Here is a 111,574-nt window from a genome sequence, read left to right on the forward strand (position 1 = left end):
ACGACAACAGTTCCTTCTTGCATCCTTTCCCCCTGTTTTCCGTTGTCAATTACTTCAGTGATTCCATGAGCACAGCATGCTCTTCATCGGATGCCCGACTGATGAGGTGGTACGTTCAAGCGGGCTTACGCATCGCCTCTACCACGCAGTACGCCCACTTCGCACCATAGTCCACCGACCCGACGGCATAGCGTTCTCCGCTGACAACGTCATCCATCGTTGGAACGCGCAGCCCGAGTCTTTGCGCTTGAAGCGCCGCTTCGCGAAATACGGCGTCGCGCTCCGCTGCTAGCCACTCGTCGACGCTGCGTCCTTTGCGTTTGGTCGCCTCGGCTTGGAATGCGTGGTAGATGCTGCGCGCTGGTTCGCGGCGGGGTTCAAAGATGTCTTGCATTATGTGTTGCCCCTATCGATGTACGTGGCTGGACGGCGGAATAAGACATTCGGCCATATTACACGGCGTCGTCGCATGTCAAGTCTCGTGATCCGCTGCACGGGTGGCGTCGTTAGCCGATCGCTTACGTGCGACAACGAGGACAGCGACGATCAAGCTTCATGACGTTTTCCGTGGTCAGTCGAGACCGCGCTCGACGGGCTTGTCGTCATCACAAACACGCCCCTTCGCACGAAGCACGGAGAGTACCGTCTCACGGTCATCGTAAAAGTCATGCAGCAGCCTTGCCGCGTAGTCCTTGGCCGTTTGCACTTCTTCCGGTGATACCTTGCGCCATTCATCGTGCAAAACATCATTTCCGAGCGTACGAATTTCGTCATTGGCACGCTTACGTCGTGACGCTGTTATCACGCCATCGTCAGCAGCCAAGTCAATTTGTTGCTCAAGGGGCGTTCCCTTTTTAAGTTTGTACCCGTTAGCCCGCAGCGTCTTGTCGAGGACAGATCGAAACAATGCAGCGGCAGCCCGATAGCAGCCGGCCTCAGCACACTCTTCACCTTCTCGAAACTCGTTGACGATCCCGTCCGGAACGCCCGCAGGCAAAGTTTGGCGCTCTTCCGCTTCGGGGTAAAAATCCTCGAGCGTCGTGTGCCGTCCGTCATTCAACAGCGTGATCAATGCGCCTGCTCCACAGCCAGAACAGCACGCCAATCTGTAGATCTCAACGCCTCCGCCTTCCAGCTGCCGGAAAACTTGCCCGTATTGCCCACGCTGAGGATCGCCGATCTGGAACGAGGTTAGCGCACCGCTGCATGTCGGGCAGTGCGCCTGCACATGTCCATTTTGATTTATCGTCGCCATTCAAATTTCCGAGATGTTGTCAGCCAGGAGCAAGGCGCACATATGGGCCACTGTCGGCGAGATTTCCCCTAAATATCTGCTTAATATGTCCGGATGCGATTTTATTATTGCACCTTTTTATCGCTTCCCTAGAATCGAATGACGGATGACGCCGCACACGTGGCGTCGCCCGAATCTGGAAAACAGCGACCAGAAGCCATTGGCGGCGTATCAAGAACGGGCCGGTAGGGTCCCATGGAATAGAGATGCCTTCACCACATGCTCGCGCATCGCGAACGATACGCGTCGCGCTCTGTGGCCTTATAGCCACGTTTCCGCTCGCGGGATGCGGACTCTCCTTCCACGATGACAATGTCGAGCAGCAAACGTCCAAAGCGCTCAGTACCTTCCAGTCGGGCGGCCTGCCGTCGATCGGCGCGAACACGCTGAGCGACGAGGCGAAGCTCGACACCGCCGAGGTCAACGCCAGCATCGCCCTCAACCAGTCGATGCGACGCTACGACCTGGCGCGCCTGCTTGGGGATTCAAACTATATCGCCAGGAAGTGCGAGACCTTGAAGGGCCGCGGCTCCGCGTGTCCGCTTCTCGTATTTCGCGATGAAGTCAAGCAGAGGCGTTGCGATCTGGCGTGTGGCGCATCCGTCGCCTCTGGGGATTGGCAACTACTTCTCTTTACCGACCCAACGGGGAGCTCGATAACCGATCAAATTCCGAACGATCCCAGCACGGATAAAATCATCGAAACCTACAACACGGCGGTCAGTGCCTACAAGGCGACCGGTCGAACGGATTTCACGTCCTGCAAGACTTTCAAGGATCCTCATGAACCGGACAGTACCGCAGCCGAGAAAATGTTCGCCATGTGTACGGCATACCTCAGCGCCATGAGCAACCCACGACCGGGCGACCAGGTGCTGGCGGGACTGACAGCCGCAGGTGTGACAGGACGGATTCCCAATGTGAAGACAGCGCTTGCGGACCGAGTGGCGGACCTGAAGGCGCTGAACAATAACGAGACGAATACCGCGGCTAGCCTCAAGGATGCGCAAGCGAAATTGACGAGCGCAAAAGCGTCGGGGAACGACGCGAGCGAGGTCGGCAAGCGTGTCCAGGACATACTGAATATTCTCGACGCAGCAGATAAGGGCGCTGCAACCCTCGGTTACCCCGGCGATGAACCGGGAGCTAAGCTTGCCGCGATCAAATTCCGGAACACCAATCTCAATGCGGCGCTACACGCGACGGTGCCGGCGAGCGGCGCAAGTGCTGCAGCGGCCGCGCGAGGCGCGAGCGGCAAAAGCGGGCCGTCGGATCTCGCCATCGCAAGCGTCATCTCAGGCGTGACCACCCTTGCCGCGGATGGGCAAGTTGGCGAAGAGGCGGCGTCCGCGGTGCTAGACCTGCAGGTTAGGACGGAAGCCGGTATGCAGGCCGCGGTCCAGGCCCAGATAGATGCGGTGAAGAATCAGGTCATCGAACTCGAAAACCAGCAACAGGCATATGTCATCGAATTCGTTTTGCTCAATGCGACTAGCAAAGCGCTGGATGACGCGCAACGCGCGATCGCGCATTCAAATTGCAAGGCGACGAACCTGGGTGTCATGCTTGAATCGCCCAGGTGCGCGGCCGCTGCCGTGCCACTGAGCGAGGCCCTGACGCTTTACGACCGTGCATGGATCGAAGGCAGGGTGTCGGGTAACGCAAGCGAGATTCGGCAAGCACAACTCATCCGCGTCGAGATGCAGTCGTCGGACGCAGCGAAGCTCGATGCGCGCGTTGCGGTTGACACCGAAGCGCTCACGGCGCTTGCGTCCGCAGGCAAAGCGGGCATCACGCCGGCGACCATCGCCTCGTTCATCCAGGCCCTGGCCACCGTCGTCATTGCCGCGAGAGTCCACTGACATGCACCCGATTCGCATCAAGCTCGCGTGGATCGTGGTGGCAGCTGCAGTGGCCGGTTGCGCGTCTGACCGCGTTGCGCCGCCCGCGACCACGATCGACACGGAAATCAAGGCGCTGACAGGCGAAGTCAGCCGTTTCTCGGATCAGGCGAAGGACGGACGAGCGACAGTGACCGCGGATATTGTGACGTTTGACCAGTGGCGCGGCTCGTTTGACGCGGCGACAGCCATGTTGCAGGCGCAGTGGACGATCGCTGCCCACAACGGGAGCACCCGAACGCTTGCCCAGTTAGATTCGCTTGCGGGCGCGCCGATGACGACTGCCCCTGACACACAGTTGCTCGCGACCGCAGCCAGTCACGCTAGCGGTGCCGCGAGTGGGTCGGCGAAACCGGCCGATCCAGTCGCCAGCCTCTCCCAGATCGATCTGATACTGCAGGGCCTGTCGAAGCCCGGTAGCGAGAAGGCCGCTTTCGAATCCGGTGCGTCGTTTGTCGTCGCAACAGGGCAAGCATGGCAGGCGGACAAGGCTAAAGCCGCGAGCGGCGCCGGTGCCGCGCCTGCGCCGGCAGCCTCGGGAGCGGCTGCGGCCGCGAATGCCAAGCACTGACTAGCCGCTCGCGCAGTGGCGGGGCCATTAATTTTTAAGGAGATCGATCATGGTTAGCTATGCAGAAACCGCGAGACAGCTCGCTGCGCTGTCGGCCACCTATAAGTATCTACTGAATCAGCAGCCGAGCGACCCTGTTGCAATGGCCCAGGTGAACCAGGACATTGTCGCTATGTGTGACCGGCTAAATGGGATTGGCTTCGGGTCGACCGCGACCGATTCGCAACTGGCGATCGACAACCTGAATCAGGCGATTGGTGTGCTGAATAACCTGATAATCTGCAGCGCCTCTGCGACGTCAATTGTGAACGGCGTGGCTGCGGTCATGGCACTCTGACGCACCCATCGTGCGATAGCATTTTTTCCCTCGCTCCTGCAGATCCACAACGCTGATATCGAACTCTTTCATCAGCGCCTTGATCTGCTCGATCGCCGCGTCGCGTTCAACTTCGCGTAGCACCTTGATCTGTGCGTCCAGTGCTTCTAGTTGTGCAACAAGGGCGACGTAGCCCGTCGTTTTGGAAGTCATGCTTTTACTTTTCCCCTTTGCAGCGTCGTTCAAATGTCGGCCCTTTTGTTCAGCGGTCCTGCCGCGTATCCCACACCCGAAGGATTGCGATGCTCGTCGGATTCGGCTCGTAGGCCGGGATGATCTCGTAGTGGATCTCATAGTCCCCATGGAGGCACACGTCCTTGTGAATCTCTCGGGCCGGTGGACCCTCCCAACCGTCCAGTTCCTCCCCGATGCGGTGGCGCAGTTGGACACCCAGGGATTTGGCCTCGCCATTCAGCGCCTTCACAGTCTCGCGAGCCTTGGTCGCTCCGTTGAGCATCTTTTCAAACTCGTAGATGGTCAGCAGGTCCGACGCGGCCTTGCTGGTGAACACGACCGGAACGGCCATCACTCACCAACCTTCGGCAAGGGAAGCTCATGATCGGTGCCCAGGCTGTCGGCCCAGCGCTCCATCGCGTCCATGGAGAGCAGCCTGCCCGCAGTCACGTCGTCCAAGCCTTCTTGAATCATCTGGCGCTCACGCTCCGCTCGGGCGAGATAAGCCACCACCGCCTTGCGCACGATCCATTGCTTCGAGCGATCCAGCTTCGTCGCCAAGTCATCCATGCGGGCCACAAGATTCACCGGCAGTTGAGCCGTCACCGTCTTCAACGCTTCCGCCATTGCACACCTCGCTATTGCGTTTCAATAATCGCTATTGTAGCGCAATGATGCGTCGCGCGGGCTTCATGGTGCGGCCAATTTGCTGCACGGCAGCATTTTCTACGCCACGACTGAGACCCAAGGATTGGCAAGGTTTTACGGCTGATCGAGCAGCAGCTGGGCGGTCGTCGCGGCGAAGCATATTTGCTGCAATTGCACATTGCCTGCGTCCTTCAAATTACCCCCGCGACAATCGCTCCTAGTCGAACCGGATCGGCGTCGATCAATCGCTTCGTTGCCGTCAGTGTTTCGTGTCCAAGCAGCTCGTTTATGTGGCGAAGATCGAATCCGAGTCGATGCAAACGCACAGCAAAAGTTCGGCGTCCTGACATTGCGCTTGCTCCCTCTATGCCAGCTTGAGAGTGCAGCTTGCGGAACAGTTGACTCATGGAGTCACACGAGTAACTGACAGCCCCGGTGGAAGTCTTTCGCGTCATCAAGCGGTACGGTTTGCCGATCAGTCAGGAATGTTGGGCTCGTCACCCCAAATAGCCGAACCGGCGCGATGCGCCTTCGCGCTTCCGGCACGATATGCGACCGAGAACGGTGATCCAAGCGCTGCGCTCTGCGTCGAGCGATAAACCAGCCTGTCTCCGACGATCGAGCCAACGTAGCGGCCATTGGGTCCAAACACCTTTTCGCCGCGAATGCGGCCGACCGGAACGCCGGATCGGCTGTAAACGAAGTCGTTCGCGACTTGAAGCGGCTTACCGTTTTTCGTGTAGAGGTCCATAGTTTTCCGTGGTCAGTCATTCAACCAGTTTTCGAGCTTGACACCCGGATAGCTGGTGAAGTCTTTGGTGTTGTTCGTGACAAGCACAACGTCGAGCGCAAATGCATGTGCGGCGATCAACTTGTCTAGGTGGTCCTTCTTGCGCTCCCGCGTAGCGGCGCACATTGGACGCAAGAATCCAGGCCCCGACGTACGCGCTCACGCAGCCGTCGAAGAGGTGTTCACGACGGATGCCGTAGCGAGAGAGCGTAGGAAGCCAGGAGGTGTTGATCTGCATGAGCCCAATGTCCTCGCTGCCATTCGAATTTCGATTCACGGCGCTCGCGCGCATGCCTGATTCGTGTTGCGCAATCAGGCTCGGCCGCGGTAATTGGACTCGTTCAATGCGATCCCGGCGAGAATCTTGGGATCCACGCTGGTGTGCAGCAGTTGGAACGGCACGACGGCACGTGAGCATGCCCACCCGCCACGCCGCTCGGCCACCGCGGCCTGCGCGGCGTCATCCAGCACGAGAGGCTGTAGCCATCCACGCTGCGCAAACAGATCTTCGATCGCTACTTCGCGTCCGTCGATCGAGACCGTGATTCCAGCTTGGGGTGTACTGCGCACCGACTGACCGATGAGCGGCGTCGCCCACTTGAGGAATGCGTCGAGGCCGCAGTAGTAGACCGGCTCGCCCGACAGCATCGCTACCTGGCGGGTCGACCCGTCTTGAATGACGACGCTTACCGGGCTGATCACCTCAGCGATGACGGCCGCGTGTGCAAAAGCGGCCGCCGCTACCAAGGCGACGCCAAAGACTAGACGCCGGATCATCTCGGGTCCCGATACTTTTCGAGGACCAGGTCACGATTGATCTTCATCATGAAGTGTCGTTCGCCCGGAGCAGACGTGACCGTCGGCGGGATGTTCTGATACCGGCTCAACACCGACTGCGTCGTCTGTGCCGCAATCTGCCCCGCCGTGCTACCTACTTGGGTGACACCGAGCGGGCCGGAGGTGGTCGTCTGATCGCCGTTGCTGAACGATCGGACGAGGATCGCAGTCAGGAATGAGGTCGAGTAAATCTTCCAGAAGTGGCTGTTCACGTGGCCGCTAAACCCCGCTGCGCCGTCGCCATCCGCGCCTTGAGCTCCGTACAACGGGACGTGCTTCCCGTTCGGGAGGCGCATCTCAGCGCCGGCGACCAGGATCGATTCCTGACCCGGTTGAATGTCCGAGCTGTACGGTGCGACGATGGTGGTCCCCCACGGAATCAACAAACACCGCCCGTCGCCGTTGTTCGCGTAGACGTCAGTCTCAACGATCAACGAGGCTGTGCCGGGGCGATCGGAGTTGAGCGCCTCGTTCGACAGCACTGGAATCTTGGCCGGCGGTGACAACGTGCAGCCGCGCGATTGGCCGACGAAGCTCGCCCGCGCGAAATCCCTGTCGCCGTCATTCATTTGCGCAACGTCGTGCATAAACGCGTTGTCGCGTTGCTGGGTCGTTGTGGATCCGGCCGCCTGGCCTCCCCTGGCGACCAATGCCGCTTGAGCAGCTGCATCTTTCATCGCAGCGTCTTGTGCAGCAGCTTGTTGAAGCATCATCTGCTGCGGCGAGATCACGCCGGGCGGGGGTTGCTGTGGCTGCGTCGGCCCATCCTTGAGCTTGAGACCTGCCCTGAAAACCGGCGAAACGTAGATGTTGTCTTGTTCGGTCGACGCCTGGACCTCAGTGGTCTTTTCGCTGGGCAGCATCGCATCTGCCGACAGGGCCGGCTTCTTTGCGTCCCTCGCGGCCGCTGCGCTTGCGCTTGCCGCGGCTTCAGCGGCGCGCCGGCGGGCCTCGGCCTGCTGCTCCGCGATAATCTTGTCGACGTCGGCCTTGTCGGCAGGGCCTTGCCCAACCGATTCGGCGGCCCGCTCGCGCTTGCCCTTGAGAGCTTCGGCCTCCGCCTTGTCGGTTTGGACCGTCTGGGTGTAGAAGCCGAGTCCGCCGATCGCCACGGCTGCGACAGCGCCGACGGCAACGATGACGTTGCGAGGTACCTTGCCCTTGAGCAAGGCCTTCTCCTGAGGGTTGCTCGGATCTTTCTGCTGTTGCATTCCTACCTCAGAATCCGAACAGACCGCGGCGGCCGCGGGCGATGGTCACCTGCTCGCCAGGGCGGGTGAGCTTGACCTCGTCCGCCAGTCGCTGAATGACGATGTACGGACCCCGCCGGATGAAGTTCGGACTGATGATGTCGCCGCCGTCCTTGATTGTCGGAACAGCAAACGGCGTATGCTGAGGCAACCGGATCCAGATGAAGGTGCCGTCATCGAAGACCGTCTCCGGCTTGAGCGACCCGGTGCCCGACACGCTGTAGTCGAAGTTCAGCTTGTCCGGCGATACGCCAATCGGTCCCGAGTCGGATTGAGCTGCGTAGTCCGCTTCCCGGTCCTCGGCGCCTGCGCCGGCACGCGCGCGCACCTTCGCCATGATCGAGTTCGGGTAGTTGAAGCGAACGTTTTGATAGAACAGACCACCCAACGGTGACGAAACCAAGGTGAACTCGTACTCCCGCTTGTTCGTACTCAGGTGAAGCGTGTTGACTAGGCCCGGCTTTGTGGGCTTGATGTAGACGTGGTTGGCACCGTCTGTATCGATGATCCACTGGATCGAATCGCCCATTGCGGGATCGCTGACGAGGTTCTCGCCACGCTCGAGCTCGATCGTCGTGTTCTTGAGCGGCGCTGTCATCACGCGGTAGATCTGGTCGCGGCTGTAGGAGAACACGGCGACGCGCGCGTCGCCGGGCATCGTGATCGGATCAGCGCCGGAGTTGTACGGATTCACCGGACTCATTACGTCACCGAGGATGCTGCCGACGTCGAAATTGGGAATCGGTGAGATCGCGCCAGCCGTACTTTTCGCGGCAAAGGTGTTGGTCGACGCCGCAATCAGCGCGAGCGCGCCCCAGGTGAAGACGGAACGTGTGCGGGTCATGCGCCAGTTTTCTGCAAGGTGAAGAACGCGTAGTAGAGGCCGTACGGGTTCGTGCTGAGAACAACGTCATCTGCCGACGGGGGAATGATTTGATAGCGGAGCGTCAAGGCGTAGCGCACCTCCACCGGCTTGTCCGCAGGGGATTGCCTCGTCGCCGTTGTCAGCTCGACAACGACGGTCGAGTCGTCAAGCAACGACACGTTCGTCACCAGCGGCTCACGAACCAGTTTGGGATTCGTCGTGATTTGCTCGAATGGGCGGTCCTCGCTCAACCACGCGGCGAACTGGTTCCGGGCATTGCCGACCATCTTTCCTTTCACGGAATTGATGTTCTTGGCGAGACGAGACGTGCGAATGTCGTCGGTCAAGACCGGCTCGACGGTGAACCAGTGCTCCACGTCCTCTTTGATCGCAGTGCGCTTGGCCTGGTCATCCGGCTTGTACGCGGCTAGCTGCTTGACGAGAGGATTGCCGCCAGCGTCCGAGGAGATACCATAGGCTTTCACCACAGAGGGCGGCGGTTGGCGAGTGTAGACGGCGCCCGCTGCAATGATCGCGAGGACAAAGCAGAAGGTCTTCCAGTGATTGGCTTCGACGCGCAGGCGCGTCCCCTGATCGAAGATCACCTGCTCGGGGTCGTCGTTAGAGAAATGGCCGGGCGCTGGCGACAGCGCGACCTGCTTCTTGCTACGGCGAAGGATTTTCGGGAAACGCATCAGGGAGTTCCAATTGGTCCGGGTCAATTGAAACAGCCGGGGCGGCAACCTCGCGCCGGAAAAGAGCCGCGATTTCAGGGACCTTTTCGCGTCGGCAGTACTCGGCACACACCAAGTCCCCCGCGCTCAACCGGTTGCGGGGGATTTATCGAAATGCCCTCTGTTTTTCACTAGCTTTTAGGGCCTGCGCAGGACTATACGGCGATAGGACCGACAAGTCGTGGACACATTCGGCGACCCAGAGAAAAGTGACTTTTTCCGACCTAGGTGTGAAGCTTCAATAGGTTGTATCGATGGTTCATCCGGACTGAGTCTGGGAGACTGGAAGTCGCCAAACACCCAACCTTCCAGGAACCCAGCCGGATGAACACCCATAAGAATGCCCGACTCACTTTCGCGCGTCGACTTGAGATGGTTCAGGAGATCACCGAATCCGGTTCGAGCGTGCCGCAAGCCGCAGTCGATCATGGCGTGACAGCACCGACGGTACACAAATGGCTTGGGCGCTATCTGGTCGGCGGCGCACTCGCGCTGGCAGACGCCTCATCGAGACCGGCTCGCTCTCCACGCTCCATTGACCCGGCGACTGCCTTGTTGATCGTGGAGTTGCGCCAGCAGCGCTTGCTGCAACGTCAGATCGCTCGACAGGTGGGCGTGTCGGCCTCGACCGTCAGTCGGGTGCTGGCGCGTGCCGGACTGTCCCGGTTGAGCGACCTGCAACCAAGAGAGCCGGTTCAGCGTTACGAACACGAGGCACCGGGCGACTTGCTGCACATCGACATCAAGAAGCTCGGCCGTATCGCGCGTCCTGGCCATCGTGTGACCGGCAATCGGCGCGATACGGTCGATGGTGTTGGCTGGGAGTATCTGTTCGTCGCCGTGGACGACCATGCCCGGATTGCCTACACAGCAATGCATCCAGACGAGACGAAAGGGAGTGCCGTGAAATTCCTGCGCGATGCCGTGGCTTGGTACGCTGGACTTGGCGTGCGTGTGCGCCGATTGCTAACCGACAACGGTTCGGCGTTCCGTTCACATGAGTTTGCTCGGACCTGTCAGGAACTGGGGATCCGGCACAAATTTACACGGGCGTACCGTCCTCAGACCAACGGCAAGGCCGAACGCTTCATCCAGTCAGCGTTACGTGAGTGGGCCTACGCATGGACGTACCAAAGCTCAGCCCATCGCGTCGAAGCCCTGGCGAGTTGGCAGCATCACTACAACTGGCATCGTACTCATAGCGCCATCGGCGGCGTTGCGCCGATGGCCAGACTTCCCGTATCGAGAAACAACCTCTTGACGCTTCACACCTAGGTCCCCATTCGTTGCGGCGGTGACATATTCCGACCCGATGGATAGACTGCTGCCGCGGGCTCTCTGAGCCCGTACCAAGTTTGGATCGGCCCGAACAATGACAAATTCCGACCTCGCAAAAATCCGAAAGGTGACGTGACCCGGGCGAGGAGCCGCAAAGGTGACTTTTCCCGACCTAGACCCTACTTGATCGCCACTTTTTGAGACCGAAGTTTGGAAGCCAAAAGGTGACATTTTCCGGGCTCCGCTGCGCCATCGGAAAGGGTGACGTTTTCCGACCCATAGCTTGAACGTTCAAAGGTGACGTTTTCCGACCTGGGGCGGGGCTGCAGTTGAGATATGACGTAATCCGACCCAAGAACCACCTACCCGGCCTGGGTGACTTATTCCGACCTGCCAGGAAGACGCACGAAAAGGTGACTTATTCCGACCCAGACGGATCCGCTACCTAAATACAAAGTGGTTTGCCAACGAAAGTGAGTAAGTGCTCAGCCTGCTTTCGCTTGGCCGGGTCGGAAAGCGTCACCTTTTAAACTCTCTATCAGGGCTCGCGCCGCCTTTCCCAAGGGGAAAGCGCGGTTCGGGTCGGATTACGTCACCGTTGTGTTGTGATCGAGCGGCCATACGTGGGCCAGCCGGGCGGTTTTGTTGTGACGAGACAACATCTCTAAGATTCTGCATTTGTAAAACAGATTGTAGAACCGTTTGTAAACACCTTTGTAAACGTCGGGCCGCTCGGCTGAGACCCTTATCGGGCGAGGGTTTCAGGGAAGTCACAGTCTTCAAGATGTGACATGATCCGACCCCGGAGTGACGTATTCCGACCTTGAGTGGACGTATCCCGGGCTGGGAGTGACGTTTCCCGACCGTTATCCACAACGGTGACTTGCACCCTGTGAATGTCACCTTATAATTATGACACTTCCCCTTGAAGGTCACCTTCGTGAGAAAAGCGGCAAAGAAGCAGCCGGAACCGGCGCAGGTTGAGATTGTCGAGATTGAACCTCTCCTGATCGCGCCGTCCGAGGAGCCGCCTCTGGACGGGGACGGCCGTGTCAAAGGCACGGTTGCGATGAGCCGCGCGCTGGTGAACGCGCAGCAAGGCCTGACTCTCAACGAAAAGAGAGTGATGATGGCCGCTCTCCGATGCATAGATAGCAAGAAGTCCCCATATCTCCATAGCAAGGGTAGCGGCTATGTGAGCGTTCGAGTGCGTGCGGATGAATTCGCTGCTCTTGCGGCGCTCGCTCCACGGTCGGGTGAAAAACAGGCGACAGCGGCGTATGAAGGATTGAAGGAAGGGTGCGCAAGCCTCCAGAAGAGACAACTCACATACATGGACGGCCCGAAGAAGGTAGTCTTGAACTGGGTTTGGAAGGCGGTATACCACGAGCGGGAAGGATGGGCAGAGGTCTCGTTTTCGCCAGATTTGACGCCGCATATTTTCATGCTGCAAAGGCGGTTTGTGTCGTACCAACTTGAGTTTGCGCGCGGCCTGCAGTCGCTCTATTCGTGGCGGCTACTCGAGTTGCTCATGCGGGAGCGAGATCGAGGCCGTCTGCTGATCACATTGGAGGATTTCCGACACGTCCTGGAAATCCCGCCGACATACCGCTTTGCCGACATCAAGCGGCGTGTGATTGAGACCGCGGTAAATGAGCTCAACGCAAAAGCGGATCTTGTTATCTCCTGGACGCCGGTGAAACTCGGCCGCGCTGTAAATTCACTAGATTTCCAGTTTGTCCAGAATCCGCAAAGCCGCCTCGATCTGGGCGAAGCGGCTGCCGCTGCGTAGCTGGGGACCATTACGCGCGAAGCGCGGCGCGGGCGGTGCCCGTTGGCGCTTTGGTCCGTAGGACTGCGGAGTGTGTACGCAGGACAGCGTATGAACTATCCGTCCTGCGGGTCCCGATTTAGCTGCCGTGCGGTCCGAGATCGAGCGAGTCGGGCTCTTTCATTTCTTCGGCAAGGATCGCAACGATGTTTCGTTGAATGCGATCGCGAAGGTCCCGGGGTAGTCCCTGAAGTTCGAGGCGCAGTCTGTCGTCTCCGTAAAGTCGGAGGTCACCAACCTTCACGCCGCCATGCATATTGATGTCGACTCGCTCCGAGTACCGCTGCCTGTTCGGTGCCGATGCCGAGTTAGCCTCAGACGCCCGTTTGACGAGATCGTTGACTTTCCGCACCCCAAGCCCTTCGTCGAGAATTCTGCGGACTAGTTGCGTTGTCGCCTTCTCGCCCGTTGCTCGGAAGTACTTAACAACGGCATAGGCCATGTTCATTCCGAACGACTTGGGTTGCTCAAGCATTTGCTCAATCAAGGCGTCGGGGAGTTCTGCGACCGATAGTGTTGCGGTAACGGTTGATTTGTCGACCCCGAGTTGCTCACTCAGCGCAGATTGACTTGCGAAAAGGCCCTCGGTCAACATGCGCTTCCAAACGACGGCGTCATCGAACACCGTTTGTGTTTCGTGCTGCGTGTTGAGGTCGTAGCCGAGCTTATAGCTTTCGATGCCTTGAGGAACGTCCACCACTATTGCCTTGACGTGGTCTTCTTTCGATTCTCGTAGCGCACGCGTGCGCCGGCCGCCGTCAACAATGAAGAAGCCGTTGCCTTTCGCGTAGTCAGGGGTGACATGTATCGGCTGTTGTTGGCCCTGGGTCGCGATGTTGAGCGCAAGTGAAGTAATGGACTGCGCCCGGTAGAAGTGACGAGGATTGAAAGGACTCGCCTTTACTTCGTTGAGTGGCAATTCAATTGGGGTGCCAGGCTTGTAGTTGTTCGCGGAACACCACTTGCGATAGGCCTCGGAACCAGCAACGAGATTGAGAGCGACCTCTTCAGGGGGAAGCACGCTGATTTCGGTATGCATTGGTGGAGGCTGCTTGTCTCCAACGATTGCGTCAACTGCGGCAAAGCGATCAATTGCGGTGTGCTTCGAGGGCACCGCAACGTTGAAACCCGCGTCGAGACTGCGTCGGCTCTTCATGCTCATACTGCGCCCTCCTTCACGCGCGAGACGCCCAGGATTGTGAGGATCTCATCGGTTATTTCTCGAATTTCGTCTCGTGCCGCACGAGCCCCCCGGTCGGAAAGCGCCGATACAGCGACGCCATATGCTGCTGCTTGCTTGAACGACTCTCTGTCGCTGAGATTTTTTTTCAGCACTGGTATTCCGGTATCGGCGATTGCCTTCGTGAGCGCTTTCGTCAAGAGTCGCTTTGGCTTCGCCTTGTTCAGCAGCCATACGGCTTCCAATGCGTCGTTAGTTACCCGGGCTTGCTCAACTAGCTGGATGAACCCACGACTCGACCAGAAGTCGGTGGGAGACGACGAAGTTGGCATGACAACCAGGTCGGCGATCATCAAAACTACCGCGGGTCTTGCGTCCTCTACCGAAGGAGGGCAGTCAATGACGATGAAATCGTAAGCATCGATGTACTTCTTGATTTCGCGGTGAATCATCTTGCCGGCTGCCGCGAGATTTGCCACGGGAAATGGCAGCCCCTCCTCTCCTTCACCGGCCGCTGCGCTCCACTGAAGAAGCGTGTTTTGTGGATCGGCATCGACCCCCAGGACACTGAAGCCACGATTCGCGATTTCGCTCGCAACGTTGACGGCCACAGTGGATTTCCCAACACCGCCCTTTTGGTTGGCGATTGCAATCATTTTTGCTGTCATAGACCCGTTCCTCACGATTTTCATCAATCATAAGGTGCGGATAATAAATTTCAAGGATTTTTTGGCTACCAAACGGATTGCACTCATTTTCATGCGCCGGTACATAGAGTCTCCAACGTCGTCTGGGGCTCCCCGCGATGGTTGATACGTATCAACGTCCAACTGAGCCTTGAGCTTTGCCTCCAGTTCTAGCCATCCATTGCGTTGATACGTATCAACGGTCCTCCGAAGGGAGCGAGCGTGAGCGGCCGAGCGTTTTGTGTAGGCCTTACGCATTGGAGTGGATTAGGAACCGCCAGCTATCCACGGTGTGGGTCCCGGCACCTGGCCTGCAGCGGGCCTGTGTTCTGACGCTGATGCGATGAATCATCTGCCACTCTCTGGACGTTGCCTCCGACGAGCTTTCCTGCAATCGAGCGTTGATACGTATCAACGAGGCAGCCTCAAAGGCCCGGTCGCTTGTAACTTGGTCGGTGCCGGATACCGTGGCGTTGATACGTATCAACGGTCCTCTGAAGGGAGCGAGCGTGAGCGGCCGAGCGTTTTGTGTAGGCCTTACGCATTGGAGTGGATTAGGAACCGCCAGCTATCCACGGTGTGGGTCCCGGCACCTGGCCTGCAGCGGGCCTGTGTTCTGACGCTGATGCGATGAATCATCTGCCACTCTCTGGACGTTGCCTCCGACGAGCTTTCCTGCAATCGAGCGTTGATACGTATCAACGAGGCAGCCTCAAAGGCCCGGTCGCTTGTAACTTGGTCGGTGCCGGATACCGTGGCGTTGATACGTATCAACGGTCCTCTGAAGGGAGCGAGCGTGAGCGGCCGAGCGTTTTGTGTAGGCCTTACGCATTGGAGTGGATTAGGAACCGCCAGCTATCCACGGTGTGGGTCCCGGCACCTGGCCTGCAGCGGGCCTGTGTTCTGACGCTGATGCGATGAATCATCTGCCACTCTCTGGACGTTGCCTCCGACGAGCTTTCCTGCAATCGAGCGTTGATACGTATCAACGAGGCAGCCTCAAAGGCCCGGTCGCTTGTAACTTGGTCGGTGCCGGATACCGTGGCGTTGATACGTATCAACGCCACGGTGACGTCGGTAAGACTGCGTGGCGGATCAACCCAACGGTAGCTCGTGGCGAGTCGATGGAATCGCAGTTTTCGCCTTATATACTGGATTGGAGTAGGTTGCGCGGAAATGTGTGGAGACCTCGCCCACTTAAAGTCCCAGCAGATCTCCAACATCGTCTTTAGCGCGAAGAGGAAGTCCCAGAATTTCTGGGACAGGATTGGACCTGTCTGGCAAAAGTCCGATCGTATCTGGGAGATAAGTCGATGAGCGATGCGCCCGAGCCGGTAGCTTGCGTCTGAGCCTCTATGCCTTGGCTAGACTTGGTTCTGAGTACGGGTTTGCGAGATGCGAGAGGATCAACTTGAGTATCCCACCCCGGACAGCGGTGGGGTGGGCTGAAGTTGACCCAGCCATCTGGATGGCCACGATAGGCCTTAGTCACACAGCCGACGGCGGTGTTCGGCGGCAGATGTCGTGCCATCGCGGGTCAAAGGCTGCAGCTGCGCAATTGAGCTAGCAGTAGCCACAGCATCAGGGCGGACACCTCCCACCCACGCCAATCATTCGGCATGTTGCACCTCGGGTTGCAGTGCCCTCCATGCCGCGACTGGGCCGGTCTTGGGGCAGGTGGGGCTCGACAATGCTGGCTTGTCGTCCGCGCTCAAGTTGGTGAACCGTACCCGTTCAGAGACCATATCGGACAAGGCCTCGGATTGCGTCCCCGTCGCTCCATACGTCCTTTCCTTCGGGCGCGCGGAGAAGCAGATTGCCCAGGATCGCGAAACGAAATAACAGCATCATTTCGATCCGCAACCACATCATGTCTGCCGGGATCAGGAACCATCCTGCCGGCAGTGCAACGGCGCGTGGCGCCGACTCCGCTGGCATACATTACGATCCGGGCGCGACGCGAAAGCGGCAGCATTCGGAAATCCACGTGCCCGATGCCGGGGTAGGGACCAGCCTTGACGGTGGTGCGCTGACTCTTCCAGAGCGTCACGACTGGCCCACCGCCAACGCGGATCTCGGTTATAGGAACGCCGTAGACAAATCCGGCCACGACATGCCCCACCTCGTGAACCAAGGTTTCGACGTAGGCCAGGGGATAGAGCATCACGGCAAACTCGAGCAGCATTAGCATCGGGTGGAGCGGGTTCACGTGAAAGGCCGCCCAAAAGATCAGGTAGGGCGCCACGCCATAGGTGACGAGGAAGGTATCGATCTTTTTCACGGGGTCAGTGCTCTTGGATGGACAGCGGGAGGGACCGCTCGCGTTTTCAGATTCAATCCAGGGTTTAAGCGCGGAAACCCGCGCGCTCCAGTTGCTTCAAAATCTTCTCGCCCTCGGGCACCATGCCGTGCGCCTCGTCAGCGTCTTGGGCGTGCGCTCATAGTCCACTAGGCGGACGAGTCGAAGGTGCCGCGCGTAAGTTAATGCTTCGGCGTAGCCGAGCTGAACCGTGAGAGCTTGAGCCGCCTTCGAAACGCTGTCCATGTCGTTTTCCGTCCCGTTAGTCGGACGTGAGCTTCGATGTCATCACGACACTAGCACTCGCGATGGCAAGGCCTATCGCCGTGAGGACGAGCGGCCAAATGGGGTGTGTGTGGTTCGCGATTGCAAAACCGGTAACCAGCCCGAAGCAGACCAATGAGAATGCGAACCCGGACAGATGAAAGAGCGATACCGTAATTTTGTATTTCATTTTTTCCTTCTGCCGGCCCGGCCGGCGTTTTCCTATCCGTCATTCACTGGGCGGCAGCAGCACGCTCATCGCAAGGCCCGCCGTCGCGAGTGCTACGCCGATCCATGACCAGAACAGAGTCCACGACGACACTTCCCACTGCGCCAAATACGCGCTGACCAAGATGCCTAAACAGGGCAAACCACATACCGTACATACGATCAAGGTTACTATCTTATTCATTGGATCGTCTCACTTATCCGTTAGCTCAGTTATCGAATTTCGCGCCGATCTCGATTACAGCCGCGATCGCGAGGTGTGTGATCAAGGTCGTTGAAAGCGTCAACTGCCGCAGCGATATCATGCCCGCGATAAAGCGCGTAATCCCCATGCGCTACCATTATGTCGCCGCACAGGAGCGTGTCGAGAGACAGCCGCGTGCCATCCCGTTGACCAGCGCACGGGCCAAGTTCCCCTCTGCAACGTCGTCGCGCACCAAGACGCGCTTACCGTCCGCCTCGGTCGCCCAAATTTCGAACATGTCGTTTTCCCTTGCGCCGGCGAAACCGGCGCTTCCTGTCGGAGATATTCCGCTAACCGAACAGCGCCCCCCTCAACCACGCGGAGCACTGTGTATTCGCCATGATCGCCAGCGCCGCAAGCGCGAGGAACATACCGGTCACGAAAATCTTGTCGAACTTGCTCACCATTTCAAGGCTCCTTATACGAGTGGTTGCCGAGTGAGCAGTAGAACAGACCGTCCAATTGAGAACCACACGGAAACGAGCTTCATCCAAGGGTTCTTTCGAGTGCTTTCCTATTCGTGAGCGCGGTAGCCAGCCGAATTGCTCTTCCCACTCACGCCGCTAGCACGGGCAGCGGCCTTAATCTTTGCTGGTCCTGCGTCATCGACCTCGACGATGGCCGCAGCGCGGGCGGCATCGGGGTGCGGTCCTGCAACGCGAGGCATCTTTCGACCCGTCTCAACGTCCGGGACGTTCCACAGCGGCCACAAGCTCTTGCTGCCAATCTCCTGGTGGATAGCCCACAGGCGCCCAGCACGCTCGAACGGAATGCCAAGCGTCGTCCACGTGCCCCAGGGGCCTTTCGCCTCGGACAAGACGCCTTCGACTGGCTTGTGTTCGGACTTCGCAAGCTCCATGTCCATTTTCCTATTTCTCGAAGATCACGGCCTGAAAGGCTTGATATCCTTGTAGACCGAAGTTGCGGGACGAGCGACCGCAGACGACGCTAATACCGCCGACCGGCACCGCACCCTCCTGGATTGCCTCGTTGACCTTTTGCTCCAATGCGACCACCGCTTCGGACGCTTTATTCATGTGCTCGCCAGCAACCACAACATATCGCATGCTCTTTTCCGCTATTCGATTCGGTATGGGATACCCGCTGAGTCGAGAACGCTCAAAAACTCCAAGGGCACTTGAGAGAAGACAATCTCAGTCCCGAAACCTCCGCTCTCCGGTGGCTCCGAAACAATGGTCGCGCCTTGCGATCGGCGCCACTCGAAGAAGGCGTCCCTCACCCTTGAGCGCAGCCCACGATCGATGACGACCCTATGCCGGCTCACCATGAGCGTAGGTCGGATCGATCAGCGTGCCGTCGGGATTGCGCACGACCGAATGTGCGATCAGGCGCAGCGAGGCATCCTCCAGCTCGATGGCAAGCCACCCGCGCACGGGGCTGGGTGCCTGGGTGGGTGACTGTCCAAGCGTCGACGGCATCGTGACAGTTCGGCTTTGGATCGGTTGCTGGGCGTACGTGCTTAATGTGCCGTGTGCGTCGCGCAGCGCCAAGACCGTCAGTAATCGCAGCTGCGAGCGACTCGTACCCGGCCGGGTGCGTCCGAACTTGTGCCATTGCGCGGTTCCCCTATACCTGATCACTTGCGGTCGCGGGCCTGCGCGATCGCATCGGCCGCGAGAGTCTGGGGCGTCTCTAATGCAACACCGCCATCCCGTTCAAGCTTGACCTGGTCGTCGGCCGCCCGCGCCTCGACACAGACGCGCTGGATCTCCTTCGTCGCGTTCACGCCGATTAGGATACTAGGAAGCACTATGCAAACTGCAAGTTTGCCGATGTTTCGGACGGCGTGTGGATGCGGATCCATGCGTGGGCTACCAGGTCCAGCGTGAGCCCTCAACGTCCGCCCAAGCCTCGCTTTCCGATACGCAGCGCTGCTGCTCCGCGATCAGCGCAATGGTGACCATCAGGTCGTCGACGGTCCGGTCGAGCGCGTCGGTGCCGTGGCGTGCTCGCGCGTCGGCGTGCGGGCGAAGTCGGCCAGCACTTCTCGCTCAACGCGCTCCAACGCGCGGACCTGACCGCGGCCGCCCGGTCGCTTCGGCGCGATGCGCAGCGTCACGTGCACCGTTGCCGGCGGCGTCGATCCGCCGGCGGCGGCAGCTGGCACCGGGTCGCCGCGCTCAGCAGGCGTTGGGCCGCCGGCCGCGCGCGGCGTGCTGGCCGGCACGCCCGGGCGCAGCGCGAGCAGGCGGGCGGTCGCGAAGTCGTGGCGCTTGCGCGCGGCGCCCACGAACGCCCCCACGAGCCAGTCGCGCGTTGCGGCCGCCTTGTCTGCCCGGCGGCCGAATTCGAGGTACTCGTGGAGAGAAGTAAAGGTAGAGGCGCGTTCCTTGGGCCGCATATTGATCCAGTACGACCTGGCGCGACTGCGGCGTTGCTTTCGCTTCGGGTTGGCCGGAAGCGAATGTCAAAGATCTCGTAGGTCCGAAAGGAATCGCTGAAACCTTGCGGTAAGCGTGCGAGCTGCGCCTCGCCGTCGTGAAACAATCGGTGTGCAATCGAGAATCTTGCGGAACCGCCGTACAGTATGGCGTAGGGCGGGTTTAGGAGGCGATTTTCCGGGGATGTTTCACGGCGGGACGCTTTTTGAAAGGCCAAAACAAGCTCAAATCGTCGCGGCGTCCGCGCGCCACAGCGCAGATCAAAAAATGTATCAAACACTACGTAATTTGTAGTGATTGTCGACATCGTCCAAATGCTCACCTCGTAGGCCTATTCGGGTCTGTATTCGGTTCGCTTTTGTACTACAACTGGAACATTGACCGGAGTGGCCATGATCCCACCACGTTTCAGAAGGGCGGTCAATGCCGGTCGTCCGTTTGGGACTCATCGGTTCGATGTCTTTGGCCCGAAGGTGGCCCGTCCGCTGACGCTCTACGGCTGGAACGCCCTTCATCTCTGGCTGCGCCTGGAGGCAGACCCGCGCGTGATTACATATTGCGAGCGGCCGATGCATATTCCCGACGCACGTCCGATGCGCCTGGTGGACTTCTGGGTGCGAGCGCAAGCGGCGGAGCGCCTATTGGTGGTGCCGCGCCCAGCGGAAGCGGCGGCAGACGCTCAAGGGGCTCGGCTCTTCCCCGCCTTTGACACGTGGAGCCGGGTACAGTCGATGGCGTTGCGAACGCTGCGCCCAAGCGAACTCGACGATCCCGAGTTACTGCGCCGAAATCGGCTTACCATGCTTCGCCATGTCGCCGCGGCCATGCCGGTTGGGGGTGACGTCTTCGCGCCCGACGTCTTGGAGGCTTGTCGAAACAGTGTGACGCTTGCCGAGCTCGAGCAACGCTTCGCGCCGCTCGCCCCGTCAGTCCTGCGTGCGGCCGCATTCAGGCTCGTGCTCGGCGGCGCCTTGCAATGCCCGACGCTTGCGACACTGCCTCTGGGGCTCAACAGTACCTTGGTGGCGACATGAGGTCGATCGCATTCGGTGCGCTGCATTTCGACCGTCGCTCCATTCCGGCGGACTTGAGCGATATCGCCGGTTGGCCGTATGCCGACGAGAATGCCCTGTCGGTGCAGACCCGGGAGCAGTTGGAGAGGCGTCTGCGTGCGATGACGCTGTTCGTCGACGGACAGATGCCTTTGCGTGAGATCACGCGGCAGACCGGTGTTGGCTTCAACGATCTATATCGTTTGCTCGAGCGCTGCGTTGCGCCGCACGACGATGGCCGCATATTCGGGTGCCGCGCGTTGATCCCGTATAAGCACACCCGTGCATACAAGCGGTGTGGGCCCGTAACGTTGAGCCCCGACGCGGACGCCGCCGGCGGCGCACGTGGCGCGTTCGAGCAATTGCTCAGGCGCTACCCGGATATCGCGCGCTGGATAGAGCGCCGAGTCGCTGATCGTAGCCGCAGGCAGGCAACGCTGACGGAGGTGCCGCGGCAGTTGTGGCGTCTGCATGGTGGTTTTCTCACGCAGTGCCGGCAAGCTGGTATACAGGCCCACGAGTACCCGTTCAATCGAAAGCACCTCGCAGAGCGCTCGCTTGCGACTCACGTGCGAAAGCTTGCGCAACGGCATTTTGAGGCCGCGTCTCGTGCGGCTGGGGCACAGCAGATTCGTCATCCGTGGGGCGATGATTCAAGCATGGTCCGCAAGCCAGCGACGTTTCCCTATGACGTGGTCGAGTTCGACGGCCACAAAATCGACGTGCGCCTGACGCTGCGCATCGACGACCCGTTCGGCTTCGAAACGCTGCTGGTGCTGCATCGGATCTGGATCCTCGTGCTGCTCGATACTGCGAGCCGGGCAGTAATCGGTTACTACCTGGCGCTCGGGCGCGAGTACAACAAGGACGACGTGGCCGCCGCGCGTCAGGCCACGCTCACCCCACACCGCCCGCGAGAATCCAAAATTCCAGCCTTGCAAACCAGGCCCGGTGGTGGCTTTCCATCGGCCGTCATCCCGCAGACGGCCTGGGCGTGCTGGAACACGCTGCGCTTCGATGCCGCCAAATCGCACTTTGCGAAGGCGACGCTCGAGCGGCTCACGACAGTCGTCGGATGCACGACCGCCAACGGACCCCTGGGCCAGAAAAACGAGCGAGCGCTCGTTGAGCGCTTTTTTGACCAACTGGCATCACACTTCGCGCACCGGCTACCGGCGACGACCGGAACCGATCCGCAAGCGGTCGAGCGTTTGCTCAATGACGTGGGTAAGGAAACGTCATTGATGATGACACTCGACGAGCTCGAAGACGTCATCGACATCGTGCTCGCCAACTATAACGGCGAGCCGCACGCGGGGCTGAGCGGCCGCACACCCCTGGAGGCGATGCAATTCCAACTTGCGAGAGGAGAGGATCTGCTACACACGCTTCCCGTGGTCCGGCGCGGCACGCTTTGCCTGCTTCAAGAAGCGCGCGTCGTTACCATTCGCGGTAACGTGAGCCGGGGCGAGCGGCCGCACATCAATTTCGAGTACCTGCGCTACGACAGCCGACTCTTGTCGAGCATGGCCGGGCTTCTCGGTCAGCAGCTGCGCATTTACTTCAACGTTAAGGACATCCGGCACCTGCACGCGTTCTTCATGGACGGCTCCGAACTTGGAGTGCTGACCGCAGCGCGTCCATGGTGCGTTTCGCCGCATTCGTTGCGCGTTCGCCAGGAGATATTTTCTCTGATTCGGCAGCGCAAGCTGGCCTGCCGGGAGGGGAGCGATCCGGTTGCCGCTTGGTTCGCGTACAAGAAGGAACAGGCGCGGCGGCATACGCGGGACGCCAACGATCTCGCGCGCATGCTCACTGAGCGTGCGAAAGCACACGAGGCTGTCGCGGCACCGATCGTTCCCGACGAACGCTCGCCGGCGACCGCCTCGGCACGGTCAGGCGCGGAGCAGCGTACGCTGCCCACGCCGTGGCTGACGACAATATTCACGTATTGATGCCATGCCGGACTCTCTGCCAAGGCCCGTTGACCCGGCAGCACATCCCCTGCTGAACCAGACGTACATCGTACCGACGCCGGCAATTGCGGAAATGTACGCCCGCGTCCGTCAGTGTTTGCGACGAGGGATCGCCGGAGCCGTTATCTATGGTCACACCCGCTGGGGCAAGACGTACGCGATCCGTTACTGCGCAAGGCTATTGCACCACGACTTGAGACGCATCGTCGTGCTCTCGCTAGGCATGCCGCAAAATCCGTCGCGCTCGGAAGCGCTCTTCTTCGGTATGTTGCTGGAAGCGACACGCCACGAACGGGCCGACAACGGATCTGCATTCCAGCGTCGCCTGCGGCTTTACCACCGACTGGCCGAGATGGTTGAGCGCGCCGGCGGCAATACTCTGGTTGTGTTTGTCGACGAAGCCCAGCGCCTCGAGCTCGAGCATTACGAATGGCTGCGTGACGTGCAGGATGAGCTATCACGCCGCGGCATCCGAATGTTCACGTTTCTGGTCGGTCAGCCCGGCATTCTGAACCGCAAGAGCGCCTTCAAGCAAAACGTCGACACCTCGCAGATCGTGGCGCGCTTCATGGTCGAGGAAATGCGTTTCGCAGGCCTACGCGGTGCCGGGGATCTCAAGATGCCGCTCGGTGCGTACGACAGTTCCATGTTTCCAGAAGGAAGCCGATGGAACTACACGCGCTTCTTCTTGCAGCGTGCGTTCGATCAGGGTTTCCGGCTAGGCGAGCAGTACGAATTGCTGTGGCAGGTATTCGATGCCGCTCACCGCGGCGCGCGATTCGACTTTTCGATGGAAATCCCGATGGAGTATCTGGCGCGTGCCATTGAGGTCGCACTGACCGACAACATGGAGCACGATGCGCCGGGTTTCGCACTCAGTGCTGCCTGTTGGAGACAAGCCGTGGACGAGTCAAACTTTGTCGCCGCGCTGGAGGAGTTGCGAATCGTGTTCGTGGACGAGGCTTGCGCGCGATGACACGCCGTTTCGATATCCTCTTGCCGGACGATCAGCCCATAGAGCACGCCCCTTGGTGCTGGCGAGACGACTGGCACGCCCGAGGCGAATCCTCGCTGGCCTTGCTTGCCAAGTTTCAGCGGCTGAATGCTCTGTCGTGTGCGGTGCTGATTGATACGTTTGTGTGTCGCGATGTCCGCCGGAACGTGCCGCGGGATCACGATTTACGCGACGCACGGCGCTTCGACGTGCCGCGCATGATGGCCATACTGCGTTTGTCGGTCACGGATGTTGCGGCCGCTTTCGTCATGCCCTCGCATCGACTCGAGCGGATTGCATTCGCGACGCTGCGTTGGTGCCCAAAGTGTTCGCAGGAAGGCGTACATCTTTGCGCATTCCAATATCGCGCGACAGAACAATGCCCAGTTCATCGCGGTCCGCTCGCGCAGCACTGCGAGCAGTGCGGGGCAGCGATTCCCTACCGTTTGCGGCCTGATTTGCTTCGCGCACCGTTCCATTGCCTGGAATGCTCCCATCCGTGGTTCACGCCGGCGCGGGGCCCGGATAACTTTCGCGTGGGGCAGGCATACCGGAGTCTGCTGCGCGAGCGTGCGGCCGACCGCCTGCCGGCCATTGGAACTGAAGGCGCTTTGTTGCGCTCCCGGCGTGCAACCCGCCGACATCCGTTGTCGGTTGAGCAAGAGCGCGAGGCCCTGCATGTTCGTCTGCCGCGAGAACCCGTCTGGACGATGTTTGGACGCAGCGACGCGATCAAGGATGACCCGGCGCAAGACGACACGGAGCAGGAGGGCGGCACGGACGATGGCGACATCGATGCCTACGGCTGTTATAGGGCGGTGCGGCGATGGATCATGCGTGAGTACTGCGTCCGGCATCGAGCCTGTATAGCAACCGCCGCGTGGCATTTATCGTGGTCGTTGACGGGAGGCACAACGGCACCATTTTGTCCGATCGCGCAGGCGTTCCTGCGTTGGCGTTGTAAGTGGGAAGGCTTCGGCACGCCCAGCGCGTTGCTGCAGCCCCCGCTGCATGGGCCGCTCGGGCTCTCGGTGTGGCTGTCGCTCTACGCGCCGGTTGCGCAGCGAAGTTGGAGCCATGCCGCCAGCCGCTGGGTGGTGATGCACCTGCTAGGCCGAGCATGTATCGATAGTTTTCTCACCTTCCTGTCCGAGGCGGATCAATTGCGCATGCACCGGCGGATACTTTGGTTGCCGTTTCCCGTGCACGATTTCCCGCGGCGCCACGTCGTAGCACGAGGCGGTTATCGGCGCGGCGAGCCAATCAGCTTCTGCGTCTCACCACTTCGCGAAGGCGATATCGCTTGCGAGTCGACTTGGTCTCTCGACGGCGATGGCCATCGCCGCGAGCACTTGGACGGGCTGCGCCGTAACGTTGCCCCCGCTAATCTGGCGGCCTTCCTCGGCCCGACCACCGGAGCCCTTGGAGTTCCCTGCGGCGCTGCTTGACGATACGCGTTCTCTACTTATCGAGGGCTCGCGGGACTTGCGTGTCGAGTTCGATTTGGCGTATTCATCGGCGGTGCCGTAGACACTGCATGATTCGGACAGCGCTGCGAAGCCATCCATGTGATGGCGTCGACGAACGAAAATGAAGGCGACCGAGGCGTGAACTCATTTCGGATGTGCTCGAATGGGCGCAGAGGAATGCCTCGGCGCTCTACTACAACACTAAAACCAAAAAGGACAGGCTGCAGGTCACTCCGAACATCGTTGGCTTCCAGTCGGTGATGCATGGCATCGCCATGCGCATCAAGAAGCACGGAAGAAGGGAGTCGCAGATAACCGTCGACCAGCAATCTCAGTTCAACAAGGCGCAGAAGACGTTGTCTGAGCTCTACGCTTCGATGCGCGGAGTTCCGTGGCTCACCGGTCCCGGGCTGCCGGAGACGGATTTTAGAGGCATGCCCGTAACCCCGCTCACGTTTTCCTTGAGCGCGGATAGCGCAGGACTGGAGCTGGTCGATATTTATCTGTGGGTCTTCAAGCGCGTCAATGAGCGGAAGGAGGTGGCGCCAGAACTCTATGCGCTTGTGCGGCCGCAGCTACGCCGCGGCCGCACGGACGAAATTTCACTGAACGCGCTCGGTGCTCGATGGGGCCGTTGGTTCGACGCGTTGCCGGAGCCGGCTGAAGAGCAAATGGCAAAAGCGCGAGAACGACTGGCCATTGACGAAGGCAGGCGTCTTCGCGCAATGAATAGCGATAGCCGCCAACTCTCGGAGGGCGATGACGGCGTCCCGCGCGTGACGCTCTGAATTGTCTCACTCCCGCATCGACGGCGTGCGATGCAAACACCGTTTATTGAAGGCTGCAATCCTGCGAACGCTTGTACACGGGGAATAAAAATGAAGACACACTCGACTCGAGCTTATCTCTGGTGGGTGCTACTTCCCGCGCTTACGGGGTGCCAGCTCATGGACCGGCAATACGTCCGGGCGGTGGGGGCGGCCGAGCTCGAAAGCAAGTATACGATCAAAGGGACAGCCTATTCGGCCGGGGACATTATCGCCACGCCCGGTGTATCTAACGAAGTGATGTCTGCATGGCTTGGCGTCGCCGGCAACGACCTGAGAAAGAAGTGCAACGAGTTTATCGCGCGTCTCTCGGTACAGGAAGCGGGCTGGGATACGGGACTCGATATCGTCGCGCTCGCCACTGGGGGAGCAGCGGCGGTTGCCGTGCTGCCCGTAACCACCACTGCGGCACTCGCGGCCGGCAGCACCTTTGCTACTGGCACACGAGCGCTGATTGATTCCGACGTCTACGGTAAGGTCGGGGCGAACCTGATCGCTTCGCAAATTGGGCTGGATTTCGATCCGGTATTGAGCGCCTACATGAAGAATCTCAACGTCTCTAATACGGCTGATTTTGAGAGCAAGCTCGATACGTTGATGCAAGCCCAGGGCAAATGCACGCTGCACAATGCCCTTCAGAATTTGCAGCTGAAAGGGGCAGGGGCGAGTTCCCGGCCTCCCGTAATTGCTGCAACCAGCCTCCAAGACAAGCAGGTTTATTCGCTGCTCGGGGGCGTTGAAGTCACTTTGACAATCGACGCCTCGGATCAGGTTACGCTCAAGGGCTACACCGGTGACCCGAGCGTCAGTCGTACGACCGCAACAGCGATCCTCAACGGGGCGCAGGCCGTTCTGGAAACCAAGTAACGGGGCGGCATGAAGTGGAGCATTCAAGCGGAAAACAGGCTGACCCCTCGCATCGAAGGATCGATTGACGCCCAAGGCGTGCCGGCGTGCACGCGCGGATCCACATTGGCGAAACGCCTCACCCAGGTGACGGGATCCGCGTCGTTGTGGGTGAAGCGCACGTTTGCTAGGGCCGAGTCAAAGCATCGGCCGATCACGTCGCTGACCTGCCGCTGATCCGCCACGGCGACCTACGGATTGCCGGCCAGATAGCGGACCTTGACGAGTCAGTCGAAGGCCGCGCGCAGCGTGCGCACCACAGCACGAAGCGCTCGATCTCGCGCCAGTACGCGCGCTGGGTGGCCGCCTGGGCAGTAGACTGCTCCTTGGTAGTGGGCACCACCACTCGGCCATTGCGGTGCTCGATTGGTCCGCCCGCTTCTTGCGTCAAGAAACGTCGTCCTGGCTTGAGCCGCCGCCGGCCCACCAGCCGGGCGTGGACCGACCGCGAACCGCGGCTATCCCGGATCGACGTTGTGTGGTCGTTTAGCCTGCCGCCGCGTTCTGCGCCCGGGTCCCTGCCGAAGCGGCCGTTGCTTTGTTTGTCCGCCCCGCGGCACCCCGAAGCTGCCTAAACGCCCGCCTTGCATAAACCGGTTGGTCAGCCTATGATATTAAAAGGTAATACCTCGGGATACCTCGGGATACCTCGGGATACCTCGGGATACCTCGGGATACCTCGGGATACCTCGGGATACCTCGGGATAACTTGGAATATGGCAACCTCTATCAAACTTGACACGGGCATGCAGGATCGCGTCCGGCATCTGGCCGAACAGCGCCGGCGCACGCCGCACTGGATCATGCGCGAAGCCATCGCGCAGTACGTCGAGCGCGAAGAAAAGCGCGAGTCGATCCGGCAAGAGGCCGTTGAAGCCTGGCACGATTATCAGACCACCGGGCTGCACGTGCCGCATGCGGACATGGACCGTTACATGGCGGAGTTGGAAGCCGGACGCGACGCGGAGCTGCCTGGGTGCCGCAAGTAATCTGGACACGCAATGCCGCACGCGCTGTACAGCGAATGCACCAGTTTCTCGCCATGAAGGATCCGACGGCCGCGCAGCGCGCGGTTAAGGCGATCCGGGCCGGCGTCGACGTTCTGATCGACCAACCGCGTCTGGGCCGCCCCGTCGATGATCTCGACGTCGAATTCCGCGAGTGGTTGATCGATTTCGGCGATAGCGGCTACGTGGTGCTGTACCGTGTCGATGAAGCTGGGGTGGTTATTCTGACGGTTCGCCATCAGCGCGAAGCAGGGTATTGACGGGCGGCTACCGAGCCACCGCAACTAGCGAGGAGAGCAGGGTCGTGATTTTGAGGAGCCTGAAGCTTGTAACGGCTGCGGCCACGTTGGCCTGTATCGGACCCGCGTTCTTCCCGGACACTTTCTATGCCGCGGCGGATGCAGCCATGCGCTTGCCTTCGTCGGTTTTCGTGGCGTTCGTCGGGATGGTGGCCATGATCGGAGTCGTGCTCGGCTTCCTCAAGCGCTGAGCGGCATGGCATCCGTTCCGGTGAACGGGCGAAATATGGAGCAGCAGATGGATTGGGCAAGAAGGTGGTTCACGGCAGACGGGCGGCTCCGGGCGGCGGTTCCGACAGCGGCTGTGATTGTGCTATCGGTGGTCAACCGCGCGCTGGCGGCACGCTGGCCGTCGAGCTATGGGCAGCTGCAACCCCTGGGCGTGCTGGCCGTAGTGGCTTGCCCGATGGTGATTGCATACCTGGCTCTGCACGACTGAGCGCGGGCAGGGCGCACCCGGCCGCGGCCGGGTTTTTTGCGAGCATCGTCAAGTCCGCTAAGTCGTATTAGCGGACTTGCGTTTAATGCCCTAAACTCCCCTAGGGCCGGATTACGCGGCTCTTGACACGTCTTTAAGACGTGCTACGCTCATGGCATACGTCTTTAAGACGGGTTGCCCCCAGGAGCCTGCATGTCCGTGCTTTACCTCTACCGCTGCGCCGCCTGCGGCCACCGCGGCGAGCTGCATCTCGAGGGCGACCGCGCCGACGGCGCGGCCGCCACCTGCGCGCAGTGCCACGCGGCCGTCACCCTCGAATGGGACGCCGCCGTGACGCTGGAGATCGTGCCGCACGCCGGCGTGCCGACCCCGACCGAGATCAAGCACCTGCGCGTGATCAACGGCCGCACCCAGACCGAGCTCGCGGATCGCCTCGGCGTGCTGCCGCGCCAGGTGCAACGTTGGGAGGCGGGCGAGGCGCCGATGCCGATCGCCGCCTGGCAGCTGCTGCGTCGCGTGTGGGGCTTCCGCGGCGCGATGGACCTGCAGCGCGCGCCGCACCCGACGCGCGGCTGGGACACGCAGCGCGACGCGCCCCGCGACACGATCGAGCGCGGCGATGTGGTCGAGCTGCAGCCGAAAGCCGGGCCGCGCCTGCTCGCGACGGTCACCTACGCGGCGCCGCGTGACGACCTGTATGAGGCGCTGGTCACGGAATTCCCGGGCGCTGGCGACGTCGGGGAAGAACTCGACGGCTACTGCCTCGGCGAGCGCGTGCAGTTCCGGGCCGCCAACGTGCTGCACCTCGAGCAGCGCGCCCCGCGCGGCTGAGTGGATCCTTTCGATAGGAGCATGACCATGAACGTTGCAACCGACTCCATCGCTCACGCGGACGTCCCGTTGAACCGCGCCGACCGCCCGATGCACCTCGATCTGCTCGACGCGCTGCGCTGCGCGCTCGACGCCGTGAAGACGGGCGTGCCGGAAACGGTGGGCTATGGCGAGGTGGGGCAGCCCGCCTTCGCCCACGGCTGGCGCGCGGCGATGGACCACGTCTACGGCCAGCTGGCGGCGGCCCGGGAATGCCTGAGCCAGGTCGAGGGGTTGGCCGACGCGTCGCGACCCAGCCACCCCTGATCGGCGCGATGCACGATGGCCGCGCGCGCGCCGCGCGGCCCACCCGACCCCGTTCTCCCGGAGCCTGACGATGAAAACCGCCTACGAACTGCTGCTCGATGCGCCCGATGAACAGGTCACACGCTGCCAGCTCGCGTGGCGATCGATGGTGGCGGGGGAGTGGCAAGACGCGGCGCATTGCCTGCGCAACGCGGCCGCGGAAGCGGGCGCGACCCGCTGGGCGGCGGACGCCCGCGCCGTCGCCGAGGCCTGCGCCGCGAAAGCCGCCGCCTAACCGCGCGGACGCCGACCCGATCAACGCTGTGACGCGACCCACCTTCACCGACCGATGACCGCCATCCTCTACCAACTCACGGCGAGCGCCGCCCAGATGTGCCTGCCGGTCCCTGTGCCCGCCGCGGCGCCGGACAACCTGCTCGACCTGCTTGATCACTGGCAGACCCTGATCGGTGCCACGACCGGCGGCCTGCTCGGCGTGGCCGGCGCCTGGATCGTCGCCATTTCGGTCCGCAGCCGCGAGCGGCGCATGGCGGCCGGCATGGTCCGGCCCGACCTGCGAGAACTGGTCGCGCGCGGCGCAGATCTTGAGAAGTCCGGCGACCAGATTGGATGGCCACTAAGCTTCGATGACGCGCAAGTGGCTGACGCCCGTGCCGGCCATGTCCTCACGCAACTTATCAACACGCGCCCGAACCTGTTCGCGCTGCAGACGCCGACGATTGGTCAACTGTCGGACATCGACACGCGGGTGTCCAGTCACCTGTTTCAGTGCCAGATGCTTCACCGCGCGCTGGAGGATGGTATAAGCACGCGCCAAGCGCTTCAAGATGCCATGTCTCGAGCCCGCATCGACGAGCCGGTACGGTTCTATCGAATGACGACGCCCGATTCGCAACTCTATGCAAAGTGGCGGATGTGCGTCGAGCACGCGACGCTGGCGGGGTACTTCCTAGATCGGCTGGTGTTCTCGCCGTGGCCGAGATGGATGCATCGTTGTCGGATGCGACTTTGGCGGAATGATCTCGACCGGCGCTCCGCCGCGCTCCTGAAAACCGGTCGATTGCCCGCCGACGTCCCCGTCGCGGACCCGGACTCGGCGCCGGCGGGACGGATATGAACTACGACGCGATCCGCCATGCGCGCCTGCTCATCAGCAGTCAGAGCCGGATGATCCCGCTGGACCAGCATGACCAGGATTGGATCGCGTGGTTCATCATGGGCCTGGACACCGAACTCGATGCCGTCCAGAAGGGCCTGGCCACGGTACGCGACGCCGACGGCCACACGCCGCACGATCGCATTAACGGGCGGTTCTTCGGCGCCTATCTGTCGTTGCACGACGCCGAACTGCACGAGCTGGTGCATACCCAGTGGCTGCTGCTGCGCGATAAGGGCGCCCTGCCATGAGCGCTCGTCAAACCTGGCTGGCCGCGCTTCAGGTCGCGCTGCGCGAGGCCGTCGCGCGCGACTTCGCCGGCGCGCTTCTCATCGACGACTACGCGGATCGCCTGCCGAACTGGGCGCCGCGCCCGGGACAATGTCACGCGCAAGTCGCGCGCTGGATCGCGGCGCATCCGGACGACCACGCGGTGCGCGGCTGGCTGGCCGACGGCGAGGGGAGCGGCCTGCAGCGCTTCGTCGCGCACTCGCTGGTTCGCACCGCGCGCGGCGCGCTGCTTGACGTGGCGTTTCCCACCCCGGCGTACCCCCAGATCTTCATTCCGCACCCGGCGGCCGCCGGCGACTTCCTTGCGCTGGTGCACGGCGAGCCGCCCCTGCCCTGGATCGACATCCCGTTACCTGAGAGAAGCTGAGCCAAATGACCCGCAACCCAAAGCAACCCGTCGTGCCGCCGGCGCCGCGCTGCGCCGACGGCATCGTGTTCCACATCGCGCAGCGCCAAGGCCATTCACTGTTGTGGACCGAGACCATCGGCATCGCGTTCGAGCACCGCGGCCGCACCTGGGCCGTGCATCGCAGTATGGCCTCGGATCCCAACACGCCGGCGCTCTTCTCGGTGTCCGACATCGAGACCGGACGCAGCTTGCTCGACATTCAAGAATTCAGCATCGACACGGCGCGCGCGGCCGCGATTCAGATGATCGATGCGGTCGCGCCGGCGCAGTGGGATGAGTTTTTTCCCGCTCCGCAATCGGCCAAGCCCCGCCGGCGGGCGCCCGTGTCGGTGACCTGACCGATGGCGAACCGCCTCCAGCAGCTCGAGCTGCCGCCGCCGCGCACGTACACCCGCACCGAGTTCACGGCGCTGCGCGCGCGCGTGAAAGGCCTGCCGATCGCGACGATCGCCCGGCTCTATTTCGACCCCGACGAGCACGACGTCCTCGAGGTCGGGAACCTGCTGCGCACGATGCGCGACGACCTGGTGTCGATCGCGCTGCGCGTGGGCTCGTCGGTCCTTGTCGGCCACCTGCAGGCGTCGATCCAAAAGTATGGCGAGCCGCGCTTGACCCCGGTGTCGCTGCAGCTGATCGAGCAGGTGGCGGGCAGCTGGGCCCGGGCGGCGCCGGCGCCCGACGATGCGATCGCGCGCTGGTTCCGGCCGCTCGTCGCTCAGCAGCTGATCGAGGTCGAGGTGCGCACCGTGGGGCAGCTGGTCGCGTACTGCAACCGCCGCGGCGGCGCATGGTGGCGATCGGTGCCGCGCATCGGCGTTGGCCGGGCCCGCACCGTGGTCGCGTGGCTGCGCCGGCATGCCGAGACGATCGGCGACACCGTCGCGCTCGACGTCGAGCGCGTCGATCGGCTCGTCGCGGCGCCCGAGGGGCGCGTGCCGCTGCGGCGCGATCAGCTGGTGCCGATGCATCGCCTCGCGATGCCGACCGATCTGGACGGCTCGGCCGGCTCGAATCGCGCACCGGCGTTCCCCTACATCGCGGCGGCGCACGACCTCGACGCCGTGTTCGCCTATCTGCACCGCTACGACGGCCAGGCCGCGACCCAGCGCGCGTACTGGCGCGAGCTTGAGCGTTTCGTGCTGTGGTGTGTGCTCGAGCGCGGCCGGCCGATGTCTTCCGTCCTGGTCGACGACTGTGAGGCCTACAAGGCGTTCCTGGCCGCGCCGTCGGATGCGTTCCGCGGGCCGCAGGCCTCGCGCGCGTCCGGGCGCTGGCGGCCGTTTTCGTTGAAACCCCTGTCGCTCGACAGCCAGCTGTACGCGGTGCGCACGCTGCGCGCGGCTTTCGACTGGCTCGTCAAGGTCCGGTACCTGGCTGGCAACCCGTGGGTGGCCGTCGCGGATCCTAAGCCGCTGAAGCGCGCGACCAAGCTGCAGGTGCAGCGGGCCCTGCCGATCGACGTGTGGGCAACGGTGCGCGCGCGGCTCGCCGACCGCGCCGAAGGCGTCGGGCCGCAGGGCCCGGACTGGCGCGTCGCACGGGTGCTGGTGCTGCTGATGGGCGACGCCGGGCTGCGCATTGAGGAGGCGGTGACAGTCAGCCGCAGCGGCCTGCAGTGGTGGCCGGCCGAGGACGAGACGCCGGCGACCTGGATCCTGCGCGTGATCGGCAAGGGCAACAAGGAGCGCTTCGTGCCGGTGACCGAGGACGTCATCGAAGCCTTGCGCGAGCACTGGCGGGATCGCGGGCTGGACTTCGATGCCGGCGACGCCGACCTGCCGCTCGTCGCGCCAACGGTCGTGCCGCCGACGCCGGCGGGACGCGACAAGTTCGGCGTCGAAGAGGGAGTGGTCACGCGCCAGGCGGGTTACACGGCGCGCGGCGCGCGGCGTGTCGTGATCCGCGCGCTGAGTCGGCTGATCGAGCAGCTGCCGGATCTGGCCGAGTCGTCGCGGCGCCAGCTCGCGCAGACCTCGCCACACGCATTCCGCCACACGTTCGGCACGCAAGCCGCGGCGGCCGGGATGGCGCTTGAGGTCCTGCAGCAGGCGCTGGGCCACGCGTCCCTGCAGACCACCACGATCTACGTGAACGCGGAACAGCAACGCATGCGGCAGGAGGCGGCGAAGTACCACGCGCGACTGGCGGACCGTCGCGGCGAGTAGGGGGCGGTAGATTCGGCATTGGGGACCAACCTATCGGAGGCATTATGGCGTTCGACGTGGACAACATGCCGGCGGCCGCATCGGCGCTGTACAACTGATGGTGATCAGAACAGAGAGCGGCTCTGGAGGTTGCACGCCTCGCGCCAGAGTTTCTCGGCGAGATCGTGTCGTGCGAGCAGACACAGCCAGTACATGGTTGACTCTTTGCTGTTGCGCACGGGGTACATCGTGTCGCACACACGCAAACCTGTTTTGCTCACGAGCATCTTCCAGTGGTCGACAAACGCTTCTCTCATTTCATGCTTCGACGCCTGTCGGCGAACAATCTGCCGCCAACCTGGCGCGAGGTCGTCGAGCGAGGAACGTTCTGACTCGAGGCCTGAGGCAATATTTCGTTGGATGTCACCCGTGCTCAAATGCACAACGATGTCAATTGATGGCATGGATGCCAGCTTTTCGATAATCGAGAAATGGAGATGACCCGCGTTGAAGGGGTCGAGCAATGCGAGATGAAGTCCTCGCTGATCCAGTTGCGGGATCAGCCAGTCGATGGTTTGATCCGCACGACCCACTACCGATTGAACCGGGGCTCCCAGCTTACGCAATCGCTCGTCACAAGCGGCCAGATATTCAGGGTTCGCATCCGCGATGAAGAAGTGCGAAAACGTTCCACGTCTCTGCTGGGACATCGTCCAGGCGGCAAGCGGGCCGCCGTCGGAAAAGATCGACGTGTGTTTGACCTGCACCCGGCCGGTACCCGCAAAGAGATCAATGTAAGTTCGCTGCGTGGTGAACTTTTGACGTGCTCCCCAGGACGCGTCGATATACCGCTTGATAATCCGGTGCTTTTCTTCGGTCACCCAGCGTCCTACCACCATCGCAGGCAAACCGTCGTTGATGTCCGGTACGACCGTCTTCTTATCCGCCACAATGTCCCCTCTCAACTCATTGTTGTACAGCCCTCGTCTTGCAACGAACGATCTGCTTCCTCCGATTTGGGAACCGCGCGGACGACAACTGGTTGTCACTCAATCGATCCGCATGATCGTTGCCGTCGTTCTCCGAGTGCGGCCCTTCTAAAGTGGTCACGCGCGTACAATATCGTACCGCCCAACATAAGCAGATCGCCATGGGAAAAGATTCGCGCATTGAATGGACGCACCACACTTTCAATCCCTGGTGGGGTTGCGTCAAGGTATCTGCCGCTTGCGACCATTGCTACGCAGAAACCTGGGCAAAAAGGTTGGGCGAAAACGTCTGGGGGCCGGAATCGCCCCGCCGGTTCTTTAGTGACGCGCATTGGAAAGAGCCGCTGAAGTGGAATCGGGAGGCCGCGATAGACAGGACCCGGCGCCGAGTCTTCTGCGCATCAATGGCCGATGTGTTCGAGAACAGACCGGACCTCGTTGGCGAGCGCTTAAGACTTCTCGAACTGATTGCGCAAACACCGAACCTGGACTGGCTGTTGCTCACGAAGCGCATTCATCTCGTCCGCAAACAGTTACCAAAGGGCTACGAATTTCCCAGCAACGTCTGGCTGGGAGCGACGGTTGAAAATCAGGCAAGCGCGCGTAAGCGCATCAAGTACCTTCTCGAGTTCACTTCCCCCGCAGTCCGGTTCCTCTCCTGCGAGCCGCTACTGGGGCCACTCGATCTCTCCGAGTATCTCGTGCGCGGCGCGAACGATACGCGCGTTGACTGGGTCATTGCAGGCGGTGAGTCGGGGCCCGGATCTCGCCCCATGGATCCCGTGTGGCCAGCGCAGCTGCAAAAGCAATGCGCAAAGGCCAGAGTGCCGTTTCACTTCAAGCAGTGGGGACATTGGGCACCAGTAGACCAGGTCACTGACGTCATGACCAAGAACACCCCGGTGAAGGTGCTCCGCCAGGATGGCTCGGAAGTCTCGGTCGCGGCGATCGGGAAGAGCAAGGCTGGGCGCACCCTAGCGGGCAAGCATTGGGACCAGTTTCCCGCATCTGCGTCGTAGCCGTTTAAACCTCATTCAGAGGACACGCCTTGGCAAAACGTCATTACGATTGGAGCGACGGACCGGCCGTCCTTGACGAGCACAGCCTGACAAAACATCAGGTGCTCGTTGACTATCTGGTGCGCTATTTTCAGCAACGCATGCTCAATGCGCCAGGACGCGAGCGTTTTAAGATCACGCTGGTGGACGGTTTTTGCGGCGGCGGATTGTATGAGCTTCGGGGTTCAGGGCAACTGGTAGAAGGCTCTCCGCTGCGTATGCTCGAAGCAGTCGAGGTCGCCTTCGCGCTTGTCAATGCGAACAGAACCAAGCTGATTACATTCGACGTGCAGTTTGTGTTCGTTGATAAAGACCGGGGCGCGCTGGAACACCTGCGAAAGGTTCTTCAGGACCGCGGCCACGAACATGCAATCGGCATCTCGATCCACCTGCTGCACGCAGAATTTGGAGTCGCCGTGGAAGAGATCCTGGCGCGCATCCAACAGCACACGCCTCGCTCCGGGACCGCGCTATTTTTTTTGGATCAGTACGGATATACGGAGGTGCCAGCAACGCTGATTCGACGCATTTTTCAGAGCAGCCACAACGCGGAGGTTGTACTGACGTTTCACGTATCTTCATTTGCGACCTATACGAATGACGAGTTCGCACAGCGCATTTCCACCACGTTACAGATCGACATTTTCAAGCGGTTGGGTACGCGTTCGATCGAACAGATCAAAGCGAACGACACCGACTGGCGACGCTTCATTCAGGCTGCACTTTACGAGGCATTGGTCGAGCGATGCGGTGCCGCGTTTTTCACACCGTTCTTCATCCGCGGGACGGGCGCCGGCCATGGGGAGTACTGGCTTGTTCACCTATCTCAACACCACCGTGCACAGGATGTGATGAAGCAGGTTCACTGGCAACACAGCAACCACTTTGTCCACTATGGCGGTGCCGGGTTGAACATGCTGGCCCCCCATACGATGGGGTTCCTGCAGGAGTTCAATGGCGGATTCCGATTTGACGACGTGGCACGCAGCAGGTCCGATACGGAGCTGATTGAGCAGCTCGCGGTGTGGATTTTCGACCAGCCTCACGCTGTCGCATTTTCAACCGTTTTTACCGACACCTGCAATGGATCACCCGCCACTGCGGCGATGTATAAAGACGCCCTGGCTACGCTTGTCGCGAGCGGGGACGTCGCGATCAGATCGAACGATGGAAGGCCCCGCTACCGAAGTCGCTATATCCGGGATTCGGATCAGGTTGAGCGAGCCCGACAATTTAAGTTGTTCTTGCCTCCAGCTCGTTAGCGCGCAGCGCCAAGTGTTTAATTACCCGAAGAAGGCGCGCTCGAAAGCAAATTAAATCACACCATCTCGGAAATGTGAAAGCATGACTTCCAAAACGACGGGCTACGTTGCCCTAGTTGCGCAACTAGAAGCACTGGATGCGCAAATCAAAGCCCTTCGAGACGTCGAACGCGACGCGGCGATCGGGCAGATCAAAGCGCTGATGCAGGAGTTCGATATCAGCATTGTGGATTTGCAAGAGCGGGTGCAAAAGCGCAACGCGAAGCGCGTGTCGACGGCTCCGAAGTACCGCGACCCGGCGACAGGTAGAACTTGGTCTGGTCGGGGTCGGCAGCCGGCTTGGCTCGGTGACGATCCTGCTGCCTTCCTAGTTCAGCCCGATCTGCTCGCCATCTGAAACGACGCGGTCCAGCGAGTCCGTACTTGATCCACACGGGATTTCGGCGGACCGGCCTGGATATTGCAAAACAACGGAGTGAAAAGCCATGGTAACGAGAAAGCGGACGTTGTCGGACGTGAAGGCCCAGATTGAAGCGCTGGAAGCTGAGGCTGAGGCGTTGCGAGCTGCGGAAATCAAGGAGGTGATTGCTGACGTGCGAGCCAAGGTAGCCGCTTATGGGCTGACCGAGAGGGATGTGTTCGGGCGCCAGCGCGCCGGCGGCACACAGGAGGGGCGGAAGGCCACTACGCCGAGCGCGCCTAAGTACCGCGATCCGAAATCGGGCGCCACGTGGTCCGGGAAGGGGCGCGCGCCGGGATGGATTGCAGCAGCGAAGAACCGGACTCGCTTCCTGATCAACGAGTGAGTCCGTGATCAGCTGTCGAAGAACGAAATAACTGCAAGTATGAACGAATAAACTGCGAGCGTGGCGCTAGGCTCCAGATTTTATGCGGCAACATGGGCCAGACTCCATTGTTCCTTCACAGTTGCGGCGCACTGGAGGTTTCGTTGCTTCAATTTCTTGATGCACGCGACGCGGCCACGGCGGAGCTTAGCGATAACGTCCCATCCTGGCCTGAACGCGGAATTGGCATGTGAGGGGCTGCAGATCTATCTGGAACGACTCGGTGCGTGGATTCTCGCGCCGCTTGACGAGTAGGAAGACCAGGCGCGTGAGCGCCCCGTGCGCTGGCCGGACGCCAGCGGAAAACACGGCAAGGAGGTGACGTATGGCCGACAATGCTGAACAGGCACTTCGTGCGGTTGCAACCTATGTGAGGGCGCACTCGCATGTCTTCGTCGTAGCCGGTGCAAAGAGCCTCACCCGCGAGGAAGCGGCCGAACGGCAATCGCTCATTGAGCAGGTCGCGGACCGGCTTGATGAGTTAGCGAACACCGCGGTTCGACTTCAAGTCAGCTACCGGCAGTTCGAGACCTTGCTCGTTGAACTACGTCAGTTGGGCAGCGCCTCGCCAAGTGAGCTAGTTTCGAACGTCGCACGAGCTCTGCACGCCCAGACTACGTGACCAAGGAAAACTATGAAAGCGATTTTGAGCGAGGCGGAGCGGGCGTCGATCCGTACCGTTGCCTCGGGAGACAAGACGCAATTGCCAGTGGCGCGCGCGATTCGATCGCGCTGCACCCAAGCACGGCGTTGGCGCCTGCGTCGAGCTCCAGTTCATGGCCGAAATTCTCGCGCCGGTTCCGGATCTGTTGCTGCGCTCGCAGTACCGCGCAGCCGTGTTGAAGCAAACGCGCTGAGTGGGAAAATGGCTAAACAGCAGACACCTCTTCGCAATCAACTCTTGATTGTTGAACAACGTCTAGCAGAGACGTTGCAAGTGTTCGCCGCGTACGCGACGATAAACGAGCTTGCGAACAGAGATTCGAATCCCGCATTGAACGCTATCGTCAATAGACGTGGTGGGTTCTGGCACGCAACCGCAGTGAGCTTTCAAACACACCTGTTCACGGGGGTCTATGCGCTGGTGGAGCTCGGGCGTCAGGTCGTGACGCTTGCGACGATAGCGCATCAGCTCAGTAAAGGTGGCAAAGTCAGTGTGCATGACGAACTTGTCAATGCGCTCAGCGATGTGCGGAAACGATACGAGCAATTTCGTCACGTCCTGTTCGGCCACAACGGCAAGGACCGGGAAGCATTCGCCGACCGGTTTGACGAATACGGCTTCACCTGGGACATGATTAGAGGCGATCTGGCTACTTTGGAGCACATATTCAAATGCCTGTGGGTCCTCGCTGACGGCAAACCCGCTCCATCGCTAGACGAGTCGAAGCGAATGCGTTTCCCATATGCCGCGACGATTGAAAGTACGGCAACGGATACGTCTAGCCTTTTGAATGATTTGGCGCGGCATCAGCCATAGGAAAACCCAAGCAAAAGGCCCCACTCATGACCGACCCCATGCCTCCCGATGCCGAGCTGCTCGCGCAGCCGACCAACCAGCTGCTCGATGCGTTCGGCGCGGGTCAAGCATCTCCCGGCTCGGGCAGCGCCGCGGCGCTCATGGGACTGCTGGCAGTCAAACTCATCCGCACGGTGTGCCTGAAGAGCTTGCAGAAGAATCCCGAGCGCAATACCGAGGTCACGCTGCGCCACCTGCTCGATGAACTCGGCGCGATCGAACCCTTGCTGCGCGCCCTGTTCGAGAAGGATGCGCGTGAGTTTGACGAAATCGTCCGCCTCCGGATGGCGCGCGATGCGGCCACCGACCCGGACGTGAAAAGTACCGCCTCGCGCCGCGCCAACGACCTGCTCGAGGTGGCCACCGACAACACGTTCCAGATCATCGACCTCTGCATGCCCCTGATTGACCATGGTGTGACCGTGTTCGAGCACGGCTGGCAGTCCGTGAGGGGTGACTCCGGCGCCGCCATCAGTGCGGCGATTGCCGCGGTCACCTCGGGATTGTTCATCGCTAATCTGAACGTCAAAAGACTAAAAGAGCGCAACTACGCGAGGGATAACATCGACCGGTGCGCGGTCGTATTCGCGCTTCTGCAGCAGAAGCAGGAGACCGCGTTGGGTTGCGTCACGTCGCTGAACGTCGAGGCGCTTGACTCGGTCGCCATTGAGGGCTTGCTGCAACTGCCGCTCGAGTTTGCTGCAGGCCGGCGCTCCCGTTCCGCGGATGAGTAGACGCTATGATTCCGAGCGAGAAGTTCACCGATGTCACCGAAGCCAGCATTCGGCGCCCGATCGAACACGGCTTGCCCGAGGGCCGCACGGTCGATTGCGAGGAGGCGGCCGTAATCGGCAAGGAAAACAGGGAAAGAGCAATATGCGTTCGATATTGAAATGGGTGAAACGACTTGTCGGGGGGGCGGAGCCGCGTGGCGTATTTAACCTCAGCTATGGCTTTCCGAAAGCGTCATCACGTAACGGGAGATCGCCCTTAAGCGATTCAATTCTCAGGACGCTCGCTTCTGTTGGAGCACGGCCCGGTGACATTGTCGAAGTCAACGAGTTTGGCGTCGCTCGAGTGGTCGGCGGTCGTCCTTACTTAGCGAATGAGCAGCCCGACGTGTCGGAGCAGGCGATTCGAGCCGCACTCAACAGGATTTACGGCGACGATGCTGCGAGTCTCGCTAACGTGACAGCGGTGTCGAACGTGGTCGTGTTCCGTAAGCCCAAACACACGTAGGAAAACGACCGTGACAGTGATCGATGATGCGCGTCACTACCGCGAGCAGGAAGCGCTGGTTGGCAAGGGTGGTGTCGTGGTGTTTTTTCAAGGCGAGGTCCAGGGCTGGGTGAACCAACTGCGTAACCCCGAGCATTGGCAACCTGGCTGCGTCGCGGTCGATGAGCAAGGGCGCATGTGGACGACTATCGCGGGCAGCGAGCGCGACGGCGCGCTCATGTGGCTCGCGAATCACGAACTGTAGGAAAACACATGGACGCTTGCATCCAGATCGGGCCTAACGCACTCTTTGCGGCTGTCGTCCTAAGTCCCGCCTGGGGCAGCCAATATCGGCAAGCGGACAGTCCCGAAAGCCGGCAGCGAAGCGCAAGCATGGGGTTGCCCGACGATGCGGGAGGTGAGCATCCAAGGACCGCTGTTGGCGAGCAAGGCGGCGAACAGATGGCGTTGCTGTAGCGACACCAGCCGTGGAGTTTGATCAATGGATCGTCCTACTAAAGCCGTTATCGGCATGATCGTGGCGCTTTGCGTGATTTGCATCGGCGCAGGCATTTACTACTTCCACTGGCAGGGCATCGACACATCCATTGCCAACGACCGCGACTACCCTAAGCCAGCCGTGCGCTGAAGTCGCTTGCGTCGTCTCGCATCGCCGTCGTCGTCGATCAGAAACATCAGCTGCAGCGTGCGCTCGCGCACACCGAATCCAACCTGCGCGCGGCGAGCGCGCGACGCGTGCGTTCCAACGTCGCATCCTGAACACGAGGAACGAGATATGGCAGTTATGGATGGCGCGATGGTCGCCGCGCAAGCCCCGGGCGTGAATCGGTTGACGCTGGTGTTCTCAAGCGCGGTCATTGGCGCGCTCGTCAACGGCGGCATCGGCGTCCTGACGCGGCGCGCGGACCGGAAACGCGAGGCGGCGAAGGCGGCCGAGCGACGCGCCTATCTGCAGCTCGACGTGGTGCTGAAGCTGGAGGCCTTCGCGCAGCGCGCGCACGCCTACCTCTATGAAATCACAATGGCATCGGGAGCGAAATGGGATACATCGAGGAAGCTGCCCCTCTGGTTGCGGCGTGTTGATGTTCCGGTTGCCGGACAAGTCGCGGCCGAGCAGAAGACAGAATTTAATTGGTCCCTCGTCTTCATACCTTTATATACATTCGCCGGCGCAGCAATTGTCACGCTGTTCGTCATCATGCTGGCCGGTTTGCTGGGGTTCGCCGTGTCGATGGTGAAGACGTTCACCCTCGTAGCGACGATCGCTCTACTTGTCCTGCTATTCAAGCGCAGCTAACAGGACGGAAAACAGCGGCACGATTTTCGCGTCCGCGAAACGGGAGGTAGTAGATGGGCCAAGCAAAGCAGCGCGGTGCGAAAGAACAACGGATTGCGCAAGCACAGGCGAAGATCGAAGCGCTGCGGCCAGAGAAACTGGTGTGTGGCGCGTGCAACGCGACATTCACCGAACGGTATAAGAATCTGTTTGACGTGCCGCGGATCAAGTTCCCGGAGCCGCTCGCATTTCTCACAAGCCTAAGCAACAGCCTGCAACACATCCGGTCCTTTGACGCAATCAAGGTCGACACCGCCAAAACGGCTGACGAGATTGTGGCCATGAGCCGCGAGGGCTGGTATGTCGACGGCAAGATGGGCGTGACACGACCGCGTATCTTCAAAACACACATGGATGACGGGAAGCCCGCAGAGGCTGAGGCCCTGATGGTCGAGCATTTCACGCGACGTTGCGCTGGCATCCATGCTGAGATGGTCGCGGCCTATCCGGCGCGCAGGGCTATCCTAGACCAAGCGTTTGCGGCGCACGCCAACGGCCAGTATTTGCTATCGATACCGACTCTCCTGACTCAGGTAGATGGCATCTGTGCTGACGCGCTGCAAGCCTCGTTTTTTCTCCGCGGGGATCGTCAAAAGGCAATCAGGGAAATGAAGGTGCGGGCGGGATCGGGGCTGGCGCTGGCGTACCTTGCGCCGCTTGATACGGACATGTCCATCGCGATGTCCGAATCGTCGCGGCCGGCGGACTTTTCCGCCCTGAACCGGCACATGGTCCTGCACGGTGAGTCGACTGATCACGGGACGCTCGCGAACAGCCTGAGAACCATATCCTTGCTGAATTTTATCGCGCAGGCAATCGAACGGGACCCGCCGCAAATCGCTTCAATATAATGCGCGGGTCACTCAGAGAGACGATCCGCAACAGCTAGGAGACATGTGACGAGGTACATGAACCTACTTTGGCTGCTGATGTTTGCGCTCTGCGCGTTCATGCTTTTCGCAATGTGCGCCGCCGATGGTGAGAAGAGGATCTTGTGGGGCCTCAGGTTGGTTTTCTTTGGGATCGTAACGTGGAAGTGTGGCGTCGCGTGGGCCATTTAAGCGACGCTGCAAAGGGGAAAAGCTAGAGTGACCTTTCCCCTCTGAAGTATCCCACTGTAAAGTTAGTGGCAAGGCGGCAGGAGAACCCTTGTCATGAAGAAGTCGCGGTTCAGCGAAGAGCAGATTATCGGGGTGCTGAAGGAAGCCGACGCAGGCATGAAGGTCGCAGACCTGTGCCGCAAACACGGCATATCGGATGCGACGTTCTATAACTGGCGTAGCCGTTACGGCGGCATGGACATATCGGAAGCGCGACGATTGCGGCAACTAGAGGAAGAAAATCAGCGGCTCAAGCGGCTGGTGGCCGACCAGGCGCTGGACATCCAGGTTCTGAAGGACGTTCTCGGAAAAAGTGAGTTCGCCCGCGCAGCGTCGAGAAGTTGTGCAGCAGGTGATTGAACAGCACGACTATTCGGAGCGCCGGGCGTGCATGCTCATTGGCCTGAATCGCCGAACGTTCAGGCGGCCGGCGCCACCTGACGCCGACCCCGAAGTGCGGCAACGGCTGCGCGAGCTGGCGCAGGAGCGGCCACGGTTTGGCTCGCCCCGCCTGCATGTCTTGCTACGCCGAGAGGGCCTGGTCCAGAACCACAAGCGCACTGAGCGGCTGTACCGCGCAGAAGGCCTATCGCTTCGCCTGAAACGTCGCAAGAAACGCCCGAGTCATCTACGCGTAGTCATGCCGACGCCCAACGGTGCAGACGAAAGCTGGGCGATGGACTTTGTTGCTGACGCGCTGGTGCATGGCCGACGCATACGCATGTTGACGATCATCGACGCGTGGAACCGCGAGTGCCCGCACATCGAGGTCGACTTCTCGCTAACGGGGGTACGCGTGGTGCTCGAGCAGTTGCGGCAACGAGGACGATGTCCCAACCTGATTCAGGTGGACAACGGGCCGGAGTTCGTCAGCAAGGCACTCGATGCCTGGGCGCACGAACATGGCGTCAAGTTGCAGTTCATCCGTCCAGGCAAGCCGGTGGAAAACGCGCACATCGAACGCTTCAACGGCCGACTGCGTGAAGAATGTTTGAACCAGCATGCGTCCGTCAGTCTCGACGATGCACGCATGCGAATCGAAGCCTGGCGCACTGACTACAATTCAGTGCGCCCGCATAGCGCCTTAGGGCAACTGGCGCCGGACCAATTCCGGCAACTGCATCAACCGAAAACCGGCGAGCCCACTAAATTACGAATGGTGTACTCGGCGGGGTAAGGTCACTTCAGAGGGGAAAGGTCAACCGGGTTCGCGACGCTATATATCGACTATGCATGCAAATGTAGAAAGAATGCGCATGATCGGAAAGCTGCCATGACGGACAACGAAGGAATGAAGCCAACTGAGCAGCAGAGTCCCTACGTAGGGGTATTCGTTGATGAGCGTTCCACCGTCGGCCGTGTGCCATGGGATCAGGTCAGCGAGGTTCGCGGTGCTGAGGAAATGAACATGGTGGCACTCACTGATTTGATCCTTGCTGAGACGGCGCAGGAATACGATGAGCTGCAACGCCAGTTTCGATCTGAGCAAGCGGCAAAACCGAGCGACGCAGAGGTGTTGACGACCTTCATGCGCGACTGTACGGACGCAGCCGGTGCTCCGCTGCTGCAAGCCGACAAATACGCCGTCTTCAACGGCGGTAGGATCATCCGCAAGAACCTCGACTAACAACTCGGAAAGGGAGCCTCCCATGTCGGCCTGTAACTCCTGCTCGAAGGAGCAGACGACGAAACAACTCCAGCCGATCGGCCGCCAGGTCACTATTGCAACATCGGTTGGTCGTGGCCATGATCAGACCGACTTCGCCTTCGCACAATGCGAGAAGTGTGGCTCCGTTTGGGTGAAATATGTCGACAGCGGAGCCGGCGGACACGGGACGTTCTGGAAGCGGCTGACTGCTGGTCTGTTTTGAAATGGGAAAAGCAGAGGCGACAGTGGAAGCCGAATCATCGAACGTCGACGTTAGGACAAGGCATGCAACACATTCGGTTCTCCGGGAGAGAATCGTCGAGCACGTCTTCATAGGTGACGCGATGCGGCGTCTTTGGCAGCTCGGCGTGACGGACGTGGAAGTCCTGCGTGCGGAGTTCGACGCAAACGGCTATGACCTAGTGATGTGCTGCGGCGAGGTGATGCGACACGTCCAGTTCAAAGCATCATTGATCGATGGCTCACGTGGGAATATCTCCGTCAACCAGCGGCTTGCGACAGTCCCAAGCGGGTGCGTGCTTTGGCTCGCTGTCACGGACGATCTGGAGATAAAGGAGTACCGCTGGTTTGGCGGGGAGCCTGGCCGGCGACTGCCGGACCTTACCAATCTCAGGCTTGCGCGTCATACCCGCGGAAACGCACAAGGTGAAAAGACCGAGAGGCCGAATCAGCGGATACTCACGAAAGGCGCCTTCGAGATTCTTGGCAGTCTGGACGAGGTGCTCGAACGCCTGTTCGCAATCGAGCGAACGGCATAGGAAACCAGCAATGGTCATTGGCGCCTCGAAACAAAAACATGTCGATGGTTTCCGTTCGAGGGGCCAGGCGGGAAGTTTGTGTCGCGGGTTCGAGTCCCGCCGTCGCCCCACTCAATGCTCGGAAAACGCCAAAGGAACCGGCAATGACAAGCACAATCGCTTCTTCGCCCGCACTCAAATACGGCTGGGCCAGCCTCTGGCGGGCACACACTTCGTTGCCGCGCGAGATGGCGTCAGATGAGTTCACTGTCTTTGTTCGAGCGGTCGGCCGCGAGGAAGCTCACGCAGCGATGGGGCGCGTGATCCTGGCAATGTATCCGAACGCCGATCTGGAAAGTGCCTACTACAACCTGACGTCAGCGCGCGAACTGGTTGAGCAAGGTGTTTCCCCGCTGGAAAACGACCGTCTCTTTGAAACGGGTTGGCAGGGCAAATATGTGGAATGCTGGGTGGAAAAGCCGGTTTTCGCGGTGCCGGACGCTGCGGAATTGTTTTTGGCGTGGACGAGCGCCCGGCAAACCGGCTCGTGACGGAAAACGCCCGCGCTCGATGCGCGGGCCACACGGGGAAATATCTGATATGGCATTCACGCACCGCGAACTCTGCGACCTAGCCGTTAAGTGGCTTAAGTTGCCGCATTCGCGCAAGGGTCCGGGCTGCACGGTTGCCATGTCCGAGACCAAGGGAGACTTCAACGGCGAGAACCCGGATGCAATCGGATTTCGGGCCGGGGTGTATCGAGAATGCTCCGTCTTGATCGAGTGCAAGACTAGCCGAGCCGATTACCTTGCCGACGCCAAGAAGCTGCACCGAATCAACCCGAGTACAGGCATGGGCATGTATCGCTACTACATGGCACCCGAGGGCCTTCTGAGGCCCGATGAACTGCCGACCGCTTGGGGGTTGATCGAGATTACGGCTAGATGCCTGATACGGCCGCGTACAGGCCACGTTCTCATGCACTGGATGGACGACCCTGCGCCGTGGCATCACCAGCGCAACCACGGGGCGGAATGGACGCTTCTAGCCCGCATGTTGAACCGGGTAGGCGACGTGGAAGTTTTGCAGAACCGGCTGAAAGAGGCCACGAACACGAAGGCGCGGTTAGCGAAGTCGAACGACCTGATGCGCGAACAACTGGACGATATGGGGCGATCTCTGTTTCTGGCTCGCTCCCGACTCGAAGAAGCCGGGCTCGATACCGGGTTCGCAGCACCTAACAAGCGCGCACGACCAAAGTTGCCGAGAGTGGTGGCCGACGAATCGTGCGAAAGGAACGACCTGGCGTGAAGCCGGAAACATCACGGAAAACGTTGGGAGGTTGCCATGCTCGACTCTGATAGTTGGAAAGCGAAGGTCGTTGAAGAATCTATGACCTCCTGCCCGGCATGCGGCTCAACCAATGTGACAATGGGTGCTTGCGCGATTGGCAGCGTGACAGTGCATCAGGAATACACGTGCGAAGACTGCCAGTACGAGTTCACTGCGTTCTTTACGTTGGTGGGCTACTACACGGGCCATCCCGAAATTTGACGGAAAACTCATGTCGAATGAAATCAAGAACGTATTCCCCTGTGCCGAGTGGTTTTTTGTTTTCGGCCCTGCTACTCATCCCGAGGTGAAGCGGATCGCCGCTTGGGGACAACACCAAGATGGTCGTCTGATAGCTCTCCTTCCCGGTGACGCTGCAGAGCGTCCCGCGCTTGAAATCCCCCCGATTTTCGTGAAGGGTAAGTACAAGCATTGGGACGATCTGAGTGAAGCAGAGCGAGTGCACGCGAAACGCCTGAACGGTGTCTAGGAAAATTGAATGGCGACGATAAATCAAAATGGACATGTGCAGGCGCACTGCCCGACATGCAGCGGTGCGCTAACCTCGTTCCAGATCGGCGATCCTCAGCGTGGGCAATACGGGGAAGTTTTCCGGCAGCTGGAAGGCGGAGGCGTTGAGATCTACAGATTGGCGTGCTGTTCTGGCTGTGGAGCAGGCGCATTGATCACGCTGTTGAATGACGGACGGCACACGACGCTCGAGGATTTTTACCCCGAAGCGGAAGAGCGCCAAACTTTGCCTGCGGGCGTTCCGGACGGGATTGTCAATGAGTTTCGAGAAGGTGAAGAGTGTGCTGAGGCCGGCTGCTATCGGGCTGCCGCTGCATTGTTTCGATCTGTCCTCGACAAGACGCTGCGGGCTAACGGGTACAAACTTAAAAAGGGAACGCCCCTTGAGCAACAAATTGACTTGGCTGCTGACGATGGCGTGATAACAGCGTCACGACGTAAGCGTGCCCATGACGAAATCCGTACGCTCGGAAATGATGTTTTGCACGATGAATGGCGCAAGGTATCACCGGAAGAAGTGCAAACGGCCAAGAACTACGCGGCAAGGCTGCTGCATGACTTTTACGATGACCGCGAGACGGTACTCTCCGTGCTTCGTGCGAAGGGGCGTGTTTGTGATGACGACAAGCCCGTCGAGCGCGGTCTCGACTGACCACGGAAAACAGGAGCAGCAACGATGACGGTAGATGAATTGCGCAACGCGCTGGCGCAGCTCGACGGCAACATGAAGGTGTGTGTGGCCTACCCCGACACAGCCACCGGCCTCAATGAGTTCGAACACGAGACGTTTGACGTGCGCGCGAAAGGGGTGACGACATCGCTCGCTGGACAAGACGAACCGGTGTTCCGGCTTGAGGCGTGGGGCATCAGCACCTGAGCAGCAAGGAAAATACGTAATGGCAACGCAACAAATTTCTCTTTGGATGCAAATCGGTTCCGCTGTCTTCGGCCTCATAGCAGTAGCACTCTGGTTTTGGGCAGCGAAACCTAAAGCTCCCCCAGCGAACCTCGACGGCGGGGTGACAATGCAGAAATTTCTCGGTGAAGCTGGTAGCCGCAATATGTGGGCGGCAGGCACCACTGCAATCTCGGTTCTGTTCTCTGCCGCAAGCACCCTGCTCTCTATTATGAGCACCCACTGACCAAAGTTGATCCGCTTGGGTTTCCCGGACCAGATCTAGAGCGAGTTTTCCGGCGTTTCGGGTCTGGTTGAACCCGGCAAAGGCATCAGCTGACGGGCGAATTCAGCTGGTGCCAACTCTTTGAGAGCAGAGTGAGGACGGCTCTCGTTGTAATCCCGGCGCCAGGCCTCGACGATCGCTTTGGCTTCGCCCAACGTCTCGAACCAATGTAGGTTCAAGCACTCATCGCGGAATGATCCGTTAAACGTCTCGATGTGGCAATTGTCCGTCGGCTTGCCCGGTCGGCTGAAGTCGATTTTTGCTTGGTAGTGGTACGCCCACATATCGAGCAGGCGCCCGGAAAACTCGCTGCCGTTGTCGACAAACAGATGCCGCGGAGCGCCGCGCCGAGCGGCGATTCGGTTCAATGCGGATACCACGTGTTCGCCTTTCAAGCGTTGCCCCACTTCGATCGCCAACGCCTCCTTCGTGAACACATCCACGATCGTCAAAGTGCGAAATTTCGAGCCATCAGCAAGCTGGTCAGCCACAAAATCCATACTCCAAGCGTCGTTTGGCCTGACCGGAACGATCTTCGCCACGCGCGTCACCACCATCTTTCGTCGCTTCGGCAATTTCGAGCGCAACTGCAACTGCTCTTCGCAATACAACCGGTACGCCTGATTCCGACCCAACTGCCAGCCTTCCCGGCGCAGCAGTACATGGACGCGTCGATACCCGTAGCGCACACGCGTATAGGCGATCTCGCGCATACGTGAACGCAGTTCTGGGCGAGGGTCCTTGATGCTTTTGTAGTACTGAACGCTGCGCGGTTGCTTCACGAGCCGACAGGCCCGCCTCATCGTCAATCCGTAGTGGCTCACCACGTAATCCACCACGTCTCGTCTCAGCGCGGGCCGGGCCACTTTTTTGCAGCTACGTCTTGCAAGATGGCCTTGTCCAAGCTCAATTCGGCGACCAGCTTCTTCAGCCGCGCATTCTCGTCCTGCAACTGCTTGAGTTCGCGTACCTGATCAGACTGCATCCCGGCGTATTGCTTCTTCCACCGATAGAACGTCTGTTCCGAAATACCGACCTGCCGGATCACATCGGCCACCGGCATCCCCAGTTCGGCTTGCTTCAGCACTGCCACAATCTGTTCGATCGAAAAGCGTTTCCGTTTCATGACAAACGACCTCCTGGTTCAGGGTCAAGTTTGCCGCAAAACTCGCACTCGGATTGGTCCAGAATTCCTAAAGCGGATCAATCCGCTGCCTTCATACGCATCGCATCCACTTCGCGTGACGTGGGGCTGAGCCAGAATTCGCGCCCAGCTCTCGAGTTTTTCCATACCGACGGCATGCTCGAGCGCGCCGTGCAGTTGCCCCTCAATGTCGCGTACGGCCTGGACGACAAAGGGCTGCATGCGCCCGGATGCCGGCGTAAGCTGATCGGCACCCGCATCAGTCTTCCTTGCTTGTCCGGCCACCGAACAACCTGACAGTACCCGCCTAGTTGATGATCGCCGCGGGGAATCGAGGGCCGTGGTAGAGCGCTTTCGGTTTCATCGCATCATCTTACGCGACCACTCCCGCCAACGTGACAGTGCCGGAAGAATCTTCCGTCCGTCTATCCGTTTGCTGTAGCGATCAGGTGTGTCCTCCGGAATCAGCCCGGAACGCCCGGACAACCTCGAGAAAAGCCAATAGGATAGGAGTCGTATCTCCTACGCGGTAAAGGCAGCTCAGGTCGATGTAGCGCAGCCGATCGGAGTCTAGTGGTCGGTAGGTGAGACCTGGTAGCCTGAGGTTTGCTGCGGATGCGGTGGTGATGCAGATTCCAAAACGACTTGCGGCAAGACCGACGGCAGTTACTACGTCCTCAACTTCTTGCTCCGCAACGAGCGTCACGTTCTCGTCGGCAAATGCATCAGTGACGGCCTGTGCAAGTCCATAAAGCGACGCGTTCGGATAGAGAATCATCGGTTCACCTTCCAGGTCGCGGAGCCGCACAACATCGTTGTGCGCTAGCGGGTGATCTTCGTGTAGTGCGACGATGAACCGTTCTCGCAGAACCGTCTCCACTACGATGTCGTCTTCTGGCGGCACGTAACGATTAAAGCCAATCGTGATGCGGCGCTCACGGAGTGCTTCGATTTGATCTGCTTTCGACAAGTTGTGTAGACCAATTGTTACACCTGGTCTCGTCGTATGGAAGGTCGCGAGCAATTGCGGGATGACGTGCAGAATTCCAGACGTAAAAATCCCCACGTCTAGACGTCCTAATAGTCCTCGACCAGCGAGCTGGGTCTGCTCGGTCGCGAGTCGCGTGAGCGTGAGAATGTTCGGAACCTCAGCCAGGAGGGTGCGGCCCGCGTCGGTCAACTCGGCGCCTTTTGACGTTCGAACGAATAGTGCAGTGCCCAATTCATCTTCCAGTGCTCGAATGTGGCGCGTTAGCGGCGGCTGCGCCATATGCAGGCGTTGGGCCGCTCGTCCGAAATTTTGCTCTTCGGCAACTGCGAGGAAGTAGCGCATCTGCTTCAGGTCCATCGACGTCTCCCTCTTGATACTGAATCAGTATCGTAACTCAAAAAATGAGTATTGGACGGCCACCGATCGAGTTCGGCAACATGATGCCCACCAAGGTGCGAATCGAATCGTGAACACCTTCCAACCGAAACAGGATCGCTCATGCCTATCGTTCATATCTCCATCATCAAAGGCCGCAGTGAAGAGGCCGTCAACGCCTGTGTCAAGGCTGTCGCCCGCACTGTTCATGAAACACTTGGCGCGCCTCTTAACAGCATTCGTGTCTACGCCACGCAAGTGCCGGCTGCGCATTGGGCTGTCGGTGACCATACCAAGGACGAGCTCGACGCGTCGGCTGCGGTACGCGCAAGCGAGGAGCGTTGAGATGACTCCGACTGAAGTCAGCGAGGCTGCGCGCGCGCTGCGCGCGGCCGCAGCAACACATGAGTTCGTCGCGCCGCTGCGTGAGACTTACCTTGGGATGACCATCGACGACGCCTATGCTGTTCAACGCGAGAACACTGAGGCGCGGATCGCCGATGGGCGTCGCGCGATGGGCTGCAAGATCGGTCTGACATCGGTCGCAGTACAGCGCCAGCTTGGCGTCGATCAGCCGGATTTTGGCGTGCTTTTTGACGACATGGGGTACGGCGACGGGGAGCCGGTGCCGGCAAGTGTGCTCGCACAGGCCAAGGTCGAAGCTGAGATTGCCTTCGTGCTCGGCCGAGACATCGACGTGGAACACGCAGGAATCGTGGACGTCATTGCCGCCATCGACTATGCGCTTCCGGCGCTCGAAATTGTCGGTAGCCGCATTTCGAACTGGAACATCGGAATCGTTGACACCATCGCCGACAACGCATCATCGTCCGCTTTCGTACTTGGTAGTCGGCCCGTAAAACTTGACGCGTTTGACGTGCGCCTGTGCGGCATGGTGATCGAGCGACGAGGTGAGCCGGTTTCGGTTGGTGCGGGCGCAGCCTGCCTGGGACACCCGCTTAATGCCGTGATCTGGCTCGCGAGAACCATGGCACAACGGGGTACTCCGTTGCGCGCGGGGAGCGTGGTGTTGTCCGGGGCCCTCGGACCGATGGTGACCGCCACGCCAGGTGACGTATTCGATGCGCGAATCAACGGCCTTGGGTCTGTGCGCGGGGTGTTTGAACCCAATTCCGACGAGGTTTCACGATGAGCCAGATCGAATTCATCGCCGCGCATCTCGATGACGCGGCGCGCCATGCGCGGGAAGTCGAGCAGTTTGATCCGCGCGGAGAATGCCCGCTCGATGAGGCATACGAGATTCAGCGGGCGTCGATCGCGCGGCGTGTTGCGCGCGGCGACAAGCGCGTTGGCGTGAAGATGGGCTTTACGAGCCGGGCGAAGATGGTGCAGATGGGCCTGTCCGATGTGATCTGGGGCCGTCTTACCTCCGCCATGCAAGTCGAGGAAAACATGTCGATCGATATCGACTGCTACGTCCACCCTCGTGTCGAGCCCGAAATCGCTTTCATCCTCAAGCGCGAGCTCAACGGCGATGAAACGGGGCCTGCTGCCCTCGCGGCAGTGGAGGCGATCGCACCCGCGCTCGAGATCATCGATTCGCGGTATCAGAACTTCCGTTTCAGCTTGCCGGAAGTGATTGCCGACAACGCGTCGTCGAGCGGTTTTGTGATTGGCGGCTGGAGCAATCCGCAGACCGATTTTTCGAATCTCGGCCTGGCACTCAGTATCGACGGCCGTGCCGTGCAAGTGGGCTCGACGGCAGCGCTGCTTGGGAATCCGCTACGCTCGCTCGTGGCTGCCGCGCGGCTCTCGGCAGCTGCCGGCGAGCCACTTCAGGCTGGCGCGATCGTCATGGCGGGGGGCGCCACGTCGGCTGAGTGGCTGAAGCCGGGTCAACATGTGAGCGTGGAAATGGAGCGCCTCGGGCGAGCCGGCTTCTACGTAAACGGATAAGCGAAATCGATTGAGTTAGCGGGACGTGTTGGAGGAGCTAATGAGCGAAAAGGTAAAAGCAGCCATCATCGGGCCGGGGAACATCGGTACGGACTTGATGATCAAAATCATGCGCAATAGTCGTCACTTGGAAATGGGAGCCATGGTTGGCGTCGATCCCAAATCGGACGGCCTTGCTCGTGCCGCACGCCTGGGCGTGGCAACCACCGCAGAAGGTATCGAAGGCCTGCTTGCGCTCGATGTGTTCAAAGAGATTGACGTCGTGTTTGATGCCACTTCGGCGAGCGCGCATGCGCGTCACAACGAAATTCTGCAGCAACACGGAGTGCAGGTGATCGACCTGACGCCGGCGGCGGTCGGTCCGTACGTGATTCCGGCGATCAATCTCGAAGCAGAAAACGCCGCGAATATGAACATGGTGACGTGTGGAGGGCAGGCGACCATCCCCATTGTCGCGGCGGTCTCACGCGTAGCTAAGGTTCATTATGCGGAAATCGTCGCATCGATAAGCAGCAAGTCTGCCGGACCTGGTACGCGTGCAAATATTGACGAGTTCACGGAAACGACTCGCGCGGCTATCGAAAAGCTCGGTGGTGCAACTCGCGGTAAGGCCATCATCATTCTCAATCCGGCTGAGCCACCGCTGATCATGCGTGACACGGTGTTTGTCCTTTCGGATCTCGTCGATACGGCCGAAGTCGAGGCCAGCATCGAGCGCATGGTTGAAGCCGTCCAGCGCTATGTTCCGGGCTATCGATTGAAGCAGCAGGTGCAATTCGAGGTCGTTCCGGAGGACGCGCCGCTGAACGTTCAAGGCGTCGGACGTATCGCGGGACTCAAAACTTCCGTATTCCTCGAAGTGGAGGGCGCCGCGCACTATCTGCCAGTCTATGCCGGTAATCTCGACATCATGACTTCCGCCGCCCTCGCTTGCGGTGATCTCATGGCGCGGCGCCGCATGGAGACAGGCATTGCTCGAGGTTATGGCACACAGGCAACGGAGACTACAGCGTGAACGGCAAGCAACTCTATATCTCGGACGTGACGCTGCGCGACGGCAGTCACGCGATCCGGCATCAATACTCCATCGAAAATGTGCGGGCAATTGCCTCTGCACTTGATCGGGCAGGCGTACGCAGCATCGAGGTTGCACACGGCGACGGAATTGAAGGGTCAAGCTTCAACTACGGCTTTGGCGCACATTCTGACGTCGAATGGATCGCCGCCGCAGCGCAAAGTGTCGAGCGTGCGGAAATCGCGACGCTGCTTATCCCGGGGATCGGTACGATCCATGACCTACGTAACGCGTACGATGCAGGCGCGCGAATTGTGCGCGTTGCCACACACTGCACGGAGGCCGATGTCTCGCGACAGCATCTGGATTTTGCGCGCAACCTGGGGATGGACGCTGTTGGCTTTCTGATGATGAGCCATATGACCACGCCGCAAAAGCTCGCCGAACAGGCGCTTCTCATGGAGCGCTACGGTGCGACGTGTGTGTATGTCGTCGATTCGGGGGGCGCGCTCGGCATGAATGACGTTCGAGAACGTTTTCGGGCGTTCAAGGACGTGCTCAAGCCCGAAACACAAACGGGTATCCATGCGCATCATAATCTTTCGCTCGGCGTGGCAAATTCGATCGTCGCCGTGGAAGAGGGATGTGATCGCATCGACGCCAGTCTTGCGGGCATGGGTGCTGGCGCCGGCAACGCGCCCCTTGAAGTGTTTATCGCTGCCGCGGAGCGACTCGGCTGGAAGCACGGTTGCCATCTGTATGGCCTGATGGACGCCGCTGACGACCTGGTACGTCCGCTGCAGGATCGGCCGGTGCGCGTGGATCGCGAAACCCTTGCGCTTGGCTATGCTGGGGTCTATTCGAGCTTTCTTCGTCATGCGGAGCGTGCGGCGGAAAAGTACGGCCTGAAGACTGTCGACATTCTCGTCGAGCTGGGGCGCCGCAAGTTGGTGGGCGGCCAGGAGGACATGATTGTCGACGTCGCGCTCGATTTGCAGAGTGCGGACTAGAAGATAGATCACTTGTGAAGGTCGCTGCTCCTGAGGACTCACCTTCAGGAGCAGTGCTCTTATCGGTTTCAAGCCCTAAGGAAACACTGATTAATCCGGCTCGGTGGTCATCGCTGACGCAGCCGAGGGCGTTGTTGAAGATAGTTCACGGAACGAGCCCACGACGATGAAACGGCAAATGAGCTTTGCGGAAACGGAAAGCGTAGGCAAGAAGCGGGTGAAGTGGCGCGTGGCGGCTAAGTGAGGAAAGAGCAAGGCGATGCAGGACGGTGCGCTGAGGGATCTGATGATCGCGCTCGAGCGAACCAAGGCACAAATCCGCGCGCGGGTCGAACATCCGTTTCATGTCGTCAAGAACCTGTTCCGTCATCACAAGGTGCGCTACAAGGGGCTACTCAAGAACACGGCGCAACTGTTCAGTCTGTTTGCCTTAGCGAATCTCGTGATCGCGCGAAACCGGCTGCGGTCGATTCATGGGGGAAGTCCATCATACGTGTGAGAAATGCGAGAAATGAGGCGCGTCCTCGGGGCAAACCTCTCCGAATCGGCGAAACTTCGCTTCGGTGTCCGGCCATTCCGCACTGGCGTCGCCGACAACCTCGCGCAATCGCCTATTAATCAGTGCTTCCCTGGAGGTAGGAGATGCAGGACAACTCGTTGAGGCAAAGCCTCAAGCAACGGCACATCACGATGATCGCGCTTGGCGGCGTGATCGGCGCGGGCCTGTTCGTCGGCTCCGGCGCCATCATCGCGACCGCCGGCCCCGCGGCAATCCTGTCGTACCTGATCGGCGGCGTGATCGTCACGCTGGTCATGTTCATGCTCGGCGAAATGGCGTCGCGCAATCCCGACAGCGGCTCGTTCTCCACCTACGCGAGCAGCTATCTCGGCGAATGGGCTGGCTTCGCGGTCGGCTGGCTGTACTGGTTCAAGTCGATGATGACGATCACCGTCGAGGCGATCCTGCTCGGCGCGATCCTCCACGATTTCCTGCCGTGGCTGCCGATCTGGGGCGGTGCCCTGTTCATGCTCGTCACGCTGATCGCGAGCAACGCGTATTCGGTGCGCTCGTTCGGCGAAGCGGAATACTGGCTGTCGTTCGCGAAGGTCGCGACGATCATCGTGTTCATGGCGCTCGGCGCATCGATTCTGCTCGGCTTCCAGCCGCGCATTCCGGCGCCCGGGCTCGTGAACCTGACCGACCACGGCGGCTTCATGCCGAACGGCATCTCGCCCGTGCTCGCCGGCGTGATGGTCGTGATCTTCTCGCTCGGCGGCAGCGAAATCGCGGCCGTTGCGGCGGGCGAATCGGAAAACCCGAGCAAGAACGTGATCCGCGCGATCAAGAGCGTGATCGTGCGCGTGATGGTGTTCTACGTCGGCTCGGTGTCGAGCCTGATCCTGTGCATGCCGTGGACGGACAAGGCCAATCTGAAATCGCCGTACGTGTCGCTGTTCAGCATGGCGGGCTTCACGGGCGCGGCCGTCGCGATGAAGATCATGCTGTTCGTGTCGTTCATGTCGGTGATGAACTCGTTCCTGTTCTCGAACTCGCGCATGCTGTTCTCGCTCAGCCAGCGTGGCCACGCGCCCGCGATGTTCGGCCGTACCAACGCGAAGGGCGTGCCGATGAACGCGCTCGTGCTGTGCCTCGCGATCTGCGTGTCGATCCTTGGTATTCACTTCGTGAGCGGCGGCGATCTGTTCCTGATGCTCGCGAAGAGCAGTGGCGCGTTCGTGATGATCGTGTGGATCTTCATCATCGCGGCGCACTTCGCGATGCGCCGGCAGACGAAGCACGAACAACGCGACCCGGCGGCGTTCCGCGCGTGGTTCTATCCGGTGTCGAACTGGATCGCGCTGCTGGCGCTCGTCGCCGTGCTCGGCTCGCAGGCATTCAACCCGGATTCGCGCTTCCAGTTCTGGTTCACGGTATTGACGGCGCTCGCGATCGTCGCGGCGTATTTCCTGCGCCGCAAACCGGCGCAACTCGGCGATACGGCCGGCGTGAAGCTACGCTGACCGGCGCTCTCGGCGCGCGAGCGGTACGCTGACCGGGCGCCGCTTTGTCGCTTTATCGCTTGGCGGCTTAGCCGAACGGACGCACGCCGATCAGCCAGCCGTGCAGGAACAGCGCGAGGACGGCCCACACGACGAGCCCGGCCACGATCGCCACGACGTCGCCCGACAGCCTGCCCGCTGGATAGCGAACCCCTTCGCGGCGGTCACGTGCGCGCTACACGACGAAATCGACGAGCGACCAGACGAAGAAGGTGCCGAACAACACGACGACGTGCAGCGTGCCATTCGCGAGCAGGTGCGCGATCGCCCATACTGTTGAAGGAAGTCGTTAAAAAGCCTGGGAAGTGATCGCACAATGAGGTATGGTTTTCCTTCCTGTCTATGAGACGGAGGGAGCCATGCGATGCACGGTCACTCTGGAGTTCGACGATGGCGATGGGACTGAGACCCGGCGCGTAGAAGTAATCCGACTTCACCGGACAACCAGTGATCCGACATTCGGAGACGTCGGGCTGTCCCTCGCTGAAGGGAAGTCGCTGATCAATAGTATCCAGCAGGAATTTGTTGTCGAGCAAATCACATGCTTCTGCACTTCGCACAGGGCATGTCGGGCGTGTGGTGTACCTCGCCGCCTCCACGATAGCCACAGCTCTGAACTGAAGACCACGCTCGGGAAGGTGTGACCTGGGACGTTTCTTGTAGCCATTTGGCAAGTGAGTTCTCTTTTATCCTAGAGGCAAGGAGAACTCGATGAAGAAGCGATTTACCGACGAGCAAATCATCCGGATTTTGCGCGAGGCCGAAAGCCGGGACGAACCGGTGAAGGATCTGTGCAAGCGCCACAACATCTCGGAACAGACGTTCTATCGTTGGCGCAACAAGTTCGGTGGTATGGATGTGGCCGACGCCCGCCGGCTCAAGGATCTGGAATCGGAGAACGATCGGCTCAAGTGCCTGATCGCCGAGCAGATGCTGGTGATCGACGGTCTGAAGGAATTCAGCCGAAAAAATGAGTACCCCAACGGGCCGGCGCGAAGCGCTGGAAGTCCTGACTCGGCGGGGTCTCTCGCAACGCAAGGCATGTTGCTATCTGGGGCTGAGTCGCCGGGTGGCTACCTATACGCTCAAGCAACCGGAGAAGGATCGGAGCCTGGGCGAGCAACTGATGGCGGCCGCGCAGGAAGTGCCGCGCTTCGGCTACCGGCGGATGTCGGCCTGGCTGGCGATGGGCGAATCGCGCGTGCGGCGAATGTGGCGAGCCTTGCTACTCAACATTCCTCGGCGGCGTCCGCGCCGTCGTCGTTGTGGCAACGACATTCGCCTGCCCGGTGCGACACAACCCAATTCGGTATGGAGCTATGACTTTGTGCACGACCAGTTGGTGGACGGGCGGGCGTTGAAGATGCTCTGCGTGATCGATGAATACACCCGCGAGTGCCTTGCGATCGAAGTCGGCGCCAGCTTGCGGTCGCAGGATGTGATCTTGACGCTGTCGCGACTGATGCGGCTGTACGGCAAGCCCGCGTTCGTTCGGTCTGACAACGGCGCTGAATTTACCGCTGCCAAGGTCATGCGCTGGCTGCGAGACGCTGCAATCGGTCCGGCCTTCATCGCGCCAGGCAGTCCGTGGCAAAACGGGTTCGTCGAGAGCTTCAACGGCAAGTTGCGTGACGAATTGCTGAACCGGGAATGGTTCCGCAGCCGTGCCGAGGCCAACGAACGCTGGCGGCAGTTCTACAACGAGCGCCGGCCCCATAGCGCGCATCGCGATCAACCTCCGGCCACGGTCCGTCGAGCCTGGTTGGATTCCGATAATATCGACACGAGACTCACTGCCTGATTGGTCACAAAATTCAGCCTCAGGTCAGACACGGCGGTGCGCAAGTTGAATGAGAGGGCGACGAAAGCCGTTCTTGACGCACGGTCGCATCGCGACGAAAGAATTTGGCAGAGCAGCACAGCGAACCAGTGGCTCGATATGTTGGTAATCCCACTACCATGTTCTAAGCTAGCAATCGGAACTGATTTACATGCCTCGCCAGGCTGTCGTTCTGAAATGCGTTCTTGTCATGGACCATGCCGAATGTCGGCGTGCAAGATAATCGGAGATCGACGACTTCCCTCTCGACAGCATGTGAATTGCGTGAGATGGCTCATGCTATGAAGCAACATGGAGTTTGTAATATTGTAGCTGATTGAGGATAAATAGTAAGTACTACTGGAATATAACAAATTCGCTCATGAGGATAGCAAACCCGGCCGATTTCTCAATGAGATCATTTTAAGAAGTTGAATCGGAAGAAGCTGGTTCGCAACGCGAGTCAGCACAGTTGGAGCGGTTCGGGATTTTTTCGTTCGCTGCCGCGCATGAAAGTGCGTCAGTCTCCCCGTTGATCCGTTAGAGAGATTCGATCATGTCGACCACCTCCGTCACGCTATCCGGTAAAGTTATCAATCTTTCCAAGTCCGACGCCGAACGCTTGTCTGCCTTCGTTGTTCGCTGCGGAATCCTTGTTGCGAACGCCCCGCTTCGGGCGGACGGTACGTTTCGTCTAGACGTTTCCCGCAAAGAAATCGAGTCCGACAGCGCCTACGGTCTCACCGCGATCATCGCGCCAACCGCTGCGGCCGCGCATCTCGATCACTTGTCAAACATTCCCACGCACGCGTTGAAGCGTGAGGAACTGAAGTCGAGCCAGGGCGAAATGCGCCTGCCTGAGTTCAGGATTGCCGACGAGACCCTTAAAATTTGGTGGCTCTGGTGCCGCTGGTATTGTGTCAGCGGCACCGTGGTTGGGCCGGACGGCTGTGCGGTGCCAGGTACCGATGTCACTGTCTATACCGTCAGTTACGGCCCGTCAGGCTATGTCAAAACACCGAGAGCCACCGTGGCGACGGCAGCCAACGGCAGCTTCACCGCATGCTTCGAGTGGTGTTCGTGCAGCTTCTGCTTTCCTTGTTGGGCCTGTTGGCCAACCTGGTGGCACTGCTGGCCCTGGTGGTGGGAGCGCGACATCTTGCACGTCATCGCCGCGCTGGAAAAGATCCCGGTACCCGGGCTGCCGTCGGCCGCGACGGCAGCGAGTCAGCCCATGCTAATCCGCCCGGACGCGAAGAACTTGGTCAGAGGTCAGGGCTTCCTGACGAACAGTGCCGATGCCATCGGACCCGACCCGGCGCGTACCGCATTGATCGCTCGCAAACTGCAGGATTCGCGGCTGCGGGCGATTTTCCCGTGGTGGTGGTGGTGCTGCGACGATCCCAATCTGCTGTTCAGCGCGTCGCAAGGTGGCACGGTCATCGTCAACGAAAATCCCGCGCTCGATACGCGTTGGTGTTTCGAGGACGGCGGCGTCGTCACCTTGGTTGGGAACTCACAGAGCGCGACCCTTTGCAATCAAAAGTGCCCGCCCGAGTCGGGCTTCGTCTGGACCTCGGTGGGAACGATCGAGGTGGGCCTCATCGAAGACGGATACGCTATCAGCGCGACGTCCGGCACTGACGCCACCGACATGGCTTTCTTCAGCGGACTCGACTTGTTCGGCGCATTTGCCCCGAGTTCCGACGTCGCCTACTATCAGGTGCTGGCGGGACAATGGACGGGCGACCCCGCGCGTGGGGGCACGGCCCCGGCCGGTAGCGGTAGCCTCGTCACACTCGACCTGTATCGAACGGCTTTCATCGAAGATGCTTCTCACGTGCTACTGCCGCCGGTCAGCGTGAAGATGGGACCGTTCAGTCAAAACGGCCAGAGTGGGCTCTATGCGACGGAATCCGAGCGCGCGACAGGCCCGACGCCTCCGGGCCTGAATCCCGTTCCAATTCCGGCCGGTGGCCAGGTCATTGGTTGGGCGGATCAGGGCATGATGGTCTCGACCAACGATTCGTCGACGCTCATCGGTGGCGCATTGACCGGCGCGGTGAGTCTTACCGTCGTCGGTTACGATGCCACCGTCACTCCGGTTGTGCTGACGCCGGACAATCCGCTGACGCTCACGATCGACAACACGCCGCTGACCACCGATACGATCTCGCTTACGGCTTACCGTGCGGACGGCACGCCAGCTCTGTTGGTCGGGACGGGGGAATGCCCAGCCTACGATGTCGGACCGGGCGGATACGTCCAGATCAACGTCACCGTGACCGACGCGATGGGGCACCTGTACGAATACTACGTGGACGCCGAGTACGGCTCCGGAAGCACGTCGATCGTCAGCCCCGGTACACGCGGTTATATCAACGATCCGTTGTCGCGACCCGCGCCGGCTGGCATCCGCGGTATGGGAGATCCGGATTACGGCTACAAGGCTTGGATTGGCGGGACCGACACGCTGTATTTCCCGTGCGGGCCGGGTGGCACGAGTTGCGCCACCTCTCCGGCAAATGGCCTGCCATTCGGGCTCGCCAATGAGCCGCCCGATTGCTGTTACGAGTTCCGTATCTGGCTCGGTAAGCGGGTCACCAACGGTTACGATGGCCCTACGATAGGTGCGGGAGAGTTCCAGACCGTCAGTTTGAAGTTCTCGAGCTAGCCAGTCGCATGATGTGCCGACGAACCCGGTGTAACAAGCCGGGTTCGCCTCTCTCATTGCTAATGAGGTATCACGACTCGGCGATTCATCAACGATGCAATGGTGCCTATCCCACGGGAGTCAGTACAGTGATGCGCTTCTATTGGTTCGTTCTGGGAAGCCTGACGGTCTGGCGAATCAGCCACCTGTTGACATCGGAAGACGGGCCACGAAATATCTTCGCTGCCGTTAGAACTGGTTTGGCGAATCGCTTCCATACCAATGTGATGGACTGCCTATATTGCACAAGCATGTGGGTTGCGGTGCCGCTGGCATGGTTGATAGGCGTATCGGCGACGGAACATCTTCTTCTGTGGCCTGCGTTGTCCGCCGCGGCGATCGTCATTGAGCATGTCGTGCATCGGGACATACGATCGCCGGCTGCGTACTTCCATGAGGATGAGGAGGAGCACGATGTGTTGCGGCAGAAGTAGGATCGCCACTCAGTTGGGCCTCGCGAATCGCGCTTCATCGGCCGGTATGCCGACGGCAAACGGCGAATTGCAGCATCCAACCTTCGAGTATGTCGGCAAGACGGCTTTGACCGTTATCGGCGCCATCTCCGGTATACGCTACCGGTTCGATCGGCCAGGTGCGCGCGTTCGAATTGATTGCCGAGATCAGCTCTCGCTTGAACGGGTACCCGTATTGAGGCGAGTGGGTTGATTGAACGGAGAATTTTTAGGCTCTGTTCACATTCTCATCAGCGGCCCAAAGGCATAGGCAAGCGTAGCGAAGCCGAGATAGTTGGCCGCTATGGAAGCTGGCTTGCAGGCGCCACGCGAACGTCCACGTCGGCGCGTATCCGTGCATCGGCCCCGCCCCCAGCCAGCGACATCTGCTCGGCATGTCTGGGCGTATGACTTCGTGTTCGACGCGTGCGCCAACGGGCAACAGTTGAAGTGTTTGACGGTGATCGACGAATACACGCGCGAATGCCTAGCGATTGACGTGGCAGGTTCGATTCGATCAGGGCGGGTGCACACAACATCGTACAGGTGCGTGTGGCCCTCCTGAATCAGGAACTCCTCGATCTCTCCAAGCACTAGTTGTAGCGTCGCGAGCGTTTTGGCACTGTTTCGCGCCGCGTTTGTCACACGGCGCGATGCCGGATTCGCGTGGTTTTTGGCACGACCGCGCGTTAATAGCCCGTATAGGAATTAACGAAGCCGGACGAGCGGTGCGGGAAGATCAGGACCGTTCGCCAGCATGCGGAATGCCGCCCCCGACACGCAATCTTCAACAAAGCTGTCTCGCGCAACCGGTCCAACCACGCCCGCCTTCTCTTTTGGGTCGAAGCTGATCAGCCGCCAGATCACGTCTTCGCCGAAGTCCAAATAAACGTTCGCCTTGGCCTCGCCCCAGTTCCTCAGAAGCTGCCCGCGTCCCCACCAGCGGACGGCGTACGCCGCTGGATCGGCCTGAATAGGGCCGCTCAGACCCATCCGGAAATAGCTGAGGTCTAGTTCCCCGCGCAGACCGTCGACGATCCATACCATTTCCGCATAGAAGTCCTCTCGGGACTTCATTTCGGCGGGCGGCATCGGGGAGTGCTGGAACTCCAGCACTAAGCCGTGAGGGGTCTTCACATCCGCTATGTGAATTTCCCCCGACTGAGCGTTGTGATCGACCACTTCCTGCCACTCTCGCGGAAACTTGTCTTTCCAGTCGCGATGCCATTGTGTTTCGGACTCGTACCATGGGTCACATGGCTTCTTTCCCTTATGAGCCCAGTGCCAAACTTTGACCCGTCCGCACTTGGCCACCATCGGACTGGAACAAAGCGGGTTAACGCAAGTTCCTTTCAAGCCGGGAGCCGCTTCCTTCTTCTCGCCTGAGACGAATGCGAACCGCATGCTGGTTCTCCTGTGTTGTACCAGCGAAAGTGTATCCGCCATAAGGATCAGAACAGTTGACCTAGGGGTGCCGGCTCCCAATTCGTGATCACCAGCTCGCGACTCGTCGACGGGCCGCCGTTCGCGTTGCCCACGCTGTACTTAATCGACAGATCGAGCATCGGAAACCCATCGAACGCGTGCCGGATGTCCTCATGGTCGTTGATGCTCACCATCACCTTTCCCTTGGCTGACCGCATAAATGCTGCCATGCGCTCGCATTCCTCGAACGGAAACGGCACGCCGTAGCCTTCGGTCTTCCAGTACGGCGGATCGCAGTAGAAAGACGTGTGCGGCCGATCGTACCGGGACATGCACTCGTGCCACGGCAGGTTGTCGACGTGTGCACCGGCCAGGCGCAGGTGCGCGGCAGACAGGCTTTCCTCGATCCGCAGCAGGTTGACCGAAGGCGCAGTGGTTGGGCGCGCCGCATTTCCGGCATCCTCGCCGCAGACGACTTCCATGCACAGGGCATCGTTCGATGAATCGCCATTGAAACCACGCCGCGCGGAAACCCAGCTCGAGACACGCGGGGCAATAACGCAATTCGGTCGCCGCCCATACCAGTGTCGGGTCGCCGTTGAAAAGACAGAATCCGTCACGTGTGGACGTTTCAGGAATCTCAAGAATGCGGGCGAGCCTGGCGGGCTCAAACCGGTCGGCCCGTCGAACGTCTACGCCTGTAGAAAATGCTTCGCCAGCCCGGACCGCAACGAGGCCTGCCAGGGCGTGTAGCGACAGCCTGCGGATTTCGGTGATGGTGATCAGCCGTTCCGGCGAACGTGATCAGTCTGGAAGGTGGTGTTGCGCGGTCAACGGATTATAGCGAAGGTGATCACGATCAGGATGCGGAGGACTACTTGGCGTTGGTCTTTCGCATCGATTCGCCCTTCAACGGTAGCTTGTGGGCCTGATGGACGAGCCGATCGAGAATCGCGTCGGCGAGCGTCGGGTCCTGCAGCCACGCATGCCAGTGTTCGAGCGGTAGCTGGCTGGTAATGATCGTGGATCGCGTGCCGACGCGATCGTCGAGCACTTCGAGCAGGTCGTTTCGGGCACTCTGATCGAGGTCCTGCAGGCCCCAGTCGTCGAGCAGGAGGACGTCCATCTTGGCGAGCTGCGCGAGCCGCCGCGTGAAGCTGCCGTCGCCGTGGACGATCTTCAATTCCTCGAACAGCCGCGCGACGCGGACGTACATCACGGAGAAGCCCTGTCGGCAGGCCTGCTGACCAAACGCGCAGGCGATCCATGTCTTACCCGCGCCGGTCGGCCCCGTCAGGATGAGGTTTTGTGCATTGCGGATCCAGTCGCAACCAGCGAGTGCGGCAACGACGCTTTTGTCGATACCGCGGCTCTGCCGGTACCGATCAGCAGCATCGCGGAGTCAGCGGTGAATCAGACCGTCAGCCATCACATGGCGAAAACGATGCACCCGAACTCTATAAGGAAGCCTGATTAGATCGACCTCCCCAAGTTTTGCACGCCCTCGTCTATGGGAGGCAGCATCCCAATGTGTTTCCGGTTCATTTGGTCGAGCTCACTGCAGCGGCCGCGTCAAGGATCCCGGCCCCGGCCGGCAACGCAGAACACGATGTGGTCGCTGCTACCGGTGACTGGCGTGCAGTCGCCGTGAGCGTCTGCGCGATCTGGACGGGAGTCAAGTTCGGGTTTATCGACAGCATAAGCGAGATCACGCCCGCCACCTGCGGCGCGGCGAGGCTCGTGCCGCTGTCGGTCGCATAGGTGTCCGCCACCGGTGTGGTGGTGCCCGTGTTCGAGGTCGACAGGATGACCGAGCCCGGCGCGCTCAGGGCGATATCCGAACCGAAGTTGCTGTACCACGCCCGACGGCCGGTGTTGTCGGTCGCGGCGACCGCGACGACGCCGTTGCAATTTGCGGGGCTATCTTGCGAGGTAGACAGTTGGTTGTTGCCGGCCGCGACCACGACGCTCACGCCGACCGCATTGACGTCGTTGATCGCCTGCTGGAAGGTGGCGCTGCACGGCCCGGTGCCGCCGAGGCTCAGGTTGATGACCTTGGCCGGATGCGTGTTGTTCGGCACGCCGGCGACCGGGATTCCGGCCGCCCAGCGCATGGCGTCTACGATGTCGCTGGTGGTGCCGCCGCACTTGCCGAGCACGCGCACCGGCAGGATCTGGCTATTCCAGTTCACGCCCGCGATGCCGATGCCGTTGTTGGCCGACGCGCCGATGATGCCGGCCACCTTGGTGCCGTGCCAGCTGCTGTTGTTCGGCGCCGATTCGCAGTTGTAGAACGGGCCGGTCGAATCGTTGATTTCGGCCTGCGTGACCCAGTCGCCCGGATCGGTGGCGTCCGGGCCGCGGCTCTGGCCGTTGTTGCTGGTTGCGACGCTCGTGATGAAACTGTAGCCGGGCAGCAGGTTCGGCGTGATGTCCGGATGCGGGCGGTAGCCGGTGTCGAGCACGGCCGTCACGAGGCCGGGCGCGCCCGTGGTCAGGCTCCAGGCATTTGGCATGTCGATGCCGACGGATGGATCGGTCAGATTCCATTGTTGCGAGAACAACGGATCGGTCGGCACGGTTCGCGCGAACATGTGGCGATCCGGTTCCGCGTAGGCGACGTCGGGGTCGGCCGCGAAGGCTTGCGCCAGCGAGGCGGCATCGGTCACGACCGTATTCCGGCCGAGCGATAACAGCACTGCGCCTCCCGACAGCGTACGTTCGATTTGCACGACGGGCTGCGCGGTGTTTATGGCACCGGTGGCCGCCTGGCTGCCTTGAGCGCCTGCGGTATTCCACAGTGTCGTCACGCGCTGGATCACCGCGTCGACGTGGTTCGAATCGTTGGTCTCGGCCATGATGCTTGCGCCAGACGGGGGGGGGAGCCTCGCTTGCCTTCATCATGACGATCAGGTGATCGACTGGCGCGTCCTGCATCGCACTGCCGGATGCCGACGAGCTTGACGCGGACGATGGAGCCTGGCTCACCGCGCAGGATGCGTTCGAACTCGACGAGCCGTTCGGCGCGGGCGTGGGCGTGGGCCCGGAGGCCGGAGTTGGACTACCGCCACCATCGCCGCCGCCGCAGCCCACGAGCGCAATGAGTAGGGACGCGGAAAGGATTCCAGTGAGAATGCGTGCCCGATCAATTCGAGCATCTACGCCCACGTGCAACGGCTGTCGCTTGCTTATACAACTCCACCGTTTCGAGGAATTCGTGAGCAATCTTGTCCAGAATCCTGAATTGTATACTTCAATCGCGGCCACAATCTTATGCGATGGCACCTCGCGCTGCCCCAGTGCGGCATTAAATTCATAATCACGAAGCATCGCGCATAACTCGCCGACGCGTTGGGCGAGCAACGTGGGGTAACCCAATGTATACATTATTATCTCCGCTATTTCCGCTTAGCCGGCGTCGTCGAACGTTTGCTCTTAATGCCAGTGCAGCATTGCGAGACTTCCGACGCATCGACGGATGCGCCGACCGCGCTGTGAACCAGTCCTGAATCGGCGTCAACGCCGATGTGTGCTTTCATGTAACGAGTTACTTGCTATTTTTCGTCGGTTGACACATTTCCCGGTCGATGAATATATATGGACTGCTTAACAATTTTGAAAATTCCATGGTCGTAGCATCTAGAAAAATATCTTCCTTCATCATCAACTTTCGTCCGCACAGCAAAATGCCGATTTCGTCGGACAGTTTGCGGATCAAGTAGCGGGCGCCGGAACTTCAGCAGCGTGGGCGCATCCGGCACATCCTCAATGGCAAGATCGATTCCCATGAAGATCCGCTTGCGATGCTGTCAAACAGTGTCTTGTCAGTTCTGCATTGGGCGGGATGTGCGGCTCTCGAAGCATCCGTTTCGGGCCGACCGGAGGCCGGCTACGCTGCTCCTTCGAGAAGTGTGGCTCGACAGCACTCAGCAACCTCGATCACAGCCTCAGCTTCTTCAGTTCGTCGAGGATGCTCTGGCACCTAGTCGCTTGCTTCTCGTCCACGCTTCCGGCTTCTGCAAAGCCGATCGCTGTCTCATCCCTATGGGTTCGGTCCATGGACATCCTGTGGCAACGCTGTCCACTTAGTCTGCTATGACCGATGAGCCTAGTAAATCAGCGCGTCCATAGGAGGTATCTCACCACGACGGGCACATAGTCAGACTTATTCCATTGACCGATGATCAGACAAGTGAAAAAAATGTCAGATACATAATCTTAATGCTAAAAATTTTAAATCGGACATTAGTATGATTGATGACGTTGGTTTGTTTTAAAGTATAGATTGAAAATGAATAATATTCACAATTTTTCAATGTGAAAATTTTCTTTCTTATTAAATTATTGATTTAAATAACAAAGGTGATGATCAAGCCTTCCGCGGACATGAACAAGGGAAGCATGATTCTCTATCATATTCCTTTGAGTTATGTAAATATCCATGTTTATTCTGGAATTGCGATAAAGCAGTTACTTGCAATCCCTTGCGCCAAACGCCTGATCAAATTGCCGGGCTCGCCGCACCTCGTCGCTGTGCAGGTAGGTCGACGTCGTCGAGATCGGTGAATGCAGCAGGTTGTCGCGCACCATGATCAGCTCGGCGCTGAGCGCGTGCGATGCGTGCGTGTGCCGCATCCAGTCTGGGCTCGCGCGCCGCAGCTTCTCGGCGGCCGCTGGCCGTTCGTCCTGGATTGTGTCGGCTTCCAGTTCGAAGAACCCTCGCAGCACGTGTTGAGGGAAACCGGTAAAAAGCCTGGGATGTTATTTGCCATGGCCACGAAGCGCGCCAGTCGCCAAAGGGCGCGCGCCGGTGTGGATTGCAGCAGTGAAGAACCGGACGCGTTTCTTGCTCCCGGAGTGAGTGCTGCTAGACACCGGAGAAATGAGATGAAGAGCATCACGCAGCGCAACCCGAACGATCAGCGCCTGGTCCTCCACGCCAGCGCGGTGCGGATGGGCGAGAGCTTGCTGCCGCCGCCCGTCAGCTGCGCGTTGAGCCCCCCGCTTGGCCTCGGCGGTCCGACGCGTGTGAGGGCCTACAGCGTTGCGGGCCCCCTCTGGCTCATGCGGCGCGGACACTCCGCAACCGCGACTCTGGATGGCGTAAAGACTCCCCCGATAAAAATCCGAATTCGACTGTAAAGCTATTCTTCGGAAGACACCGGTGTCGGCGACGTCGGTGACGAACACGACCGGTACTGCCTCGGCGAGCGCGTCCAATTCCAGCGCGCCAACGTGCTTCACCTTCAGCAGCGCGCGCAGCGGGACCGAACCCGTTCGCCAGGAGCATGACGATGCACGCGACCACCGAACCGCAGTTCCCCGCCAACCCGTACCTGCTGCCGCCCACGTTCCCGCTCGCTTGGATCGGGGGTGCCGAGGCTGCGCGCGGCGTCGACGTCACGATCATGCCGTGGGTCGACATGGCAGCTGGCAATCTGGTCACCCTGGCGTGGGGCGAGCATGCCCTACAGCAGGTCGTCGCGGCGGACCAGGTCGGTCTGCTCACGATCCACGTAGACGTGTCCATCATCCAGGCTGCCGGAAATGCGGACGCGCTGATGATTCGCTACGAACTGCACGATGGGCCAGGCAACCGATCTGGTTGGTCCCCGGTCGCAGCGGTGACCGTGGCGTTGAGCGCGTGACCGTCGTGTGCGCTCGGGTGCGTTACCGCGTACCGCGGCGCGCCCGCGCCGGCCGGCTGCACGACGGGCGGTCGCCGCGCAGGCGGGGCCGGTGTGCGAAGGTCGGCACGCTGAGCGTCGCGACCGTTGACGCTCGCCGCGCGGCCCTGGAGGCGACCGGCAACGTAAGCAAGATTGGTCTTCTAAATATTAATTCTTCATCGTTGACAAAGATGAATCTAAAAGTAGATCCTATTTCAAAGAGCAATCCAAATTGTTCAGAGGAGAGGGGTAGAGATGATCGATGAGCTTGTGCTTGGCTACCACCGGTTACGCCGGAGGTTGGCGCTTGAACTCGGTCCCGATGACGCGGCGGACATTGCGCAGGAGGCATTCGAACGAACCCTTCGATATATGCGCGAGCATGGCGACAGGGTTCTCTCGCCCGTAGGACTGCTGGTTCGGATCGCGCTCAATCTCCAGATTGATCGCGGGCGTCGGCGCAAGCATTTGCCCGTAGCCTTGGACGAATCATATGAGGACCCTAGCTGGAATGTGACTCCGGAAGACGAGGCGGCGGGGAAGCAAGCGCTCATGCAATTGTTTGCGGATTTGGATCGGTTGCCGCCGCGTTGCCGGGAGGCCTTTATCCTCTGTAGACTGTATGGTCTGACTTATCAAGAAGCAGCCGAACAGATGGGCATTCAGCCTTCGGTGGTCCGCGAGTATCTGGTTGATGCGATGCGCGCATGTCGAGACGGGCAGGATTGAAGCACGCTTGCTGTCGAAATCATAGGAACAATTGCTGTTATGCCGTTAAATCAAGCGGACAAAGACGAGATCGAATCTTTGTTCGTTTCATTGTGGTATGGCGAGAAGCAGGAGCAGTCGGACGCTCGCGGCAAGCTTGATGCGTTGAAGCAGCATAGCCCAACGCATCGTGACTACATCCTGAGCCACGAGCGGCTGAACGACCAAATCAGCCTGAACACAGCTGCGCTGCGCCAACGTTACATTCGCGTGCTCGACCCGGCTCCGGTTGCTGCTCCTGCCCGTCGTGGGGCGCTGCCGGTTCGAGTCCCGATAGCATGGCTGTCGGGAGTGTTTCTGCTGATTGGCGCCATATTCGTCTGGAACACAAACCCGGTCCTGTCCGCGCGCGCCGGTGCCGCATCAATCGGACAGCAAACGACCTTGCAGCTCGACGATGGAAGCGAGGTGCTGCTCAACACCGATACGTCCATCCGTTATCTGAATCGCTTGCGCTCACGTGAGCTCGTGCTGGAGCGCGGCGAGGCGCTATTCTCGGTTTCACACAATGTATGGCGACCGTTTTCCGTGCGCGTCGGGAATATAGAAATCAAGGATATCGGCACGAAGTTCAGCGTTCGTCGTCAGCAGAGCGGCGTCGATGTCGCTGTACTCGAGGGAGAGGTGGCGGTCCATTTGTCCACTACGTCGCAACCTGTCCAACTCACGGCAAATCAAGCCATTCGCACAACCGGAACGAACGTCGCGGCAGTGGATCCCGACATGCTCGTGGCGTGGAAGGACCGACGCGTGGATTTCGACGGCGCGTCGTTGAGGAGTGTCGTGTCCGAGCTCGAACGCTATCGAACTGCCCCGATCATTCTTGCCGATGAGCGAGCCGGACGTACTAGGCTCAGCGGCGGATTTTCGACCGAAGACGTTGACCGGTTGCTACGAACGCTGCCTCAAGTCGCGGCGGTCAGCGTGACCTTTCGGCCAGACGGGACGGCGATCATCGCGTCGCGCTAACAAAGCATCGATATTTCATGTTTCGGGGTGGAGCGGAGGGGAATGTGCGTTCGGCTCCATAGATTTCTAACATGAAGTAACTTCGTCGATAGAAAAATTTCCACTTTGTATACCCACTGTTCGGGTTCGCCGTACGCCTTTAACTCTCAGACATCGAGTGACGCAACCAGGTGTTGCGTACGTGGTCATTCGGGACTGCGGGATAAAGGAACCGGGTATGAAGAAAACGAGAATGGTGCTTGCGACCTGGGCGGCAGTCTGGAGCGTCGCGGTGATGGCACAGACGAAGATCTCGGTCGAATTGCCGTCACAGGCTTTAAGCAAAGCACTCTCGACTTTGGCGAGACAAAGCGGCGTGGACCTCATCGCGCCAGCCGGATTGGTGGCTAATCGAACTGCGCCAACCGTGAAAGGTCGTATGACGGTTCGCGAAGCGTTCGATCGTTTGCTGCAGGGAACAGCGCTTGCGGTTGAGCAGCGAGACGACAAGACATACGTGATCGTTTCGTCGAAGCCATCAGTACCAGAGTCCCGTGCGTTGTCCGATGCCACGGTGGTGTTGCCCATGATGGTTGTAACGAGCCAGAGTGATCCTGATATCCGGGGGTTCGTTGCTGAATCGACATCGTCGGCCACACGGACTAATACGCCTCTGATTGAAATTCCCCAATCGATTCAGGTCGTCACGCAAGAAGTACTCAAGAGTCAGCAAGCCCAGTCTGTCGCCGATGCGCTGCGCAATGTCAGCGGCGTGGAAATTCAAGGTAACTCAGGTAGCGTGGCTTCCAGCGGTTCGCCGGTGATCAACGGGTTTCCTGCGAATGTGACACTCAACGGGATAACGAATAGCGACGCACTGAAGCTCCCGATGGCGGCTATTGCCCGTGTCGAGGTGCTCAAGGGGGCGGATATGATGGTCTCCGGCGAAGGCGCTCCCGGCGGAACCGTCAACGTCGTGACCAAAATTCCCCAATTCGCCCCTTTTAACGAATTTTCCTTTCAGACTGGTTCCTATGGAGATTTGCTCGGTTCTGTGGATCTGACAGGGCCGATCACATCCGATAAGCAGCTTTCATATCGATTCATCGTGTCGGGAGAGCGTGCTGCCGGATCGTATGGCGGGTTTCAGGGGAAGCGCGACTTCTACATCGCCCCATCCCTGCGATGGAAAGATAGTAGTACAGATCTCGTGGTCGGACTTGAACAGCAACATACACAATTTCCATCCAATCTATATGGCATGATTATGCCGGATGGTAGAGTTTCCGCAATATCATTAAATAGACGTGCCTATTCATCGAGCAGCAATACCAGTGTGTATTATAATTTGAGTCGTGAAATTAGGCGAAATTTAACTTTCCGCAGCACGGCCAAATATACCGCATCAACATATCGAGATACTCCAGATGTATATTTGGATCGAAGTGAGAATGAAGAATTTTATCATTCCCAGTATCGTAGCGGTGATCATAGTAATTCATATTATATAGATCTGGATAATAGCATCGACCTCCGGATTATGACCGGGGAGGTCACTCAGGAGATGCTTGCGGGATATGCATACTCTTTGTCTAGATCGCATGCGAGTTCATCATTTGAAGGGAGAATTGTTTCTCCATTTCCATCGGTCGACAATCCTATACTTGCGGATGTGGAGTCGCATAGTAGTGATTTTTACAATTCATGCTATGGTAATTTGTATCTTCAGGATCAAATTTCCTGGAGGCGACTGCATGTTCTGATGAGTTTGACGCGCGGACAGCCAGGAGGGCTCGGATGGAGTCCGAACGTGGGCGTTGCCTATCAAATATCGGATAACTGGGCGATATTTGCCAATGAGCAGCACTCTCTTATGCCAAATGAAGGAAGTTTTCTGGCCAATAGAGTGCCGGCGCCGCCAACGCGAAGCCAGTCGATCGAGGCTGGGGTGAAATTTGAACTGCTTCATGATCGTTTGAGTGGAGCGGTTGCTATTCATCGATCTCGTTATCAGAATATTTTAATTGGCATGCCAGGCCGCGACTATTCGATCCTTGTTCCGAATGGGCAAACCGCAAGAGGGATGACCATGGATGTCTCCGGTGAAGTAATTCGCGGGCTAAAAATAATATCAAGCTACTCATATAACGATTATTCGGTGAGTACGCAGGAGGCCGCGTTGGGTAATTATGTCGGGTCGGCAAAACACTCAGGAAGCTTGTGGGCGACATATGACTTTCAGAGTGCCGACTTACACGGATGGGGCATGGGCGCCGGTATCTACACGCGAGGAAGGTATTCCGCCCAGACGATCGCTGACAACACGGTGTCGATGCCGGGGCAGGCAAGAGTGGATGGGAGTGTTTATTACCATAGAAAGCGTTGGTCGAGTACGCTCGGCGTCAAGAATATATTTGGTCGACGTCTTTACGACGACGGTGCCGGCACGTTTGTCGGTATTCAGCCGGGCAGGACGTTCTATCTGACAAGCTCCGTCAATTTTTAGGCAAACGCGATGGACGTATCATTTTTCGCAGCGTGGCCTGGCAATGCGAACGGTGCGCAGCGGCAGCGGCGCGACGGGTTCGTGGCATTGATGGCGGCCATTGCGATGCACGTACTAGCGCTGATTTTCGCGCTGTTCCTGCATGCAAAACCGAACATTCTTCAACCCGCATGGGCCAATCGTGGCTTACCCGTGATGCTCACGACGGCGATGCACCCGGCGTCTGTGATGCCCGCGCGAGCGACGCCGCTGCCCCGGCCGCCGAAGCACGCGCCCCAAACCGCCGCTGTTCTGGCAAGCCACCATTCCAGCACACGCACCGTTTCTATTGCGCCAACACGTCCGGCCGATACGGCAGGTGCCGAATCGGCGGAAAATCCGCCCTCCGATTCGGTGACGTCGTCGCCGGCCCCTGTTGACGCCACGGAGAAATCGTCCGGTCGACTTGCCGAATCCACTTCGATTGTTCCGGCGCTGAATTTGCCAGGTTCGCAGACGGTAATGGATGTTGCGCACATCGAGTGCGATATTCCGCAACCGGTTTATCCGCCGCGCGCGACAAGATTACAGCATGCAGGCAGCGTGACGATCGACGTCACGATCGGGACGACGGGACAGATAACGCGGGCGGCGATCGCTCGTACCAGTGGCTTCGACGAGCTTGATGCGGCAGGGAAGGACGCCATTCTCGCCGCTCGTTGCAAGCCGTACATCGATCACGGGTCGGCGGTCACGGTCCATGCGTTGCAGTCAATCGATTTCACCTTGAGAAACTGAATCAGTTTTTTACTAGAGCTCGTCATGAACCTCGATATTTATCAGATGTGGGCGCGTATGGATGTGGTGACTCATACAATCGCGGCATTGCTGATTGTTATGTCTACTACGTCCTGGGCGGTGATTCTTTATAAAGGCATGCAACTGGTGAAAATCAAGCATTACGGTGGCGTTGCGGAGCAGCATTTCTGGAGTAAAGAGTCGCTCCAGAAAGAGACGGAATTGTTTGGTCCTTTGGTAGCGAACAATCCCTATGCGGGACTTGCCAATGCTGCTCGGGAAGCGCAGGACCGCCACAACGATGTGCGTCTGCGAGCAGCTCTGTCTTCGGACGAGTGGTTGTATCGCTGTCTGTCGGTTGCGTTCGACGAACAAGTAGGTCGGATGACGAGAGGCCTGGGCGTACTTGCGTCGGTGGGGAGCACCGCGCCATTTGTCGGCCTGTTCGGAACCGTCTGGGGAATTTTTCATGCGCTGGTCAGTATCAGCGTGGCCGGACAATCCAGCCTGGCTCAGGTGGCGGGGCCGGTCGGCGAATCGCTCGTCATGACTGCATTGGGGTTGTTTGTGGCGATCCCGGCGGTACTCGGCTACAACGCGTTATCGCGTATCAATCGCGGCACGGTGTCCCGGCTGCATCGCTTCCGGCACGAATTGCATGCGTACCTGATGAGCGGTGAGAGCCGCCCAGCTTGACCGTTGCTTGCAAATACAGTCTCTTATCCAGGTAAAAGTAAGGAGTGCAAAATTGGAATTTTCAGATCATCTGAATGACGATGTGATGAGTGAAATAAACATGACTCCGTTGATCGACGTGATGCTGGTGTTACTGATCGTGTTCATGATAACGCTGCCGGCGATCACCAATGCCGTCAAGATTGATCTTCCCAAGGAAATCAGCACACCGAATGAAACAAAATCCGCACATGTGGAGGTGTCAATCGATGCAGGGGGGGCGATTCATTGGGATGCGGCGATCGTGGATCAGGCGACATTGCAAACAAGACTCAAGGAAGCCGCGGAACGACAAACGCAACCCGAAATTCAGCTTTATGCCGATCGGATGGCCCGGTATGAGCGAGTGGCCGATTTGTTGTCAGCCATACAGCGTGCCGGCCTGAGCAAGATTGATTTTGTAACGCAACCACAACCATAACGGGAAAATGAAATGAGCGTATCTGAGACGACAATAGCCGGCCTCGACGAACATCTGCAGGGTTCTGTTCCGGTCCTGCTGGATCTGTGGGCGCCCTGGTGCGGCCCATGCCAGAGGCTGGCTCCACATCTGGACATCCTGGCCGACCAGTTCGCCGGGAAGATCAAAGTGCTGAAGTTGAACGTGGATGAATGCGAGGACGCCTTTGATCACTTTGCGGTGCGCAGCATCCCGTCGCTGATTTTCTATGTGAATGGCAAGGAGCATGACAGATTGACCGGAACTTCATCTTTGAGGTTGAAGGAAACGGTCAAGAAATGGCTTCGGGAATTGGGAGCATCGTTGCCCGAAGAAGTGGCGGTTCAGCCTGATACAGATGACAACGTTTCCGAACCGAGGAAGTGGTGCGCCTTTGGCGGCGACGCGGCACTCAAGACGGCGGCAGTGGCAAGGCTACTGAACGGGCTGGAACCGAATAGATGGAGGAGGCCGGCAGCCCTTCTTGCTGGCGATCAGACATTTGAGGCAGCCATGGGGATGCCCCAAGCATTGAGCGATCTTCTCGATTTCGCTGTCGTTTTTCGTGAACCAATTGGACTGGACAAACAGTCGGCAAGAAAAGTCGACGTGGCACGGGTATTGAGTATCGTCGGGGACCTTCCGGTCGGTGGCGATCTCGGTCCAGCCGTGATCGGCGCGGTGCATGACCTGATGTACGTTTCACCTTGGGCCGTCCCGCAGTATTTCGATCAAGGAGGGATTGCCGACTTGATGGCAAAGCTTGCGTGTCTTCATGATCGCGAATGTGCCGGGGAATACGTGTCGAGAAAGGAGCGGGCCGATCTGGTGCGTCAGTCGATCGAACGCATAGGCGTGGATACCAACGTAGACGACAGCAAGCGGCTTGAAATGCTTGCCGTGCCTTTGACCAACCAGGACCTTTTCCTGCTTACGTCCATGATGGTGAATGAGACGATGCACCGGCAGTTCGGGGGCTTGAGCGAAGCGGATAAGGCGCGGATGCATGAAATCGACACTGAAGACGACGAGCGTGTCATGGCACTGCTCGGCGAGCCGCCTAACGAGGCGGTCGAGCTTTGGCAAGAATGCTACGTCGAACACAGAGAGCGTCTCAATCAAGAGCGCCGCGAGGAAGAACCGGAGATGTGGGCGCGTCACGACGCATACGAGCGGAGGCTGTTGAAGATTCGGAGCGATATTGCGACCTACGTGCTGGACGGTCTGCGGTCGCGCTTGTGTTTTGTTACCCACTGACCATCCTATTGACACGCGCCCAAATGAACATCATCGAATCCGGCATCCGCAACCTCGCGCTCGCGAAAGACATCCTGCTCACGCCGTACGGCCTGGACGAAACCCTGCTGACGCGCACGCTCGCCGATATCTTCACGCACCGGGTCGACTACGCCGACCTGTACTTCCAGGCCACCCGCAGCGAAGCCTGGAGCCTCGAGGAAGGCATCGTCAAGTCGGGCAGCTTCAGCATCGACCAGGGCGTCGGCGTGCGCGCCGTGGCCGGCGAACGCACCGCGTTCGCGTACTCCGATGACCTGTCGCCGGAAGCGATCGCGCAGGCCGCGGCCGCGACCAAGGCGATCGCCCGCGCGGGCGGCGGCAAGCACAAGGTGCAGGTCGCCTCGACGCTGAAGGGCATCTCGGGCCGCGACCTGTACCTGCCCGCCGATCCGCTCGCGTCGCTCGACGCGACCGCCAAGGTCAAGCTGCTCGAACGCGTCGAGCAGATGGCGCGCGGCCGCGATCCGCGCATCACGCAGGTGATGGCGGGCCTCGCGGGCGAATACGACGTCGTGCTGGTCGCGCGCAGCGACGGCGCGCTCGCGGCCGACATCCGCCCGCTCGTGCGCGTGTCCGTCACGGTGATCGCCGAGCAGAACGGCCGCCGCGAGATCGGCTCGGGCGGCGGCGGCGGCCGCTTCGACTACGGCTACTTCACCGACGAGGTGCTCGCGCGCTATGTCGACGACGCGGTGCACGCGGCGCTCGTCAACCTCGACGCGCGCCCCGCGCCGGCGGGCGCGATGACCGTCGTGCTCGGCTCGGGCCTGCCGGGCATGCTGCTGCACGAGGCGATCGGCCACGGGCTCGAGGGCGACTCCAACCGCAAGGGTTCGTCGGCGTTCGCCGGCCGGATCGGCGAGCGGGTCGCGGCGAAGGGCGTCACGGTGGTCGACGACGGCACGCTGCCGAACCGCCGCGGCTCGCTCAACATCGACGACGAAGGCAACCCGACCCAGTGCACGACGCTGATCGAGGACGGCGTGCTCAAGGGCTACATCCAGGACACGCTGAACGCGCGCCTGATGAAGATGCCCGTGACCGGCAACGCGCGCCGCGAATCGTACGCGGCGCTGCCGATACCGCGCATGACCAATACCTACATGCTGAACGGCGACAAGGATCCGCGCGAGATCATCGAATCGGTCAAGCACGGGCTGTACGCGGTGAACTTCGGCGGCGGCCAGGTCGACATCACCAGCGGCAAGTTCGTGTTCTCGGCGTCCGAGGCCTACATGATCGAGGGCGGCAAGATCACCTACCCGGTCAAGGGCGCGACGCTGATCGGCAGCGGCCCGGAATCGCTCAAGTACGTGAGCATGATCGGCAACGACATGCGGCTAGACAGCGGCGTCGGGGTGTGCGGCAAGGAAGGCCAGAGCGTGCCGGTGGGCGTCGGCCAGCCCACCCTGCGGCTCGATAAGATGACCGTCGGCGGCATTGCAGTGTGACGAGGGTTATTCCCATGCTGCCTGCCGCAACGATTCAGGATCCGAAGGACTACAGCATCAACAGTCGGTTTTTCCGGCGTTTTTGGGGACTGGCAAGTCCATATTGGACGCGACCGCACGCGTGGCCTTCGTGGCTTGTACTGGGGGCGTGCATCGCGTTCTCCCTTGTCGAGACCGCTCTCAATGTCAAGCTGTCGTTTCTCACCGGACAGATGGCCGATGCGCTGGTGTCCCGCCATGAGCTGTCCTACTGGAACCTGTTCACGCTGATTACGTTGATTGGTCTTGTCGCCAATGGAGGCGTGGTCAGTTTATTTTTCGGATTCTTAAACAGCTGGTTGACGTTGCACTGGCGTACTTGGCTGACGCATGATCTGATGCGATGCTATCTGACCGGCCGCGCGTATTTCCAGATTGATCAGGATGGCGATGTCGACAATGTCGATCAGCGAATCCAACAGGAATCGCAGCCATTCTGCGAGATGGCCGCGACGCTACCGAGGACCTTGCTGCACGTGGCGACGGGTCTGAGCGTGCAGGGCTGGATTCTGAAATCGATTACGCCCGCATTGTTCTATGGCGTCCTGGTATACGGCATCGCGACTGCAGTGATTACATGGTGGATGTACCGACCGTTTATCCGCTTGAATTTTGACTCGACCGTGGCGGAAGCCGATCTGCGCTTCGGCATCCTGCATGTGCGGAATTACGCAGAAACAATCGCACTGTATCGAGGGGAGCAAGCGGAAAGCGTGAGCGTGGACAATCGTCTGAAACGCGTCGTCGGCATCGTGCTGGCGACTTTACGATACCAGCTTGCTATGGATGTTGCACAAACCGGTCTGGGTTTGGTCTGGACTCTACTACCGGTGCTGGTGCTGGTGCCGTTGTATTTCACCGGGAAGATTACGTTCGGGACGATTGCCCAAGGAACAGCATCGGCAGGTTTGCTGCTAGAAGCGATCCAGCAGCTGACAGAATTCGTACCGACATTTGCGACGGCGGCACCTCATGTGGTGCGACTGGCGCAGATCGTCGAGAAGGCGGAGGCAGTCAAGAAAGAGTGCGGCAGCCAGGGAGATACGATCACGTTCCGTCATGGCCCGACAATCCGGATTGAACATCTCATGCTCCAGACACCGGGACGGGAGCGTGTGTTGCTGCGGGACGTGAACCTGACGCTTTCTCCCGGCGAACACCTCCTGATCATGGGGCAAACAGGTGTCGGCAAGAGTTCGCTGCTGCGCGCGATGGCGGGACTGTGGCGAGTCGGTAGCGGCACGATCACGATGCCGGACGCCGACGAAGTCCTATTTCTGCCTCAGCGGCCGTACATGCTGCTCGGCAGTTTGCGCGAGCAGATTCTGTATCCGGCAACGGAGCGTGCGTTCACCGACAGTGAACTCCAGGCGTTCCTCGTGCAGGCATCGCTGCCTGACCTTGCTTCCCGGCATGGCGGTTTCGACAGCGTGATTGACTGGTCCCGCGTGCTGTCACTGGGCGAGCAGCAACGGATCGGCTTTGCGCGCGCACTGGCTGCCCGTGCGCGTTACGTTTGCCTGGATGAGGCGACGAGTGCGATGGACGTGGCGACCGAGGCGCGACTCTATCGGGCACTGGCGGCGAGTGGCTCGACCTGCGTGAGTGTTGGTCACCGCCCGTCGCTGTTCGCCTATCACACCCATGTTTTGGAACTACTAACGGATGGCATGGTGCGTCTGCTTGATGTCGAGCAGGTGCGCGAAGAGACCGGTCGCCTGAGCGGCGAGGATGTGCGTTGAGCGTTGTTATTGGCCGAAGCTTACTCTCCTGATCCAATCATCGATATGAAAATGACGAAATCCAAACAAACCGAACGACTTCTGAATACGCAAGCACAACTGCGAGCGATGGCAACCGATGCACTTCAGCATGCGAAGACATTAGGCGCGACCGACGCTATCGTCAGTGTAAGCGAGAACGACGGACTGTCGGTGTCGGTCCGTCGCGGCGAGATCGAGACGATCGAGAAGCATCGGAATAGAGGCGTCAGTGTCACCGTATTCATTGGTCATTGCAGCGGTGCGGCGAGCACATCGGATTTTTCGCGCGAAGCGGTGCAGGACGCGATTGCCGCGGCTTATCATATTGCGCGTTCTACGTTTCCCGACGATGCCGCGGGTCCCGCCGAAGCGGAGCTGCTCGAAACGGCACCGCCCGAACTGGATCTTTATCATCCGTGGGGTGTGTCGGTGGACGACGCAGTCGAGATCGCCCGCCGTGCGGAAGATGCTGCATTTGCCGTTAGCCCGAAAATCGGCAACTCGGGCGGTGCGAGCGTATCGGCCATGCATGCGCAGTTCGTGCTCGCGACGTCACGCGGCTTCCTTGCGGGCTACCCATCTTCGAGCCATGGCATCGCGTGCATGTCGATCGTGGGCGGTGGCGGCGACATGCAGAGCGGTCACTGGCATTCGGCGAAACGCAACGCAGCCGATCTCACTGCACCCGAGTCGATCGGACGTTATGCAGCAGAACGGGCGCTTGCGCGGATGGGCGCCCGTCGCCTCGACACCCGCAAGGTACCGGTACTGTTCGAGGCACCGCTCGCGACGGGGCTGCTCGGTGTGTTCGCACGGGCGGTAAGCGGTGGCGCGCTATATCACAAGACGTCGTTCCTAGTTGACAGCCTTGGCAAGCCGGTATTCGCATCAGACATCCAGATCGCCGATAGACCGCACGTGCCGCGTGCGATGGGCAGCGCGCCGTTCGACATGGAAGGCGTGCGCACGCGTGCGCGCAGCGTCGTCGCGGACGGCGTCATCGAAGGCTATTTCCTGTCGACCTATTCGGCGCGCAAGCTAGGCATGCAGACGACCGGCAATGCCGGCGGCTGGCACAACCTCGTGCTGAGCAGCACGAACACGCGGCCGCACGACCATTTCGATGCAATGCTAAAGAAGCTCGGCACGGGCTTGCTGTTGACCGACTTGATGGGGGATGGGGTGAACTACGTGACAGGCGACTACTCGCTCGGCGCGGCCGGCTTCTGGGTTGAGAACGGCGTGATCCAGTATCCGGTCGAGGAGATTACGGTGGCGAGCACGTTGCCGGAGATGTTCCGGCGTATCGCGGCAATCGGGGCGGATGTCAGCGTGCGCGGATCCACGGAATGCGGCTCCGTACTGATCGAGGAAATGACCGTAGCTGGCCGATAGTACTCTCCCTTCGTGGAAGGTTGTGTAAAGGCTGACATGATGACATCCGAAGGTGCTGATTCGGCGGTCGGAGAGATTCGCACCTTACCAATTCGGATCATGTGTGACTGGGGCGGGAATCACACCGGGCGTGATTAGCCAAAAATCCGATTGTCGAGGCGTGAAGATAGTAACGAGAGTGCCCGTCTTCCCACATGTCGGAGCCGGAAAGGGCTTCACGCACGGCCGATAGATTTTGAAGATTGAATATAAAAATCAATAGATAAATAGTTTTACTCATGTACCCACTGTTCGGGCTCGTTATACGCCTTTAACTATCAGACCGAGAACGACGCGCGATAACGCGGCAGAACGACGTGCCGTTCGCCCGGGTTTGCTACACCTCGCGCCGGCTCGATCGCTGGATATCGCCCCATCCAGAAGTCGTGTCACACATATAGAAACGAAGTGAAAATCGGAAAAGCGAAACGGTTTTTCCGTCGTGCGGACACGGTCAATAGATTTCTTATCCAAAACAATTGCGGAGAATCGCATGAATACTGTTCTATCTACACAAAAAGAGCGTGCGGCACTGACGCCGAGCCAGGAAAAGACGCTCAACACGCTGCTGCGCATCACTCCGTTGTTGCCGGCGATCGTGCTCCAGGGTGCAGCCGGCAGCGGTAAGACACGGGTGCTCAAACAGCTTGCAGCCGATCTCGACGCTCGTTTCCTGCCCCTCGGCGAAGTACTGAACCGGTTCAATCGCCAGGATCATCCTTTGCGCGGGGAGGAAACGCTGCGTGAAGTCTTGGGCGTGGCTTTGCTTGACGCTGATGTCCTAGTGGTGGACGATATCGAAGTCATGACGGCTTTTTCCCGTAACGCTTACGCGTCTCCTCGCGTTGGCTATATCGCGGCCATGCTTACGGAGCTTGTCGACGAAGCGGTCGCACGCGGCAAGCACGTCATACTGAGCCTGACCAGCGAAATGGGCGAAAGCACCTGGTTCGACGAGGTCGGCCTGCTCGGTCAGCTTAAGCTGGGCAACGGGCGTGCCGTTCTCGTATCGCTTCCGAACCATACCGATGACGATTACGGTGCGATACTCGCCAACACGTTAGGGCACGCGCTCGCATCGCGTATCGACGTGGTCGCCTTGCATGCGTTTGCCTCGAGGCTCTCGGGCAACCAGTTGGTCGCCGCGGCACGGTTAGCCTTGGCGGCCCATCCGGAAAGTCTTACGACAGATGATGTCGTCGCGCAACTGCAGGAATATCTGGAAAGCAATCTGGACGACGGCCAGGTGGAAGCCGTCATGCCGGCTGACCTGAGTGGAACCGAAGCGCTGTGGCAGGTACTGGATACGCATGTCCTGCTGCCGATGCGCGGCGGGGAACTGGTCCAGTCCTTGGGACTTAAGCCTACACGGGGTGTACTCCTTTACGGGAAACCGGGTACCGGCAAGACATCGATCGGCCGCGCACTGGCGCACCGAATGAAGGGCAAGTTCTTCATGATCGATGGCTCGATCATCACCGAGCCGCCGAACGCGTTCTTCTCGAAGGTCACCAGAATCTTCGAGGCGGCGGAAATCAGCAATCCGTCGATCATCTTCATCGACGATGCCGATGTGCTCTTCGGCACGTCACACGTCTACGGGCTGAACCGCTATCTGCTGAGCAAGCTCGATGGACTGGTGAGCGGTGCGGTCGGTAACGTCTGCCTCATGATGACGGCGATGAACGTAAACGATCTCCCTCCCGCGCTGGTGCGCTCCGGGCGCATCGAGCTGTGGCTCGAAACGAAGCTGCCGGACCGCGAGGTTCGGGCCGAAATTCTCGCGCGCTATTCCGCCGTATTTCCGGAGCCGCCCACAGAGGCCGAATTGGTCGGTCTGGCCGGCCAGAGTAAAGGTTTCACGCCTGCTGATTTGCGACGGATCGTGGGCGATGCGAAGGCGCTGCTGGTGCAAGATGCTCATGTCGGCAACGCGCGACTGCCCTCCATTGCGTATCTGTCGCGCGCACTCGACCTGTTTCGGACAATGCGAGGAAAAGCGAACGCGGCGCTTGGCTCGCCCGCCGATACGGTCGACGAGGAGGAAGACGACTCGGCCGTGAACAGCTGCTGCGGTTGATACAGTAGGGCGGATGCATCACTGAGTGATGCATCCGCGCCTTCTCACGTTTCGTCTACTCCGGGGTTGCAGGGGCGTTCCGTAGTGTCGAAGAACGAAATAACTGCGAATATGAACGAATAAGTTGCGAGCCCGATACCGTCCGGCGCAGGGGAGCTTGTTCGGGATGAGCTTGGAAGCCACTGAAGCGCTTCTCGGGCAGGGTGAGACATTCGCAGTTTATGCAATCACTCTGCAACATATTCGCGGAATTTGCGTTCAAACTTGAGAGCTTGTTGTCGCGACGCAACGCGTGGTCGAGCTGAATGAAAGTGCAGCAAAGCCGCGCCATATCTGCATGTGGGCACAAATTGGCCGTTCGCAGATTATTCGTTCATATTCGCAGTTATTTCGTTCTTCGACAACAACCGACAATAATTACTGTCGGGATCGTCAGTGCGATGAGCGTGCCACGGTCGTCCAATTTGCCCAGTCGACGCCGCCGATCGAGATAGCTTTGATAGCGGCGTCATGTCATGCAAATCTCCGACAGGACCTCCCCCGGAGCGCCACGCTCGCTGAGTCAGAGCGCGACCGCGCGCTCCGGCTTCAGTTCTCTCGACTGGCCGGGCTACTTCCCGACCTGGTTGCCGATCACGCCACCGACTGCCGCTCCGCCCACCGTGCCCAAGGCACTCCCGCCAGTCAGAACCGCACCGGCAACACCACCGACGCCCGCCCCGATCACGGTATCCGATCCGCGGCGAGACATGTCGCCACATCCCGCCAACACGACAATCGCCACGGCCGCTAATGTCATTTCAACTGCAACCGACGGTAGCTTTCTCATAGTAATCTCCTCGACCCGCCGCTGCGCCGCCCGATCTGGTACAACGCACGCTAGGCCACACCCTCGCATCTCGATGGAATTCGAAATGTTGTCTCATCCTGAGCGGCTAATCGCGCGCTGTCCGTCCGCTAACGTACCGGCGTACGCCTACGTACCGACTTCGATGCTTCACCTGCGCCGCACGCTGTCCACAGCAATGCGCTCGCCGACCGAAAACGTGCAATGCAGTCGTGGCGTGTACGACACCGTACCGATTTGCACGGTGATTGGGCGCACGTTCGCATCAAGCGCCGGGACGTCCAGGACGATCCGGGACGCAGCGCATTGCATCGCACGTCAGGACCGTCATCACCGGAACGGAGTGTCACCATGAATCCCATCACACTGGTTCTATCCGCCGCGTTCGTACTCGCGGCTCTCTCTGTCGGTGCATGGGGCAACCTGTACCTCGCAGCCCCGCTTTTCATCGTCGCCATCCTCATCGCGCTGTCCGTGCGGGTTGCCAATGTCTGGGAAAAATTCGTGATCTTGCGGGTCGGAAAACTGCAGAGCGTCAAGGGCGCCGGCTTTTTCATGATTATCCCGATCATCGACAACATCGTCGCGGTCATCGACGAGCGCATTCAAACCACCGCATTCAACGCGGAGGAAGCGCTGACCAAAGACACCGTGCCCGTCAATGTCGACGCCGTGATCTTCTGGCACGTCCATGACGCGCAGAAAGCCGCTCTGACGATTACCGACTATCGGCAGGCCATCGACCGGGTCGCGCAAACGTCGCTGCGCGAGATGATCGGATCATCGATGCTGGCTGCGCTGTTGTCGGACCGCAAAGCGGCCGACATGCACCTGCGCGACGAGATCGGTCGGAAAACCATTGACTGGGGTGTGACGGTCCGCTCGGTCGAAACCCGCGACGTCGCGATCCCGGTCGCGCTGCAGGATTCGATGTCGCGCCAGGCGCAGGCGGAGCGCGAAAAGCAGGCGCGGGTGATCCTCGGTTCTGCCGAGGCGGAAATCGCGTCCAAGTTCGTCGAAGCGGCGCAGGTATATGAAAATCATCCGGGCGCGCTGCAGTTGCGCGCGATGAACATCATCTACGAGACGACGAAGGAGCGCGGTGCGACGATCCTGATTCCCAGCTCGATGGTGGACAGCCTGAACCCGGCGCTTGCGCTTGCCGTGGCCGGATATGACGTGACGCGCGCCGCGCCGGCGACCTCGTTCAAGAACGCAGCCTGATCGCGAGACGCACTGCGCCGATCGCGATGTTTGGTGCGAATCGGCCGAGAGTCGATGCTGTGTTCGGGCAGTGCACGTCACCCGCAGGGCGGACCCGACCGGTCCGCGTAGATTGTCATGAGCAAGGTTATCCGCAATGCACTCACCGCCTGGCTAGCTGGCGTAGCGTGGCTGGCTCCCGCGCCATGCCGTGCCTATGCATTGGATACGCAACTCGTCTGCTCGACCAATGCACACGCGTTCATCTCGCTCCTACTGGCGCGCGGCTATATCGACCCCGCTCCGATGCGGGTCGAACAGAATTCGGTCAACGCGTTTCGACTGACGTACGGCACCGTGCTGACTGTGTTCGGCTTCGAGGTCTATGCGGTGTTCGCCTACGAACGAGGAGACGCACTGTTCAAGTCGGGCAGCGGGCAGCCTCTGCCCGGTTCGATCTATGGCGCCGTCGTCAAGGCCCCGATCGAATCCGTGGAAGCGCATTTTCATCTTGCCGGCAGCCAGGCTGTTGCGCGTCAGGTCATTCCATTCGTCCTGACGGCCGTCACTTGCGCAAGCCCCTGATCTGCCTTTTGGAGCCTTTCATGATGAACACGAACACCGAGGAAACCTGCCGGTGCGTCGGCGGTCCGCTGCATCGCCATCCGTTCCCGGTCATCGGCGTGGCGGTCGGCCTGACCTACCGCCTCAGCGGTGACTTCTTGAACGATCCGGCGCGCACCGCCGACTATGAGCGCAAGCCACTTACGCGGCCGACGGCCGAGGGCCTGCAAATGCGCGAATTCTTCGTGCTCGACACGCTGACCGACACGGACGCCCTGATGGAGACGTTGGCGGACCCCGATACATTTTGGACCTAGCAGGCTGTTGAATTTGGATACGGTGTAAACGGGCCCTGAGGGCGGTGCGTTAGAGATATCGTGTTCATGATCTTGAGCAGGCGAGAGCGATGCGCGGAATGGACGAGATGCAAGAACCGCTGTTCACGACGGTGAAGCTGGAAGACTTCGTGCCGGCCGATCATCCGTTGCGACCGCTTCGGTTGCTGGTCAATCAAGCGCTGAAGCGACTTAACGGATTGTTCGGCACGATTTATGCGGACAGCGGCCGTGCGTCGATTCCCCCCGAGAAGCTGCTGCGTGCGTTGCTGCTGCAGGTGCTGTACTCGGTGCGCAGCGAGCGCATGCTGATGGAGCAGATGCGCTACAACCTGCTGTTCCGCTGGTTCGTCGGACTGGCGATCGAAGACGCCGTCTGGGACCACTCGGTGTTCTCCAAGAACCGGGATCGTCTGCTCGAGCACGAAGTGGTCGAAGCGTTCTTTACCGAAGTCATGAGCTTGGCCGACAAGCAAGGGCTGCTCTCCAGAGAACACTTCTCGGTTGATGGCACGCTGATCCAGGCGTGGGCCAGCCACAAGAGCTTCCGGCCCAAGGACGGTTCGGACGATCCACCGGCCGGCGGTGGCCGCAATGTCGACACCGACTGGAAGAGCAAGCGGCGCAGCAACGACACGCATGAATCGAGCACTGATCCGGATGCGCGCCTGTTCCGAAAGGGGCGGCAAAGCGGAGCCATCCTTTGTTATCAGGGGCACATCCTGATGGAGAACCGCTCGGGCTTGGTGGTGGGCGCAATGGTCAGTCACGCGGACGGTTTCGGCGAACGCGCGAGTGCATTGCGCCTGCTCGATTGCGTACCGGGTCGTCACGCCAAGACGCTCGGTGCCGACAAGGGTTACGACATGCGCGACTTTGTGCGGGATTGCCGAACGCGCAAAGTGACGCCGCACGTCGCGCGCAACGACACGCATCAAGGCGGCAGCGCGATCGACGGACGGACGTCGCAGCACGCTGGTTATGGCATCAGCCAAGTGATTCGCAAGCGCATCGAAGAGCACTTCGGCTGGGGCAAGACCGTCGGCAGGATTCGGCAGACCGCGTATCGCGGCATCAAGCGGGTCGACCAGCACTTCAAGCTGACGATGCTGGCGAGCAACCTGACTCGAATGGCCCGAATACTGGCAGCGGTGCCGCAAGGAGCCACGCGATGAGCCGCCCGAGCGCAGCAGTTGCGTGGCAACGCGCCGGCCGGTCCGCTCTCCAGCGGCGCATCCGGCACGATCCGTCTGCAACTCAGCGGCCAATCGCATACGAAACCCTTTTACCGACTTACGAAAATCATCCTGGGCGTCGCCGCTCGGGGCGATGAACATCATCCACGAAACGACGAAAGAGCGCGGCGCGACGAACCTGATTCCCGGCTCGATGACCGACAGTTCGAATGCCTTGCCAGCTTCTGCGGTTGCCACATGCGGATGCGATCTTCATCTGGGCCGCTCGATCCGCCGGTTGAACGGACGGACTGCACGAATCCCCACCGGAAGACTGTTCACCAGCGTACCGACTCTCCGGCGCGCCGCGGGGCACGATGACGCTCGTGGTGTTTGTCTGCCGGGAGAGGCTCATGGAATATCCGATCTATATCACGCGACGCGGAAATCCCCGCTATCACGGCAGGCTGGCGGATTTTCCCGAAGCCATCGCGGAAGGCGATACTTATGGTGAATTACAGGTGGTCGCCGTGCAGCGGGTCATGGCCCGCTATGACCGGTGCTCGCGCCTCATTCCACCGCCCACCTTGGATCTGTCGGTCTTGCAGGCATCGGCGCTCGACACTGGCGACGGTATCTGGCGCTTCGTCGACCTCGACCTGACCCGGATGACATCGAGCACCATGCGAATCGAGTTGTGCTTGCCGGAGCGCATTGTGCATGACATCGATCGAATGGCGAACGTGCTGCATACGACCCGTGATGCGGTCGTATCGATGCTGTGCGCGCGCCGCGCCGATCGATCCGCCCGGCAGGTCGGGTTGGATTGCGCGGAAGCGGCCGCGACCTCTCTGTCGCCCGTGCTGTGACGGTTTAAGCCTTTCCCGGTGTGGTCGTCCGTCGGTCGCCGTCGCCGCGCAGAGGAGGCCGCCGTGATCCGTGGCCCCCGGATCGGAATCACGCCGCGCTTCGCCCATTTCGCATGTCTGCCGACGCCCTGGTGTCGAAGACATGTCGCGTGACGGATCGCTGCGCTCAGGGAGAAGTTGTGTTGAAGAATCACGTTGCTCGCGGTGCACGTCACCGAACCTCGCCGTGGAGCAATGCCCGGCCGATTCGCGAGGAATTCTTCGGCGAGGAAAGACTGGCGCAGCATGGGGCCAGCCTGGCCCACGCGCAGAAGATCTCGCCCGGCCCGGCCTCCGGCCCCTCGCTTGCCACACGGTTGAAGGACAACGCAGATCATCTGCTGAAGGCCTACCGCGACACGGTGGCCGCGGATGCGCGCGGCGAGGAAATCATGCCCGCGGCGGAGTGGCTGCTCGACAACTACTATCTGGTCGAGGAACAGGTGCGGCAGATCCGCGACGATCTTTCCCCGCGTTACTATCGGCAACTGCCCAAGCTCAGTGGTGGGCCGTTCGCCGGCTATCCGCGCGTGTTCGGGATCAGTTGGGCCTTCGTCGCCCATACCGATAGCCGTTTCGATCCCGATGCCCTGTGCCGCTTCATATTGGCCTATCAGGCCGTGGAGCCGCTGACGATCGGCGAGCTATGGGCGGTGGCAATCACGCTGCGGATCGTGCTGATCGAAAACCTGCGGCGGCTCGCGGACCAGATCATCGACGATCGGCGCGCGAGGATCGACGCCGACGCGCTTGCGGATCGCCTGCTTGGTGACGGCGGCCAGACGCGGCAGGACGCGGGACCGCTGGTCGCCCGCTACGAGCAGGCGGTATCGCACGATGCGTTCGCGGTGCAGCTGATCCAGCGGCTGCACGACCATGATCCGGCCGTCGCGCCGGCGCTGGCGTGGCTGCATCGGCACCTGGCTGCGCGCGGGGCGACCCCGGACCAGATCGTCGCGTCCGTCAATCACCAGCAAGGCGCCGCGAGCCTGACCGTGCGCAACGTGATCACCAGCATGCGATTGATTTCGGAAGTGGACTGGACCGATCTGTTCGAGCGCATCAGTCTGGTCGACCACGCGCTGCGCAGCCATCCCGGATTTGCGCAGATGGATTTCCCCACGCGCAACCTGTATCGCGACGCGGTCGAGGCATTGGCGCGCGGCGCGCACGTGAGCGAGCTGGAGGTTGCCCGTCGCGTCGTCGCTGAGGCGGCGCAGCAGGGTGCGAATCCCGCGCTGGTCGACGGCGTGCCTCCCCGCCGCGAGGCGGACCCGGGGTACTACCTGCTGGCAGGCGGCCGCGCCGCGCTCGAAGCCGCGATCGGCTATCGCCCGCCGGTGACCTTATGGCTGCGGCGCCTGACGCGCCGCGCCGGGCTCAGCGGCTATCTCGGTCGGATCGGGCTGCTTGCCGCGCTCATGCTCGCGGCCATGCTGGCGTGGCTCACCCGGATCGAGCCGGCCGGAGACTGGTTGATCTGGCTCGGCCTCGCCGGGCTGCTACCCGCATTCGACGCCGCGGTGGCATTGGTCAATCGTGGCGTGATGCGGGATGTCGGCGCGCGCATCCTGCCAGGCCTAGCGCTGCTCGACGGCATTCCGCCGGACTTGCGCACGGTGGTCGCGGTGCCGGTGTTGTTGACGACTGAAGCGGCGCTCGCCGAGCAGATCGAACACCTGGAAATCCATCATCTCGCGAGCCCCAACGGAGCGCTCTACTTTGCCCTGCTCTCCGACTGGACGGATGCGCCCACGCCGCATCTCGACAGCGACGACGGGCTGCTGGCGGCCGCGATAGCGGGCATCGAGCGGCTGAATCGCCTTTATCCGGCGGCGCCGGACGAAGGCGAGCGATTTCTGCTGCTGCATCGTCGGCGCGGCTGGAACGCCGGCGAACGATGCTGGATGGGCTGGGAGCGCAAGCGCGGCAAGCTGCACGAGCTGAACCGGCTGCTGCGCGGCGCGTCGGACACCTCGTTCATCGCGCTGGATGGCCGGCCGCCGCGCGCTCCGCGGGACGTGCGCTACGTGATCACGCTCGATGCCGATACTCGGCTGCTGCGCGATACCGTGCGCCGCCTGATCGGCAAGATGGCGCACCCGCTCAACCGGCCGGCATTCGATCCGGCGAGCCGCCGCATCGTCGACGGCTATGGCGTGCTCCAGCCGCGCGTGACCTCGTCGCTCGCGAGCGGCGACGAAGGGTCGCTGTTCCAGCGCGTGTCGTCGAGCGCGCACGGCATCGATCCTTATGTGTCGGCCGTATCGGATGTCTATCAGGATCTGTTCGACGAAGGCTCCTATGCGGGCAAGGGCATCTACGACGTCGATGCGTTCGAGGCGGTGCTCGCCGGCCGCGTGCCGGAGAACACGGTGCTCAGTCACGATCTGTTCGAAGGTATTTTCGCGCGGGCCGGGCTGGCGTCGGACATCGAGGTCGTCGAGGCCGCGCCGTCCCGCTACGACGTCGCGGCGGGACGCCTGCACCGCTGGGCGCGCGGCGACTGGCAACTGTTCCCGTGGCTGGCCTTCGGTCACGGCGCGCTGCCGGCCGTCGGTCGCTGGAAGATGATGGACAACCTGCGCCGCACGCTCACGGCGCCCGCCATGTTCGTTGCGCTGCTGGCCGGCTGGTGTCTGCCGCTGCCCGTGTCGCTGGCCTGGAGCGCGTTCGTGCTGGTGACGATCGCGCTGCCGCTGTTGTTGCCCGTGTTGAGCGGACTGGTGCCGCGCTGGCGGCGCACGCACGTCAAGATGACCACGCGCAGCGTGCTCTATGCGTGGGCGGCGGAGCTGAGGTTCGCGTCGACGCGGTTCGGCTTGTCGATCGTCATGCTGCCGCAGCAGGCGTGGTCGATGATCGACGCGATCGCGCGCACGCTGTTTCGCGTGGGGATCAGCCGCCGGCATCTGCTCGAATGGACCACGGCGGCCGAAGCCGGCGCGCGCGACCGGCGCGCCCTCGCGTCGACCTATCTGCAGATGCGCAGCGGCGTCGCGCTCGCGCTGCTGGGCGCGGCTGTCTCGCTCGCCGTGAACTGGCGCCTCGATCGGCCTGGCGGCTGGCTGGCCGTTCCGTTCGCGCTGGTCTGGCTGGCTGCGCCGGCGATCGCGTACTGGCTGAGCCGCGCGCCGAGGCCGGCGGGCGAACTGGCCGTGACGCCGCGTGATGCGCGCCAGCTGCGGCATGATGCACGCCGGACCTGGCGTTACTTCGAGACGTTCGTGACGGCCGACGATCAGATGCTGCCGCCGGACAATTTCCAGGAGGATCCAAAGCCCGTCGTCGCGCACCGGACCTCGCCGACCAATCTCGGGCTGTATCTGCTGTCCGCCGTCAGCGCCCGCGAGTTCGGCTGGCTCGGCACGCTGGACGCGGCGTCGCGGCTGGAGGCGACCCTCGCAACGATGCAGCGGCTGCCGCGCTACCGCGGGCATTTCTACAACTGGTACGACACGCGCGATTTGCGACCTCTCGAACCGAAGTACGTGTCGTCGGTCGACAGCGGCAATCTCGCCGGCCATCTGATCGCGCTCGGCAACGGTTGCCGCGCATGGGCGGACCAGCCGGGCGGCGTGGGACGACAGGCAGTGTGCGACGGGATCGGCGACACGCTCGCGTTGCTGCGCAAGGCGGTGTACCGGGGCGATGCCGCGCGGACGGCCTTGCACGACGACTTCGAGCGGGCCGCGACCGAACTGGAGGAGACGCTGGTCGGACAGGCCGGGGAGGATGGCACGCGCGCCGCGCTGGAATGGCCTGCGGTCATGATGCTGGCCGCGACCGTCGCCGACGTCGCGCGTGCGATGATGGACGAGATCAGCCGGGTGCGAAGCGGCGATGTCGAGGATGTGCTGTTCTGGGCGCAAGCGCTCGAACATGTGGTGCACGGGCACAGTCTCGACGCAGTGCGCACGCCGGACGAAACGGGCGTGCTGAACAAGCGCCTGCGCGCGCTGGCCGATGCCGCGCTGCAGATGGCCTGGGCGATGGAGTTCGGCTTCCTGCTCGATCCGGTGCGGAACCTGCTGTCGATCGGTTATGCGGTGGCGGACGGACGGCTCGATCCGGGCAACTACGATCTGCTGGAGTCGGAAGCGCGCCTGGCGAGTTTCGTTGCGATCGCGAAGGGAGATGTGCCGGCGCGGCACTGGTTCCGGCTCGGCCGTCTGGCGACGCCGATCGGACACAGTGCGGCGCTGATCTCGTGGTCGGGATCGATGTTCGAATACCTGATGCCGTGGCTCGTGATGCACACACCGGCCGGCAGCCTGCTTGCGCGCACCAACTGTCTGGTGGTGCGCCGGCAGATCGCATATGCCGATAGCCTGCGCCTGCCGTGGGGCATGTCCGAGTCGGCCTACAATGCGCGCGACATCGAGCTGACCTATCAGTACTCGAGCTTCGGCGTGCCCGATCTGGGGCTCAAGCGCGATCTCGGCCAGCATCTCGTGATCGCGCCTTATGCGACCGCGCTCGCAGCAATGGTCGCGCCGGACGCCGCTGCGCGCAACTTCGAGCGGTTGCGCGCCGCCGGCGCGTGCGGACGCTTCGGCTTCTACGAAGCGCTCGACTACACGCCTGCACGCGTGCCGGAAGGGCTGTCGGTTGCCGTCGTGCGAGCCTTCATGGCGCATCACCAGGGCATGTCGATCGTATCGATCGCGAATGCGCTGCTCGGCGGGCGCATCCGCACGTTCTTCCATAGCGAGCCGGCCGTCCGCGCGACCGAGTTGCTGTTGCAGGAGCGGGTGCCGAGCCGGGTCGCGGCCGGGCGGCCGCGGATCGACACGAGTCCCGCCGGCAGAGTGCGCGGCGTCGATTCGGCCGTTGCGCGGCGTCTGCTGTCGCCGGCCGATCCCGCGCCCGTCACGCATTTGCTGTCCAACGGACGCTACGCCGTGATGCTCACGGCCGCGGGTTCCGGCTACAGCCGTCGCGACGATCTGGCCGTGACGCGCTGGCGGGAAGACGCGACGCGAGACGATTGGGGCAGCTATCTGTATCTGCGCGACGCCGACAGCGGTGAGGTCTGGTCCGCCTCATGGCAACCCACCGGCGTGGCGCCGGACAGCTACGAGGCGACGTTCACCGAGGATCGCGCGGAATTCGTGCGTCGCGACGGCAGCCTGACGACGTCGCTCGAGGTGGTGGTGTCCGCCGAGGATGATGCAGAGGTGCGGCGGGTGTCGGTGGTCAACACGGGCGCCCGGGCCCGTGTCATTGAAGTGACCTCCTATGCGGAAATCGTGCTCGCGCCGGCCGCCGCCGACCACGCGCACCCGGCCTTCTCGAAACTGTTCATCGAGACCGAATACGTGCCGGCCTCCGGCGCCATCCTGGCGACGCGGCGCCGGCGCGCGCCGAACGAGGCGGAGGTCTGGGCCGCGCATCTCGCGGTGAGCGCCGGCGAAGCCGTCGGCGCGGAAGAATTCGACACCGACCGCATGCGTTTCATCGGGCGCGGGCGCAGCGTGCGCCAGCCGCTCGCGCTGGACGGACCGCGCGTGCTGGCCGCTTCCGAAGGCGCTGTGCTGGACGCCGCGTTTGCCTTGCGCCGGCGGTTGCGCATCGCGCCGGGCGCGAAGGCGAGCATCGCCTACTGGACCATCGTCGCGGATTCGCGCGCACAGTTGCTCGATCTGGTCGACAAGCATCGCGACGGCGAATCGTTTTCACGCGCGGCGATGCTCGCCTGGACCCAGGCCCAGGTGCAGTTGCGGCACAGCGCGGTGAGCCTCGACGAGGCCGCGCTGTTCCAGCAGCTGGCTGGCTACATGCTGTACAGCGATCCGTCGATGCGGCCGAATTCCGCCGCGCTGCTGCGTCATGCGGCGGTGGTATCGGCGGCGGGCGGCGTGGGAGCGTCGCCGCTCTGGGCGCATGGCGTATCGGGCGACCTGCCGATCCTGCTGGTCCGGATCGACGATATCGAGCATATCGCGATGGTGCGGCAACTGATCCGCGCGCACGAGTACTGGCGGATGAAGCGGCTCGCGGTCGATCTGGTGATCGTCAACGAGCGTGCGGCATCGTATGTGCAGGATCTGCAGGCCGCGCTCGAAGGGCTGGTGCGAACCCGGCAGCCGCGCGACGAAGCCGGGCGCGGCAGTATTTTCGTGCTGCGCGCGGACCTGATGGCCGCGGCGGCGCGGGCATTGTTCCCGGCCGCGGCGCGCGCCGTGCTCGCCGCGCGCAACGGCCGGCTGGTGGATCAGTTGCGCCGCCTCGCGAATGTGCCGCTGCCCGCCCGTCCGGAGGCGGCGCGCGTGCCGCAGTCGCCGCGCGCGTTGCCGCCGCCCAAGGGCGCGCCGGCCGGCGCCGGTCTCGAATACTTCAACGGCATCGGTGGTTTCGCGCGCGACGGCCGCGAATACGTCGTGATCCTGCCGCCCGGTCAATGCACACCGATGCCGTGGGTCAACGTCATCGCGAATCCATCGTGCGGTTTCATGACGTCGGCGGAGGGGGGCGGTTATACGTGGGTGACGAACAGCCGCGAGCATCCGCTGACGCCGTGGTCGAACGACCCGGTCACCGATCCGCCCGGCGAGGCGTTCTATGTCCGCGACGACGAGACCGGTCTGCGCTGGGGGCCGCAGGCCAGCCCGTTCCGCGACGACACGTCGGGCGTCACTGCGTCGGGCGTCGAGATGTCGGGCGGCGCGTCTTACGTGGCGAGTCATGGCCAGGGTTACAGCCGCTTCACGCATACCGTCGCCGACATCGTCACCGAATTGCTGCAGTTCGTGCCGTTGGCCGATTCCGTGAAGATCTCCCGCCTGACCTTGCGCAACGTGTCGGAGCGGACCCGCCGGCTGTCCGTCGCGACCTATGCGGAATGGGCGCTGGGCGCGTCGCGCAGCGTGGCGGCGCCGCACACCGCGAGCGAGCTGGATGCGGCCACCGGCGCGCTGTTCGCCCGCAACGACTGGAGCCAGGCGTATCGCGGCCGGGTGGCGTTCGCCGACCTGGGTGGCCTGCAAACCTCCTGGAGCGCGGACCGGCGCGAGTTCATCGGCCGCAACGGCGTGCTGAGCGATCCCGCCGGCTTTCCGGACCGGATCGGTGCGCCGCCCCTGTCGGGCCGGGTCGGCGCGGGTCTCGATCCATGCGCCGCGTTGCTGACCACCGTCGATCTCGAGCCCGGCGGCGCCGCGGAAATCGTGATGCTGCTCGGCGAGGGAAGCGATGCGGCGGCGGCGCGCAAGTTGATCACTCAGTACCGCCGCGCGGATCTCGACGCGGTATTTGCCGCCGTCACGGCGTTCTGGGACGAGACGCTCGGCGCGATCCGGGTCGAGACGCCGGATCGCGCGATGGACCTGATGCTGAACCGCTGGCTGCTGTATCAGACCCTGTCGAGCCGGATCTGGGCGCGGGCGGGTTTCTATCAGGCCAGCGGCGCGTACGGGTTCCGCGATCAGCTGCAGGACGGCATGGCCCTGGCGATCGCCCGCCCGGCCCTGACGCGCGAGCACTTGCTGCGGGCGGCGGCGCGTCAGTTCCCGGAGGGCGACATGCAGCATTGGTGGCTGCCGGAAAGCGGCAGCGGCGTGCGGACCCGGATCTCCGACGACCGGGTATGGCTGGCCCATGCGGTCGCGCACTATGTCGGCGTCAGCGGCGACCGGGCGGTTCTCGATGTGTCGATTCCCTTCATCGACGGTCGGCCGCTCGCGGCCGACGAGCAGGACGCGTTCTTTATCCCGGGCATTTCGGAAACCAGCGCATCGTTGTTCGAGCATTGCGCGCGTGGGCTGGAGCAGAGCCTCGCGCACTTCGGCGAACATGGCCTGCCGCTGATCGGCACCGGCGACTGGAATGACGGCATGAATCGGGTTGGCGAGGCCGGGCGCGGCGAAAGTGTCTGGCTCGGCTGGTTCCTGCATGCCACGCTCACGGCGTTCGCGCCGCTCGCCGCGGCGCGCGGCGCGGCAGACCCGGCGCGCCGCTGGCTGGCGCGCGCCGCCGCGTTGCGCGACGCGCTGGCCGTGGCGGGATGGGATGGCGAGTGGTATCGGCGCGGCTACTTCGACGACGGCACGCCGCTCGGCTCGGCCAGCAGCGCCGACTGCGCAATCGACGCGATCGCGCAGTCGTGGAGCGTGCTGTCGGGCGCGGCCGACCCGGCGCGCGCCGCGCGCGCGATGAATGCGCTGGACGCGCAGCTGATCCGCCGCGCCGATGGGCTGGCCTTGCTGTTCACGCCGCCGTTCGACCAGGCGCCGGTCGATCCCGGCTATATAAAGAGCTATCCGCCGGGCGTCCGTGAAAACGGCGGCCAGTATACGCATGCGGCCACCTGGTCGGTGCTCGCATTCGCGCAGATGGGCGACGGCGATCGCGCCGCGGGCGTGTTCGCGCTGCTCAATCCGGTCAATCGCAGCCACACGCGCAGCGGCGTGCATCGTTACCGGGTGGAACCGTATGTGGTCGCGGCCGATGTGTATTCTGTCGCGCCGCACGTCGGCCGCGGCGGATGGACCTGGTACACCGGCTCGGCGGGATGGCTGTACCGCGCGGGCATCGAAGGTCTGCTCGGATTGCGCAAGCAGGGCGACACGCTGTCCATCCAGCCCTGCATCCCGCGATCCTGGCCGGGCTTCAAGGCGATGCTGCGTCATGGGGCGGCGCACTACGACATCGTCGTCGAGAACCCGGAGGTGGTCAGCGGCGGCGTGTTGCGCATCGTCGTCGACGGCATGCCGCTCACCGCCGGCGCATCGGCCGTCCGACTCGTGGACGACGGCCGGCGGCACAGCGTCGTCGTGACGCTGGGGGCGGCCCAGGCCGTGTTGCAGTGAGCCTGTGGAAGGCGCGAGGTGCGGGCGGCGCGGAGATCGTGGGGAGCGGTCGCGGATGCGTCAGCCTCGATGCCGTTGGTGTCGCAGTCACCCTGTCCCGGCCGGAGGGCCGTCCGGCACGCAGGGTGCGCGGCCCCTTGCGAATCCGGCGGAGGATGGTCAGCCGGGGTTCGCGTCATGGTTTCCCCGGCGGATGACAGGTTAGCCGCCCGTCGCGTCGAATCCGCCGTGATGGACGGATCAGATTGCCGTCGGCGCGATTTTTCCGTCGACGATGTCCTTGCCGAACTGCATGGCCAGATCGAGGGCGAGCGCGGCCGTCTGAGGCTCGCCGTCCTGGAAAATGGTCGTGTAGCGCGGCGCGGCTGCGGAGGTGGGCGGTATCGTATCGATTCGCACAATTGAACCGAAACGTCGCGGGCCCGGTGCGTGAGGATCGCCGAATGGCGGGAATCGCTTTTGCGAGTACGCGCGGAGCTCGTGTCCGTGATACTCGAGCGTGGGGATGGTCATGATGTGCTCCTGATGGGGTAACTGTCGTCGAGATCCAAGGATCCGGCGGCGACGCGCCGCCGCGGGCAGGAAAGGATCTGCTTTCCGTATGTTCGATGACCGCAATGAGGGCGATGTCCCGAACCGGACGCGTGATCAGTTCGGCGAGTACGCCATACCCCAACGCTTTCTCGCTTCGGTGATCCGCTGCTTCGTCGTCCGAATCCGTTCGCGATCGCTCGGAGGTGTGTGCGTCGGCTTGTCGGGAGCAGCGGGCATGCCGTCATCCGTCGCGCTATCCTGCTCGTACTTGTGGCGCTGTTGTCTGGCGTTGTCCTTGTGCTTGTGTGTGTTCATATGCTGGCTCCCATGAGTTTGGTGCTCGTGCGTGCGGTGGTAGCCGCGATGTAGGTACGACGACTCACCATGGCAGGGCGCAGAGAGAAAGTCGGTACGATGCCGCGCAGTGCTGGCGCCCGTCATGCCGCGCCATGCGTGTGCGGCGCAAGGCCGTTCTCGCATCACGCATATCGGACGGCGCTTACGGGTCGGGAAACGGATTGCCGTGTCTCGTGGCCACTGTCTGGGGGCGCGTGACCAGATGGTTCGATAGCCAGGTCGACGCCTTGCTCAGGCGTTCCGCCATGCAGTCCTGGCCCAATTCGCATATCAGGAGACGGTCGTCCGGCGCCATCGCCGCCGAAAAGGCCTGCGATAACTGGCGGGCGGTGTGGCTCGTGTTGAGCACAAGGAATGCGCCCATCTGGTGAGGATGGACGAAAGCGTATTCGCCGCCGGAGGCCTGGGACGCGATATCGCGAATTCTGGCGTGCTGCTCGGTCGGCGCGCCGATGAAAATACTGACGAGATAGCTGGCTTTCTGGAGCATAGGCGTTTCACCTTAAGCATGGACAAAGCCTTGCCGGGATCGCGACGGGAAGCGGTCAAGACCGGGATATCAACATCCGATCGATGTTTCGCGAACTGGCTATCCGCATCGTTCGTGCAAGCATGCGCGGCGAGCGAGTTCAGGTCGGTACGCTGACGTACGGGTTCGAAGCGCGGGGAGTGGACTGATTCTAGAGTCGCTTCAGATCGGGAAGCAGGCGGTCGAATTCGCGCTTGACCACGTTATAGCATTCGCATACGCGCTTTTCGAGGCCCTGCCGGTCCAGCACTTCGATATGTCCGTAGTTGTAGCGGATGAGGCCTGCATCCTGCAGCTTCAGCGCGGCTTCCGTCACGCCTGATCTGCGCACGCCCAGCATGTTCGCGATCAGATCCTGCGTCATGCGCAGCTTGTTTGAAGGAAGCCGGTCGAGGCTGAGCAGCAGCCAGCGGCACAGCTGCTGATCGATCGAGTGATGCCGGTTGCAGACGGCGGTCTGGGCCATCTGCGTGATGAGCGCCTGGGTGTAGCGCAACAGCAGACGCTGCATCGCGTCGCCGCGCCGGAACTCGTCCTTCAGGACGCTTGCGTCGAGCCGATACGCCTGCCCCGCGCTTTGCACGACGGCGCGGCTCGGGGTCGTTTCGCCGCCCATGAACAGCGATACGCCGATTATCCCTTCGTGGCCGACGATCGCGATTTCCGCGGACGAGCCATTCTCCATTACGTAAAGCAGCGAAACGATCGACGTGGTCGGGAAAAAGACGTGATGGAGTTGGCCCCCCGACTCATACAGCACCTTTCCAAGCGGCATCTCGACAAGCGTCAGATGCGCGGCGATCCGCGCAAGCTCCTTTTCCGGCAGTGCGGCAAGCAGATGATTCTCGGTAGCGGGCGAATGGTTCGGCATGCGTCGCTCCTTTGGTGGTTGTGTCCAGCGCGATGGAGGATCCGCCCACGCGGACGCAGCGGGATCGGAGCGGACCGCCTATCCTATCTCACCGCCCGGGGGCAACGGTACGGTGACCGCAGTATGTCCCTTTTCTGATGAGTCAGGCGCGGGCTGGATACGAAACCTCCTCCAAAAATTATAGTGTCGCCCTGCGCCTTCTCAAGCGGCTCATCGGTATTGGTTCGTTGTCGGACAGACTCCGCCTATACATCTGTTTACTTTCATTTCAATGAGACGATGCGCGTTCCGAACCAGGTGCATCGGGCCCGAGGCTCGCGTGGAGAAATCGAGCGGAATCCGTTCGCGGTAGGCGAGACGTGGCATCGCCGATCCCCGCGCGGCAGGCAAGGCGCGCATCGACGGACGTCTTGGTTCGATGACATCGATTGGCGGGGGCGCATCGACGCATGCCTTGTCGGATCGATCGAGGAGAAATGACATGTCACTGGGACTTCTTCTGCTGGTCGTGGTCGTGCTGTTGATGGTCGGGGCGATCCCGACCTGGCGCTACAGCACTGGCTGGGGGTATGGCCCGAGCGGGTTGTTGGGCTTCGTATTGATCGTGGTGCTCGTCCTGATGTTGCTCGGAAGGCTGTGACGCAGGATGCCGTCGTCCCTGGCGGCTCACCGAAAGACGCCGCGCCGGCACCGCTCGTGCCGGGTGCGACACCATATCGAACCGTTCGAGCCGTGCATGCATCGTGCAGTGGCATCGATTGCGGATCGGTTCCCGTGACGGCGGGGTTCCCGTTCCATGGATAGGAGAAAACGCATGAACAAGGATCAGATCAAGGGCACTGTCGAGAAAGTCAAAGGCGAGGTGAACGAAGCAGTCGGCAAGGTGAGGGGCAACGCGAAGCAGGAGGCCAAGGGCGTCACCCAGCAAGCGGCCGGCGAAATGCGCAAGAACCTGGGCAACGTGAAGGAAGCGCTCAAGAAATCCTGATGGCGGGCGAGGTGCCGAGCGGCGTCCCGTCCACCTTCGCGGTGGCGGGGCGCCGCCATTTCGTCATCGACCGTGCGGCGGCCCCTGCGATGAGCGGGTGAGGTGGGCGCGGGCTGTTCCGGATTCATTCCAGCAGCTTCAGCGCACGCTCGCAGACGTTCACGACCGTGAAGCCATAGTCGCTCATCAGTTCGGCGCCCGGCGCCGAAATACTCGACGCCGAGCACGTCGCCGCGATCGCCGACATAGCGGTGCCAGCCTTGCGATACGCCGGCCTCGATCGCCAACCGTGCGCCGACCGCGGGCGGTAGTACGGCGTCACGGTATGGGCGCGGCTGCGCATCGAACAATCTCCAGCAGGGTAGCGATACGACGCGAACCGCCAGACCGCGGGTCAGCAGTTCGGCATGCGCCGCCAGCGCGAGCGTGACTTCCGAGCCTGTCGCGATCAGGATCAGCACGGGAATATGGCCGTCGGGCGCGTCGGCCACGACATAGCCGCCACGCCGCAGGCCTTCGGCCGGCGCGAACCGGAGTCGATCGATGACCGGTACGTTCTGGCGCGTCAGGATCAGCGCGGTCGGCCGTTCGCGGGCTTCCAGCGCGACGCGCCACGCCACGGCCGTCTCGTTCGCATCGGCCGGGCGGATCACCAGCAGTCCGGGGATCGCACGCAGCCCGGCAAGCTGTTCGACCGGCTGGTGCGTCGCGCCGTCCTCGCCGACCGCGAGGCTGTCGTGGGTGAAGACGTAGACGACCTGCAGGTGCATCAAGGCAGCGAGCCGCATCGGTGGGCGCATGTAGTCGGAAAAGATCAAGAAGGTTGCGCCGAACGGCAGGAAGGCGCCGTGCGCGGCGAGACCGTTCAGGATGGCGCCCATCGCGTGCTCACGCACGCCGAAATGCAGATTGCGACCGGCGCGGTGCCAGCCGCCGCCGCTGGAGCCTTGCCGATCGAGCGCATCGGCGCCCGACGCCTCGAAATCACCGAGCCCGTTCAGCGCGGTGAAGGTGGACGGATCGAGATCGGCCGAACCGCCCGTCAGCGACGGCATGCGCGGCACGATGGCATTCAGCACCTTGCCCGACGCAACCCGCGTCGAGACGCCCACCGGGTCGGCCGCGAAGACCGGGATGTCGCGGTGCCAGCCATCGGGCAGCGTACCGCGCACCATGTCCAGCAGCGCGTCGGCCAGTTCAGGGAACGCGCTCGCATAGGCCTCGAAGCGGGCGTTCCAGAGGCGTTCGCGCGCGAGCCCCTCCGGCAGCGCGCGGCGAAAATGCGCGAGCGCCAATTCAGGAACATGAAACGCGGGCTCGGATGGCCAGCCGAGGTTGTGCTTGGTCAGCAGCGTCTCGGCGTCGCCGAGCGGCGAGCCGTGGGCCTGGAACGTATCCTGCCGGTTGGGCGAACCGTAGCCGAGATGCGTGCGGACGAGAATCAACGACGGGCGAGCCGCGTCAGCGCGCGCACGAGCCAGCGCCGCGTCGATGGCGTCCAGGTCGTTGCCGTCGCAGACGGTTTCGGTATGCAAGCCGTAGGCGTCGAACCGCCGGGCGCGATCTTCCGTAAAGGTGATCGCGGTACCGGCGGACAGCGTGACGCGGTTGTCGTCATACAGGCAGATGAACTTACCGAGCCGGAGATGGCCAGCGAGCGATGCCGCTTCCGCGGCGACACCTTCCATCAGGTCGCCGTCGCTGACGAGCGCGTAGGTGCAGTGATCCACGATATCGAAGCCGGGCCGGTTGTAGCGCGCGGCCAGCTGCGCTTCCGCGATGGCCATGCCGACGGCGCTCGCGAAGCCCTGGCCCAGCGGGCCGGTGGTCATCTCGACGCCCGGCGTGAGGCCGCGCTCGGGATGACCGGGCGTGAGGCTGCCCGACTGGCGGAATCGTTCGATCTGATCCAGCGGCAGGTCGTAGCCGGTCAGGTGCAACAGGCTGTACAACAGCGCCGAGCCGTGGCCGGCCGACAGGACGAAGCGATCCCGGTCGAACCAGGACGGATTGGCCGGATGATGCCTGAGATGGCGCATCCACAGCACGTAGGCCATTGGCGCTGCACCCAGGGGCAGACCCGGATGGCCGCTGTCGGCTTTCTGCACGGCGTCGATCGATAGAAAGCGCAGAGTGTCGACGCAGAGCGCGTCGAGTGCCGGATCTGCGGTCGATGCGAAATCTCTCGATGTCATGCGGGGTCTCCGTGATGTTCTGTCGGACCTTGCGCCGGGGCGAGGCGCCATGCGCAAAATGCTCTGCGCAGCCGCCTCGCCGAGGTTAGAGGGATTTGAGGCGCGTGACCTTGGTTCCCTGCAGCGATACGCCTGCCATCAGCCCGCTGTTGGTCAATACGAACGCATCAACCTGGTTGCTTGCGCTGCTCGTATCGATATCGCCGTTCGCGCCGACCTTCAGCACCGCCACCGACGCATCTCCGCCTGCCGACCAGCCATCTACGCTGCGAAAGCGCGCGAGCGATTCCTCCGTCATGAACAGGAACACGATGGCCCGCGATTGCATGCCGGCCTGGAAGCCGATGGAGCCGGTGACCGTGCTGTAGTAACCGGTGGTCCTCCCGTCGACGCGCAGCGATCCCTCGCCATACTGACCGCCGACGATGAATCCGGCGTCGACGACGGACGGGAACGTCAGCACGCCGCGCGCCCGGTGAACGAGTTCGCGCGAGCCGTTGGCCGTGCCATACAGGCGTGTCAAGGTCGAATCGACGCCGGCGTCGATCGAGTGACGCTTGCCGGCCTGGCCGTTCTGGCTGTCGGACGTCGTCGTGGTCGTGCATCCGGCTGTTCCGAGACCGAGGGCGAGCGCGGCCGCAGACGTGCTCCATAGGAATGTCCGTCTTTGCATGATGCCCTCCTGGGGCTTCGATGGAGTTCCAACGCTACGCCCATGCGATGCGCTAGGCGGTACGAAACCGTACAGATTGCATGGCGGCGTCGATACGTCGCGTGCGTGTCACCCGCCGGCTCATCGAAGGCCACTCGCGGGCGGGCGGATGGGCGTGCTAATAGCGGCCGCGATCGTCGTGATACCCGTTGTCGTGGTGATGGTCGTCTCCACCGACGGGGACGAGCAAGCATGCGCCCAAGCTGGCGATCAGCGACAACGCGACCAGCAGTCGCAACAGCATTCGGTGTTTCATCTCTGTTCCTTTCGCGCGCGGACCGCGCAGGTCATGATTTCGGCGCGGAAGGCGAGATCGCGCGCCCGATTGCAGTCGTCGGTCAGGTGCCGGTCAACCTTAGGTCGGGCTCGACCAGGAATTGGGATTTCACCTGGTCGACGATGTAGACGACCACGCCGCTCGCGCGACGCGTCCTCGGCAAAAAATCGAACTCGGTCACATCATCGTTCGTAGACGCAGGCCTCACGAGAAACACACGCATGCCGGATTTGAATACGTGATGCGAGGACAGGCGTTGATTGACCAGCTCGATGAACTGCCTGGCCGAGATGACGGGCATGAACGTGGACATGGAATTTCTCCTTCAAGGGCCGTCTAAACGTGTCGGGCGGCTGAGCCGCGTGACGATCGCATGGGACCGGGCAGTGCGACACACGGGCGTCAGAGGGTGTCGTGGACTCTGGACGGTTCGCCGTTCGACCAATAGCCTTGCTTGCCGTAGAAAAGATGCAACGCGATTTCATCGCTTCGATAGACGGTTTGCGAGTCATCGTATTTCGGGCTCCGCCGGATCGTGTCGCGGGTCAGCGCGGTCGACACCGTCTCCGTGCTTCCGTCCACCTCGTCGAGCCAGTCAGTCGCGATCAGCACCGTCTTGCTCGATAGCCACCGGTTTCCCGTGTCGATCGCCAGATAGCGGATCACCCATGTTTCATTGTCGTAGATGAAATCGGATACGCGGCCGACGCGCCCGGCGGGGGCTTCGAGCCGATAGCCCCGGATCTCGTCGGTGCTGCGCAGACGCGTATCCGTCAGCGCGTCGGCCCGTGTCGTTTCGGGATCCTGCGACGGTCCGGCCGGATCGAAATCCGGGTAGGCGCCCGCCCCCACAGATTGGGCCCATCCCAGTAAGCCGGGTGACCGTAGTAATGCTGGGATTCGATCTCGTGAAGACGGGATACCGGCTGGCGCGTGTCTGCACCGGGGCTGTCTTTCACCTGCTGCCGCGTCAGGTCGATATGCAGCGTGCTGGATCTGGCGCCGTTGCGCTTGATGGAATAGGGAGAAATCAGGACCTGCCTGTCGTGCGATCGGTCACCCGTTCTGACGACGAGGTAACGGATGCACCAATCGTCGACGTCGAAGTAGGCCTGGTTGAGGTGTCCGATATCGCCGTCTTTCGCGCGAACCGCGCCGCCTTGCAATTCCTTGAAACTTCGTAGCATGACATTCTCTTCTGATCGATGCGCGGCATATCGCTGATTCAGCTGAACCACGTACCGTGCAGCGGCGTCCAGTCGTGTGTCCGCCGATGCGGAGCGGGCCGTACCAGTCTCGTTCAGGTCAAACGGCGCACAGTCTGGCGTCGTGTCGTCACGGATGTCCGGCATGCTTGATACGGTACAGGCGACGGACCGTCGATGCGGTACGAAACCGTACAGAGTGCGCGCCGGATCGGGATGATCCGGCGACCGAGGGGCCGTCAGCCAGGTCCTGTCTACATGCTCCAGACGAACATATGGCGCGCGTGTCGGGACGCCGAAATGTCCACGATGTACCGCTCGGACCGGCCGTTGTAGCTGGCGTCGACGGCATAGCGTCCGTTCCGCAGATCGGCCAGCATGAACGGGCCGTCCGATGGCGTGTTCAGGACGGTATTGCCTTTCATGTCCGTGATGGTCACCAGGACGCCGGACAAGTATTCGTTCCCGCTTCGAGCCCGCCGGACGAAGGTGAGCGCGAGCGCGTAGTCGTGCATGGCGCGCTTGATGGCGGCCGATTGATCGAGTCCGACACCACCGGACAGATAGGAAACCTGTTCCGTGCGGTGCAATGGGGGAAGGTCGTCGTCGGCCGCAACTGGCGCGGTGCCAACACACAAGGCGCCCAGAAGGAGTGCGAGCATCGGGGACGAAAACGTTTTCATGGTGGATCTCCTGGAGAGTTTGGCGGGAAGTCGGGATGCGGCGGAAGCGCATTCCGGTTGACAGGTCCGGGGCCGTCCTTTCACTCATGCGGCCATTCGCGCAGCCTGTCTGTCCGATGCCGGACGCTCAGGCTTCGTCGCGCTGCGCGCCGTTCGGCGGCATCCGCCCGATGCGCCGATTCGAGCCTCGTGCAGCGCCGGGCGCTTGTACGCTGGCGGACGGACAGGCCGTCCGAACGCGTTCAGCGTGTCATCGAAGGGCTCGTGCTTGTGCTTCACGGGCGGCGAGCTTCGGACGACGTCGCGAGACACGGTTCGCCGAGCGCGGCCCGATTTCGATCTGACCGGGAACGCACCGCGCCGATGGCGCATGGGAGCAGCTTTATGAACACGTCTTTGACCTATTCGGCATCAATGCTTGCCGCAACCTGTCTCGTTGCTTCTGCGGGGGCGTTCGGCGCCGGCGTCGCCGGCTCCGCGACCGTCGGATCCCCGGCGATGGGTCCTCCGTCGCCGCGCGTCGAAGCCGCAAGCGATGCGCCGACCGATACCGCCATCACCGCGCAGATCAAGGCAAGGCTGGCGAGAGAGGACAGCCTGAAGCAATCCGACATCAGCGTCACCACGGCGTATGGGCGCGTCACGCTTGACGGCTCTGCCAGCAGCTCCCGGGCGAAGTCCGTGGCGGGGATCGTGACGAAATCGGTGATAGGCGTCAAAGCCGTCGACAACAACCTGACGGCGCCGTCAAGCAATGCGATGCTGGCCAAGGCGCATGAAACTATGACGAATACGGAGCGGGTCATGGCCGACAGCTGGATTACGACGAAGGTGAAATCGACGATTCTCGGCGACAGCATCAGCAAGGGATTCGATGTGCAGGTTGTCACGCTGCACGGCGTGGTTTCACTGTCCGGTGTGTTGTCGAGCCAGGGCGCCGTGGATCATCTCAAGGACATCGTCCGAAAGGTGAAGGGCGTGAAGGGGTTGAACACCGCCACGCTGACGGTCGCGGGCGTGTAGCGCCGATGTATCCAGGCAAGACGGGAGAGGGCGATGCCAGGTCAAAAATTCACGTCGATGGGGCGGGTTCCGGTCGCGACGGCCGATGTCGAATGCGGGGACGCCGCCGTCCCGGACGCCGGTTCGAGTGCCGGCATGCAGCAACATGGCAAGCGGCGGATTCTCGATGCCGATGTCGATGCGACGCTTGCACGACTTTACAGCGTGGTCGGCGGCTCGCGCGAGCGCATCGGCAGGGCGATTGGCGTGCTCGTGTTTCCGTCAGTCGGCGCGACCGGCTTCTGGATCGGCGCCCAGTACGGCGAAGGGGCGCTGCGCATGGGGAGCGCGACGGTCGGCTACTACAGCGCGGCGGCCGCTTCGATAGGTCCGCGCGTTGCCGAGCGCTCGGAGGCCATCATCCTCCTGTTCATGACGCAGGACACATTCGACCGCTGCACCCGCGATGGAAGCTGGTCGTTGGGCAACGACGTGTCGGTCACCGTTCCCGTAGTCGATGCGAACGGCAACATCGATCCGGTAGCGGTGGCCGAACCGGTCGAAGCATTTGTGTTGAACAGCGTGGGATTGATGGCCGGCATAACCGCCCAGGGCACGACGATTACCCGACTCGATGCGCTGTAACAGGCGCGTACACGGAATGGCGGCACGTCGATCCGGCGTTCCGAACCTCCGGAGGCATCATGGACATCTTCACGAACGCGGGACCGCTGGTCTCATTGATTGCAGGCATTCTGATTCTGGTCGTACCGCGATTGCTCAACTACATTGTCGCGATCTATCTGATCGTCATCGGGCTGTTGGGGTTGTTCGGAAGGCATCTGCACTGACGTGGCTCCACGCAAGTAACGCGCGTCCCGGCAGCATGCGGGCGACTGTCGCCTACATGCCCCATGTCGCGATCATGACGACGACGGCGATCGACATGATCGCGGTCGCCAGCCAGCCGAGAGCGCTTAGCCAGCGCGCGATCACGAACTCGCCCATGACGTCGCGTCTGGAGGCCATCAGCATGATCACCACCATGACCGGACCGGCGATGACCCCGTTGATGACCGCGCTCCAGAAAAGTGCGCGAATTGGATCGATCGAGGTGAAATTGAGCGCGACGCCCAACACGATCGCGATCGCGAGGATCATGTAGAAGCCGCGCGCCTTCAGCAGCGTACGGCCGAGTCCGATTCGCCAGTGCAGCGCCTCGGCGACAGCATAGGCGGCCGATCCCGCGAGAACCGGAACGGCGAGCAACCCGCACCCGACGATGCCCGCGGAAAACAGCAGGAACGCGAACTCTCCGGCCAGGGGGCGAAGCGCCTGCGCTGCGTCGGATGAGGTCTGGATTTGCGTCATCCCGTGCATGTTCAGGGTCGTAGCCGCAGTCAGGATGATGAAGAAGGCGATCAGATTGGAGAACGCCATCCCGACGTACGTATCGATCCTGATGCGCCGCAAGCTGCGACGCGCCTGTTCCGGCGCGCGCCGAAGCGGCTCTTCCCCGGGCGTCGCGCGCTGCTCTTCGACTTCCTGCGAGGCTTGCCAGAAGAACAGGTAGGGGCTGATGGTGGTGCCGAATACGGCGACGACGCCGATCGCGTAATGAACGTCGAGCGTGACGGACGGAACGAGCGTCTCATACAGAACGTGTTCCCAGGGGATCTTGACGATGAACGCCGTTGCGACATAGGCAAAGAGCGCGAGCGTCAGCGCTTTCAGAATCGGGGCGTAGCGGGGAAACGGCACGAATACCTGCAGTATCAGCGAGGTCGACCCGAAGGCGATCGCGTACCAGTGCGCGGGACCGCCGATCAGCAGCTTCAACGCCGCGCCCATCGCGCCGATGTCGGCGGCGATGTTGATCGTGTTCGCGACCAGCAGCAATGCGACGAGCCCATACAGCAGCCAGGGCGGATAGTGTTTCCGGATGTTGGCCGCTATCCCGTCGCCGGTGACGCGACCGATGTGCGCGCTGACCATCTGGATGCCGATCATCAGCGGGAATGTGACGATGGACGTCCACAGCATTCCGTATCCGAACGCCGCGCCGACCTGGGAATAGGTTGCGATGCCGCTCGGATCATCGTCGGCTGCGCCGGTAATCAGGCCCGGCCCGAGACTCTCCCACAGAGACTGGTTTTTCGACAGTGCAATAGGGTGCTTTTTCATGGCGGTTCCCCGGGAAGAAGGATCGGCTCACGGGCGCGCGCCCGTCCTTCGAAGCACGATAGCAACACGATGATTGCAAGTCGGTCCGCTGGTGAACAGTGCGGCGCGGGACGGTTTGCCGATCATGAAAGAGACATCCGCCGCGTCGCTCACGCGTAGCGCCGCATCAGCGGCGTGGCCGAGATGCCATGCAGCACGATCGACAGCGCGATGATCGCCAGCACCCAGGGAACCAGCGGCAGCAGCTCCGCGTGCGGCCCTTGTTCGAGGGCCAGCATCAGGTAATACAGGGATCCCACGCCCCGAATGCCGAACCAACCGATCAAGCGGCGCTGGCGGTGCGATGCGCGCGAGCCGATCAACGCTACTCGGCTGGCGGCCGGCCGGATGACGAACAGCAGCGTGGCGACGACGACGGTACAGGTCCACGTCAGCATGTTGGCCCAATACCGCGAGACGAGAGCGCCGATCAGCAGGATCAGCACGGCCTCTGCAATGTGCTCCAGTTCGAGCGTGAATCCCATTACCGATTCCGCGACGAACGCGTGGGCTTTGTCGGGATCGGTGGAGGTGGCTTCGACATCCTCGCTGTCCACGATGCCGAGCGTCGCCTTCGATGTCTTCTGGCCGCTCGATCGATGCTCGACGCGCCGCATCGCGACGCCCGCGGCGAATACGGCCAGAAACCCGTAGCCTTGAATGGCGAGCGCCGTGCCGTATGACAGCGCGATCACGCCGAGCGCGAAGAAGCCTTCGAGGCCGAGCGCCTGCCCGTGACGGCTGCGCAGGAACGCGACGAGCCGGGCAGTCGCGGAGCCGATCAGTCCGCCGGTCGTCACGCCCGCGAAGATGCTCCACGCGATGCCGACGACGATGCTCCAGTGCAGGTTCGATGTCGCGCCGATTTGGCACAGGAGCAGGCCGAGCGCCGCGCATGGATAAGCGGTGCCGTCGTTGATTCCGCCTTCGGCGGAGAGCGAAAAGCGCACGACCTCGACGTCGCCGGCATCGCGCACGCCGACATCGTGAGCCAGCACGGGATCTGTCGGCGCGATTATCGCGCCCAGCAGCAACGCGACGCCGGGACTCAGATGGAGCGCGACCACGCCAAGAACGGCGATCGACGCGACGGTGAGGATCATCGCGACAAAGCCCAACCGAATCGGCACCATCCAGCGCCGATCGACGAGCGGGACGCGTAGTCTCAGGCCAATGGCGAACAGCGAGATCAGCAGGCCGATTTCGGCGGCGATGCGCAAATGTGTGACGTCGTCCCGCAGTGTCATCGACAGGAAGCCGATACCGGACGGTCCGATCAGAAAGCCGATTCCGAGATAAACCATGGCCGCGCTCAACGGCAGGCGCTTGAGCGACGAGCCGATGAGCCCCATGAAAATGAGCAAAGCGCCAAAGATGAGGCATCCGATCGTTTCGGCCATGTTGAGTACCCTGCATGAATGACGGCGGGCTCGCGGTGCTTTGCGCGCTTGCTTTGCGGAATGCAACACGCGGCGTCGTGCCATCCGGGTGTTATCTGACACGGATCCGCCCGATGAGTCGACGGATTGCGCAGCGCCGGGTAGCCGCGGCAACTGTCCGCGCGTGTACGCGGCCGGATGGCGATGCGCCCGTGGGATCACGTTTGCGGCGAGCCGGCCCGATGTCTGTCCGATGGCGGACAAAGGCGAATCAAGGGCCGCGCCCGGTCGATGCATCGCGGCTACGCGCGGGCGGATGGGGAGATGCGACTCAATGTACGGTAGTGGGCAGAGCGGTGCGGCGCTTCGTCATAATCTACCTGACGACTCTCGCGACATACGGAGTGCTTCTATGACCCATTCGGACATCGAGCGAGAACTATGCGCTCTTGAGCGACTCATTACCCGTATCACGCCACATGCCGCGCTCAGCGAGCCGGCTCCATTGGCGCGCTGGCGAACTCGACTGGAATCGATTCTGGAATGTGACGGCCTAATTCCCTCGGAACGTGCGCATCTCGTCCGCATCATCGCCATCATCCTCAGTCTCGAGTGTCGAATGAGCAATCTGGCCGCACATTGAGCGGACCCGGCGCGCCGGACGATACCGGAACACGTTTCGCCTGGACGCGCAGGCGGCCTCGGGAGCGGAGAGCGTCGATATCTGCAATCCGTCGAGCAGACGCGGGCAGGCATCGGCCATGCCGCGCGATCGAGAATCCGGCAGTGATCCACACTGGAGGCATGATGAAGGACACGCCACCCGCCCCCCCAGGCTCAATGCCTGTCAGTCCGCTGGCGGGCCGTCCCGCGCCCTATGCGCTGTGGATCGACGTCCCCCGGCTCGTGACTGCGTACTACACCGACATGCCGGATCCGGCCGTCCCGGCGCAGCGTGTGACTTTCGGCACGTCGGGGCACCGGGGCTCTGCGTTGACCCGCAGCTTCAACGAGTGGCATGTCTTCGCGATCACGCAGGCAATCTGCCGGTATCGACGTTTGCGCGGCATCGACGGTCCGTTGTTTCTCGGCATCGACACGCATGCACTTTCCGAACCGGCGCAGGCGAGCGTACTGGAAGTGCTAGCTGCCAATGGCGTCGTGGTCATGCTGGCGCCGCCGGGCGAATAC

Annotated in this window: 116 protein-coding genes and 12 pseudogenes (2 of these 128 running past the window's edge); 84 read left to right on the forward strand and 44 right to left on the reverse strand. The window is 61.2% G+C overall.

Annotated features, from left to right (window positions below):
* From Bsp3421_RS00480 to Bsp3421_RS00490, 3 genes are all read right to left on the reverse strand, one after another.
* On the reverse strand, positions 1-23 hold the start of the coding sequence (locus tag Bsp3421_RS00480) for a hypothetical protein (protein ID WP_273995136.1). The gene continues 229 nt to the left of window position 1, outside the view; 23 of the gene's 252 nt are visible here — the first part of the coding sequence; its start codon is at positions 21-23; the stop codon falls past the left edge of the window.
* A gap of 92 nt (positions 24-115) precedes the next feature.
* Positions 116-394, reverse strand: a complete 279-nt coding sequence (locus Bsp3421_RS00485; protein WP_273995137.1) for a hypothetical protein — start codon at positions 392-394, stop codon at positions 116-118.
* 177 nt (positions 395-571) lie between these two features.
* Positions 572-1,255, reverse strand: a complete 684-nt coding sequence (locus Bsp3421_RS00490; protein WP_273995138.1) for a DUF4145 domain-containing protein — start codon at positions 1,253-1,255, stop codon at positions 572-574.
* Positions 1,256-1,500: 245 nt separating this feature from the next.
* Here Bsp3421_RS00490 and Bsp3421_RS00495 point away from each other — a divergent pair, with 245 nt between their 5' ends.
* Genes Bsp3421_RS00495 through Bsp3421_RS00505 form a run of 3 tightly spaced genes read left to right on the forward strand, consistent with a single transcriptional unit; the run spans position 1,501 to position 4,103 of the window.
* The gene (locus Bsp3421_RS00495) at positions 1,501-3,156 is read left to right on the forward strand and encodes a hypothetical protein (RefSeq protein ID WP_273995140.1); all 1,656 of its coding nucleotides are present in this window, start codon (positions 1,501-1,503) and stop codon (positions 3,154-3,156) included.
* 1 nt (position 3,157) lies between these two features.
* The gene (locus Bsp3421_RS00500) at positions 3,158-3,766 is read left to right on the forward strand and encodes a hypothetical protein (protein ID WP_273995141.1); all 609 of its coding nucleotides are present in this window, start codon (positions 3,158-3,160) and stop codon (positions 3,764-3,766) included.
* A 49-nt stretch (positions 3,767-3,815) separates the two neighbouring features.
* Entirely contained in the window at positions 3,816-4,103 is a 288-nt protein-coding gene (locus Bsp3421_RS00505; protein ID WP_273995142.1) for a hypothetical protein, read from the forward strand.
* On the opposite strand, the gene Bsp3421_RS00510 is transcribed toward Bsp3421_RS00505, so the two are convergent.
* The 11 genes and pseudogenes from Bsp3421_RS00510 to Bsp3421_RS00560 all read right to left on the reverse strand — a co-directional run bounded on the left by Bsp3421_RS00510 (position 4,065) and on the right by Bsp3421_RS00560 (position 9,401).
* Positions 4,065-4,295, reverse strand: a complete 231-nt coding sequence (locus tag Bsp3421_RS00510; protein WP_273995143.1) for an H-NS family nucleoid-associated regulatory protein — start codon at positions 4,293-4,295, stop codon at positions 4,065-4,067. The genes Bsp3421_RS00505 and Bsp3421_RS00510 overlap by 39 nt on opposite strands.
* 49 nt (positions 4,296-4,344) lie before the next feature.
* A complete protein-coding gene (locus Bsp3421_RS00515; protein WP_273995145.1) occupies positions 4,345-4,668 on the reverse strand; it encodes a type II toxin-antitoxin system RelE/ParE family toxin in 324 nt (107 codons plus the stop codon).
* The gene (locus tag Bsp3421_RS00520) at positions 4,668-4,943 is read right to left on the reverse strand and encodes a CopG family ribbon-helix-helix protein (RefSeq protein ID WP_094783063.1); all 276 of its coding nucleotides are present in this window, start codon (positions 4,941-4,943) and stop codon (positions 4,668-4,670) included. Before Bsp3421_RS00520 ends, Bsp3421_RS00515 begins: the two co-directional genes overlap by 1 nt.
* A gap of 212 nt (positions 4,944-5,155) precedes the next feature.
* Positions 5,156-5,419: a tyrosine-type recombinase/integrase gene (locus Bsp3421_RS33885; RefSeq protein WP_337995241.1), complete on the reverse strand. Its 264-nt coding sequence runs from the start codon at positions 5,417-5,419 to the stop codon at positions 5,156-5,158.
* 20 nt (positions 5,420-5,439) lie between these two features.
* Complete coding sequence (locus Bsp3421_RS00530) at positions 5,440-5,715, reverse strand: hypothetical protein (protein WP_273995147.1); 276 nt, start codon at positions 5,713-5,715, stop codon at positions 5,440-5,442.
* A gap of 12 nt (positions 5,716-5,727) precedes the next feature.
* Positions 5,728-5,883: pseudogene (locus Bsp3421_RS00535) on the reverse strand (VapC toxin family PIN domain ribonuclease); the annotation flags it as partial.
* A gap of 37 nt (positions 5,884-5,920) precedes the next feature.
* Positions 5,921-6,172: pseudogene (locus tag Bsp3421_RS00540) on the reverse strand (lytic transglycosylase domain-containing protein); the annotation flags it as partial.
* A complete protein-coding gene (locus tag Bsp3421_RS00545; protein WP_273994902.1) occupies positions 6,067-6,531 on the reverse strand; it encodes a hypothetical protein in 465 nt (154 codons plus the stop codon). The gene Bsp3421_RS00545 and the pseudogene Bsp3421_RS00540, both read right to left, overlap by 106 nt.
* Positions 6,528-7,802 (reverse strand): TrbI/VirB10 family protein, encoded by a 1,275-nt coding sequence (locus tag Bsp3421_RS00550; RefSeq protein ID WP_273994903.1) that lies wholly within the window; start codon positions 7,800-7,802, stop codon positions 6,528-6,530. The genes Bsp3421_RS00545 and Bsp3421_RS00550 overlap by 4 nt, the downstream gene beginning before the upstream one ends.
* Positions 7,803-7,809: 7 nt before the next feature.
* Positions 7,810-8,685 (reverse strand): TrbG/VirB9 family P-type conjugative transfer protein, encoded by an 876-nt coding sequence (locus Bsp3421_RS00555; RefSeq protein ID WP_273994904.1) that lies wholly within the window; start codon positions 8,683-8,685, stop codon positions 7,810-7,812.
* The gene (locus Bsp3421_RS00560; RefSeq protein WP_273994906.1) at positions 8,682-9,401 is read right to left on the reverse strand and encodes a type IV secretion system protein; all 720 of its coding nucleotides are present in this window, start codon (positions 9,399-9,401) and stop codon (positions 8,682-8,684) included. Before Bsp3421_RS00560 ends, Bsp3421_RS00555 begins: the two co-directional genes overlap by 4 nt.
* Before the next feature lie 363 nt (positions 9,402-9,764).
* On the opposite strand from Bsp3421_RS00560, the gene Bsp3421_RS00565 reads away from it, so the two are divergent.
* Together Bsp3421_RS00565 and Bsp3421_RS00570 are read left to right on the forward strand one after the other, a co-directional pair.
* Positions 9,765-10,715 (forward strand): IS481 family transposase, encoded by a 951-nt coding sequence (locus Bsp3421_RS00565; RefSeq protein ID WP_273994907.1) that lies wholly within the window; start codon positions 9,765-9,767, stop codon positions 10,713-10,715.
* Positions 10,716-11,643: 928 nt separating this feature from the next.
* Complete coding sequence (locus Bsp3421_RS00570) at positions 11,644-12,510, forward strand: replication initiation protein (protein ID WP_273994908.1); 867 nt, start codon at positions 11,644-11,646, stop codon at positions 12,508-12,510.
* Positions 12,511-12,628: 118 nt separating this feature from the next.
* Here Bsp3421_RS00570 and Bsp3421_RS00575 read toward each other — a convergent pair whose 3' ends face one another.
* The 3 genes from Bsp3421_RS00575 to Bsp3421_RS00585 all read right to left on the reverse strand — a co-directional run bounded on the left by Bsp3421_RS00575 (position 12,629) and on the right by Bsp3421_RS00585 (position 16,696).
* Entirely contained in the window at positions 12,629-13,711 is a 1,083-nt protein-coding gene (locus Bsp3421_RS00575) for a ParB/RepB/Spo0J family partition protein (protein ID WP_273994909.1), read from the reverse strand.
* The gene (gene parA / locus Bsp3421_RS00580) at positions 13,708-14,397 is read right to left on the reverse strand and encodes a ParA family partition ATPase (protein WP_273994911.1); all 690 of its coding nucleotides are present in this window, start codon (positions 14,395-14,397) and stop codon (positions 13,708-13,710) included. The genes Bsp3421_RS00575 and parA overlap by 4 nt, the downstream gene beginning before the upstream one ends.
* Positions 14,398-16,126: 1,729 nt before the next feature.
* Entirely contained in the window at positions 16,127-16,696 is a 570-nt protein-coding gene (locus Bsp3421_RS00585; RefSeq protein WP_273994912.1) for a hypothetical protein, read from the reverse strand.
* Positions 16,697-17,467: 771 nt separating this feature from the next.
* On the opposite strand from Bsp3421_RS00585, the gene Bsp3421_RS00590 reads away from it, so the two are divergent.
* Positions 17,468-17,974 carry a hypothetical protein gene (locus Bsp3421_RS00590; protein ID WP_273994913.1) on the forward strand — a complete coding sequence of 169 codons (507 nt, stop codon included), beginning with the start codon at positions 17,468-17,470 and terminating at the stop codon, positions 17,972-17,974.
* 345 nt (positions 17,975-18,319) lie between these two features.
* On the opposite strand, the gene Bsp3421_RS00595 is transcribed toward Bsp3421_RS00590, so the two are convergent.
* The 4 genes from Bsp3421_RS00595 to Bsp3421_RS00610 all read right to left on the reverse strand — a co-directional run bounded on the left by Bsp3421_RS00595 (position 18,320) and on the right by Bsp3421_RS00610 (position 19,812).
* Positions 18,320-18,517 (reverse strand): hypothetical protein, encoded by a 198-nt coding sequence (locus Bsp3421_RS00595; protein ID WP_273994914.1) that lies wholly within the window; start codon positions 18,515-18,517, stop codon positions 18,320-18,322.
* Between the two features lie 204 nt (positions 18,518-18,721).
* Positions 18,722-18,889, reverse strand: coding sequence for a hypothetical protein (locus tag Bsp3421_RS00600; RefSeq protein ID WP_273994915.1), 168 nt, complete (start codon positions 18,887-18,889; stop codon positions 18,722-18,724).
* A 158-nt stretch (positions 18,890-19,047) separates the two neighbouring features.
* Positions 19,048-19,197 (reverse strand): hypothetical protein, encoded by a 150-nt coding sequence (locus Bsp3421_RS00605; RefSeq protein WP_273994916.1) that lies wholly within the window; start codon positions 19,195-19,197, stop codon positions 19,048-19,050.
* Positions 19,198-19,374: 177 nt separating this feature from the next.
* The gene (locus Bsp3421_RS00610) at positions 19,375-19,812 is read right to left on the reverse strand and encodes a hypothetical protein (RefSeq protein ID WP_273994917.1); all 438 of its coding nucleotides are present in this window, start codon (positions 19,810-19,812) and stop codon (positions 19,375-19,377) included.
* Between the two features lie 432 nt (positions 19,813-20,244).
* On the opposite strand from Bsp3421_RS00610, the gene Bsp3421_RS00615 reads away from it, so the two are divergent.
* The 18 genes from Bsp3421_RS00615 to Bsp3421_RS00700 all read left to right on the forward strand — a co-directional run bounded on the left by Bsp3421_RS00615 (position 20,245) and on the right by Bsp3421_RS00700 (position 33,979).
* Complete coding sequence (locus Bsp3421_RS00615) at positions 20,245-20,886, forward strand: hypothetical protein (protein WP_273994918.1); 642 nt, start codon at positions 20,245-20,247, stop codon at positions 20,884-20,886.
* The gene (locus tag Bsp3421_RS00620; RefSeq protein ID WP_273994919.1) at positions 20,883-22,859 is read left to right on the forward strand and encodes a hypothetical protein; all 1,977 of its coding nucleotides are present in this window, start codon (positions 20,883-20,885) and stop codon (positions 22,857-22,859) included. Before Bsp3421_RS00615 ends, Bsp3421_RS00620 begins: the two co-directional genes overlap by 4 nt.
* A 4-nt stretch (positions 22,860-22,863) precedes the next feature.
* The gene (locus Bsp3421_RS00625) at positions 22,864-23,856 is read left to right on the forward strand and encodes an ATP-binding protein (RefSeq protein ID WP_273994920.1); all 993 of its coding nucleotides are present in this window, start codon (positions 22,864-22,866) and stop codon (positions 23,854-23,856) included.
* A complete protein-coding gene (locus Bsp3421_RS00630; protein ID WP_273994921.1) occupies positions 23,853-25,322 on the forward strand; it encodes a hypothetical protein in 1,470 nt (489 codons plus the stop codon). The genes Bsp3421_RS00625 and Bsp3421_RS00630 overlap by 4 nt, the downstream gene beginning before the upstream one ends.
* 176 nt (positions 25,323-25,498) lie before the next feature.
* Positions 25,499-26,131 (forward strand): hypothetical protein, encoded by a 633-nt coding sequence (locus Bsp3421_RS00635; RefSeq protein ID WP_273994922.1) that lies wholly within the window; start codon positions 25,499-25,501, stop codon positions 26,129-26,131.
* A 159-nt stretch (positions 26,132-26,290) separates the two neighbouring features.
* Entirely contained in the window at positions 26,291-27,037 is a 747-nt protein-coding gene (locus Bsp3421_RS00640) for a hypothetical protein (protein WP_273994923.1), read from the forward strand.
* A 755-nt stretch (positions 27,038-27,792) separates the two neighbouring features.
* A complete protein-coding gene (locus Bsp3421_RS00645) occupies positions 27,793-28,065 on the forward strand; it encodes a CopG family ribbon-helix-helix protein (RefSeq protein ID WP_273994924.1) in 273 nt (90 codons plus the stop codon).
* 53 nt (positions 28,066-28,118) lie between these two features.
* A complete protein-coding gene (locus tag Bsp3421_RS00650) occupies positions 28,119-28,343 on the forward strand; it encodes a type II toxin-antitoxin system RelE/ParE family toxin (protein ID WP_337995236.1) in 225 nt (74 codons plus the stop codon).
* Between the two features lie 44 nt (positions 28,344-28,387).
* On the forward strand, positions 28,388-28,573 hold the full coding sequence (locus tag Bsp3421_RS00655) for a hypothetical protein (RefSeq protein WP_273994927.1): 186 nt from the start codon (positions 28,388-28,390) through the stop codon (positions 28,571-28,573).
* A gap of 5 nt (positions 28,574-28,578) precedes the next feature.
* Complete coding sequence (locus Bsp3421_RS00660) at positions 28,579-28,821, forward strand: hypothetical protein (RefSeq protein WP_273994928.1); 243 nt, start codon at positions 28,579-28,581, stop codon at positions 28,819-28,821.
* A 192-nt stretch (positions 28,822-29,013) separates the two neighbouring features.
* Positions 29,014-29,652: a helix-turn-helix domain-containing protein gene (locus Bsp3421_RS00665; RefSeq protein ID WP_273994929.1), complete on the forward strand. Its 639-nt coding sequence runs from the start codon at positions 29,014-29,016 to the stop codon at positions 29,650-29,652.
* A gap of 27 nt (positions 29,653-29,679) precedes the next feature.
* Positions 29,680-29,958, forward strand: coding sequence for a hypothetical protein (locus Bsp3421_RS00670; RefSeq protein WP_273994930.1), 279 nt, complete (start codon positions 29,680-29,682; stop codon positions 29,956-29,958).
* A gap of 70 nt (positions 29,959-30,028) precedes the next feature.
* Positions 30,029-30,232 (forward strand): hypothetical protein, encoded by a 204-nt coding sequence (locus Bsp3421_RS00675; RefSeq protein WP_273994932.1) that lies wholly within the window; start codon positions 30,029-30,031, stop codon positions 30,230-30,232.
* Between the two features lie 54 nt (positions 30,233-30,286).
* Positions 30,287-31,075 (forward strand): hypothetical protein, encoded by a 789-nt coding sequence (locus Bsp3421_RS00680; protein ID WP_273994934.1) that lies wholly within the window; start codon positions 30,287-30,289, stop codon positions 31,073-31,075.
* Positions 31,072-31,365: a hypothetical protein gene (locus Bsp3421_RS00685; RefSeq protein ID WP_273994935.1), complete on the forward strand. Its 294-nt coding sequence runs from the start codon at positions 31,072-31,074 to the stop codon at positions 31,363-31,365. The genes Bsp3421_RS00680 and Bsp3421_RS00685 overlap by 4 nt, the downstream gene beginning before the upstream one ends.
* Entirely contained in the window at positions 31,362-31,772 is a 411-nt protein-coding gene (locus tag Bsp3421_RS00690) for a hypothetical protein (RefSeq protein WP_273994936.1), read from the forward strand. The genes Bsp3421_RS00685 and Bsp3421_RS00690 overlap by 4 nt, the downstream gene beginning before the upstream one ends.
* A 5-nt stretch (positions 31,773-31,777) precedes the next feature.
* On the forward strand, positions 31,778-32,152 hold the full coding sequence (locus tag Bsp3421_RS00695; RefSeq protein WP_273994937.1) for a hypothetical protein: 375 nt from the start codon (positions 31,778-31,780) through the stop codon (positions 32,150-32,152).
* A 3-nt stretch (positions 32,153-32,155) separates the two neighbouring features.
* Positions 32,156-33,979 (forward strand): phage integrase family protein, encoded by a 1,824-nt coding sequence (locus tag Bsp3421_RS00700; protein WP_273994938.1) that lies wholly within the window; start codon positions 32,156-32,158, stop codon positions 33,977-33,979.
* Positions 33,980-34,083: 104 nt separating this feature from the next.
* On the opposite strand, the gene Bsp3421_RS00705 is transcribed toward Bsp3421_RS00700, so the two are convergent.
* Entirely contained in the window at positions 34,084-34,908 is an 825-nt protein-coding gene (locus Bsp3421_RS00705; protein ID WP_273994939.1) for a three-Cys-motif partner protein TcmP, read from the reverse strand.
* Positions 34,909-35,108: 200 nt separating this feature from the next.
* Between Bsp3421_RS00705 and Bsp3421_RS00710 the strand changes: the two genes are divergently transcribed.
* From Bsp3421_RS00710 to Bsp3421_RS00820, 23 genes are all read left to right on the forward strand, one after another.
* Positions 35,109-35,966: a DUF5131 family protein gene (locus tag Bsp3421_RS00710; RefSeq protein ID WP_273994940.1), complete on the forward strand. Its 858-nt coding sequence runs from the start codon at positions 35,109-35,111 to the stop codon at positions 35,964-35,966.
* A 29-nt stretch (positions 35,967-35,995) separates the two neighbouring features.
* Entirely contained in the window at positions 35,996-37,267 is a 1,272-nt protein-coding gene (locus Bsp3421_RS00715) for a three-Cys-motif partner protein TcmP (RefSeq protein WP_273994941.1), read from the forward strand.
* Between the two features lie 82 nt (positions 37,268-37,349).
* A complete protein-coding gene (locus tag Bsp3421_RS00720; protein ID WP_273994942.1) occupies positions 37,350-37,664 on the forward strand; it encodes an H-NS histone family protein in 315 nt (104 codons plus the stop codon).
* Between the two features lie 88 nt (positions 37,665-37,752).
* A complete protein-coding gene (locus Bsp3421_RS00725; protein ID WP_273994943.1) occupies positions 37,753-38,073 on the forward strand; it encodes an H-NS histone family protein in 321 nt (106 codons plus the stop codon).
* Positions 38,074-38,437: 364 nt separating this feature from the next.
* On the forward strand, positions 38,438-38,734 hold the full coding sequence (locus Bsp3421_RS00730) for a hypothetical protein (RefSeq protein ID WP_273994944.1): 297 nt from the start codon (positions 38,438-38,440) through the stop codon (positions 38,732-38,734).
* Between the two features lie 12 nt (positions 38,735-38,746).
* Positions 38,747-39,592 carry a hypothetical protein gene (locus Bsp3421_RS00735; protein ID WP_273994946.1) on the forward strand — a complete coding sequence of 282 codons (846 nt, stop codon included), beginning with the start codon at positions 38,747-38,749 and terminating at the stop codon, positions 39,590-39,592.
* Positions 39,593-39,618: 26 nt separating this feature from the next.
* Positions 39,619-40,365: a cyclodeaminase/cyclohydrolase family protein gene (locus Bsp3421_RS00740; protein ID WP_273994948.1), complete on the forward strand. Its 747-nt coding sequence runs from the start codon at positions 39,619-39,621 to the stop codon at positions 40,363-40,365.
* 5 nt (positions 40,366-40,370) lie between these two features.
* Positions 40,371-40,523 (forward strand): hypothetical protein, encoded by a 153-nt coding sequence (locus Bsp3421_RS00745; protein ID WP_273994949.1) that lies wholly within the window; start codon positions 40,371-40,373, stop codon positions 40,521-40,523.
* Positions 40,524-40,880: 357 nt separating this feature from the next.
* Positions 40,881-41,114, forward strand: a complete 234-nt coding sequence (locus Bsp3421_RS00750; RefSeq protein ID WP_273994950.1) for a hypothetical protein — start codon at positions 40,881-40,883, stop codon at positions 41,112-41,114.
* Positions 41,115-41,351: 237 nt separating this feature from the next.
* Positions 41,352-41,498, forward strand: coding sequence for a hypothetical protein (locus Bsp3421_RS00755; RefSeq protein ID WP_273994951.1), 147 nt, complete (start codon positions 41,352-41,354; stop codon positions 41,496-41,498).
* Positions 41,499-41,645: 147 nt separating this feature from the next.
* Positions 41,646-42,167: a hypothetical protein gene (locus tag Bsp3421_RS00760; RefSeq protein ID WP_273994952.1), complete on the forward strand. Its 522-nt coding sequence runs from the start codon at positions 41,646-41,648 to the stop codon at positions 42,165-42,167.
* A 53-nt stretch (positions 42,168-42,220) separates the two neighbouring features.
* Positions 42,221-43,057, forward strand: coding sequence for a hypothetical protein (locus Bsp3421_RS00765; protein ID WP_273995160.1), 837 nt, complete (start codon positions 42,221-42,223; stop codon positions 43,055-43,057).
* A gap of 303 nt (positions 43,058-43,360) precedes the next feature.
* Positions 43,361-44,483 (forward strand): IS3 family transposase gene (locus tag Bsp3421_RS00770; protein WP_273994953.1). Its coding sequence is split into 2 segments (ribosomal slippage): positions 43,361-43,614 and positions 43,613-44,483, totalling 1,125 coding nucleotides; the frame shifts between segments, so codons are not numbered across the junction.
* A 96-nt stretch (positions 44,484-44,579) separates the two neighbouring features.
* A complete protein-coding gene (locus Bsp3421_RS00775) occupies positions 44,580-44,933 on the forward strand; it encodes a hypothetical protein (RefSeq protein WP_273994955.1) in 354 nt (117 codons plus the stop codon).
* Positions 44,934-44,955: 22 nt separating this feature from the next.
* On the forward strand, positions 44,956-45,177 hold the full coding sequence (locus Bsp3421_RS00780; protein ID WP_273994956.1) for a hypothetical protein: 222 nt from the start codon (positions 44,956-44,958) through the stop codon (positions 45,175-45,177).
* A 22-nt stretch (positions 45,178-45,199) separates the two neighbouring features.
* The gene (locus Bsp3421_RS00785) at positions 45,200-45,733 is read left to right on the forward strand and encodes a hypothetical protein (protein WP_273994957.1); all 534 of its coding nucleotides are present in this window, start codon (positions 45,200-45,202) and stop codon (positions 45,731-45,733) included.
* A gap of 143 nt (positions 45,734-45,876) precedes the next feature.
* Positions 45,877-46,263 carry a hypothetical protein gene (locus Bsp3421_RS00790; RefSeq protein ID WP_273994958.1) on the forward strand — a complete coding sequence of 129 codons (387 nt, stop codon included), beginning with the start codon at positions 45,877-45,879 and terminating at the stop codon, positions 46,261-46,263.
* A 49-nt stretch (positions 46,264-46,312) separates the two neighbouring features.
* Positions 46,313-47,023 (forward strand): adenylosuccinate synthase, encoded by a 711-nt coding sequence (locus Bsp3421_RS00795; RefSeq protein ID WP_273994959.1) that lies wholly within the window; start codon positions 46,313-46,315, stop codon positions 47,021-47,023.
* A gap of 36 nt (positions 47,024-47,059) precedes the next feature.
* Positions 47,060-47,266: a hypothetical protein gene (locus Bsp3421_RS00800; protein WP_273994960.1), complete on the forward strand. Its 207-nt coding sequence runs from the start codon at positions 47,060-47,062 to the stop codon at positions 47,264-47,266.
* A 10-nt stretch (positions 47,267-47,276) separates the two neighbouring features.
* Complete coding sequence (locus Bsp3421_RS00805) at positions 47,277-47,534, forward strand: hypothetical protein (protein ID WP_273994962.1); 258 nt, start codon at positions 47,277-47,279, stop codon at positions 47,532-47,534.
* 9 nt (positions 47,535-47,543) lie between these two features.
* Complete coding sequence (locus tag Bsp3421_RS00810; protein ID WP_273994964.1) at positions 47,544-48,227, forward strand: DUF4145 domain-containing protein; 684 nt, start codon at positions 47,544-47,546, stop codon at positions 48,225-48,227.
* A gap of 24 nt (positions 48,228-48,251) precedes the next feature.
* Positions 48,252-48,452, forward strand: coding sequence for a hypothetical protein (locus Bsp3421_RS00815; RefSeq protein WP_273994965.1), 201 nt, complete (start codon positions 48,252-48,254; stop codon positions 48,450-48,452).
* Between the two features lie 19 nt (positions 48,453-48,471).
* Positions 48,472-48,717, forward strand: coding sequence for a hypothetical protein (locus Bsp3421_RS00820; protein WP_273994966.1), 246 nt, complete (start codon positions 48,472-48,474; stop codon positions 48,715-48,717).
* A gap of 35 nt (positions 48,718-48,752) precedes the next feature.
* Here the strand turns inward: Bsp3421_RS00820 and Bsp3421_RS00825 are convergent.
* Together Bsp3421_RS00825 and Bsp3421_RS00830 are read right to left on the reverse strand one after the other, a co-directional pair.
* Positions 48,753-49,882 (reverse strand): IS3 family transposase gene (locus Bsp3421_RS00825; RefSeq protein ID WP_443111402.1). Its coding sequence is split into 2 segments (ribosomal slippage): positions 48,753-49,621 and positions 49,621-49,882, totalling 1,131 coding nucleotides; the frame shifts between segments, so codons are not numbered across the junction.
* 463 nt (positions 49,883-50,345) lie between these two features.
* Positions 50,346-51,248 carry a LysR substrate-binding domain-containing protein gene (locus Bsp3421_RS00830; RefSeq protein ID WP_273994969.1) on the reverse strand — a complete coding sequence of 301 codons (903 nt, stop codon included), beginning with the start codon at positions 51,246-51,248 and terminating at the stop codon, positions 50,346-50,348.
* 141 nt (positions 51,249-51,389) lie between these two features.
* On the opposite strand from Bsp3421_RS00830, the gene Bsp3421_RS00835 reads away from it, so the two are divergent.
* From Bsp3421_RS00835 to Bsp3421_RS00865, 7 genes and pseudogenes are all read left to right on the forward strand, one after another.
* Entirely contained in the window at positions 51,390-51,611 is a 222-nt protein-coding gene (locus Bsp3421_RS00835) for a tautomerase family protein (RefSeq protein ID WP_126282982.1), read from the forward strand.
* Between the two features lies 1 nt (position 51,612).
* Positions 51,613-52,419 (forward strand): 2-keto-4-pentenoate hydratase, encoded by an 807-nt coding sequence (locus Bsp3421_RS00840; RefSeq protein WP_273994971.1) that lies wholly within the window; start codon positions 51,613-51,615, stop codon positions 52,417-52,419.
* Positions 52,416-53,183: a 2-keto-4-pentenoate hydratase gene (locus Bsp3421_RS00845; RefSeq protein ID WP_273994972.1), complete on the forward strand. Its 768-nt coding sequence runs from the start codon at positions 52,416-52,418 to the stop codon at positions 53,181-53,183. Before Bsp3421_RS00840 ends, Bsp3421_RS00845 begins: the two co-directional genes overlap by 4 nt.
* Positions 53,184-53,223: 40 nt before the next feature.
* Positions 53,224-54,198: an acetaldehyde dehydrogenase (acetylating) gene (locus Bsp3421_RS00850; RefSeq protein WP_273994973.1), complete on the forward strand. Its 975-nt coding sequence runs from the start codon at positions 53,224-53,226 to the stop codon at positions 54,196-54,198.
* Positions 54,195-55,208, forward strand: coding sequence for a 4-hydroxy-2-oxovalerate aldolase (gene dmpG, locus Bsp3421_RS00855; protein ID WP_273994974.1), 1,014 nt, complete (start codon positions 54,195-54,197; stop codon positions 55,206-55,208). Before Bsp3421_RS00850 ends, dmpG begins: the two co-directional genes overlap by 4 nt.
* Before the next feature lie 211 nt (positions 55,209-55,419).
* Positions 55,420-55,707, forward strand: a pseudogene (locus Bsp3421_RS00860) (transposase); the annotation flags it as partial.
* 143 nt (positions 55,708-55,850) lie between these two features.
* The gene (locus Bsp3421_RS00865) at positions 55,851-57,230 is read left to right on the forward strand and encodes an amino acid permease (RefSeq protein ID WP_273994975.1); all 1,380 of its coding nucleotides are present in this window, start codon (positions 55,851-55,853) and stop codon (positions 57,228-57,230) included.
* A gap of 67 nt (positions 57,231-57,297) precedes the next feature.
* Here the strand turns inward: Bsp3421_RS00865 and Bsp3421_RS00870 are convergent.
* Positions 57,298-57,543: pseudogene (locus Bsp3421_RS00870) on the reverse strand (NnrU family protein); the annotation flags it as partial.
* A gap of 85 nt (positions 57,544-57,628) precedes the next feature.
* On the opposite strand from Bsp3421_RS00870, the pseudogene Bsp3421_RS00875 reads away from it, so the two are divergent.
* The 5 genes and pseudogenes from Bsp3421_RS00875 to Bsp3421_RS00895 all read left to right on the forward strand — a co-directional run.
* A pseudogene (locus Bsp3421_RS00875) lies at positions 57,629-57,910 on the forward strand (ISKra4-like element ISBusp5 family transposase); the annotation flags it as partial.
* Positions 57,911-57,980: 70 nt separating this feature from the next.
* Positions 57,981-59,070, forward strand: a protein-coding gene (locus Bsp3421_RS00880; protein WP_273994976.1) for an IS3 family transposase whose coding sequence is annotated in 2 segments (ribosomal slippage) — positions 57,981-58,237 and positions 58,236-59,070 — 1,092 coding nt in all. Because the reading frame shifts where the segments join, the coding sequence is not laid out codon by codon here.
* A gap of 574 nt (positions 59,071-59,644) precedes the next feature.
* A complete protein-coding gene (locus Bsp3421_RS00885; RefSeq protein ID WP_273994977.1) occupies positions 59,645-61,762 on the forward strand; it encodes a hypothetical protein in 2,118 nt (705 codons plus the stop codon).
* Positions 61,763-61,890: 128 nt separating this feature from the next.
* Entirely contained in the window at positions 61,891-62,235 is a 345-nt protein-coding gene (locus Bsp3421_RS00890) for a hypothetical protein (RefSeq protein WP_273994979.1), read from the forward strand.
* Between the two features lie 328 nt (positions 62,236-62,563).
* A pseudogene (locus Bsp3421_RS00895) lies at positions 62,564-62,782 on the forward strand (IS3 family transposase); the annotation flags it as partial.
* Between the two features lie 179 nt (positions 62,783-62,961).
* Here the strand turns inward: Bsp3421_RS00895 and Bsp3421_RS00900 are convergent.
* From Bsp3421_RS00900 to Bsp3421_RS00925, 6 genes and pseudogenes are all read right to left on the reverse strand, one after another.
* The gene (locus tag Bsp3421_RS00900) at positions 62,962-63,657 is read right to left on the reverse strand and encodes a competence protein CoiA (RefSeq protein ID WP_273994981.1); all 696 of its coding nucleotides are present in this window, start codon (positions 63,655-63,657) and stop codon (positions 62,962-62,964) included.
* 47 nt (positions 63,658-63,704) lie between these two features.
* A pseudogene (locus Bsp3421_RS00905) lies at positions 63,705-64,151 on the reverse strand (DNA adenine methylase); the annotation flags it as partial.
* 401 nt (positions 64,152-64,552) lie between these two features.
* Positions 64,553-65,059 (reverse strand): annotated as a pseudogene (gene istB, locus Bsp3421_RS00910) (IS21-like element ISBmu3 family helper ATPase IstB); the annotation flags it as partial.
* A gap of 160 nt (positions 65,060-65,219) precedes the next feature.
* Positions 65,220-66,846 (reverse strand): annotated as a pseudogene (locus Bsp3421_RS00915) (S8 family peptidase).
* 386 nt (positions 66,847-67,232) lie between these two features.
* Positions 67,233-67,466: a hypothetical protein gene (locus Bsp3421_RS00920; protein WP_273994982.1), complete on the reverse strand. Its 234-nt coding sequence runs from the start codon at positions 67,464-67,466 to the stop codon at positions 67,233-67,235.
* A 682-nt stretch (positions 67,467-68,148) separates the two neighbouring features.
* A pseudogene (locus Bsp3421_RS00925) lies at positions 68,149-68,406 on the reverse strand (integrase); the annotation flags it as partial.
* Between the two features lie 566 nt (positions 68,407-68,972).
* On the opposite strand from Bsp3421_RS00925, the gene Bsp3421_RS00930 reads away from it, so the two are divergent.
* From Bsp3421_RS00930 to Bsp3421_RS00985, 12 genes are all read left to right on the forward strand, one after another.
* Positions 68,973-69,326, forward strand: a complete 354-nt coding sequence (locus tag Bsp3421_RS00930) for a hypothetical protein (RefSeq protein ID WP_273994983.1) — start codon at positions 68,973-68,975, stop codon at positions 69,324-69,326.
* Positions 69,327-69,602: 276 nt separating this feature from the next.
* Entirely contained in the window at positions 69,603-70,076 is a 474-nt protein-coding gene (locus Bsp3421_RS00935) for an RNA polymerase sigma factor (RefSeq protein ID WP_273994984.1), read from the forward strand.
* A 39-nt stretch (positions 70,077-70,115) separates the two neighbouring features.
* A complete protein-coding gene (locus Bsp3421_RS00940) occupies positions 70,116-71,084 on the forward strand; it encodes a FecR family protein (RefSeq protein WP_273994985.1) in 969 nt (322 codons plus the stop codon).
* Positions 71,085-71,301: 217 nt separating this feature from the next.
* Entirely contained in the window at positions 71,302-73,569 is a 2,268-nt protein-coding gene (locus tag Bsp3421_RS00945; RefSeq protein ID WP_273994986.1) for a TonB-dependent siderophore receptor, read from the forward strand.
* A 9-nt stretch (positions 73,570-73,578) separates the two neighbouring features.
* Positions 73,579-74,346, forward strand: coding sequence for an energy transducer TonB (locus Bsp3421_RS00950; RefSeq protein ID WP_273994989.1), 768 nt, complete (start codon positions 73,579-73,581; stop codon positions 74,344-74,346).
* A gap of 24 nt (positions 74,347-74,370) precedes the next feature.
* Positions 74,371-75,042: a MotA/TolQ/ExbB proton channel family protein gene (locus Bsp3421_RS00955; RefSeq protein WP_273994990.1), complete on the forward strand. Its 672-nt coding sequence runs from the start codon at positions 74,371-74,373 to the stop codon at positions 75,040-75,042.
* Between the two features lie 52 nt (positions 75,043-75,094).
* Positions 75,095-75,502: an ExbD/TolR family protein gene (locus Bsp3421_RS00960; RefSeq protein ID WP_443111403.1), complete on the forward strand. Its 408-nt coding sequence runs from the start codon at positions 75,095-75,097 to the stop codon at positions 75,500-75,502.
* A gap of 12 nt (positions 75,503-75,514) precedes the next feature.
* On the forward strand, positions 75,515-76,777 hold the full coding sequence (locus Bsp3421_RS00965; RefSeq protein WP_273994991.1) for a thioredoxin family protein: 1,263 nt from the start codon (positions 75,515-75,517) through the stop codon (positions 76,775-76,777).
* A 23-nt stretch (positions 76,778-76,800) separates the two neighbouring features.
* Positions 76,801-78,270: a metalloprotease TldD gene (gene tldD, locus Bsp3421_RS00970; protein WP_273994992.1), complete on the forward strand. Its 1,470-nt coding sequence runs from the start codon at positions 76,801-76,803 to the stop codon at positions 78,268-78,270.
* 14 nt (positions 78,271-78,284) lie between these two features.
* Positions 78,285-80,051, forward strand: a complete 1,767-nt coding sequence (locus Bsp3421_RS00975) for an ABC transporter ATP-binding protein/permease (protein ID WP_273994993.1) — start codon at positions 78,285-78,287, stop codon at positions 80,049-80,051.
* Positions 80,052-80,102: 51 nt separating this feature from the next.
* Positions 80,103-81,467: a metalloprotease PmbA gene (gene pmbA, locus Bsp3421_RS00980; protein ID WP_273994995.1), complete on the forward strand. Its 1,365-nt coding sequence runs from the start codon at positions 80,103-80,105 to the stop codon at positions 81,465-81,467.
* A gap of 532 nt (positions 81,468-81,999) precedes the next feature.
* A complete protein-coding gene (locus Bsp3421_RS00985) occupies positions 82,000-83,586 on the forward strand; it encodes an AAA family ATPase (protein WP_273994996.1) in 1,587 nt (528 codons plus the stop codon).
* Between the two features lie 610 nt (positions 83,587-84,196).
* Here Bsp3421_RS00985 and Bsp3421_RS00990 read toward each other — a convergent pair.
* Positions 84,197-84,415 carry a glycine zipper 2TM domain-containing protein gene (locus tag Bsp3421_RS00990; RefSeq protein ID WP_273994997.1) on the reverse strand — a complete coding sequence of 73 codons (219 nt, stop codon included), beginning with the start codon at positions 84,413-84,415 and terminating at the stop codon, positions 84,197-84,199.
* A 369-nt stretch (positions 84,416-84,784) separates the two neighbouring features.
* On the opposite strand from Bsp3421_RS00990, the gene Bsp3421_RS00995 reads away from it, so the two are divergent.
* The 6 genes from Bsp3421_RS00995 to Bsp3421_RS01025 all read left to right on the forward strand — a co-directional run bounded on the left by Bsp3421_RS00995 (position 84,785) and on the right by Bsp3421_RS01025 (position 97,428).
* Positions 84,785-85,657 carry a slipin family protein gene (locus Bsp3421_RS00995; protein WP_273994998.1) on the forward strand — a complete coding sequence of 291 codons (873 nt, stop codon included), beginning with the start codon at positions 84,785-84,787 and terminating at the stop codon, positions 85,655-85,657.
* 117 nt (positions 85,658-85,774) lie between these two features.
* Positions 85,775-86,221 carry a hypothetical protein gene (locus Bsp3421_RS01000; RefSeq protein ID WP_273994999.1) on the forward strand — a complete coding sequence of 149 codons (447 nt, stop codon included), beginning with the start codon at positions 85,775-85,777 and terminating at the stop codon, positions 86,219-86,221.
* 20 nt (positions 86,222-86,241) lie between these two features.
* On the forward strand, positions 86,242-86,517 hold the full coding sequence (locus Bsp3421_RS01005; protein WP_273995000.1) for a hypothetical protein: 276 nt from the start codon (positions 86,242-86,244) through the stop codon (positions 86,515-86,517).
* Positions 86,518-86,615: 98 nt separating this feature from the next.
* On the forward strand, positions 86,616-87,710 hold the full coding sequence (locus tag Bsp3421_RS01010; RefSeq protein ID WP_273995002.1) for an IS5 family transposase: 1,095 nt from the start codon (positions 86,616-86,618) through the stop codon (positions 87,708-87,710).
* Between the two features lie 413 nt (positions 87,711-88,123).
* Positions 88,124-88,579: a type II toxin-antitoxin system HicB family antitoxin gene (locus tag Bsp3421_RS01020; protein ID WP_273995004.1), complete on the forward strand. Its 456-nt coding sequence runs from the start codon at positions 88,124-88,126 to the stop codon at positions 88,577-88,579.
* A 182-nt stretch (positions 88,580-88,761) separates the two neighbouring features.
* The gene (locus tag Bsp3421_RS01025) at positions 88,762-97,428 is read left to right on the forward strand and encodes a GH36-type glycosyl hydrolase domain-containing protein (protein ID WP_273995006.1); all 8,667 of its coding nucleotides are present in this window, start codon (positions 88,762-88,764) and stop codon (positions 97,426-97,428) included.
* Positions 97,429-97,668: 240 nt separating this feature from the next.
* Here the strand turns inward: Bsp3421_RS01025 and Bsp3421_RS01030 are convergent, their stop codons facing one another.
* The 4 genes from Bsp3421_RS01030 to Bsp3421_RS01045 all read right to left on the reverse strand — a co-directional run bounded on the left by Bsp3421_RS01030 (position 97,669) and on the right by Bsp3421_RS01045 (position 99,719).
* Positions 97,669-97,941: a hypothetical protein gene (locus Bsp3421_RS01030; protein ID WP_273995007.1), complete on the reverse strand. Its 273-nt coding sequence runs from the start codon at positions 97,939-97,941 to the stop codon at positions 97,669-97,671.
* Positions 97,942-98,076: 135 nt separating this feature from the next.
* On the reverse strand, positions 98,077-98,277 hold the full coding sequence (locus Bsp3421_RS01035; protein WP_273995008.1) for a hypothetical protein: 201 nt from the start codon (positions 98,275-98,277) through the stop codon (positions 98,077-98,079).
* Between the two features lie 184 nt (positions 98,278-98,461).
* Positions 98,462-98,809: a hypothetical protein gene (locus tag Bsp3421_RS01040; protein WP_273995009.1), complete on the reverse strand. Its 348-nt coding sequence runs from the start codon at positions 98,807-98,809 to the stop codon at positions 98,462-98,464.
* 190 nt (positions 98,810-98,999) lie between these two features.
* The gene (locus Bsp3421_RS01045) at positions 99,000-99,719 is read right to left on the reverse strand and encodes a Crp/Fnr family transcriptional regulator (protein WP_273995011.1); all 720 of its coding nucleotides are present in this window, start codon (positions 99,717-99,719) and stop codon (positions 99,000-99,002) included.
* Positions 99,720-100,200: 481 nt separating this feature from the next.
* Here Bsp3421_RS01045 and Bsp3421_RS01050 point away from each other — a divergent pair, with 481 nt between their 5' ends.
* Both Bsp3421_RS01050 and Bsp3421_RS01055 read left to right on the forward strand, forming a co-directional pair.
* Positions 100,201-100,359, forward strand: coding sequence for a DUF3309 family protein (locus Bsp3421_RS01050; protein ID WP_273995013.1), 159 nt, complete (start codon positions 100,201-100,203; stop codon positions 100,357-100,359).
* Positions 100,360-100,533: 174 nt separating this feature from the next.
* Complete coding sequence (locus tag Bsp3421_RS01055; RefSeq protein ID WP_273995014.1) at positions 100,534-100,707, forward strand: CsbD family protein; 174 nt, start codon at positions 100,534-100,536, stop codon at positions 100,705-100,707.
* A 124-nt stretch (positions 100,708-100,831) separates the two neighbouring features.
* Here Bsp3421_RS01055 and tkt read toward each other — a convergent pair.
* The 6 genes and pseudogenes from tkt to Bsp3421_RS01085 form a co-directional block, all read right to left on the reverse strand.
* A pseudogene (tkt, locus tag Bsp3421_RS01060) lies at positions 100,832-102,902 on the reverse strand (transketolase).
* 85 nt (positions 102,903-102,987) lie between these two features.
* Positions 102,988-103,575 carry a BPSL1445 family SYLF domain-containing lipoprotein gene (locus Bsp3421_RS01065; protein WP_273995015.1) on the reverse strand — a complete coding sequence of 196 codons (588 nt, stop codon included), beginning with the start codon at positions 103,573-103,575 and terminating at the stop codon, positions 102,988-102,990.
* A gap of 157 nt (positions 103,576-103,732) precedes the next feature.
* The gene (locus tag Bsp3421_RS01070) at positions 103,733-103,870 is read right to left on the reverse strand and encodes a hypothetical protein (protein ID WP_273995017.1); all 138 of its coding nucleotides are present in this window, start codon (positions 103,868-103,870) and stop codon (positions 103,733-103,735) included.
* An 82-nt stretch (positions 103,871-103,952) separates the two neighbouring features.
* On the reverse strand, positions 103,953-104,204 hold the full coding sequence (locus Bsp3421_RS01075; protein ID WP_273995019.1) for a hypothetical protein: 252 nt from the start codon (positions 104,202-104,204) through the stop codon (positions 103,953-103,955).
* An 89-nt stretch (positions 104,205-104,293) separates the two neighbouring features.
* Positions 104,294-105,078: pseudogene (locus Bsp3421_RS01080) on the reverse strand (PRC-barrel domain containing protein).
* A 272-nt stretch (positions 105,079-105,350) separates the two neighbouring features.
* Positions 105,351-105,779, reverse strand: coding sequence for a carboxypeptidase-like regulatory domain-containing protein (locus Bsp3421_RS01085; protein ID WP_273995020.1), 429 nt, complete (start codon positions 105,777-105,779; stop codon positions 105,351-105,353).
* A 384-nt stretch (positions 105,780-106,163) separates the two neighbouring features.
* Between Bsp3421_RS01085 and Bsp3421_RS01090 the strand changes: the two genes are divergently transcribed.
* From Bsp3421_RS01090 to Bsp3421_RS01100, 3 genes are read left to right on the forward strand one after another with little or no spacing between them, the layout of a single operon-like run.
* Positions 106,164-106,802: a BON domain-containing protein gene (locus tag Bsp3421_RS01090; RefSeq protein WP_273995021.1), complete on the forward strand. Its 639-nt coding sequence runs from the start codon at positions 106,164-106,166 to the stop codon at positions 106,800-106,802.
* Positions 106,803-106,835: 33 nt separating this feature from the next.
* A complete protein-coding gene (locus tag Bsp3421_RS01095) occupies positions 106,836-107,426 on the forward strand; it encodes a YSC84-related protein (protein WP_273995022.1) in 591 nt (196 codons plus the stop codon).
* Positions 107,427-107,485: 59 nt separating this feature from the next.
* Positions 107,486-107,632: a DUF3096 domain-containing protein gene (locus tag Bsp3421_RS01100; RefSeq protein WP_273995023.1), complete on the forward strand. Its 147-nt coding sequence runs from the start codon at positions 107,486-107,488 to the stop codon at positions 107,630-107,632.
* A 52-nt stretch (positions 107,633-107,684) separates the two neighbouring features.
* Here the strand turns inward: Bsp3421_RS01100 and Bsp3421_RS01105 are convergent, their stop codons facing one another.
* Positions 107,685-108,965 (reverse strand): Nramp family divalent metal transporter, encoded by a 1,281-nt coding sequence (locus Bsp3421_RS01105; protein WP_273995024.1) that lies wholly within the window; start codon positions 108,963-108,965, stop codon positions 107,685-107,687.
* A gap of 149 nt (positions 108,966-109,114) precedes the next feature.
* The gene (locus Bsp3421_RS01110; protein WP_273995025.1) at positions 109,115-110,404 is read right to left on the reverse strand and encodes a cation:proton antiporter; all 1,290 of its coding nucleotides are present in this window, start codon (positions 110,402-110,404) and stop codon (positions 109,115-109,117) included.
* Positions 110,405-110,795: 391 nt separating this feature from the next.
* On the opposite strand from Bsp3421_RS01110, the gene Bsp3421_RS01115 reads away from it, so the two are divergent.
* Together Bsp3421_RS01115 and pgm are read left to right on the forward strand one after the other, a co-directional pair.
* On the forward strand, positions 110,796-111,026 hold the full coding sequence (locus Bsp3421_RS01115) for a hypothetical protein (RefSeq protein WP_273995026.1): 231 nt from the start codon (positions 110,796-110,798) through the stop codon (positions 111,024-111,026).
* 197 nt (positions 111,027-111,223) lie between these two features.
* Positions 111,224-111,574, forward strand: the 5' portion of a protein-coding gene (pgm, locus tag Bsp3421_RS01120) for a phosphoglucomutase (alpha-D-glucose-1,6-bisphosphate-dependent) (RefSeq protein WP_273995156.1). The gene runs 1,326 nt beyond the window's last position; the window shows 351 of its 1,677 coding nt (coding positions 1-351); the start codon lies at positions 111,224-111,226; the stop codon falls past the right edge of the window.

Source organism: Burkholderia sp. FERM BP-3421, assembly GCF_028657905.1.
Lineage (GTDB): Bacteria > Pseudomonadota > Gammaproteobacteria > Burkholderiales > Burkholderiaceae > Burkholderia.

Excerpts from the sequence above, each read along its gene's own strand:
- Bsp3421_RS00485 (WP_273995137.1), bottom strand. The coding sequence starts at position 394 with ATGCAAGACATCTTTGAACCCCGCCGCGAACCAGCGCGCAGCATCTAC.
- Bsp3421_RS00490 (WP_273995138.1), bottom strand. The coding sequence starts at position 1,255 with ATGGCGACGATAAATCAAAATGGACATGTGCAGGCGCACTGCCCGACA.
- Bsp3421_RS00495 (WP_273995140.1), top strand. The coding sequence starts at position 1,501 with ATGCCTTCACCACATGCTCGCGCATCGCGAACGATACGCGTCGCGCTC.
- Bsp3421_RS00500 (WP_273995141.1), top strand. The coding sequence starts at position 3,158 with ATGCACCCGATTCGCATCAAGCTCGCGTGGATCGTGGTGGCAGCTGCA.
- Bsp3421_RS00505 (WP_273995142.1), top strand. The coding sequence starts at position 3,816 with ATGGTTAGCTATGCAGAAACCGCGAGACAGCTCGCTGCGCTGTCGGCC.
- Bsp3421_RS00510 (WP_273995143.1), bottom strand. The coding sequence starts at position 4,295 with ATGACTTCCAAAACGACGGGCTACGTCGCCCTTGTTGCACAACTAGAA.
- Bsp3421_RS00515 (WP_273995145.1), bottom strand. The coding sequence starts at position 4,668 with ATGGCCGTTCCGGTCGTGTTCACCAGCAAGGCCGCGTCGGACCTGCTG.
- Bsp3421_RS00520 (WP_094783063.1), bottom strand. The coding sequence starts at position 4,943 with ATGGCGGAAGCGTTGAAGACGGTGACGGCTCAACTGCCGGTGAATCTT.
- Bsp3421_RS33885 (WP_337995241.1), bottom strand. The coding sequence starts at position 5,419 with ATGACGCGAAAGACTTCCACCGGGGCTGTCAGTTACTCGTGTGACTCC.
- Bsp3421_RS00530 (WP_273995147.1), bottom strand. The coding sequence starts at position 5,715 with ATGGACCTCTACACGAAAAACGGTAAGCCGCTTCAAGTCGCGAACGAC.
- Bsp3421_RS00545 (WP_273994902.1), bottom strand. The coding sequence starts at position 6,531 with ATGATCCGGCGTCTAGTCTTTGGCGTCGCCTTGGTAGCGGCGGCCGCT.
- Bsp3421_RS00550 (WP_273994903.1), bottom strand. The coding sequence starts at position 7,802 with ATGCAACAGCAGAAAGATCCGAGCAACCCTCAGGAGAAGGCCTTGCTC.
- Bsp3421_RS00555 (WP_273994904.1), bottom strand. The coding sequence starts at position 8,685 with ATGACCCGCACACGTTCCGTCTTCACCTGGGGCGCGCTCGCGCTGATT.
- Bsp3421_RS00560 (WP_273994906.1), bottom strand. The coding sequence starts at position 9,401 with ATGCGTTTCCCGAAAATCCTTCGCCGTAGCAAGAAGCAGGTCGCGCTG.
- Bsp3421_RS00565 (WP_273994907.1), top strand. The coding sequence starts at position 9,765 with ATGAACACCCATAAGAATGCCCGACTCACTTTCGCGCGTCGACTTGAG.
- Bsp3421_RS00575 (WP_273994909.1), bottom strand. The coding sequence starts at position 13,711 with ATGAGCATGAAGAGCCGACGCAGTCTCGACGCGGGTTTCAACGTTGCG.
- parA (WP_273994911.1), bottom strand. The coding sequence starts at position 14,397 with ATGACAGCAAAAATGATTGCAATCGCCAACCAAAAGGGCGGTGTTGGG.
- Bsp3421_RS00595 (WP_273994914.1), bottom strand. The coding sequence starts at position 18,517 with ATGCGATATGTTGTGGTTGCTGGCGAGCACATGAATAAAGCGTCCGAA.
- Bsp3421_RS00600 (WP_273994915.1), bottom strand. The coding sequence starts at position 18,889 with ATGCCGTCGACGCTTGGACAGTCACCCACCCAGGCACCCAGCCCCGTG.
- Bsp3421_RS00610 (WP_273994917.1), bottom strand. The coding sequence starts at position 19,812 with ATGCGGCCCAAGGAACGCGCCTCTACCTTTACTTCTCTCCACGAGTAC.
- Bsp3421_RS00615 (WP_273994918.1), top strand. The coding sequence starts at position 20,245 with ATGATCCCACCACGTTTCAGAAGGGCGGTCAATGCCGGTCGTCCGTTT.
- Bsp3421_RS00620 (WP_273994919.1), top strand. The coding sequence starts at position 20,883 with ATGAGGTCGATCGCATTCGGTGCGCTGCATTTCGACCGTCGCTCCATT.
- Bsp3421_RS00625 (WP_273994920.1), top strand. The coding sequence starts at position 22,864 with ATGCCGGACTCTCTGCCAAGGCCCGTTGACCCGGCAGCACATCCCCTG.
- Bsp3421_RS00630 (WP_273994921.1), top strand. The coding sequence starts at position 23,853 with ATGACACGCCGTTTCGATATCCTCTTGCCGGACGATCAGCCCATAGAG.
- Bsp3421_RS00640 (WP_273994923.1), top strand. The coding sequence starts at position 26,291 with ATGGACCGGCAATACGTCCGGGCGGTGGGGGCGGCCGAGCTCGAAAGC.
- Bsp3421_RS00645 (WP_273994924.1), top strand. The coding sequence starts at position 27,793 with ATGGCAACCTCTATCAAACTTGACACGGGCATGCAGGATCGCGTCCGG.
- Bsp3421_RS00650 (WP_337995236.1), top strand. The coding sequence starts at position 28,119 with ATGAAGGATCCGACGGCCGCGCAGCGCGCGGTTAAGGCGATCCGGGCC.
- Bsp3421_RS00660 (WP_273994928.1), top strand. The coding sequence starts at position 28,579 with ATGGCATCCGTTCCGGTGAACGGGCGAAATATGGAGCAGCAGATGGAT.
- Bsp3421_RS00665 (WP_273994929.1), top strand. The coding sequence starts at position 29,014 with ATGTCCGTGCTTTACCTCTACCGCTGCGCCGCCTGCGGCCACCGCGGC.
- Bsp3421_RS00670 (WP_273994930.1), top strand. The coding sequence starts at position 29,680 with ATGAACGTTGCAACCGACTCCATCGCTCACGCGGACGTCCCGTTGAAC.
- Bsp3421_RS00675 (WP_273994932.1), top strand. The coding sequence starts at position 30,029 with ATGAAAACCGCCTACGAACTGCTGCTCGATGCGCCCGATGAACAGGTC.
- Bsp3421_RS00680 (WP_273994934.1), top strand. The coding sequence starts at position 30,287 with ATGACCGCCATCCTCTACCAACTCACGGCGAGCGCCGCCCAGATGTGC.
- Bsp3421_RS00685 (WP_273994935.1), top strand. The coding sequence starts at position 31,072 with ATGAACTACGACGCGATCCGCCATGCGCGCCTGCTCATCAGCAGTCAG.
- Bsp3421_RS00690 (WP_273994936.1), top strand. The coding sequence starts at position 31,362 with ATGAGCGCTCGTCAAACCTGGCTGGCCGCGCTTCAGGTCGCGCTGCGC.
- Bsp3421_RS00695 (WP_273994937.1), top strand. The coding sequence starts at position 31,778 with ATGACCCGCAACCCAAAGCAACCCGTCGTGCCGCCGGCGCCGCGCTGC.
- Bsp3421_RS00700 (WP_273994938.1), top strand. The coding sequence starts at position 32,156 with ATGGCGAACCGCCTCCAGCAGCTCGAGCTGCCGCCGCCGCGCACGTAC.
- Bsp3421_RS00710 (WP_273994940.1), top strand. The coding sequence starts at position 35,109 with ATGGGAAAAGATTCGCGCATTGAATGGACGCACCACACTTTCAATCCC.
- Bsp3421_RS00720 (WP_273994942.1), top strand. The coding sequence starts at position 37,350 with ATGACTTCCAAAACGACGGGCTACGTTGCCCTAGTTGCGCAACTAGAA.
- Bsp3421_RS00725 (WP_273994943.1), top strand. The coding sequence starts at position 37,753 with ATGGTAACGAGAAAGCGGACGTTGTCGGACGTGAAGGCCCAGATTGAA.
- Bsp3421_RS00730 (WP_273994944.1), top strand. The coding sequence starts at position 38,438 with ATGGCCGACAATGCTGAACAGGCACTTCGTGCGGTTGCAACCTATGTG.
- Bsp3421_RS00735 (WP_273994946.1), top strand. The coding sequence starts at position 38,747 with ATGAAAGCGATTTTGAGCGAGGCGGAGCGGGCGTCGATCCGTACCGTT.
- Bsp3421_RS00740 (WP_273994948.1), top strand. The coding sequence starts at position 39,619 with ATGACCGACCCCATGCCTCCCGATGCCGAGCTGCTCGCGCAGCCGACC.
- Bsp3421_RS00745 (WP_273994949.1), top strand. The coding sequence starts at position 40,371 with ATGATTCCGAGCGAGAAGTTCACCGATGTCACCGAAGCCAGCATTCGG.
- Bsp3421_RS00755 (WP_273994951.1), top strand. The coding sequence starts at position 41,352 with ATGGATCGTCCTACTAAAGCCGTTATCGGCATGATCGTGGCGCTTTGC.
- Bsp3421_RS00760 (WP_273994952.1), top strand. The coding sequence starts at position 41,646 with ATGGCAGTTATGGATGGCGCGATGGTCGCCGCGCAAGCCCCGGGCGTG.
- Bsp3421_RS00765 (WP_273995160.1), top strand. The coding sequence starts at position 42,221 with ATGGGCCAAGCAAAGCAGCGCGGTGCGAAAGAACAACGGATTGCGCAA.
- Bsp3421_RS00775 (WP_273994955.1), top strand. The coding sequence starts at position 44,580 with ATGACGGACAACGAAGGAATGAAGCCAACTGAGCAGCAGAGTCCCTAC.
- Bsp3421_RS00780 (WP_273994956.1), top strand. The coding sequence starts at position 44,956 with ATGTCGGCCTGTAACTCCTGCTCGAAGGAGCAGACGACGAAACAACTC.
- Bsp3421_RS00790 (WP_273994958.1), top strand. The coding sequence starts at position 45,877 with ATGACAAGCACAATCGCTTCTTCGCCCGCACTCAAATACGGCTGGGCC.
- Bsp3421_RS00795 (WP_273994959.1), top strand. The coding sequence starts at position 46,313 with ATGGCATTCACGCACCGCGAACTCTGCGACCTAGCCGTTAAGTGGCTT.
- Bsp3421_RS00800 (WP_273994960.1), top strand. The coding sequence starts at position 47,060 with ATGCTCGACTCTGATAGTTGGAAAGCGAAGGTCGTTGAAGAATCTATG.
- Bsp3421_RS00805 (WP_273994962.1), top strand. The coding sequence starts at position 47,277 with ATGTCGAATGAAATCAAGAACGTATTCCCCTGTGCCGAGTGGTTTTTT.
- Bsp3421_RS00810 (WP_273994964.1), top strand. The coding sequence starts at position 47,544 with ATGGCGACGATAAATCAAAATGGACATGTGCAGGCGCACTGCCCGACA.
- Bsp3421_RS00815 (WP_273994965.1), top strand. The coding sequence starts at position 48,252 with ATGACGGTAGATGAATTGCGCAACGCGCTGGCGCAGCTCGACGGCAAC.
- Bsp3421_RS00820 (WP_273994966.1), top strand. The coding sequence starts at position 48,472 with ATGGCAACGCAACAAATTTCTCTTTGGATGCAAATCGGTTCCGCTGTC.
- Bsp3421_RS00830 (WP_273994969.1), bottom strand. The coding sequence starts at position 51,248 with ATGGACCTGAAGCAGATGCGCTACTTCCTCGCAGTTGCCGAAGAGCAA.
- Bsp3421_RS00835 (WP_126282982.1), top strand. The coding sequence starts at position 51,390 with ATGCCTATCGTTCATATCTCCATCATCAAAGGCCGCAGTGAAGAGGCC.
- Bsp3421_RS00840 (WP_273994971.1), top strand. The coding sequence starts at position 51,613 with ATGACTCCGACTGAAGTCAGCGAGGCTGCGCGCGCGCTGCGCGCGGCC.
- Bsp3421_RS00845 (WP_273994972.1), top strand. The coding sequence starts at position 52,416 with ATGAGCCAGATCGAATTCATCGCCGCGCATCTCGATGACGCGGCGCGC.
- Bsp3421_RS00850 (WP_273994973.1), top strand. The coding sequence starts at position 53,224 with ATGAGCGAAAAGGTAAAAGCAGCCATCATCGGGCCGGGGAACATCGGT.
- Bsp3421_RS00865 (WP_273994975.1), top strand. The coding sequence starts at position 55,851 with ATGCAGGACAACTCGTTGAGGCAAAGCCTCAAGCAACGGCACATCACG.
- Bsp3421_RS00885 (WP_273994977.1), top strand. The coding sequence starts at position 59,645 with ATGTCGACCACCTCCGTCACGCTATCCGGTAAAGTTATCAATCTTTCC.
- Bsp3421_RS00900 (WP_273994981.1), bottom strand. The coding sequence starts at position 63,657 with ATGCGGTTCGCATTCGTCTCAGGCGAGAAGAAGGAAGCGGCTCCCGGC.
- Bsp3421_RS00920 (WP_273994982.1), bottom strand. The coding sequence starts at position 67,466 with ATGGGAATCGATCTTGCCATTGAGGATGTGCCGGATGCGCCCACGCTG.
- Bsp3421_RS00930 (WP_273994983.1), top strand. The coding sequence starts at position 68,973 with ATGCACGCGACCACCGAACCGCAGTTCCCCGCCAACCCGTACCTGCTG.
- Bsp3421_RS00935 (WP_273994984.1), top strand. The coding sequence starts at position 69,603 with ATGATCGATGAGCTTGTGCTTGGCTACCACCGGTTACGCCGGAGGTTG.
- Bsp3421_RS00940 (WP_273994985.1), top strand. The coding sequence starts at position 70,116 with ATGCCGTTAAATCAAGCGGACAAAGACGAGATCGAATCTTTGTTCGTT.
- Bsp3421_RS00945 (WP_273994986.1), top strand. The coding sequence starts at position 71,302 with ATGAAGAAAACGAGAATGGTGCTTGCGACCTGGGCGGCAGTCTGGAGC.
- Bsp3421_RS00950 (WP_273994989.1), top strand. The coding sequence starts at position 73,579 with ATGGACGTATCATTTTTCGCAGCGTGGCCTGGCAATGCGAACGGTGCG.
- Bsp3421_RS00955 (WP_273994990.1), top strand. The coding sequence starts at position 74,371 with ATGAACCTCGATATTTATCAGATGTGGGCGCGTATGGATGTGGTGACT.
- Bsp3421_RS00965 (WP_273994991.1), top strand. The coding sequence starts at position 75,515 with ATGAGCGTATCTGAGACGACAATAGCCGGCCTCGACGAACATCTGCAG.
- tldD (WP_273994992.1), top strand. The coding sequence starts at position 76,801 with ATGAACATCATCGAATCCGGCATCCGCAACCTCGCGCTCGCGAAAGAC.
- Bsp3421_RS00975 (WP_273994993.1), top strand. The coding sequence starts at position 78,285 with ATGCTGCCTGCCGCAACGATTCAGGATCCGAAGGACTACAGCATCAAC.
- pmbA (WP_273994995.1), top strand. The coding sequence starts at position 80,103 with ATGACGAAATCCAAACAAACCGAACGACTTCTGAATACGCAAGCACAA.
- Bsp3421_RS00985 (WP_273994996.1), top strand. The coding sequence starts at position 82,000 with ATGAATACTGTTCTATCTACACAAAAAGAGCGTGCGGCACTGACGCCG.
- Bsp3421_RS00990 (WP_273994997.1), bottom strand. The coding sequence starts at position 84,415 with ATGAGAAAGCTACCGTCGGTTGCAGTTGAAATGACATTAGCGGCCGTG.
- Bsp3421_RS00995 (WP_273994998.1), top strand. The coding sequence starts at position 84,785 with ATGAATCCCATCACACTGGTTCTATCCGCCGCGTTCGTACTCGCGGCT.
- Bsp3421_RS01000 (WP_273994999.1), top strand. The coding sequence starts at position 85,775 with ATGAGCAAGGTTATCCGCAATGCACTCACCGCCTGGCTAGCTGGCGTA.
- Bsp3421_RS01005 (WP_273995000.1), top strand. The coding sequence starts at position 86,242 with ATGATGAACACGAACACCGAGGAAACCTGCCGGTGCGTCGGCGGTCCG.
- Bsp3421_RS01010 (WP_273995002.1), top strand. The coding sequence starts at position 86,616 with ATGGACGAGATGCAAGAACCGCTGTTCACGACGGTGAAGCTGGAAGAC.
- Bsp3421_RS01020 (WP_273995004.1), top strand. The coding sequence starts at position 88,124 with ATGGAATATCCGATCTATATCACGCGACGCGGAAATCCCCGCTATCAC.
- Bsp3421_RS01030 (WP_273995007.1), bottom strand. The coding sequence starts at position 97,941 with ATGACCATCCCCACGCTCGAGTATCACGGACACGAGCTCCGCGCGTAC.
- Bsp3421_RS01035 (WP_273995008.1), bottom strand. The coding sequence starts at position 98,277 with ATGAACACACACAAGCACAAGGACAACGCCAGACAACAGCGCCACAAG.
- Bsp3421_RS01040 (WP_273995009.1), bottom strand. The coding sequence starts at position 98,809 with ATGCTCCAGAAAGCCAGCTATCTCGTCAGTATTTTCATCGGCGCGCCG.
- Bsp3421_RS01045 (WP_273995011.1), bottom strand. The coding sequence starts at position 99,719 with ATGCCGAACCATTCGCCCGCTACCGAGAATCATCTGCTTGCCGCACTG.
- Bsp3421_RS01050 (WP_273995013.1), top strand. The coding sequence starts at position 100,201 with ATGTCACTGGGACTTCTTCTGCTGGTCGTGGTCGTGCTGTTGATGGTC.
- Bsp3421_RS01055 (WP_273995014.1), top strand. The coding sequence starts at position 100,534 with ATGAACAAGGATCAGATCAAGGGCACTGTCGAGAAAGTCAAAGGCGAG.
- Bsp3421_RS01065 (WP_273995015.1), bottom strand. The coding sequence starts at position 103,575 with ATGCAAAGACGGACATTCCTATGGAGCACGTCTGCGGCCGCGCTCGCC.
- Bsp3421_RS01070 (WP_273995017.1), bottom strand. The coding sequence starts at position 103,870 with ATGAAACACCGAATGCTGTTGCGACTGCTGGTCGCGTTGTCGCTGATC.
- Bsp3421_RS01075 (WP_273995019.1), bottom strand. The coding sequence starts at position 104,204 with ATGTCCACGTTCATGCCCGTCATCTCGGCCAGGCAGTTCATCGAGCTG.
- Bsp3421_RS01085 (WP_273995020.1), bottom strand. The coding sequence starts at position 105,779 with ATGAAAACGTTTTCGTCCCCGATGCTCGCACTCCTTCTGGGCGCCTTG.
- Bsp3421_RS01090 (WP_273995021.1), top strand. The coding sequence starts at position 106,164 with ATGAACACGTCTTTGACCTATTCGGCATCAATGCTTGCCGCAACCTGT.
- Bsp3421_RS01095 (WP_273995022.1), top strand. The coding sequence starts at position 106,836 with ATGCCAGGTCAAAAATTCACGTCGATGGGGCGGGTTCCGGTCGCGACG.
- Bsp3421_RS01100 (WP_273995023.1), top strand. The coding sequence starts at position 107,486 with ATGGACATCTTCACGAACGCGGGACCGCTGGTCTCATTGATTGCAGGC.
- Bsp3421_RS01105 (WP_273995024.1), bottom strand. The coding sequence starts at position 108,965 with ATGAAAAAGCACCCTATTGCACTGTCGAAAAACCAGTCTCTGTGGGAG.
- Bsp3421_RS01110 (WP_273995025.1), bottom strand. The coding sequence starts at position 110,404 with ATGGCCGAAACGATCGGATGCCTCATCTTTGGCGCTTTGCTCATTTTC.
- Bsp3421_RS01115 (WP_273995026.1), top strand. The coding sequence starts at position 110,796 with ATGACCCATTCGGACATCGAGCGAGAACTATGCGCTCTTGAGCGACTC.